This is a genomic window from Citrobacter sp. CK181, assembly GCF_030333595.1.
Classification (GTDB): Bacteria; Pseudomonadota; Gammaproteobacteria; order Enterobacterales; family Enterobacteriaceae; genus Citrobacter_B; species Citrobacter_B koseri.
This window is the reverse complement of the sequence record NZ_JAOWFN010000016.1, coordinates 113,793-198,325: the sequence shown is the minus strand read 5'-3', so window position 1 is coordinate 198,325 and position 84,533 is coordinate 113,793. Positions and strand designations below refer to the sequence as shown.

General features: G+C 54.9%; 70 protein-coding genes, 2 rRNA genes and 3 pseudogenes. 58 read left to right on the top strand and 17 right to left on the bottom strand.

Annotated features, from left to right (window positions below; genetic code table 11):
- Positions 1-116: 116 nt before the first annotated feature.
- From OGW17_RS21320 to OGW17_RS21310, 3 genes are all read left to right on the top strand, one after another.
- Positions 117-3,023 (top strand): 23S ribosomal RNA (locus tag OGW17_RS21320).
- A gap of 95 nt (positions 3,024-3,118) precedes the next feature.
- Positions 3,119-3,234 (top strand): 5S ribosomal RNA (gene rrf / locus OGW17_RS21315).
- A 243-nt stretch (positions 3,235-3,477) separates the two neighbouring features.
- Positions 3,478-4,776 (top strand): MFS transporter, encoded by a 1,299-nt coding sequence (locus OGW17_RS21310; protein WP_047461905.1) that lies wholly within the window; start codon positions 3,478-3,480, stop codon positions 4,774-4,776.
- On the opposite strand, the gene OGW17_RS21305 is transcribed toward OGW17_RS21310, so the two are convergent.
- The 5 genes from OGW17_RS21305 to trxC form a co-directional block, all read right to left on the bottom strand.
- Complete coding sequence (locus OGW17_RS21305; protein ID WP_071258092.1) at positions 4,773-5,096, bottom strand: YfiM family lipoprotein; 324 nt, start codon at positions 5,094-5,096, stop codon at positions 4,773-4,775. The genes OGW17_RS21310 and OGW17_RS21305 overlap by 4 nt on opposite strands.
- Before the next feature lie 48 nt (positions 5,097-5,144).
- Positions 5,145-6,500: a CDP-diacylglycerol--serine O-phosphatidyltransferase gene (pssA, locus tag OGW17_RS21300; protein ID WP_012131199.1), complete on the bottom strand. Its 1,356-nt coding sequence runs from the start codon at positions 6,498-6,500 to the stop codon at positions 5,145-5,147.
- A 114-nt stretch (positions 6,501-6,614) separates the two neighbouring features.
- A complete protein-coding gene (locus tag OGW17_RS21290; RefSeq protein ID WP_071258087.1) occupies positions 6,615-9,275 on the bottom strand; it encodes a bifunctional acetate--CoA ligase family protein/GNAT family N-acetyltransferase in 2,661 nt (886 codons plus the stop codon).
- A gap of 35 nt (positions 9,276-9,310) precedes the next feature.
- On the bottom strand, positions 9,311-10,009 hold the full coding sequence (gene tapT / locus OGW17_RS21285; RefSeq protein WP_049008797.1) for a tRNA-uridine aminocarboxypropyltransferase: 699 nt from the start codon (positions 10,007-10,009) through the stop codon (positions 9,311-9,313).
- A 69-nt stretch (positions 10,010-10,078) separates the two neighbouring features.
- On the bottom strand, positions 10,079-10,498 hold the full coding sequence (gene trxC / locus OGW17_RS21280; RefSeq protein WP_047461913.1) for a thioredoxin TrxC: 420 nt from the start codon (positions 10,496-10,498) through the stop codon (positions 10,079-10,081).
- Between the two features lie 208 nt (positions 10,499-10,706).
- On the opposite strand from trxC, the gene OGW17_RS21275 reads away from it, so the two are divergent.
- The gene (locus OGW17_RS21275) at positions 10,707-11,753 is read left to right on the top strand and encodes a tRNA/rRNA methyltransferase (protein WP_012131203.1); all 1,047 of its coding nucleotides are present in this window, start codon (positions 10,707-10,709) and stop codon (positions 11,751-11,753) included.
- A 164-nt stretch (positions 11,754-11,917) separates the two neighbouring features.
- Here OGW17_RS21275 and ung read toward each other — a convergent pair whose 3' ends face one another.
- Positions 11,918-12,607 (bottom strand): uracil-DNA glycosylase, encoded by a 690-nt coding sequence (gene ung / locus OGW17_RS21270; RefSeq protein ID WP_047461918.1) that lies wholly within the window; start codon positions 12,605-12,607, stop codon positions 11,918-11,920.
- A 318-nt stretch (positions 12,608-12,925) separates the two neighbouring features.
- On the opposite strand from ung, the gene grcA reads away from it, so the two are divergent.
- Positions 12,926-13,309, top strand: coding sequence for an autonomous glycyl radical cofactor GrcA (gene grcA, locus OGW17_RS21265; RefSeq protein ID WP_012131205.1), 384 nt, complete (start codon positions 12,926-12,928; stop codon positions 13,307-13,309).
- Between the two features lie 46 nt (positions 13,310-13,355).
- Here the strand turns inward: grcA and srmB are convergent, their stop codons facing one another.
- Positions 13,356-14,693 carry an ATP-dependent RNA helicase SrmB gene (gene srmB / locus OGW17_RS21260; protein WP_071258086.1) on the bottom strand — a complete coding sequence of 446 codons (1,338 nt, stop codon included), beginning with the start codon at positions 14,691-14,693 and terminating at the stop codon, positions 13,356-13,358.
- Between the two features lie 131 nt (positions 14,694-14,824).
- Here srmB and trmN point away from each other — a divergent pair, with 131 nt between their 5' ends.
- Entirely contained in the window at positions 14,825-15,562 is a 738-nt protein-coding gene (gene trmN / locus OGW17_RS21255) for a tRNA(1)(Val) (adenine(37)-N(6))-methyltransferase TrmN (RefSeq protein WP_071258085.1), read from the top strand.
- On the opposite strand, the gene nadB is transcribed toward trmN, so the two are convergent.
- Positions 15,547-17,169, bottom strand: coding sequence for an L-aspartate oxidase (gene nadB, locus OGW17_RS21250; RefSeq protein ID WP_049009471.1), 1,623 nt, complete (start codon positions 17,167-17,169; stop codon positions 15,547-15,549). The two genes, trmN and nadB, sit on opposite strands and share 16 nt — an antisense overlap.
- 273 nt (positions 17,170-17,442) lie before the next feature.
- Between nadB and rseD the strand changes: the two genes are divergently transcribed.
- From rseD to acpS, 12 genes are all read left to right on the top strand, one after another.
- Positions 17,443-17,598 carry a rpoE leader peptide RseD gene (gene rseD, locus OGW17_RS21245; RefSeq protein WP_123907454.1) on the top strand — a complete coding sequence of 52 codons (156 nt, stop codon included), beginning with the start codon at positions 17,443-17,445 and terminating at the stop codon, positions 17,596-17,598.
- Positions 17,595-18,170 carry an RNA polymerase sigma factor RpoE gene (gene rpoE, locus OGW17_RS21240; RefSeq protein WP_006176728.1) on the top strand — a complete coding sequence of 192 codons (576 nt, stop codon included), beginning with the start codon at positions 17,595-17,597 and terminating at the stop codon, positions 18,168-18,170. Before rseD ends, rpoE begins: the two co-directional genes overlap by 4 nt.
- A gap of 31 nt (positions 18,171-18,201) precedes the next feature.
- Positions 18,202-18,852, top strand: a complete 651-nt coding sequence (gene rseA / locus OGW17_RS21235; RefSeq protein WP_047461936.1) for an anti-sigma-E factor RseA — start codon at positions 18,202-18,204, stop codon at positions 18,850-18,852.
- Positions 18,852-19,808, top strand: a complete 957-nt coding sequence (gene rseB / locus OGW17_RS21230) for a sigma-E factor regulatory protein RseB (protein ID WP_012131210.1) — start codon at positions 18,852-18,854, stop codon at positions 19,806-19,808. The genes rseA and rseB overlap by 1 nt, the downstream gene beginning before the upstream one ends.
- On the top strand, positions 19,805-20,284 hold the full coding sequence (gene rseC, locus OGW17_RS21225) for a SoxR-reducing system protein RseC (protein WP_047461942.1): 480 nt from the start codon (positions 19,805-19,807) through the stop codon (positions 20,282-20,284). The genes rseB and rseC overlap by 4 nt, the downstream gene beginning before the upstream one ends.
- A gap of 282 nt (positions 20,285-20,566) precedes the next feature.
- Complete coding sequence (gene lepA, locus OGW17_RS21220; RefSeq protein ID WP_047461945.1) at positions 20,567-22,366, top strand: translation elongation factor 4; 1,800 nt, start codon at positions 20,567-20,569, stop codon at positions 22,364-22,366.
- A 15-nt stretch (positions 22,367-22,381) separates the two neighbouring features.
- Positions 22,382-23,356, top strand: coding sequence for a signal peptidase I (gene lepB / locus OGW17_RS21215; RefSeq protein ID WP_012131213.1), 975 nt, complete (start codon positions 22,382-22,384; stop codon positions 23,354-23,356).
- A gap of 221 nt (positions 23,357-23,577) precedes the next feature.
- Entirely contained in the window at positions 23,578-24,258 is a 681-nt protein-coding gene (gene rnc / locus OGW17_RS21210; RefSeq protein ID WP_024130107.1) for a ribonuclease III, read from the top strand.
- Positions 24,255-25,160 (top strand): GTPase Era, encoded by a 906-nt coding sequence (gene era, locus OGW17_RS21205; RefSeq protein ID WP_286452260.1) that lies wholly within the window; start codon positions 24,255-24,257, stop codon positions 25,158-25,160. Before rnc ends, era begins: the two co-directional genes overlap by 4 nt.
- An 11-nt stretch (positions 25,161-25,171) precedes the next feature.
- The gene (recO, locus tag OGW17_RS21200) at positions 25,172-25,909 is read left to right on the top strand and encodes a DNA repair protein RecO (protein ID WP_024130108.1); all 738 of its coding nucleotides are present in this window, start codon (positions 25,172-25,174) and stop codon (positions 25,907-25,909) included.
- An 11-nt stretch (positions 25,910-25,920) separates the two neighbouring features.
- A complete protein-coding gene (gene pdxJ / locus OGW17_RS21195; protein WP_071258084.1) occupies positions 25,921-26,652 on the top strand; it encodes a pyridoxine 5'-phosphate synthase in 732 nt (243 codons plus the stop codon).
- Positions 26,652-27,032 (top strand): holo-ACP synthase, encoded by a 381-nt coding sequence (gene acpS / locus OGW17_RS21190; protein ID WP_049008359.1) that lies wholly within the window; start codon positions 26,652-26,654, stop codon positions 27,030-27,032. Before pdxJ ends, acpS begins: the two co-directional genes overlap by 1 nt.
- Positions 27,033-27,103: 71 nt before the next feature.
- Here the strand turns inward: acpS and yfhL are convergent, their stop codons facing one another.
- A complete protein-coding gene (yfhL, locus tag OGW17_RS21185; RefSeq protein WP_012131218.1) occupies positions 27,104-27,364 on the bottom strand; it encodes a 4Fe-4S dicluster ferredoxin YfhL in 261 nt (86 codons plus the stop codon).
- Positions 27,365-27,419: 55 nt separating this feature from the next.
- Entirely contained in the window at positions 27,420-28,268 is an 849-nt protein-coding gene (locus tag OGW17_RS21180; protein ID WP_012131219.1) for a MurR/RpiR family transcriptional regulator, read from the bottom strand.
- A 115-nt stretch (positions 28,269-28,383) separates the two neighbouring features.
- On the opposite strand from OGW17_RS21180, the gene murQ reads away from it, so the two are divergent.
- From murQ to tadA, 3 genes are all read left to right on the top strand, one after another.
- Positions 28,384-29,277 (top strand): N-acetylmuramic acid 6-phosphate etherase, encoded by an 894-nt coding sequence (murQ, locus tag OGW17_RS21175; protein WP_071258083.1) that lies wholly within the window; start codon positions 28,384-28,386, stop codon positions 29,275-29,277.
- Positions 29,278-29,383: 106 nt separating this feature from the next.
- Complete coding sequence (yfhb, locus tag OGW17_RS21165; protein ID WP_012131221.1) at positions 29,384-30,019, top strand: phosphatidylglycerophosphatase C; 636 nt, start codon at positions 29,384-29,386, stop codon at positions 30,017-30,019.
- Between the two features lie 17 nt (positions 30,020-30,036).
- On the top strand, positions 30,037-30,579 hold the full coding sequence (gene tadA, locus OGW17_RS21160; protein ID WP_081353169.1) for a tRNA adenosine(34) deaminase TadA: 543 nt from the start codon (positions 30,037-30,039) through the stop codon (positions 30,577-30,579).
- Between the two features lie 33 nt (positions 30,580-30,612).
- Here tadA and mltF read toward each other — a convergent pair whose 3' ends face one another.
- A complete protein-coding gene (gene mltF, locus OGW17_RS21155; RefSeq protein ID WP_071258082.1) occupies positions 30,613-32,160 on the bottom strand; it encodes a membrane-bound lytic murein transglycosylase MltF in 1,548 nt (515 codons plus the stop codon).
- Positions 32,161-32,427: 267 nt separating this feature from the next.
- Between mltF and purL the strand changes: the two genes are divergently transcribed.
- From purL to glnB, 5 genes are all read left to right on the top strand, one after another.
- Positions 32,428-36,315: a phosphoribosylformylglycinamidine synthase gene (gene purL, locus OGW17_RS21150; protein WP_024130111.1), complete on the top strand. Its 3,888-nt coding sequence runs from the start codon at positions 32,428-32,430 to the stop codon at positions 36,313-36,315.
- A 607-nt stretch (positions 36,316-36,922) separates the two neighbouring features.
- A complete protein-coding gene (gene qseE, locus OGW17_RS21145) occupies positions 36,923-38,353 on the top strand; it encodes a two component system sensor histidine kinase QseE/GlrK (protein WP_047461964.1) in 1,431 nt (476 codons plus the stop codon).
- Between the two features lie 23 nt (positions 38,354-38,376).
- A complete protein-coding gene (gene qseG, locus OGW17_RS21140; protein ID WP_071258081.1) occupies positions 38,377-39,120 on the top strand; it encodes a two-component system QseEF-associated lipoprotein QseG in 744 nt (247 codons plus the stop codon).
- The gene (gene glrR, locus OGW17_RS21135; protein ID WP_024130114.1) at positions 39,120-40,454 is read left to right on the top strand and encodes a two-component system response regulator GlrR; all 1,335 of its coding nucleotides are present in this window, start codon (positions 39,120-39,122) and stop codon (positions 40,452-40,454) included. Before qseG ends, glrR begins: the two co-directional genes overlap by 1 nt.
- 76 nt (positions 40,455-40,530) lie before the next feature.
- Positions 40,531-40,869, top strand: a complete 339-nt coding sequence (gene glnB / locus OGW17_RS21130) for a nitrogen regulatory protein P-II (protein ID WP_002914032.1) — start codon at positions 40,531-40,533, stop codon at positions 40,867-40,869.
- On the opposite strand, the pseudogene OGW17_RS21695 reads toward glnB, so the two are convergent.
- Both OGW17_RS21695 and hmpA read right to left on the bottom strand, forming a co-directional pair.
- Positions 40,866-40,961 (bottom strand): annotated as a pseudogene (locus OGW17_RS21695) (hypothetical protein); the annotation flags it as partial. The gene glnB and the pseudogene OGW17_RS21695 overlap by 4 nt on opposite strands.
- A gap of 4 nt (positions 40,962-40,965) precedes the next feature.
- The gene (gene hmpA / locus OGW17_RS21125) at positions 40,966-42,156 is read right to left on the bottom strand and encodes an NO-inducible flavohemoprotein (protein ID WP_012131231.1); all 1,191 of its coding nucleotides are present in this window, start codon (positions 42,154-42,156) and stop codon (positions 40,966-40,968) included.
- Between the two features lie 326 nt (positions 42,157-42,482).
- Between hmpA and glyA the strand changes: the two genes are divergently transcribed.
- Entirely contained in the window at positions 42,483-43,736 is a 1,254-nt protein-coding gene (gene glyA / locus OGW17_RS21120) for a serine hydroxymethyltransferase (protein ID WP_049009096.1), read from the top strand.
- An 80-nt stretch (positions 43,737-43,816) separates the two neighbouring features.
- A pseudogene (locus OGW17_RS21115) lies at positions 43,817-43,903 on the top strand (hypothetical protein); the annotation flags it as partial.
- Positions 43,904-43,920: 17 nt separating this feature from the next.
- Here the strand turns inward: OGW17_RS21115 and OGW17_RS21110 are convergent.
- On the bottom strand, positions 43,921-45,114 hold the full coding sequence (locus OGW17_RS21110; RefSeq protein ID WP_071258080.1) for an ROK family transcriptional regulator: 1,194 nt from the start codon (positions 45,112-45,114) through the stop codon (positions 43,921-43,923).
- A gap of 114 nt (positions 45,115-45,228) precedes the next feature.
- Between OGW17_RS21110 and OGW17_RS21105 the strand changes: the two genes are divergently transcribed.
- The 4 genes from OGW17_RS21105 to OGW17_RS21090 all read left to right on the top strand — a co-directional run bounded on the left by OGW17_RS21105 (position 45,229) and on the right by OGW17_RS21090 (position 52,076).
- Positions 45,229-48,495: a DUF5107 domain-containing protein gene (locus tag OGW17_RS21105; protein WP_071258079.1), complete on the top strand. Its 3,267-nt coding sequence runs from the start codon at positions 45,229-45,231 to the stop codon at positions 48,493-48,495.
- A gap of 71 nt (positions 48,496-48,566) precedes the next feature.
- Positions 48,567-50,006: a sugar porter family MFS transporter gene (locus tag OGW17_RS21100; protein ID WP_049009092.1), complete on the top strand. Its 1,440-nt coding sequence runs from the start codon at positions 48,567-48,569 to the stop codon at positions 50,004-50,006.
- Complete coding sequence (locus OGW17_RS21095) at positions 50,006-50,848, top strand: aldose 1-epimerase (RefSeq protein ID WP_071258078.1); 843 nt, start codon at positions 50,006-50,008, stop codon at positions 50,846-50,848. Before OGW17_RS21100 ends, OGW17_RS21095 begins: the two co-directional genes overlap by 1 nt.
- Before the next feature lie 88 nt (positions 50,849-50,936).
- Positions 50,937-52,076 (top strand): 3-phenylpropionate MFS transporter, encoded by a 1,140-nt coding sequence (locus tag OGW17_RS21090; RefSeq protein WP_047461985.1) that lies wholly within the window; start codon positions 50,937-50,939, stop codon positions 52,074-52,076.
- On the opposite strand, the gene csiE is transcribed toward OGW17_RS21090, so the two are convergent.
- Entirely contained in the window at positions 52,071-53,348 is a 1,278-nt protein-coding gene (csiE, locus tag OGW17_RS21085) for a stationary phase inducible protein CsiE (RefSeq protein ID WP_071258076.1), read from the bottom strand. The two genes, OGW17_RS21090 and csiE, sit on opposite strands and share 6 nt — an antisense overlap.
- A gap of 124 nt (positions 53,349-53,472) precedes the next feature.
- Between csiE and OGW17_RS21080 the strand changes: the two genes are divergently transcribed.
- A complete protein-coding gene (locus OGW17_RS21080; RefSeq protein WP_071258074.1) occupies positions 53,473-54,111 on the top strand; it encodes a DUF1007 family protein in 639 nt (212 codons plus the stop codon).
- The gene (locus OGW17_RS21075; RefSeq protein ID WP_071258073.1) at positions 54,102-55,082 is read left to right on the top strand and encodes a nickel/cobalt transporter; all 981 of its coding nucleotides are present in this window, start codon (positions 54,102-54,104) and stop codon (positions 55,080-55,082) included. Before OGW17_RS21080 ends, OGW17_RS21075 begins: the two co-directional genes overlap by 10 nt.
- 104 nt (positions 55,083-55,186) lie before the next feature.
- Here the strand turns inward: OGW17_RS21075 and suhB are convergent, their stop codons facing one another.
- Positions 55,187-55,990, bottom strand: coding sequence for an inositol-1-monophosphatase (gene suhB / locus OGW17_RS21070; RefSeq protein WP_024130116.1), 804 nt, complete (start codon positions 55,988-55,990; stop codon positions 55,187-55,189).
- A gap of 118 nt (positions 55,991-56,108) precedes the next feature.
- Between suhB and trmJ the strand changes: the two genes are divergently transcribed.
- The 11 genes from trmJ (at position 56,109) to sseB (ending at position 65,017) form a co-directional block, all read left to right on the top strand.
- The gene (gene trmJ / locus OGW17_RS21065; RefSeq protein ID WP_071258072.1) at positions 56,109-56,840 is read left to right on the top strand and encodes a tRNA (cytosine(32)/uridine(32)-2'-O)-methyltransferase TrmJ; all 732 of its coding nucleotides are present in this window, start codon (positions 56,109-56,111) and stop codon (positions 56,838-56,840) included.
- A gap of 231 nt (positions 56,841-57,071) precedes the next feature.
- The gene (gene iscR / locus OGW17_RS21060; RefSeq protein ID WP_012131246.1) at positions 57,072-57,563 is read left to right on the top strand and encodes a Fe-S cluster assembly transcriptional regulator IscR; all 492 of its coding nucleotides are present in this window, start codon (positions 57,072-57,074) and stop codon (positions 57,561-57,563) included.
- A 244-nt stretch (positions 57,564-57,807) separates the two neighbouring features.
- The gene (iscS, locus tag OGW17_RS21055) at positions 57,808-59,022 is read left to right on the top strand and encodes a cysteine desulfurase (protein WP_024130117.1); all 1,215 of its coding nucleotides are present in this window, start codon (positions 57,808-57,810) and stop codon (positions 59,020-59,022) included.
- A gap of 27 nt (positions 59,023-59,049) precedes the next feature.
- Positions 59,050-59,436 carry a Fe-S cluster assembly scaffold IscU gene (gene iscU / locus OGW17_RS21050; protein WP_002913991.1) on the top strand — a complete coding sequence of 129 codons (387 nt, stop codon included), beginning with the start codon at positions 59,050-59,052 and terminating at the stop codon, positions 59,434-59,436.
- A gap of 17 nt (positions 59,437-59,453) precedes the next feature.
- Entirely contained in the window at positions 59,454-59,777 is a 324-nt protein-coding gene (gene iscA / locus OGW17_RS21045) for an iron-sulfur cluster assembly protein IscA (RefSeq protein WP_004104506.1), read from the top strand.
- Between the two features lie 95 nt (positions 59,778-59,872).
- The gene (gene hscB / locus OGW17_RS21040; protein WP_012131249.1) at positions 59,873-60,388 is read left to right on the top strand and encodes a co-chaperone HscB; all 516 of its coding nucleotides are present in this window, start codon (positions 59,873-59,875) and stop codon (positions 60,386-60,388) included.
- 15 nt (positions 60,389-60,403) lie between these two features.
- Complete coding sequence (gene hscA / locus OGW17_RS21035; protein ID WP_071258070.1) at positions 60,404-62,254, top strand: Fe-S protein assembly chaperone HscA; 1,851 nt, start codon at positions 60,404-60,406, stop codon at positions 62,252-62,254.
- A gap of 1 nt (position 62,255) precedes the next feature.
- Entirely contained in the window at positions 62,256-62,591 is a 336-nt protein-coding gene (gene fdx, locus OGW17_RS21030) for an ISC system 2Fe-2S type ferredoxin (RefSeq protein WP_012131251.1), read from the top strand.
- 11 nt (positions 62,592-62,602) lie between these two features.
- Complete coding sequence (gene iscX, locus OGW17_RS21025; protein ID WP_049010617.1) at positions 62,603-62,803, top strand: Fe-S cluster assembly protein IscX; 201 nt, start codon at positions 62,603-62,605, stop codon at positions 62,801-62,803.
- Between the two features lie 59 nt (positions 62,804-62,862).
- Positions 62,863-64,146, top strand: coding sequence for an aminopeptidase PepB (pepB, locus tag OGW17_RS21020; RefSeq protein ID WP_071258069.1), 1,284 nt, complete (start codon positions 62,863-62,865; stop codon positions 64,144-64,146).
- 94 nt (positions 64,147-64,240) lie between these two features.
- Positions 64,241-65,017, top strand: coding sequence for an enhanced serine sensitivity protein SseB (gene sseB / locus OGW17_RS21015; protein ID WP_012131255.1), 777 nt, complete (start codon positions 64,241-64,243; stop codon positions 65,015-65,017).
- 90 nt (positions 65,018-65,107) lie between these two features.
- Here sseB and sseA read toward each other — a convergent pair whose 3' ends face one another.
- Positions 65,108-65,950: a 3-mercaptopyruvate sulfurtransferase gene (gene sseA, locus OGW17_RS21010; protein WP_024130118.1), complete on the bottom strand. Its 843-nt coding sequence runs from the start codon at positions 65,948-65,950 to the stop codon at positions 65,108-65,110.
- A gap of 210 nt (positions 65,951-66,160) precedes the next feature.
- Here sseA and OGW17_RS21005 point away from each other — a divergent pair, with 210 nt between their 5' ends.
- The 13 genes and pseudogenes from OGW17_RS21005 to OGW17_RS20940 all read left to right on the top strand — a co-directional run bounded on the left by OGW17_RS21005 (position 66,161) and on the right by OGW17_RS20940 (position 84,200).
- Positions 66,161-71,095 (top strand): alpha-2-macroglobulin family protein, encoded by a 4,935-nt coding sequence (locus tag OGW17_RS21005; RefSeq protein WP_071258067.1) that lies wholly within the window; start codon positions 66,161-66,163, stop codon positions 71,093-71,095.
- A complete protein-coding gene (pbpC, locus tag OGW17_RS21000; protein ID WP_071258066.1) occupies positions 71,096-73,408 on the top strand; it encodes a peptidoglycan glycosyltransferase PbpC in 2,313 nt (770 codons plus the stop codon).
- A 148-nt stretch (positions 73,409-73,556) separates the two neighbouring features.
- Positions 73,557-73,988, top strand: a complete 432-nt coding sequence (gene ndk, locus OGW17_RS20995; protein WP_012131261.1) for a nucleoside-diphosphate kinase — start codon at positions 73,557-73,559, stop codon at positions 73,986-73,988.
- Positions 73,989-74,273: 285 nt separating this feature from the next.
- Positions 74,274-75,440, top strand: a complete 1,167-nt coding sequence (gene rlmN / locus OGW17_RS20990) for a dual-specificity RNA methyltransferase RlmN (RefSeq protein WP_012131263.1) — start codon at positions 74,274-74,276, stop codon at positions 75,438-75,440.
- Positions 75,441-75,730: 290 nt separating this feature from the next.
- Complete coding sequence (gene rodZ / locus OGW17_RS20985; protein ID WP_012131264.1) at positions 75,731-76,744, top strand: cytoskeleton protein RodZ; 1,014 nt, start codon at positions 75,731-75,733, stop codon at positions 76,742-76,744.
- Positions 76,745-76,770: 26 nt separating this feature from the next.
- Positions 76,771-77,889: a flavodoxin-dependent (E)-4-hydroxy-3-methylbut-2-enyl-diphosphate synthase gene (gene ispG, locus OGW17_RS20980; protein WP_012131265.1), complete on the top strand. Its 1,119-nt coding sequence runs from the start codon at positions 76,771-76,773 to the stop codon at positions 77,887-77,889.
- A 109-nt stretch (positions 77,890-77,998) separates the two neighbouring features.
- Positions 77,999-79,273, top strand: a complete 1,275-nt coding sequence (gene hisS, locus OGW17_RS20975; protein WP_024130119.1) for a histidine--tRNA ligase — start codon at positions 77,999-78,001, stop codon at positions 79,271-79,273.
- A 13-nt stretch (positions 79,274-79,286) separates the two neighbouring features.
- Entirely contained in the window at positions 79,287-79,907 is a 621-nt protein-coding gene (locus OGW17_RS20970; protein WP_012131267.1) for a YfgM family protein, read from the top strand.
- Positions 79,908-79,917: 10 nt separating this feature from the next.
- Complete coding sequence (bamB, locus tag OGW17_RS20965) at positions 79,918-81,096, top strand: outer membrane protein assembly factor BamB (protein ID WP_047462014.1); 1,179 nt, start codon at positions 79,918-79,920, stop codon at positions 81,094-81,096.
- 118 nt (positions 81,097-81,214) lie between these two features.
- On the top strand, positions 81,215-82,687 hold the full coding sequence (gene der, locus OGW17_RS20960; RefSeq protein WP_047462015.1) for a ribosome biogenesis GTPase Der: 1,473 nt from the start codon (positions 81,215-81,217) through the stop codon (positions 82,685-82,687).
- Positions 82,688-82,940: 253 nt separating this feature from the next.
- A complete protein-coding gene (locus tag OGW17_RS20950; RefSeq protein WP_071258064.1) occupies positions 82,941-83,654 on the top strand; it encodes a hypothetical protein in 714 nt (237 codons plus the stop codon).
- A gap of 109 nt (positions 83,655-83,763) precedes the next feature.
- Positions 83,764-83,958 (top strand): annotated as a pseudogene (locus OGW17_RS20945) (helix-turn-helix transcriptional regulator); the annotation flags it as partial.
- On the top strand, positions 83,949-84,200 hold the full coding sequence (locus OGW17_RS20940) for a hypothetical protein (protein ID WP_071258063.1): 252 nt from the start codon (positions 83,949-83,951) through the stop codon (positions 84,198-84,200). The pseudogene OGW17_RS20945 and the gene OGW17_RS20940, both read left to right, overlap by 10 nt.
- The last annotated feature ends 333 nt before the right edge of the window (positions 84,201-84,533 follow it).

Below are 84,533 nucleotides of genomic sequence, written 5' to 3'. Positions count from 1 at the left end.
TTTGCTCTTTAAAAATCTGGATCAAGCTGAAAATTGAAACGACACACGTAAAGTGTGTATGAGTCTCTCAAATTTTCGCAACGCGAAATGTTTCACGAAACATCTTCGGGTTGTGAGGTTAAGCGACCAAGCGTACACGGTGGATGCCCTGGCAGTCAGAGGCGATGAAGGACGTGCTAATCTGCGAAAAGCGCCGGCGAGGTGATATGAACCCTTGACCCGGCGATGTCCGAATGGGGAAACCCGGTGCACTACGGTGCATCATCGTTAGCTGAATACATAGGCTAACGAGGCGAACCGGGGGAACTGAAACATCTAAGTACCCCGAGGAAAAGAAATCAACCGAGATTCCCCCAGTAGCGGCGAGCGAACGGGGAGGAGCCCAGAGCCTGAATCAGCTTGTGTGTTAGTGGAAGCGTCTGGAAAGTCGCACGGTACAGGGTGAAAGTCCCGTACACGAAAACGCACAGGCTGTGAGCTCGATGAGTAGGGCGGGACACGTGGTATCCTGTCTGAATATGGGGGGACCATCCTCCAAGGCTAAATACTCCTGACTGACCGATAGTGAACCAGTACCGTGAGGGAAAGGCGAAAAGAACCCCGGCGAGGGGAGTGAAAAAGAACCTGAAACCGTGTACGTACAAGCAGTGGGAGCCTCTTTTATGGGGTGACTGCGTACCTTTTGTATAATGGGTCAGCGACTTATATTCTGTAGCAAGGTTAACCGTATAGGGGAGCCGAAGGGAAACCGAGTCTTAACTGGGCGTTAAGTTGCAGGGTATAGACCCGAAACCCGGTGATCTAGCCATGGGCAGGTTGAAGGTTGGGTAACACTAACTGGAGGACCGAACCGACTAATGTTGAAAAATTAGCGGATGACCTGTGGCTGGGGGTGAAAGGCCAATCAAACCGGGAGATAGCTGGTTCTCCCCGAAAGCTATTTAGGTAGCGCCTCGTGAATTCATCTCCGGGGGTAGAGCACTGTTTCGGCTAGGGGGCCATCCCGGCTTACCAACCCGATGCAAACTGCGAATACCGGAGAATGTTATCACGGGAGACACACGGCGGGTGCTAACGTCCGTCGTGAAGAGGGAAACAACCCAGACCGCCAGCTAAGGTCCCAAAGTCATGGTTAAGTGGGAAACGATGTGGGAAGGCCCAGACAGCCAGGATGTTGGCTTAGAAGCAGCCATCATTTAAAGAAAGCGTAATAGCTCACTGGTCGAGTCGGCCTGCGCGGAAGATGTAACGGGGCTAAACCATGCACCGAAGCTGCGGCAGCGACGCTTATGCGTTGTTGGGTAGGGGAGCGTTCTGTAAGCCGTTGAAGGTGTGCTGTGAGGCATGCTGGAGGTATCAGAAGTGCGAATGCTGACATAAGTAACGATAAAGCGGGTGAAAAGCCCGCTCGCCGGAAGACCAAGGGTTCCTGTCCAACGTTAATCGGGGCAGGGTGAGTCGACCCCTAAGGCGAGGCCGAAAGGCGTAGTCGATGGGAAACAGGTTAATATTCCTGTACTTGGTGTTACTGCGAAGGGGGGACGGAGAAGGCTATGTCGGCCGGGCGACGGTTGTCCCGGTTTAAGCGTGTAGGTGTGTGCTCCAGGCAAATCCGGTGCACTTTAACACTGAGGCGTGATGACGAGGCACTACGGTGCTGAAGTGACAAATGCCCTGCTTCCAGGAAAAGCCTCTAAGCATCAGGTAACATCAAATCGTACCCCAAACCGACACAGGTGGTCAGGTAGAGAATACCAAGGCGCTTGAGAGAACTCGGGTGAAGGAACTAGGCAAAATGGTGCCGTAACTTCGGGAGAAGGCACGCTGATATGTAGGTGAAGTGGTTTACCCATGGAGCTGAAATCAGTCGAAGATACCAGCTGGCTGCAACTGTTTATTAAAAACACAGCACTGTGCAAACACGAAAGTGGACGTATACGGTGTGACGCCTGCCCGGTGCCGGAAGGTTAATTGATGGGGTTATCCCTCGGGAGAAGCTCTTGATCGAAGCCCCGGTAAACGGCGGCCGTAACTATAACGGTCCTAAGGTAGCGAAATTCCTTGTCGGGTAAGTTCCGACCTGCACGAATGGCGTAATGATGGCCAGGCTGTCTCCACCCGAGACTCAGTGAAATTGAACTCGCTGTGAAGATGCAGTGTACCCGCGGCAAGACGGAAAGACCCCGTGAACCTTTACTATAGCTTGACACTGAACACTGGTCCTTGATGTGTAGGATAGGTGGGAGGCTTTGAAGTGTGGACGCCAGTCTGCATGGAGCCGCCCTTGAAATACCACCCTTTAATGGCTGGTGTTCTAACGTGGGCCCGTAATCCGGGTTGCGGACAGTGTCTGGTGGGTAGTTTGACTGGGGCGGTCTCCTCCTAAAGAGTAACGGAGGAGCACGAAGGTCAGCTAATCCTGGTCGGACATCAGGAGGTTAGTGCAATGGCATAAGCTGGCTTGACTGCGAGCGTGACGGCGCGAGCAGGTGCGAAAGCAGGTCATAGTGATCCGGTGGTTCTGAATGGAAGGGCCATCGCTCAACGGATAAAAGGTACTCCGGGGATAACAGGCTGATACCGCCCAAGAGTTCATATCGACGGCGGTGTTTGGCACCTCGATGTCGGCTCATCACATCCTGGGGCTGAAGTAGGTCCCAAGGGTATGGCTGTTCGCCATTTAAAGTGGTACGCGAGCTGGGTTTAGAACGTCGTGAGACAGTTCGGTCCCTATCTGCCGTGGGCGCTGGAGAACTGAGGGGGGCTGCTCCTAGTACGAGAGGACCGGAGTGGACGCATCACTGGTGTTCGGGTTGTCATGCCAATGGCACTGCCCGGTAGCTAAATGCGGAAGAGATAAGTGCTGAAAGCATCTAAGCACGAAACTTGCCCCGAGATGAGTTCTCCCTGACTCCTTGAGAGTCCTGAAGGAACGTTGAAGACGACGACGTTGATAGGCCGGGTGTGTAAGCGCAGCGATGCGTTGAGCTAACCGGTACTAATGAACCGTGAGGCTTAACCTTACAACGCCGAAGATGTTTTGGCGATTTGAGAGACGATTTTCAGCCTGATTACAGATTAGTGTTTAATGCCGGAGGCATTAGACGAACAGAATTTGCCTGGCGGCCGTAGCGCGGTGGTCCCACCTGACCCCATGCCGAACTCAGAAGTGAAACGCCGTAGCGCCGATGGTAGTGTGGGGTCTCCCCATGCGAGAGTAGGGAACTGCCAGGCATTAATTAAGTGAAGAGGCCATCCTGAGGGATGGCCTTTTTGCGTTCATGCGCCCGGCATATATGCGCTGTTCTGCCGGATGACTATTCCCTCCGTATACTCCTAAATCGTTTTCCTGCTAACTAAAATATCGATCTCTGTCACAAAATAAATAATAACAATTATATAACATTTCATTCACTAAAAAAGACAGTGAAAAGCACCGACGAGCTCGGGTGGATCTTTGGCGGGAGTATATTTCTAATGACTGAAAGCAGTGTAACTGTAAACGGGTCGCTGGCAAGCAGTGACACCCGTCGTCGCGTATGGGCAATTGTGGGGGCATCATCAGGGAATCTGGTCGAGTGGTTTGATTTCTATGTCTATTCCTTCTGCTCTCTCTACTTTGCGCACATCTTTTTTCCTTCGGGAAATACCACCACTCAGCTTTTACAGACCGCCGGAGTTTTCGCCGCAGGCTTCCTGATGCGTCCCATTGGCGGCTGGCTTTTTGGTCGGATTGCCGATAAGCATGGTCGTAAGAAATCAATGCTTCTCTCTGTTTGCATGATGTGTATGGGCTCGTTAGTCATTGCCTGCCTGCCGGGGTATGCCACGATCGGCACCTGGGCTCCGGCTCTTCTGCTGTTGGCTCGTCTGTTTCAGGGGCTGTCTGTTGGAGGAGAATACGGAACCAGTGCGACCTATATGAGTGAGGTAGCTGTTGAAGGCCGCAAAGGTTTTTACGCATCGTTCCAGTATGTCACTCTGATCGGTGGTCAGTTACTGGCACTGCTGGTTGTGGTTATCTTGCAGCAAACGCTGGAGGAATCTTCCCTCAGAGAATGGGGATGGCGTATTCCTTTTGCATTGGGCGCCGTACTGGCCGTTGTCGCGCTTTGGTTGCGTCGACAGTTGGATGAAACCTCAAAACAAGAAACCCGCGCGCTGAAAGAGGCTGGATCGCTCAAAGGACTATGGCGTAACCGTAAAGCGTTTATCATGGTACTGGGATTTACCGCTGCGGGTTCGCTGTGTTTCTATACCTTCACAACCTATATGCAGAAGTATCTGGTGAATACCGCCGGTATGCATGCCAATGTTGCCAGCGGAATCATGACGGCGGCGCTGTTTGTCTACATGCTAATTCAACCCCTGTTTGGCGCTCTTTCAGATAAAATCGGCCGACGGACATCAATGCTCTGCTTTGGCGCTCTGGCTGCGCTATTTACCGTACCTATTCTGTCAGCATTACAGAATGTCACTTCACCTTACGCAGCCTTTGGGTTGGTGATGTGCGCCCTGTTGATCGTGAGTTTCTACACCTCAATCAGTGGGATCCTGAAGGCGGAAATGTTTCCTGCCCAGGTGCGGGCATTGGGGGTAGGGCTTTCCTATGCGGTGGCGAATGCGCTGTTCGGCGGCTCTGCGGAATATGTTGCGCTGTCTCTGAAGTCCGTTGGTATGGAGACATCATTCTTCTGGTATGTGACCATTATGGCTATCGTGGCATTTCTGGTGTCGCTGATGCTGCACCGCAAGGGAAAAGGGTTACGTCTCTAGTTCCGCGCCATTTGCCAGACGGCGTAACCTGTGGTTGCGCCTGCAACATCCCAGGCGAAGTCTTTCCAGCTCCAGCCGCTCCCTCCGGGGCGGCTGTCCCACATCTCTTTTGACGCACCGAGACTAATGGAGAACAGCAGCCCAACGGTTGCACTGCGATCGCGGCTCATTCCCTGATGCCGGGCATACTCATTCCCGGCGGCGGAAAGCATGGCTGATGCAATGAAGTGTTGCGCTTTATCCTGCCCGCTCCAGCTGTCATTGGACATATGGCTACAGCCTGAGAGCAACAACATGCTAAAAAGTATAAGGAAACGCACCGTGACCCTCACAGGAAAAACCCCGTCGCAGGGACGGGGCTTTTTGATTTACAGAATACGGCTGATTAATCTGTCGATTCGAATACGACGGAGTCTGCGGATGAGCTTACGGACTTTGACCGGATAGTCAGCGATGCTTTGTAGATCGCGGTAATGCTTAACAACCGTGGTGTGAGTGCGGATAAGCTCCAGCTCTTTCTCTCTCTGGGGAGCAAGTTCCTGTTTTGGATCGTGAATCAGAATTGCGTTTTCCAGATCCAGACGCCATGCTCGCGGGTTAAGGTTGTTCCCGGTGAGCAGCATCCACTTATCATCAACCCACATTCCTTTCAGGTGATAAGTATTGTCGTCATCTTTCCACAAACGCACTACGAGCTGATCGGTGTTGACGTAATACTGTAAGCGGCTGAGGAAGCGACGCAGGTTAATCTCGTAGAGATAGGGAAGCGCGCCGATGATTTTAAACGGTTCATCCTCAGGGATATAAAAGTCGTTGGCGGTTTTATCACCCACGATAATCTCAACCTTTTTCCCTTCGCGCAGCAGTTGGATGATGTTACGAACCAACAGCGCAGGCAAGTTGAAATAAGGTGTGCAAATTGTGAGCTTATGCTCTGCGCAGGGCATAAGATGGAAAATGGTCTTGTTCAGCAGGCTCGATTTTCCCAGCCCAACCAGTGGTGTAACGGAAAGTTGCTCGTTGTCGGCATCGCCCTGGAAATGGTATGACGCATCGCGCAATTCCTGGCGATACAAACGAATGTCGTTTTTAATCTCCGGGCTTTTCGGACGCTGGGCACTGTCCAGGCGATTTACGCCGCGACCGTTAAGCAGATTCTGCGTGACCCACTCATACATGATGTCGGCCATCTTTGCATTACGAATCAACTGGTAACGATCATAACGATATTTATCATGCTGATGCAGATAGACGTCGTTCAGGCTGGCGCCGCTGTAAAGGACGCTATCATCAATGATAAAGCCTTTAAAATGCAGTACGCCAAGCGCTTCACGCGTGTTAATCGGCACGCCGTAGACAGGAATATCGATGCCTGGGTTTTCTTGCGCCATTCGGCAATACCAGTCAGCGTTAGTATTGGACGCGGCTGCGCCAATACGTCCACGCTGAGCGCGATGCCAGTCGACAAGTACCCGAACATCCAGCTCAGGACGCTGCCGTTTAGCCTCATAGAGCGCGTCGAGTATGCCCTTGCCGCCGTCATCCTGTTCAAGATACAGGGCAATAATGCAAATACGCTGCGTCGCGCTGGCTATCTTCTCCAGCAGAGTCTCCCTGAAATTAGCGGGAGCATAAAAGAAATCTACATCATCAACTGGCTGAGAGATCTTAGGTAGTTGGGCAAGGTGTTGTTGATGTTTATTACGCTTAAATTTTGACAACATCACAGTGCATTTCTTCTCTGTTCATTGAAGGGTCCTCTGTGCTATGCAGACGACATAAGCGAGCAATGATAACACCAGTACCCGTTAAAGTGGTCAACATTTCCAGTACCTTACTCACGATTCCTCGTATTGGGCCAGATTCAGCGTCAGCCCAACAATCCCCTCTTCGAGCTGGATATCAACATCAAACCCGAGCTTTCGGGCCAGTGCCACCATGCCGCGATTGTTTGGCATCGTAATGCCATTCAGACGTCTCAGTCCGTGATCTCGGGTATAAGCAATCAATTTTTCCATTAATCGCCGGCCTAATCCTAACCCTTTGAGATCTGAGCGAACCAGCACGGCAAATTCCGCATCAATGTTATCCGGGTCGGAGATCGCGCGCGTTACCCCGAGGATCTCTTCAGTTTGATCAATACGGCGCACGGCAACAAATGCCATTTCCCGATCGTAGTCGATCTGCGTCATGTTGGCTAAATCTTCATGAGTAAATTCATTGATCTCGCTAAAATAACGGTAATACAAATCCTCTTTTGTCACCTGAGAAATGAACTGCTGTAGATAAGGCTCATCTTCCGGCAGGATAGGGCGAAACAGGCAACGTTCGCCGTTTTTCATCTCAACCCACTCTTCAAGCTGCTGCGGATAGGGGCGAATAGCGAGTCGGCTCTCGTTGTCGCCATCATAAGGGGCGATATCCAGCGTGACGTCCAGCGCGGTAAACTCGCCAGCAGAAGCCAGCAGGGGATGGATATCCAGACGCTGAATTTCCGGGCAATCGACAATCAGGTTCGAGACCTGTACCAGCAGCTGGCTTAACCCTGTGATATCCAGCGGGCGTAGCGCGCTCCGGCCACGAATTTTTTTACTTTTGATTCCCTGAATAACCAAATAGCGCGCCAGATTCATGTTTAACGGCGGCAGCGCGACGACGGCCTGCTCTTCGGGTCGCCACTCTACGCCGCCTTCGCCAAGCATAATCAGCGGCCCAAAGACCGGGTCGTGTTCGACGACGACGCGAAGTTCCTGCGCACCAGCACGATTCGCCATACTCTGGACTAACAGACCGTGAATGCGCGCCTGAGGCCAGGCCATTTTTACACGATCGAAAATGGCATTCGCGGCTTGCTGAACTTCCGTTGCCGTGCGCAGATAGAGCATTACCCCCTGAACTTCCGATTTATGCGGAATATCCGGCGAACGCAGTTTTAACGCTACCGGGTAGCCAATTTGCTCGGCGATATGCACAGCTTCCGCGCTGTCGCCAGCAATCCAGGTGGGAAGCGTGTGTAACCCATACGCCTGCAAGATAGGCTGAACTTCATGGGTATCCAGCGATGTTGCGCCCTCTGCAATCGCCTGCTGTAACAGGTTATGCGCTTGAGCCGTGTCTGAGGTCAGGTTGCCCGGCAACACCGGGGTTTCCCGTAATTGCTTCTGGTTACGCCGGTATTCCACCATGTGCATAAAGGCAGTGATGGTGCCTTCCGGTGTTCGATAGGTAGGTAATCCCGCTTCACTGAACATTTTGCGGGCTTCCTGAGAGGAAAACTCGCCGCACCAGTTGGTGAGTAAGGTGACGAATTTCCCTCTGGGATGATGTTTTACCGCTTCAATGAGCGCGTGTGCGCTCTCGGTGCCTGGTGCGGCGGCGCTGGGTGAGTGGATCACCATCAGCGCATCAAAATCCTGGCTGGCGAGTAAGATATTCAGCGTTTTGACGTAGTGTTCACAGCTGGCATCATCACGCAAATCCAGCGGGTTGGCGATATCGACGTGAGCAGGTAGCGCTTCGCTTAGCTTAAGGCGGGTCTCTTCGCTCAGGGTGGCGAGCTTGCCGTTGCGCGACCACAGCTCATCCAGCGCCAGCGCGGCGGGCGCAGCGCCATTGCTGATGATCATCAACCTGTCGCCACGTAATGGCCGCATATGGCTCAGCGTTTCGACCGCTGAGAAGAGTTCGTGAGTATCCTGTACGCGTAAAAGCCCCGCACGCTGGATGGCGGCATCCCATGCCGGGTCCATGCCGACACTGGTATTTAACAAACGTTGCGCCGCCGGGCTGCGACCGCTTTTAATCACCAGAATGGGTTTATTTCGCGATGCGCTACGGGCGGCGGAGACAAAGCGTCGCGCGTCGCTCAGATGTTCGAGATAGAGCAAAATGGCGCTGGTTTTGCTGTCGTGCGCCAGATAATCCAGCAGTTCATCAACATCAATGTCCAGACTGTCGCCAAGCGCGATAAAATAAGAAAAGCCCATCTCCCGCTGTTGCGCCCAGTCGAGAATCGTATTGGAGACGGCGGCGGATTGCGAAATAAACGCGAGTTTTCCACGCTTGATCGGAACCGGAGAGAAGCTGGCGTTAAGCCCTTGCCAGGGGGCGAGTAAACCCAGGCTGTTTGGGCCGAGTAGTCGCATTTTATAGCGTTGGGCACATGCCAGAAGTTCAGCGTGCTGCGCTGCGGGCGCCGACAAAATAATGCAGGTTTTACAGCCTTTTTCCCCCAGCGCCTCCAGCAACGCGATATTACGGCTGGCGTTGGTGCACAGAACGGCGAGATCCGGTGTAAAAGGCAAACTGGCGACGTCGGGCCAGGCCAGGACGCCCAAGACGGCTTTCCATGCGGGCGTTACAGGTAATACCGGGCCATTAAAGCCTCCTGCCAGCAGGTTACGCATCATCAGGTAACCTGCGCGATTGGGCTTCATCGACGCCCCTAGCACCGCTATCGATTTTGGTCGCAGTAGTGCTTCCAGTCCTCTCTGACTCATGCCGGTCTCCCTTACGCAGAAGTGACCGAATGATTTTAAACGCTTTCTGCTGTTTCTGTTGTGACGCTTCCCTGATGTTGCGTTTTTCCTGCCAGATAGCGCGTTTTAAAACGTGAGAAGTGATCGCCTAAATGGGTTGCCGCGGCCGTGTCGCCCGCCAGATCCAGCAGCGCTATTGCCACTTCGGCAGTGCAATACTGCCCTTCGGCATGAACTTCTCGCAGGTGATAGGCGGAAAGACGCGATAAATCAACGGAAATAACCGGCAGGTTATCGAGATAAGGGCTTTTACGGAACATTTTGCGCGCTTCCGGCCAGGTGCCGTCGAGCATGATAAACAGCGGCGGTTTTCCGGCTGGTGGCGTGAAAATGACCTCGCGCTCTTCCCCGGCATAGGAGGCGGGGAATACGACCATCGGCTGATAATCCGGGTTGTTAACCAGATCGAGCAGCGCCTGCGGCGGTTCGGTACGCGACCATTGAAAGGCCGTTGTTTCCGGCAGAATATCGGCAATCAGACGCCCCGTATTGCTGGGTTTCATTGGCTCGGTATCAAACATCACCAGACAAAAACGGCTTGTCGCCTGAGAAGGCGAGAGGGTATCGCACAGGCAGAGTTTCAACGGGAGCAGACAGCGCTGACAGCGACGAATGCGGTTTCCTCTGGCAAGAAAAGGACGCGTGGCGCGTGCGAGGCGTTCGGCGCGTAACTGGAGAACAGCGTTATCAGTCATGGAAGAATACAGTGAAAAACGCTATTGTCGCAGAGGTGAAAACGGGGCACAAGATGCGCCCCGTGGAGATTACAGCGATTCGTTCAGCCAGCTGTCGAATGGCGCTTTAGGAACCGCGCCATTTAACATGTCGATGACTTCGCCGTTCTTAAAGATCATGATGGTCGGGATGCTGCGGATACCGAAACGGGCGCTGAGTTCACGTTCCGCTTCTGTGTTAACTTTCACAAAACGCACCTTACCGCTGCGCTCTTCCGCGACATCTTCAAAAATCGGGGCAAAGTTACGGCATGGGCCGCACCACGGCGCCCAGAAATCGACCACCACAGGGAGATCGTCTTTCAGCAGCTTATCCAGCGTTTCACCGGTCGCATTAATCACCTCTCCATCGAACAGGTCGTGACCACAGCGTCCACATTTTGCCGCATCCTGAATACGATCATCGGGAATGCGGTTGATTGCCTGGCAGCTGGTACAAACGGTATTCATAACTAACCTCTGGATGAGTAGGGTAGACTTTTCCGGCAATCACGCCGATATGTTTCCAATATGTTACATATTATCGATGAGACTGTTTTAAACAACAATGTGTTTTATTCAATGAGTACAATAGTCATTAGCTTTTAAATGAAATAATGGCTAACCGGGTGCACATCGGGTAATCTTCGCGCTTCGCGCAGCGCTGGTGGAGAAAAGCATGAACGATGAATTAAAGAACAAAAGCGGCAAGGTCAAAGTGATGTATGTCCGCAGTGATGATGACTCTGATAAACGCACCCATAACCCGCGTACCGGGAAAGGGGGAGGCCGTCCAGGAAAGTCTCGTACTGACGGTGGCCGTCGCCCCGCCCGCGATGCTCGTGATGAAAGAAGCGGTCAGATTCGCGATCGTAAGCGTGAAGACTCACCGTGGCGTACCGTTTCCCGTGCGCCAGGCGATGACACGCCTGAGAAAGCCGATCACGGTGGAATCAGCGGTAAAAGTTTTATCGACCCTGAAGTTTTACGTCGTCAGCGTGCGGAAGAGACCCGTGTCTACGGCGAAAACGCCTGTCAGGCCCTGTTCCAGAGTCGCCCGGATGCGATTGTCCGCGCATGGTTCATTCAGAGCGTGACCCCTCGCTTTAAAGAAGCGTTACGCTGGATGGCGGCTAACCGCAAAGCGTACCACGTTGTGGATGAAGCTGAACTGGCGAAAGCCTCTGGAACTGAGCACCACGGCGGCGTTTGTTTCCTGATTAAAAAGCGTAACGGTACGACCGTTAAGCAGTGGGTAAGCCAGGCGGACGCGCAGGATTGCGTGCTGGCGCTGGAAGATGTGGCTAACCCGCACAACCTTGGCGGCATGATGCGTAGCTGTGCGCACTTTGGCGTAAAAGGCGTGGTGGTACAGGACGCGGCGCTTCTTGAATCCGGTGCGGCGATCCGTACGGCGGAAGGCGGCGCGGAGCATGTTCAGCCGATCACGGGCGACAGCATTGTGGATGTGCTGGATGATTTCCGTCAGGCGGGTTATACGATCGTCACCACGTCCAGCGATCAGGGCAAGCCGTTGTTTAGTACGGCGCTGCCAGCGAAAATGGTGCTGGTGTTAGGGCGTGAGCTGGAGTCCCTGCCGGAAGCCGCGCGTGAACCTGGCGATCTGTGCGTGAAAATTGATGGCACCGGAAATGTTGAAAACCTCAACGTCTCTGTCGCAACCGGCGTATTGCTGGGCGAATGGTGGCGTCAGAATAAAGCATAATCAGGTGTAAGTGCCTGATGGCGCTGCGCTTATCAGGCCTGCGGTAATGATTCGTAGGCCGGGTACTTGGCGTAACCGCTTGATGGCGCTGCGCTTATCCGGGCCTGCGGTAATGATTCGTAGGCCGGGTAAGGCGAAGCCGCCACCCGGCGCAAAGCAAAAACTTATTCGCTCTCTGCCGGTAATACCGGCATCCAGTCGATCGGCTTCTCGCCGTGCTGCTCCAGCCACTGATTCGCCAATACAAAATGGTTACAGCCAAAGAATCCCCGATGTGCCGACAACGGCGACGGATGCGGCGCTCTCAACACGTAATGGCGCTGGCGATCGATAATCGCCCCTTTCTTTTGTGCGTGCGAACCCCAGAGTAAAAAGACGACCCCTTCACGATGTTCGTTAACAAGGCTGATCACTTTGTCTGTAAAGGTTTCCCATCCCAGACTGGCGTGAGAATGCGCCTGGCCTGCGCGGACGGTCAGCACGGTATTTAATAACAATACCCCCTGACGCGCCCAGCTCTCCAGATACCCATGAGCCGGGCGGGTAAAGCCCGGTATGGACGTTTCCAGTTCTTTATACATGTTCAGCAGAGAAGGCGGTGTGGCAATACCCGGACGAACAGAAAACGCCAGACCATGCGCCTGCCCAGGGCCGTGATAAGGGTCTTGCCCCAGAATCACCACTTTGACATCACCGAGTTCAGTGAAGCGAAACGCGTTAAATACATCCTTCTGTGGAGGATAGACTGTCATTCCTGACTGACGTTCGCCCGCAACGGTATGGAGTGTGTTAACAAAATAGGGCTGCTGCTTCTCATCTGCCAGCACATCGTGCCAGGTTAAATCGGTGGCCATCTCGCTCTCCTGCGAATTTTTCAATCTGCATAGCTTAACTGCTTCTTTCTATGGTGCAAAATCGCGTGCGTCACAAACCCGGCTACCCCTTAAAGATAGTTGAAAATTTATGTAAAAAGTTTATGTGTGGATATGGCGTAAGTTGATGTAAAACAATAAATTCCATGTAACACCCTCTTTGTGGTGTGGTTTTTGTTGATTTAAATCAAAGAATCAAGGGGGTGTGAGGGGTATATATACACTCAAGCAACAATGGTTTTACCAATTGGCCGCGAACAGGCCGATCATAATCAAACACTTTTGCCGGGGAGGCATCACATGATTACAGGTATCCAGATTACTAAAGCCGCTAACGACGACCTGCTGAATTCTTTCTGGTTGCTGGACAGCGAAAAAGGCGAAGCACGTTGCATCGCAGCGAAAGCCGGTTTTGCCGAAGATGAAGTGGTTGCAGTGAACAAACTGGGTGAAATCGAATACCGTGAAATTCCGATGGAAGTAAAACCGGAAGTTCGCGTTGAAGGCGGTCAGCACCTGAACGTTAACGTTCTGCGTCGCGAAACGCTGGAAGATGCCGTTAAGCACCCGGAAAAATATCCGCAGCTGACCATCCGTGTTTCTGGCTATGCCGTGCGTTTTAACTCCCTGACGCCGGAACAACAGCGCGACGTTATCGCTCGTACCTTTACTGAAAGCCTGTAAGGCTGACTGATAACATAAAAACGCCGGGTTAGCCCCGGCGTTTTTTTTACTCTTCGTTGGACTGCTCCTGCGCGTCCGTACCCGTACCAGCAGGCTTGCGGCGTTTACCAATGTTTTTGGTATCACGGTGACGTTTCTTCACGCGCGGCTTCTCTTTTTCTTGTTTTTTCTTCTCAGCACGTTTAGCCAGCACTTTCTTGGACGGCTTGCCGGTCAGTTTTTCGCTCGGCGCACGAGTGGTTGGACGCAATTCATCAATGACGCGCGCTTTCAGCGTCTCTTCAATATAGCGACCCACTTTTCCCAGCAGCAGATGGTCATGCGCTTCTACCAGGGAAATCGCTGTTCCTTTACGCCCTGCACGTCCGGTACGGCCGATACGGTGCAGATAGGTATCGCTGCTGCGTGGCATATCGAAGTTAAAAACATGGCTTACATCAGGGATATCAATCCCGCGAGCGGCGACGTCGGTTGCGATCAGCACGTTCACGCGGCCATCGGTCAGACGTTTGATCGCTTCGTTACGCTTACCCTGTACCATCTCGCCTTCGAGATAGCAGTTATTGATGCCTGCTTCGCGCAGCCAGCCTGCCAGCTCATGTACACGCTCACGTTTACGCACGAAGACGATAGAGCGGGTGGCTTCAGGTTGTTTTAACAGGTGTACCAGCAAAGCGGTTTTGTGCTGGATGTCATCGGCACGGTAGTACCATTGATGAATCTTTTTGCGTTCGCGGGTAGACGGGGTCGCTGAGACCTCGACCGGATCTTCCAGCAGACGTTCAGCAAAATCGTTAATCGCGCCGCCTTCCAGCGTAGCGGAGAACAGCATGGTCTGTTTGCGCCAGCGGGTTTCACCTGCGATATGCTCGATATCCTGGGCGAAGCCCATGTCCAGCATACGGTCGGCTTCATCAAGAATCAGCGTTTCAACCGCGCGGCAGTCAAAGTTTTCTTCTTTAATATATTGCAACAGGCGACCCGTGGTGGCGACCACAATATCCTGGTTCTCGCTGAACACCTCGGCATGGTTCATATAAGCCACGCCGCCGGTGATTGTCGCAATATCCAGATGGGTGTGTTTCGCCAGTTCACGGGCGTGATCGGCAACCTGCATCGCCAGTTCGCGGGTCGGCGTAAGGATCAGAATACGCGGTGGACCGGATTTTTTACGCGGGAAGTCGAGCAGGTGCTGCAACGCTGGCAGCAGGTATGCCGCCGTTTTACCGGTGCCGGTCGGCGCAGAACCGAGTACATCACGCCCATCGAGCGCAGGCGGAATGGCGGCAGCCTGAATGGCGGTCGGGCGAGTAAAGCCTTTATCCTGGAGGGCATCCAGCAGGCTTTCATCGAGTTCAAGTTCGGAAAAAGTCGTTACAGTCATGTTCTACCTCTGTGTGGGGCGCTGATTATAGACGTTACGGCTGCAATCTTCATCTGTTTGTATGGATATCGCTTCTCAGGTATTGTTTTCACCCTACGCTATTGCCGTTTTTCCAGGAAGGTTGTTCTTTCATGTCCCAGTCTACATCCACACTTCGTCGTAATGGATTTACCTTTAAGCAGTTTTTTGTGGCGCACGATCGCTGCGCGATGAAAGTCGGTACTGATGGTATTTTATTGGGAGCATGGGCACCAGTCGCAGGCGTAACGCGGATCCTCGATATTGGTACCGGCAGCGGTCTGCTGGCGCTGATGTTGGCGCAGCGTACCGACGAAAGCGTCACCATTGATGCCGTTGAACTGGACAGCGAAGCGGCGACGCAGGCGCAGGAGAATATCGCCCACTCACCGTGGCCGCAGCGGATAACGGTGCATACGGAAGATGTCCGGCAGTGGGTGCCGCGCCAGACCGCGCGCTTTGATCTTATCATCAGCAACCCGCCTTATTATGAACAAGGGGTGGAATGCGCAACACCGCAGCGAGAGCAGGCGCGTTATACCACCACGCTCAATCACGAAGCGTTACTTACCACCGCGGCTGAATGTATTACGGAAGAGGGATTCTTCTGCGTGGTGCTGCCGGAACAGACTGGCAACATCTTCACGCAGCAGGCGTTAAGCATGGGCTGGCATTTGCGTTTACGTACCGACGTAGCCGAAACGGAGTCGCGATTGCCTCATCGGGTACTGTTGGCATTTTCCCCGCGAACGGGGGAATGCTTTAGCGATCGCCTGGTGATTCGTGGGCCAGACCAGCTTTACTCTGAAGGGTACACGGCGCTGACCCAGGCGTTTTATTTGTTCATGTAAGCGTTGAGCGGCGAAAGCACCGACGGGCCGGATTCCGGCAGCAATGCGGGGTAATCCAGCGTATAGTGCAGGCCACGGCTCTCTTTACGCATCATCGCGCAGCGCACAATCAGTTCCGCGACCTGCACCAGGTTGCGCAGCTCCAGCAGATTATTCGATACGCGGAAGTTAGCGTAATATTCGTCGATTTCCTGTTGCAGCATCGTAATGCGTCGCAGGGCGCGCTCCAGACGTTTGGTGGTGCGCACAATGCCGACATAGTCCCACATAAACAGACGTAGCTCATGCCAGTTATGCTGGATCACGACCAGCTCATCCGGGTTTTCAACGCGACTTTCATCCCAGGCCGGAAGCGTACTAACGCTACGGGCATACGGCATACGTCTGTCGATATCCTCTGCCGCTGACCAGCCATACACCAGGCACTCCAACAGAGAATTGGACGCCATGCGATTCGCGCCGTGCAGGCCGGTATAGCTTACTTCGCCAATGGCATACAGGCCGTCCACATCGGTTCGTCCAAAATCGTCGACCATCACGCCGCCGCAGGTGTAGTGGGCGGCAGGTACGACCGGCACCGGCTCTTTAGTTAGATCGATTCCCAATCCCAGCAATTTTTCATAAATCATTGGGAAGTGCTGACGCACAAACGCTTCCGGTTTATGGCTGATGTCGAGGAACATGCAGTCTGCGCCGAGACGCTTCATTTCGTGGTCAATGGCGCGGGCGACGATATCGCGCGGAGCCAGTTCGCCACGCTCATCAAAATCAGGCATAAAGCGCGTGCCGTCCGGGCGCTTGAGATGTGCCCCTTCGCCACGCAGCGCTTCCGTCAGCAGAAAGTTTCGTGCCTGAGGATGGTACAGCGCGGTAGGATGGAACTGATTAAATTCAAGATTCGCGACGCGGCACCCGGCGCGCCAGGCCATCGCGATACCGTCGCCGGAAGAGATATCCGGGTTGGTGGTGTACTGATACACTTTCGATGCCCCGCCTGTCGCCAGAACGACTGACTTCGCGTGGCATGTTTCGACCGACTCTTTATTCCGATTCCAGATCCAGGCGCCGACGACGCGGCGTGTTCCTGGCAGGCCGATTTTATCGGAGATGATCAGATCGACGGCGTTACTCCGCTCCAGTACGCGAATATTCGGATGGTTCTGCGCCTTGCTGACCAGGGTAGTTTCCACTTCTTTGCCGGTGGCGTCAGCCGCATGCAGGATACGGCGATGGCTATGGCCGCCTTCACGGGTCAGATGGTAGCTCTCTTCCCCGTTCGGTTGCACCTGGGTGTCAAATAATACCCCCTGATCGATAAGCCACTGTACGCAAGAGCGGGCATTGCTGGCGACAAACTCCACCGCGTGGCGATCGCAAATACCGGCCCCGGCGATCAGCGTATCTTCAACATGCGAATCGATACTGTCCGTCTCGTCGAAAACGGCGGCAATGCCACCCTGAGCATAAAACGTTGAGCCTTCGCTCACCGGGCCTTTACTCAGGACAATCACCTGATGTTTTTCAGCCAGGCGCAGCGCCAGAGAGAGTCCGGCAGCACCGCTGCCAATAATCAGCACGTCACAGGAAAGTTCAGGAGTCGTAGTCATAGCGTTTGTTTAATTTACTAAACAGTGTTTGGGCAGCATAGCACCATACTGCGCGATACAGCACGTTTTATTTTTGAATGTGTTGCAATGGCTAAACATTAAAGAAAAATTCAAGGGGAAGTAAAACAAAGAAAATATTTTGCGAAGCAGGCCGTTAGCGCCAGATTATGTGATGAAATAAAGTGGCTGTTGGGTTACTCTTCAAGCGGCTAAAAGGGCATTTCTATACAGATAGTGCGTTGTTCAGACTCTGTAGACTTATAATGAGAGATAATGATCTGTCTACAACATGACAAACAAAAACAGATGCGTAACGGAACTTTACGAAAAAGAGACACTCTAAGCTGTTGCTTGCTCATAGTGCAGTTTATGGAGTGGCGTTTCGAGAGCGCGTGGAAATTTGGTTTGGGGAGACTTTACCTCGGATGAGCGAGCAGTTAACGGACCAGGTCCTGGTTGAACGGGTCCAGAAGGGAGATCAGAAAGCCTTTAACTTACTGGTAGTGCGCTACCAGCATAAAGTGGCGAGCCTGGTTTCCCGCTATGTACCGTCGGGCGATGTTCCCGATGTGGTGCAAGAGTCATTTATTAAGGCCTATCGCGCGCTGGATTCTTTCCGGGGGGATAGCGCTTTTTATACCTGGTTGTACCGTATTGCCGTCAATACGGCGAAGAATTACCTGGTTGCTCAGGGACGCAGGCCGCCTTCCAGCGATGTTGATGCGATTGACGCAGAAAACTTCGAAAGTGGCGGCGCATTGAAAGAAATTTCGAACCCTGAGAACTTAATGTTGTCAGAAGAGCTGAGACAGATAGTTTTCCGAACTATTGAGTCCCTCCCCGAGGATTTACGCATGGCAATAACCTTGCGGGAGCTGGATGGCCTGAGCTATGAAGAGATAGCCGCTATCATGGATTGTCCGGTGGGTACGGTGCGTTCACGTATCTTCCGTGCGCGGGAAGCTATTGATAATAAAGTTCAACCGCTTATCAGGCGTTGACGATAGCGGGATACTGGAAAAGGTATTAGGCATGCAGAAAGAAAAACTTTCCGCTTTAATGGATGGCGAAACGCTGGACAGTGAGCTGCTGAAAGAACTAGCTCACGACCCGGAAATGCAAAAAACATGGGAGAGTTATCACCTGATCCGCGATTCCATGCGGGGTGATACCGCAGACGTTCTCCATTTCGATATTTCCGCCCGCGTAATGGCCGCCATCGAAAATGAGCCGGTACGCCAGACGGCGCCGCTGATTCCTGAGGCCCAGCCCGCACCGCACCAGTGGCAGAAAATGCCATTCTGGCAGAAAATGCGTCCGTGGGCGGCGCAGCTCACTCAAATGGGTGTGGCTGCATGCGTATCACTTGCAGTTATTGTTGGCGTCCAGCACTATAATGGACAATCTGAAACGTCCCAGCAGCCCGAAACGCCGGTATTCAATACATTACCGATGATGGGCAAAGCCAGTCCGGTGAGCCTGGGAGTACCTTCTGACGCGACGGCTAACGGCGGTCAGCAACAGCAGGTGCAGGAGCAGCGTCGTCGCATTAATGCCATGTTGCAGGATTACGAACTGCAACGCCGACTGCACTCCGAACAGCTTCAGTTTGAGCAGGCGCAAACACAGCAAGCCGCTGTACAGGTGCCAGGAATTCAAACTTTAGGAACGCAATCGCAGTAATGAAGCAACTTTGGTTTGCCATGTCACTTGTGGCGGGTAGCCTGTTCTTCTCTGTTAACGCCTCGGCCAATACTGCGTCCGGGGCGTTATTGCAGCAGATGAATCTGGCCAGCCAGTCACTGAATTACGAGCTGTCATTCGTCAGCATCAATAAACAAGGCGTTGAGTCTCTGCGTTATCGACATGCACGCCTGGACAATCGTCCTCTTGCACAACTGTTGCAAATGGATGGCCCGCGCCGGGAAGTGGTGCAGCGTGGTAACGAAATCAGCTACTTCGAACCCGGGCTCGAACCGTTCACCCTGAACGGTGACTATATTGTCGATTCTCTGCCGTCCCTTATCTATGCCGACTTTAAACGTCTTTCTCCCTGGTATGACTTTATTTCCGTAGGCCGCACCCGCATTGCCGACAGGCTGTGTGAAGTCATTCGTGTTGTCGCGCGCGACGGCACCCGTTACAGCTATATCGTATGGCTGGATACCGAAACAAAGCTGCCGATGCGGGTGGATCTCCTTGACCGGGATGGTGAAACGCTGGAGCAGTTCCGCGTGATTTCCTTCGCCGTGAATCAGGACGTCGGTAATAGCATGCAGATGCTGGCAAAAGCGAATTTGCCGCCATTGCTTTCTGTTCCTGTGGGGGAAAAGGCGAAGTTCAACTGGAGCCCGACGTGGTTGCCGCAAGGGTTTAGCGAAGTCTCCAGCAGCCGACGCCCGCTGCCTACAATGGATAATCTGCCTATCGAGTCACGCCTCTATTCTGACGGCCTGTTCAGTTTCTCTGTGAACGTGAATCGTGCGACGCAGAACAGCACCGATCAGATGCTGCGAACCGGGCGTAGAACGGTCAGCACCAGCGTGCGTGAAAACGCTGAAATTACGATTGTCGGCGAACTTCCGCCGCAAACCGCGAAACGCATTGCGGACAATATTAAGTTCGGGGCGGCACAATGATTAAAGAGTGGGCGACCGTTGTCTCCTGGCAAAATGGCCAGGCACTGGTGAGTTGCGACGTCAAAGCATCGTGCAGCAGTTGCGCCTCACGGGCCGGATGCGGCAGTCGTGTGCTGAATAAACTTGGGCCGCAGACCACACATACTATTGTGGTGCCAAGTGCCGAACCGCTGGCGCCTGGTCAAAAAGTGGAACTGGGCATTGCCGAAGGCAGCCTGCTGGGGTCAGCAATGCTGGTTTACCTGTCGCCGCTGGTTGGGCTGTTTATCTTCGCGGCGTTGTTCCAGGTACTGTTTGGTTCTGATATTGCCGCGTTGAGCGGCGCGGTGCTGGGCGGCGTCGGGGGTTTTCTGATTGCGCGCGGCTACTCGCGTAAACTGGCTGAACGCGAGGCCTGGCAGCCGGTCATTCTTAACGTTGCTCTTCCTCCTGGTCTGGTTCGCGTTGAAACACCATCTTCTGAAACGAACTCGTGATATTTTTGCCGGATGGCGGCTTCGCCTGATCCGGCCAGGGAACGATAAGCAGACTCTCCAGGCCCGATAAGCTCGCGCCATCGGGCATCATGCTTCCCTTACGACGTTTTACATCAGAAAATCGATGCCGTTTCCGGTTCCCGCTATCCTTGCTGTATGAACATTTCCTCGCCTCAGTGTTGTAGTGTAGAATGCGGCGTTTCAGTTAAACAGACGTTAAGCTCAGAACAGCGACTTCTAAGAGCCTGCTCAGGCAGGCGTAAGGCACAATAATTACTCTATATGAAGAACATACGTAACTTTTCGATCATTGCTCATATTGACCACGGTAAATCGACGCTGTCTGACCGCATTATCCAGATCTGCGGTGGCCTGTCTGACCGTGAAATGGAAGCGCAGGTTCTCGACTCAATGGATCTTGAGCGTGAGCGCGGTATTACTATCAAAGCGCAAAGCGTGACGCTGGATTACAAAGCGGCTGATGGTGAAACCTATCAACTGAACTTTATCGACACCCCAGGCCACGTTGACTTCTCATATGAAGTTTCCCGCTCACTGGCGGCGTGTGAAGGCGCACTGCTGGTGGTTGACGCCGGGCAGGGCGTCGAAGCGCAAACGCTGGCGAACTGCTATACCGCGATGGAAATGGATCTCGAAGTGGTGCCGGTTCTGAACAAGATTGACCTGCCAGCCGCCGATCCTGAGCGTGTGGCTGAAGAGATCGAAGACATTGTTGGCATTGATGCGACCGATGCCGTTCGCTGCTCGGCAAAAACCGGCGTAGGCGTACAGGATGTGCTGGAACGCCTGGTGCGCGATATCCCGCCGCCGGAAGGCGATCCAGAAGGCCCGCTGCAAGCGCTGATTATCGACTCCTGGTTCGATAACTACCTCGGCGTAGTGTCGCTGGTGCGTATTAAAAACGGCACCATGCGTAAAGGCGACAAAGTCAAAGTGATGAGCACCGGGCAGGTTTATAACGCTGACCGTCTGGGGATCTTCACGCCGAAGCAGATTGACCGTACTGAACTGAAGTGCGGCGAGGTAGGCTGGCTGGTTTGCGCAATTAAAGACATTCATGGCGCCCCGGTTGGCGATACATTAACGCTGGCGCGTAACCCGGCAGAGAAAGCGCTGCCGGGCTTCAAAAAAGTGAAGCCGCAGGTATACGCCGGTCTGTTCCCGGTGAGTTCTGATGACTATGAGAACTTCAGGGATGCGCTCGGCAAGCTGAGCCTGAACGACGCCTCTCTGTTCTACGAGCCGGAAAGTTCAACCGCGCTGGGCTTCGGCTTCCGCTGTGGCTTCCTGGGTCTGCTGCACATGGAGATCATTCAGGAGCGTCTGGAACGTGAATACGATCTGGATCTGATCACCACCGCGCCGACCGTTGTGTACGAAGTGGAAACTACGGCGAAAGAGATTATCTATGTCGATAGCCCGTCCAAGCTGCCGCCGCTGAATAACATCTATGAACTGCGCGAGCCGATTGCTGAGTGTCATATGCTGCTGCCTCAGGCATACCTGGGCAACGTCATTACGCTGTGTGTCGAGAAGCGCGGCGTCCAGACCAACATGGTGTACCACGGTAACCAGGTGGCGCTGACTTATGAAATCCCGATGGCGGAAGTGGTGCTCGATTTCTTCGACCGCCTGAAATCAACGTCTCGTGGTTATGCGTCGCTGGATTATAACTTCAAGCGCTTCCAGGCGTCCGATATGGTGCGCGTCGACGTGCTGATCAACAACGAACGTGTCGATGCGCTGGCGCTGATCACTCACCGTGGTAATTCGCAGAGCCGTGGCCGTGAGCTGGTGGAGAAGATGAAAGAGCTGATCCCTCGTCAGCAGTTCGACATTGCGATTCAGGCGGCGATTGGCACGCATATTATTGCGCGTTCTACCGTGAAGCAGTTGCGTAAAAACGTTCTGGCCAAGTGTTACGGCGGTGATATCAGCCGTAAGAAAAAGCTGCTACAGAAACAGAAAGAAGGTAAGAAGCGAATGAAGCAGATCGGTAACGTCGAACTGCCTCAGGAAGCGTTCCTCGCCATTCTGCATGTCGGTAAAGACAGCAAATAATCCTAAGGAGTTGGCATGGCGAATATGTTTGCCCTGATTCTGGTGATTGCCACACTGGTGACGGGCATTTTATGGTGCGTTGATAAATTTATCTTCGCGCCAAAACGTCGGGAACGTCAGGCAGCGGCACAGGCCGCTGCGGGTGATTCACTGGATAAAGCCACGTTGAAAAAAGTGGCGCCTAAGCCGGGCTGGCTGGAAACAGGGGCTTCGGTTTTTCCGGTACTGGCGATTGTGCTGGTGGTGCGTTCATTTATTTATGAACCTTTCCAGATCCCGTCGGGTTCGATGATGCCGACGCTGTTAATCGGTGACTTTATTCTGGTGGAGAAATTCGCCTATGGAATTAAAGATCCGATTTACCAGAAAACGTTGATTGAAACGGGTCATCCGAAACGCGGTGATATCGTGGTCTTTAAATACCCGGAAGATCCGCGCCTGGACTACATTAAACGCGCTGTCGGCCTGCCGGGTGACAAAGTGACGTACGATCCGGTAGCCAAAGAGGTTACTGTCCAGCCAGGATGCCGTTCCGGTCAGGCATGTGAAAACGCGCTGCCGGTGACTTACTCTGACGTTCAACCCAGCGATTTCGTGCAGACCTTTGCCCGCCGTAATGGGGGAGAAGCCAGCAGTGGGTTCTTCGAAGTGCCGTTAAACGAAACGAAAGATAACGGCATTCGTCTGGCGGAGCGTAAAGAGACGCTGGGCGACGTAACCCACCGTATTCTGACCGTACCGATCGCGCAGGATCAGGCGGGGATGTATTACCGTCAGCCGGGGCAGCAACTGGCGACCTGGATCGTACCGCCAGGACAATACTTCATGATGGGTGATAACCGTGATAACAGCGCGGACAGCCGTTACTGGGGATTTGTACCGGAAGCGAATCTGGTTGGTAAAGCGACCGCGATCTGGATGAGTTTCGACAAACAGGAAGGTGAATGGCCGACCGGCGTACGCTTAAGCCGTATTGGTGGGATCCATTAATTTCTGATAATCGTTCATGTTGTCGTCATTGCGGCGACAACATGAATTATTTATTGGATAAATCTCCGCAGACTAACGACATCCCCTGTCGTTGTGTATAGAATATTCCCCCGAAGTTTTAGGTTGGCGCCGTCAGGTTGCCACGGCACACTAAACAGCGTTGGTTTCCTCAGGTCTGTTTCGTGTGCTGAATTGTTGACGCATTCATTTATTGGTATCGCATGAACCCCATCGTAATTAATCGGCTTCAACGGAAGCTGGGCTACACTTTTACTCATCAGGAGCTGTTGCAGCAGGCATTAACCCACCGCAGCGCCAGCAGTAAACACAATGAGCGTTTAGAATTTTTAGGCGACTCGATTTTGAGCTTTGTTATCGCCAACGCGCTTTATCACCGCTTCCCGCGTGTGGACGAAGGTGATATGAGCCGTATGCGCGCCACGCTGGTGCGCGGCAATACGCTGGCGGAATTGGCCCGTGAATTTGATCTGGGTGAATGCTTACGTTTAGGGCCAGGTGAACTGAAAAGCGGCGGCTACCGTCGTGAATCTATTCTGGCGGATACCGTAGAAGCGTTAATCGGCGGCGTTTTTCTCGACAGCGATATCCAAACCGTCGAGAAGTTGATCCTTAACTGGTATCAAACGCGCCTGAATGAAATCAGCCCGGGCGATAAACAAAAAGATCCGAAAACGCGTTTGCAGGAATATTTGCAGGGTCGTCATCTCCCGCTGCCGTCTTATCTGGTGGTGCAGGTGCGCGGCGAAGCACACGATCAGGAATTTACTATCCACTGCCAGGTCAGCGGCCTGAGTGAACCGGTGGTTGGCACGGGTTCGAGCCGTCGTAAGGCGGAGCAGGCTGCCGCCGAACAGGCGCTGAAAAAACTGGAGCTGGAATGAGCGAAGATAAAAGCTATTGCGGATTTATTGCCATCGTCGGACGTCCGAACGTAGGCAAATCCACCCTGTTGAACAAGCTGCTCGGACAGAAGATCTCGATCACGTCCCGTAAAGCGCAGACCACGCGTCACCGTATCGTTGGTATCCATACCGAAGGGGCGTACCAGGCTATCTATGTTGATACGCCGGGGCTGCATATGGAAGAAAAACGCGCCATCAACCGCCTGATGAACAAGGCGGCAAGCAGCTCGATTGGCGACGTTGAGCTGGTCATTTTTGTCGTGGAAGGCACCCGCTGGACGCCGGACGACGAGATGGTGCTGAATAAACTGCGCGACGGTAAAGCGCCGGTCATTCTGGCCGTTAACAAAGTGGATAACGTACAGGAAAAAGCCGATCTGCTGCCGCATCTGCAATTCCTGGCAAGCCAGATGAACTTCCTCGATATCGTGCCTGTTTCTGCGGAAACTGGCATGAACGTGGATACCATCGCTGGTATCGTGCGTAAGCACCTGCCGGAAGCGACTCATCACTTCTCGGAAGATTACATCACCGATCGTTCACAGCGCTTTATGGCGTCTGAAATCATCCGTGAAAAACTGATGCGTTTCCTCGGTGCCGAACTGCCGTATTCCGTAACCGTTGAGATTGAACGTTTCGTTTCTAACGAACGCGGCGGTTACGATATTAACGGCCTGATCCTCGTTGAGCGCGAAGGGCAGAAGAAGATGGTCATTGGCAACAAAGGGGCCAAAATCAAGACCATCGGTATCGAAGCGCGAAAAGACATGCAGGAAATGTTCGAAGCGCCGGTACACCTGGAACTGTGGGTGAAAGTGAAATCCGGCTGGGCCGATGACGAGCGTGCGCTGCGCAGTCTCGGTTATGTAGACGACCTCTGAGTTAGCACTACGTGGAAGGCTGGCAGAGAGCTTTCGTCCTGCATAGTCGCCCCTGGAGCGAAACCAGCCTGATGCTGGACGTCTTCACGGAAGAGTCGGGGCGCGTGCGTCTGGTTGCCAAAGGCGCACGCTCTAAACGTTCCAGTCTGAAAGGCGCATTACAACCTTTTACGCCACTGTTGCTCCGCTTTGGCGGGCGCGGCGAGGTGAAAACCTTACGCAGCGCTGAAGCGGTCTCTCTGGCGCTCCCCTTAAGCGGCATCACGCTTTATAGCGGTTTGTACATCAACGAGCTGCTTTCCCGCGTTCTGGAATACGAAACGCGCTTCTCTGAACTCTTTTTTGATTACCTGAACTGTATTCAGTCGCTGGCTGGCGCGACCGGTTCGCCCGAACCTGCGCTTCGCCGTTTCGAGCTCGCCCTGCTGGGGCATCTGGGCTATGGCGTGGATTTTCTGCATTGCGCAGGGAGCGGCGAGACGGTCGATGACACCATGACCTACCGCTATCGCGAAGAGAAGGGATTCATGGCCAGCGTGGTCATTGATAACAGCACCTTTACCGGGCGGCATCTGAAAGCGCTGGATGCACGAGAATTTCCTGATGTTGATACGTTGCGCGCGGCGAAACGCTTTACCCGCATGGCGCTAAAGCCGTATCTTGGTGGTAAGCCGTTAAAAAGCCGGGAACTGTTTCGACAATTTATGCCGAAACGGCCAGGGCGGGCAGAAAATACGAATAATGATTAACGAGGATTGTCATGGCTGAATTACTGTTAGGCGTCAACATTGACCATATTGCCACTTTACGTAATGCGCGTGGTACTGCTTACCCGGACCCGGTACAGGCGGCGTTTATCGCCGAGCAGGCGGGGGCGGATGGTATAACCGTACACCTGCGCGAGGATCGTCGCCATATTACCGACCGTGATGTACGCATTTTGCGCCAGACGCTGGATACGCGTATGAATCTGGAAATGGCGGTGACTGAAGAGATGCTGGCGATTGCCGTTGAGACGAAGCCGCATTTTTGCTGCCTGGTGCCGGAAAAACGTCAGGAAGTGACCACCGAAGGCGGGCTGGACGTCGCGGGTCAGCGTGACAAAATGCGTGATGCCTGCAAACGGCTGGCAAATGCAGGTATTCTGGTATCGCTGTTCATTGATGCCGATGAAGAACAGATTAAAGCCGCTGCGGACGTTGGCGCACCGTACATTGAAATCCATACCGGCTGTTATGCGGATGCCAAAACGGATGCTGAGCAAGCGCAGGAACTGGCGCGCATCGCCAAAGCGGCGACGTTTGCGGCAAGCCTGGGGCTGAGAGTGAACGCCGGTCATGGCCTGACCTATCACAATGTGCAGGCCATTGCCGCACTGCCGGAAATGCATGAACTGAACATCGGTCATGCCATTATTGGGCGGGCGGTCATGAGCGGCCTGAAAGAGGCGGTCTCCGAGATGAAACGCCTGATGCTGGAAGCGCGCAGCTAATGGCGATTCTGGGGTTAGGCACGGATATTGTGGAGATCGCCCGCATTGAGGCGGTGATCTCCCGTTCTGGAGAGCGCCTGGCAAGACGCGTGCTTAGCGACAACGAATGGACTATCTGGGAAACGCATCAGCAACCGGTGCGTTTTCTCGCCAAGCGTTTTGCGGTAAAAGAGGCGGCGGCAAAAGCGTTCGGCACCGGCATTCGCAACGGGCTGGCGTTCAATCAGTTTGAAGTGTTTAACGATGAGTTGGGTAAACCGCGTTTGCGTTTGTGGGGCGAGGCGTTGAAACTGGCGGAGAGGCTGGGCGTGGCGCATATGCATGTGACATTAGCGGATGAACGTCATTACGCCTGTGCGACGGTGATCATCGAAAGCTAGATTCGGGACTTTGTAGGCCGGATAAGGCGTTTACGCCGCCATCCGGCCTGGCGTCATTCCATCAGGGTGGGTTACAGCTTATCCGCGTGATGCATCAGAACAAACTTATCCCACAGCTGTTCTTCCGTTTCGACATGCGCCGGGTCTTTGAGAATGGTATTGGGGATCGGGCACACCTTCTGGCAGGTCGGCGTTTCGTAATGGCCCACGCATTCGGTGCACTTGTCGCTGTTAATCTCGTAAATGCTGTCGCCCATTGAAATCGCCTCATTCGGGCATTCAGGCTCGCACATATCGCAATTGATACACTTTTTAGTGATTAACAGGGCCATCAGGAAACTCTCAAAACATCACAAACCGGGCGGGCATTATACGCGCATTCTTTGCTCAGACCAGTTTTTTTACCAGGGCCTCACTGTGGCGAATACGCTCCGGCGCGCGCCCCAAATCCTGCTGTACCAGCGCCATAAAGAGCAAATCCGTCAACATCGTCTGCGCATGCGTAGAGGAGATTGCGGCGCTGCGCGTGGCCTGCTCTTCGGCGATCGTATACAGGCAACGAGTGGCGCGTTGTTGCAGGGCATTCGGTGTAAAGCCGGTGATCGCCAGAACCTTTCCTCCCACCCGCAACGTTTCATCCGCCGCCATATTCAACTCTCTGCGCTCGCCGCTATAGGAGATAGCCAGCAGGAGATCGTCCGGCGCCAGCGCCTGCACGGTGGCTAACAGCGCATGCATATCGTGTTCGGCGACGACATTGAATCCTATCTTCATCAGCTTCCAGGCGAAGTTCTGCGCCACCAGGCCCGATGTGCCAATACCGGTTATGACAACACGCCGGGCATTGCGCAGCATCATGACGCTTTCGAACAATTTCTCTTCGCTGTTAACATCGAGCGTTGCGTGCATTGCGGCGACATTTTCCTCGATCAATTTTTCGCCGACAAGCCGCATCGGATCGTCGCCCCGGATCTGATTATGTACCGGAATAGAGTGAGGATTTGGATTGCTGGCCAGCGCTTCGCTGATCGCCAGCTTCAGTGCCGGAAAGCCTTTGAAGCCCAGTTTCTGCGCGAATTTCACCACGCTGGACTGACTGACGCCCGCCTCAACGGCAAGCTGTTGTGAGCTGAGATGCCGTGTATCATCCGGCTGAGCAAGAATATAATCAGCAAGCTTTTTATCGCTTTGTGCGAGGTCCGGATAACGCTGACGTATACGAATCAAACAGTTCATGAGGACTCCTGGCGAAAAACATGACGGGGATCATAAAAAGATTTTCCCTCGCCCGAAAGAATATAATATTCCATTATTATAGTTATTATGAATTAAAAATTCCTAAGGAACAAAAATGAATCTCGGCTCGTTAGTTTCAGAAACCCGCAATCCACAGACTATGGATCTTGACGTACTCCCTACGCTTGAGCTGGTTCATCGTTTTAATCAACAGGATACGCTTGTAGCGCAAGCAGTAAAAGAGACGCTGCCAGACGTTGCCCGCGCGGTAGATGCCGCCGCCGACGCCTTAAAGGCGGGAGGGCGCATTATTTATATGGGCGCAGGCACCAGCGGACGCCTTGGCGTTCTGGACGCCTCCGAATGCCCACCAACGTTTGGCGTACCGCACGGGCTGGTGATCGGGCTGATTGCCGGCGGGCCCGGCGCGCTGCTGAAAGCGGTGGAAGGCGCGGAAGACAGTCAGCAGTTAGGGGAGGACGATCTCCGGGCGCTTAACGTGACCGCGCAGGATCTGGTTGTCGGGCTGGCGGCGTCCGGTCGTACGCCGTACGTCATTGGCGGGTTGAAATACGCGCGTCAGGTGGGCTGCGTCACGGTGGCTATCTCCTGTAATCCCGATTCTCCCATCGCGCATGAAGCTGACATCGCCATTTCGCCGGTCGTTGGGCCGGAGGCGCTAACCGGTTCGACGCGACTGAAATCCGGTACTGCGCAAAAACTGGTGCTCAATATGATCTCCACCGGGGCGATGGTGAAGTTCGGCAAGGTGTACCAGAACCTGATGGTAGACATGAAAGCCACCAACGTTAAGCTCGTCGACAGAGCGTGCCGGATGGTGGTTGAGGCTACCGGGATTATGCGTGAAGAGGCCGAAGCGCTGCTTAAGCAGACCGATTTTGAGGTTAAACCGGCCATTCTGATGGCGCTTACCGGGCTGAATGCCGAAGATGCAAGGGCGAAATTGTCCGCTCACCAGGGATTTCTACGGGCGGCGTTAGAACGCTAACGTTACCGGAAAATTGAGGTTCTATCTGTTAGTCTATCTGGTAACGATTATCGCCGGGTTGCGGTTAACCCGGCTATTGGGCTTCAACAATCCAGAGGAGTAGGGTTTGGTTAATCACGAGCGTCGTGTCGTATTTTTTGATTTGGACGGTACGTTGCACCAGCAGGATATGTTTGGCAGTTTCCTGCGTTATCTGTTGCGTCGCCAGCCGCTGAATGCGTTGCTCGTGCTGCCGTTATTGCCGGTTATCGGGATTGGCTTGTTGATTAAAGGTCGGGCAGCGCGTTGGCCGATGAGCCTGCTGTTATGGGGCTGTACCTTCGGTCACAGTGAAGCGCGGCTCAAGGCGCATCAGGCGGATTTCGTTCGCTGGTTTCGCGATAACGTCACGGCGTTTCCGGTTGTTCAGGAGCGCCTGACGACCTATCTGTTAAGCTCTGACGCTGATATCTGGCTGATTACCGGCTCTCCGCAATCGCTGGTGGAACAGGTCTATTTCGATACGCTCTGGCTGCCGCGCGTGAACCTGATCGCCAGCCAGATGCGGCGTGGCTACGGCGGCTGGCTGCTGACTATGCGCTGTCTGGGGCACGAGAAGGTCGCCCAACTGGAACGCCAGATTGGTGCGCCGTTACGTCTGTACAGCGGCTACAGCGACAGTAAGCAGGATAACCCGCTTCTCTATTTTTGCCAGCATCGCTGGCGCGTCACGCCGCGAGGGGAGCTCCAGCAACTCGAATAGAGTTAACGATAGCGCCCATGTATAATGCGCCCGCTTTTATTACCGGAGTGCCTCCTTTGTCTGATGTTGAATTTAGCCACGAATACTGGATGCGTCATGCGTTGACGCTGGCGAAACGCGCCTGGGATGAGCGTGAAGTGCCGGTTGGCGCGGTATTGGTGCATAACAATCGCGTCATTGGCGAAGGCTGGAACCGTCCGATAGGTCATCATGATCCCACTGCGCACGCTGAAATCATGGCGCTACGTCAGGGTGGGCTGGTGCTTCAGAACTACCGTTTGCTGGATACCACGCTTTACGTGACGCTGGAGCCGTGCGTGATGTGCGCGGGAGCAATGGTACACAGCCGCATTGGGCGGGTGGTATTTGGCGCTCGCGACGCGAAAACCGGCGCGGCAGGGTCGCTGATGGACGTATTGCATCATCCGGGCATGAACCACCGCGTAGAGATCACCGAAGGTGTGTTACGCGATGAGTGCGCAGCGCTGCTCAGTGATTTCTTCCGCATGCGTCGCCAGGAGATCAAAGCGCTAAAAAAATCTTCGCAAGAATCGTTGTAGGGCGGCCACGCGAAAGCGTCCAGCCCTGTGAGATTAGTTTTCGTCTTTCTTCTTCAGTGAAAACGGCAAAGAAGGAGAGTGTGACAGGTAGTTCGATGACGGCTGCGATAAGAAAGAAGAGAAAGGAAATGTCTCCGTGTCAAACTCGGCCGGAGACACTGCCGGGTAATCCTGCGCCAGCTTTATCGCTTCTGCCGTCTGCTTCTCTTTTTCTTGCAGATAGCCGACCAGGCTAATCTGATACTTCCGAATATTTTCCACATAAGCGTAGGCTTCATGCCCGCGCGCATAGCCGTACGTCAGCTTGCTGTAATATTGTTTCTGGCTGAGCAGCGGCAGCCGTTGTTTTACATCGGCCCAGCTATCCGGGTTGCCCCTGGTCTTGACCGTCAACGCACGGGCATCAAGCATATGCGCATAACCCATGTTATAGGCGGCGAGCGCAAACCAGATACGCTCCTCTTCCGGCACGGTTTCAGGCACTTTGCCCATCATATCCTGGATATAACGCACACCGCCGCTGATGCTCTGTTCTGCATCGGTACGGTCCGTCAGCCCCAGACTTTGCGCGGTGTTTTTGGTGAGCATCATCAGACCGCGAACGCCCGTCGGGGAGGTGGCCAGCGGGTCCCAGTGCGACTCCTGATAGGAAATTGCGGCCAGCAGGCGCCAGTCTATCTCCTGCGCGTATTTTTCAAACAACGGCTGGAGATCGGGCAGTACGCCGTCCACGGCCCGCAGGAAGGTGCGGGTATCGACATAATCAAAATCGTCGCCGTGCCCCAGATACTTCTCTTCCATACGCGCCAGTGAGCCGTCTTCATTAATAGCGTTGAAGAAATCGAGCAGCGCAGCGGAAAGCGTGTTGTCATCGTCCAGTTGGCTAAACCAGGTGACAGGCTGCTCATCGGTGACATCCAGCGCGACGGCCAGTTCAGGATGTACGCGCTGGAACAGGCTGATCGCGACAGAATCGGCAATGGTATAGTCCAGATTGCCGCTGATGACTTCGCTGAGCAGCGCCGCCGTCCCTTTTTTGTCATCGACTTTCCAGCTCAGATCGGGAAATTTTGTCTCTTTCAGCGCCTGCAAGTCATTCACCACGACATGCCCAGGCGCGATAGAGAGCTGGCTTTCATTCACCGTGGCCAGCGTGCGAGGCCGGTATTGTCCTACCCGGTAAACCAGCTGTTGCGAAACGGAATAGTAGGTCGGGCCGGGTTGATAATTCTTCACGCGCTCGCTGTTGTAAACCAGTCCTGCCGCCAGCAGATCGGCGTTGCCATTATCTAAATCGTCAAATAGCTGGCTGATATTCTGGCGTACGGTAATTTTCAGCTTTACGCCAAGATAGCTGGCGAACTGCTGCGCCAGTTCGTAATCCAGACCGTACTTTTTTCCGTTAATGCGGGCGTAGGTCAGCGGCGACTCTATTGTTGAGACGCGTAACTCTCCCCGCGATTGGATCGCGGCGATACGATTGTCGGCTTTGCCGAACCAGGGGATTGATGGCCAGAGGGCCGCTGCCAGCAGCAGAGTCAATATGCCGATGAACAGATAATTAATCTTTAATTTTTTCAATTAGTTAATTCTCTGAATCGTGCGTAATCTCAGCCTGCTAATGTCATTTTGGTGGGTTAAAATCATCATGAATGTGCGGCATTTTGCGCAACAATGCGCCAGTTGGCAACTAATTAGAATGATTGGCCGCACCGTATGATAAGAAAAGGCGGCGATTTTATTTCGACGCAAACGGTTTCGTCGGGGCGTCAGATTCTTTATAATGTCGCCCGTTTCCCCCCTTGCGCACACTTAAAGCGCCTCAGGCGCTTCGAAGACGAGAGACTTATGATGGAAATTCTGCGTGGTTCGCCTGCACTGTCTGCATTCCGTATTAACAAACTGCTGGCGCGTTTTCAGGCGGCCAATCTTCAGGTCCACAATATTTACGCTGAGTATGTCCATTTTGCTGACCTGAGCGCCCCCTTAAACGAGGATGAGCACGCGCAACTTGCACGTTTGCTGAAATATGGGCCGAGCTTAAGCAGCCATACCCCTGAAGGAAAGCTGCTGCTGGTCACGCCGCGTCCTGGCACCATCTCCCCCTGGTCTTCCAAAGCGACTGATATCGCCCATAACTGCGGTCTGCAACAGGTAAGCCGCCTGGAGCGAGGCGTTGCATACTACGTTGAAGCCGCTACGCTCACGGCTGAACAGTGGCAGACGATTGCCGCTGAACTGCACGACCGGATGATGGAGACCGTGTTCTCTTCTTTATCTGATGCGGAAAAACTGTTTGTTCATCACCAGCCTGCGCCGGTTGCCAGTGTGGATCTGCTGGGTGAAGGGCGTCAGGCGCTGACTGACGCCAACCTGCGTCTGGGTCTGGCGCTGGCGGATGACGAAATTGATTACCTGCAAGACGCCTTCACGAAGCTGGGGCGCAATCCGAACGATATCGAACTGTATATGTTCGCGCAGGCAAACTCCGAACACTGTCGCCATAAGATTTTTAACGCTGACTGGGTTATCGACGGGAAACCGCAGCCGAAGTCGCTGTTTAAGATGATCAAAAACACCTTTGAAACCACGCCGGATCATGTGTTGTCTGCCTATAAAGATAACGCGGCGGTGATGGAAGGTTCTGACGTGGGACGCTACTTTGCTGACCACGAGAGCGGTCGCTATGACTTCCATCAGGAGCCTGCGCATATCCTGATGAAGGTGGAAACCCATAACCACCCGACGGCGATCTCGCCGTGGCCGGGCGCGGCGACCGGTTCCGGTGGTGAGATTCGTGATGAAGGCGCAACCGGACGCGGCGCGAAGCCAAAAGCGGGTCTGGTGGGCTTCTCCGTGTCTAACCTGCGTATTCCGGGCTTTGAACAGCCGTGGGAAGAAGATTTTGGTAAACCAGAGCGTATCGTTACCGCGCTGGACATTATGACTGAAGGCCCGCTGGGCGGCGCGGCGTTTAATAATGAATTTGGTCGCCCGGCGTTGAACGGGTACTTCCGTACTTACGAAGAAAAAGTAAACAGCCACAACGGCGAAGAGCTACGCGGCTACCACAAGCCGATCATGCTAGCGGGCGGGATCGGCAATATCCGCGCCGATCACGTACAGAAAGGCGAGATCGTCGTTGGCGCGAAGCTGATCGTGCTCGGTGGGCCGGCGATGAACATTGGCCTAGGGGGCGGGGCGGCGTCCTCTATGGCTTCTGGTCAGTCGGATGCGGATCTCGATTTTGCCTCCGTACAGCGTGATAACCCGGAAATGGAACGTCGCTGCCAGGAAGTGATCGACCGCTGCTGGCAGTTAGGCGATGCCAACCCGATCCTGTTTATTCACGACGTCGGGGCCGGCGGTCTCTCCAACGCGATGCCGGAGCTGGTGAGCGACGGCGGGCGCGGCGGTAAATTTGAGCTGCGCGATATCCTCAGCGATGAGCCGGGCATGAGCCCGCTGGAAATCTGGTGTAACGAGTCTCAGGAGCGTTATGTGCTGGCCGTGGCCGCCGACCAGTTGCCGCTGTTTGATGAGTTGTGCAAGCGTGAGCGCGCGCCGTATGCTGTGATCGGTGAGGCCACCGAAGAACAGCATCTGTCCCTGAACGACAGTCACTTCGATAATCAACCGATCGATCTGCCGCTGGACGTGCTGCTGGGTAAAACGCCGAAAATGACCCGCGACGTGCAGACGCTGACAGCGAAAGGCGATGCGCTGGATCGTGCTGATATCACGATTGCTGACGCGGTTAAACGGGTTCTGCATCTGCCGACCGTGGCGGAGAAAACATTCCTGGTGACCATCGGCGACCGTACCGTGACCGGTATGGTGGCGCGCGATCAGATGGTCGGCCCGTGGCAGGTGCCGGTGGCGAACTGCGCGGTGACCACCGCCAGCCTCGACAGCTACTACGGTGAAGCGATGTCTATCGGCGAACGTGCGCCGGTAGCGCTGCTGGACTTTGCCGCTTCCGCCCGTCTGGCCGTTGGCGAAGCGCTGACGAACATCGCCGCGACCCAGATTGGCGATATCAAACGCATCAAGCTGTCCGCAAACTGGATGGCGGCGGCCGGTCATCCGGGTGAAGATGCCGGTCTGTATGACGCGGTGAAAGCGGTAGGCGAAGAACTCTGCCCGCAGCTTGGCCTGACGATTCCGGTGGGCAAAGACTCTATGTCAATGAAAACCCGCTGGCAGGAAGGCAACGAGCAGCGCGAAATGACCTCGCCGCTGTCGCTGGTGATTTCCGCGTTTGCCCGCGTGGAAGATGTACGTCATACCGTCACGCCGCAGCTCTCGACCGAAGATAACGCGCTGCTGCTGATCGATTTGGGTCAGGGGCATAACGCGCTGGGCGCAACGGCGCTGGCGCAGGTGTATCGTCAACTGGGCGACAAACCGGCAGACGTGCGCGATGTGGCGCAGTTGAAAGGCTTCTACGATGCGATTCAGGCGCTGGTGGCGCAGCGTAAACTGCTGGCGTATCACGACCGTTCCGACGGCGGCCTGCTGGTCACGCTTGCCGAGATGGCCTTTACCGGTCACTGCGGCATCCAGGTCGATATTGCAACATCTGGCGACGATCGTCTGGCGGCGCTGTTTAACGAAGAGCTGGGCGCAGTGATTCAGGTGCGGGCGGCCGATCGCGAAGCGGTCGAGGCGCTGCTGGCAAAGCATGGTCTGAGTGACTGCGTACACTATTTAGGTCAGGCCGTTTCCGGCGACCGTTTTGTGATTGAATCCAATGGGCAGGTTGTCTTCAGCGAAAGCCGCACCACGCTTCGTACCTGGTGGGCGGAAACGACCTGGCAGATGCAGCGCCTGCGCGACAACCCGGAATGTGCCGATCAGGAACATGACGCAAAAACCAACGATGCCGACCCGGGTCTGAACGTGAAATTGTCGTTCGATATCAATGAAGATATCGCCGCGCCGTATATTGCTACCGGCGCGCGTCCGAAGGTTGCCGTACTGCGCGAACAGGGCGTGAACTCCCACGTTGAGATGGCGGCGGCGTTCCATCGCGCGGGCTTTGACGCGATTGATGTGCATATGAGCGATCTGCTGGCTGGCCGTATTGGGCTGGGTAATTTCCAGGCGCTGGTTGCCTGTGGCGGTTTCTCTTACGGTGACGTGCTGGGCGCGGGTGAAGGCTGGGCGAAATCGATTCTGTTCAACAATCGCGTACGCGACGAGTTCGAAACGTTCTTCCACCGCCCGCAGACGCTGGCGCTTGGCGTATGTAACGGTTGCCAGATGATGTCTAACCTGCGTGAACTGATTCCAGGGAGCGAGCTGTGGCCGCGTTTTGTGCGTAACCATTCTGACCGTTTTGAAGCGCGCTTCAGCTTGGTGGAAGTGACCCAAAGCCCGTCTCTGCTGTTGCAGGGAATGGTTGGCTCACAGATGCCTGTCGCGGTGTCCCACGGTGAAGGGCGCGTTGAAGTGCGTGACGATGCGCATCTGGCTGGGCTGGAAAGCAAAGGTCTGGTTGCGCTGCGTTATGTCGATAACTTCGGTAAGGTTACGGAAAACTACCCGGCCAACCCGAACGGATCGCCAAACGGCATCACCGCCGTTACCACGGAGAACGGTCGCGCCACCATTATGATGCCGCACCCGGAGCGCGTCTTCCGTACCGTCAGCAACTCCTGGCACCCGGAAAACTGGGGTGAAGACAGCCCGTGGATGCGTATTTTCCGCAATGCGCGTAAGCAGTTAGGTTAATCCGCACGTAAATGGCCCGATAAGCAAAGCGCTATCGGGCCTGGACATACGCGTAGGCCGGATAAGGAGAAGCCGCCATCCGGCAAGGAAGCTTCCGTGAGGGAGTTTTTTTTGCCCTGCCATCAACCATAAAGGTGTCGGGAAATGCCGACATCAGTAGATTGTCTGTGTCTCCAAAAGGAGACATTTAACTCATTGATTTACAAAGATAGCGTAAGGTTTGTTTTTAGGTGTCTCTGAATGGCGACACCTTGCTGAAATTTTGTTCGTTTTGTAACGGTGATGATTTCTCTATAAAACCAAATAAAATCATAATGTTAATTATTTGTTTTTAAAATTGGCACACTTACTGCATAATAGCAACCAGTGGCTCATTCACCTTCTTATGTCAGCCCCTTCGGGAAGCGCTACATAAACTTCGAATGACGCACAACAAGGTGCCTGCCGTCCAACTTCTGATAATAGCGTCGCTTTATCAACCACCGGGCGAAACGTCGAGTTAGGCACCGCCTTATTCCATAACAAAGCCGGGTTAATCCCGGCTTTGTTGTATCTGATGTTCCCCTCGGTTAGCATCCTTGTATCCTTATCCGATGAGAGTAACGCCTTGAAGCGCTGGTCTGTTTTCCCCCGGTCCTTGCGACAACTGGTTATGCTGGCATTTCTGCTGATTCTGTTGCCTTTGTTGGTACTGGCCTGGCAGGCTTGGCAAAGTCTCAACGCGCTCAGCGCCCAGGCGGCGCAGACTAACCGCACCACGCTGATAGATGCCCGGCGCAGCGAAGCGATGACCAACGTGGCGCTGGAGATGGAGCGCAGCTACCGGCAATATTGCGTGCTCGACGACCGTACGCTGGCAAAGGTGTATCAGAGCCAGCGAAAACGCTACAGCGAAATGCTGGACGCGCATGCGGGAGTATTGCCGGACGCTAAACTTTATCAGGCGCTACGCGATGATCTGAACGGCCTTGCACAATTACAGTGTAAAAATAGCGGCCCTGATGCTACCGCCGCCGCGCGGCTGGAGGCTTTTGCCAACGCCAATACGGAAATGGTGCAGGCAACGCGCACGGTGGTGTTCTCGCGCGGGCAGCAGTTACAGCAGGAAATCGCAGAGCGCGGACAATTCTTTGGCTGGCAGGCGCTGGTGCTGTTTCTGGTCAGCCTGGCGATGGTGCTGCTTTTTACAAGGATGATCATTGGGCCGGTGAAAGGGATAGAACGGATGATTAACCGGCTGGGAGAAGGGCGCTCTCTGGGGAATACCGTGTCGTTTACCGGGCCGCGCGAGCTGCGTTCGGTGGGGCAGCGCATTATCTGGTTGAGTGAACGTCTGTCCTGGCTGGAATCCCAACGGCATCAGTTTTTACGTCACCTGTCGCATGAGCTGAAAACGCCGCTGGCCAGTATGCGCGAAGGGACAGAGCTGCTGGCCGATCAGGTCGTGGGGCCGTTGACGCCGGAGCAAAAAGAGGTCGTCGGCATTCTGGACGATAGCAGCCGCAACTTACAGAAGTTGATTGAGCAACTGCTTGATTACAACAGGAAACTGGCGGACAGCGCGATTGAGATGGAAACCGTGGAGCTTGAACCGCTGGTGGATATGGTGGTTTCCGCTCACAGTTTGCCTGCGCGCGCTAAAATGATGCATACCGAGGTCAGGCTGGCTATCGACAGCTGTCTGGCCGAGCCGATGCTATTAATGAGCGTGCTGGACAATCTTTATTCCAATGCGGTGCACTATGGCGCTGAATCCGGTAACATTTGTATTCGCAGCAATGTATATGGTTCAAAGGCGCACATTGATGTGATCAATACGGGCACGCCGATCCCGGAAGCGGAAAGAGCCATGATTTTTGAGCCCTTTTTCCAGGGAAGCCATCAGCGTAAAGGTGCGGTGAAGGGGAGCGGATTAGGGTTAAGTATCGCCAGGGACTGCATCCGTCGTATGCAGGGGGAACTGTATCTGGTCGATGAGAATGCGCAAGAAGTTTGCTTCCGTATCGAACTGCCGCTATCTGCATCGAAAAACCACTAAAAATGAAGCTAAGCCTGGTGAGTATGCCACACGTTTTTGTTCGAGTTCTGAAGCGATTATTTCCCCGAAGAGGATGGTTAGCGAGTGTGCCTTGCCTGGTGCTGATGGGGTGCGCGCCACATGCCGCGAAGCATGTCGTAAATGATGCGTCGCAGGAAAAAATTCCACCGTATCAGCTGGCGGATTATCTCTCTACCGACTGTACGGATATCTGGTTACTCAAAGGGCCATCGACGGATAACAATCCGCTTTACTGGCTGCGGGCGATTGATTGTGCCGATCGCCTGTTGCCTGTTCAGTCACGCAATGAAGCGCGGGCGCTGGAAGATGGCAGCTGGCAGAACACGTTCAAACGCGGGATTCTGCTGGCGGATGCTAAAATTACGCCCCTTGAACGGCGCGATATGGTCACTCGCCTCGATGCGCTAAGCGCGCAAATTCCCGCTCAGGTGCGCCCGCTCTATCAGCTCTGGCGCGACGGCCAGGCGCTACAGTTACAGCTTGCCGAAGAGCGCCAGCGTTACAGTAAACTCCAGCAAGCGTCGGATAGCGAGCTTGATACGTTGCGTCAGCAGCATCAGCACTTACAGGCGCAGCTCGATCTCACGACGCGCAAGCTGGAGAATCTGACTGATATTGAGCGTCAGCTCTCCACGCGCAAACCCGCAGGCAACTACAATCCTGACGCGACACACGGAAATGACAAACCCGCAGCGCCTGACGACGGCGCATCTTCCGCACTGCCACAAGATGAGGTAACGCCATGATAAGCCGCAAACCGGCACATCTGCTGCTCGTGGACGATGACCCGGGGCTGTTGAAACTGCTTGGGATGCGCCTGACCAGCGAAGGCTACAGCGTCGTGACGGCGGAAAGCGGTCAGGAAGGGCTGCGCGTACTGAATCGCGAAAAAGTGGATCTGGTCATTAGCGATCTGCGAATGGATGAAATGGATGGCATGCAGCTGTTCACGGAAATCCAGAAAGTCCAGCCTGGTATGCCCGTCATCATTTTGACCGCACACGGCTCCATTCCTGATGCGGTGGCGGCGACGCAAAAAGGCGTGTTTAGCTTTCTGACCAAACCGGTCGATAAAGATGCGCTGTATCAGGCCATTGATGACGCGCTTGAACAATCGGCGCCGGCAATGGACGACAGCTGGCGCGAATCAATCGTTACGCGCAGTCCGTTGATGATACGCTTGCTGGAACAGGCGCGGATGGTGGCGCAATCGGATGTCAGCGTGCTGATTAACGGGCAAAGCGGCACCGGGAAAGAGATTTTCGCGCAGGCTATCCATAACGCCAGCCCGCGCAGCAGTAAACCTTTCATCGCCATTAACTGCGGCGCGCTGCCGGAACAGCTACTGGAGTCCGAACTGTTTGGCCACGCGCGCGGGGCGTTTACCGGCGCGGTCAGCAACCGTGAAGGGTTATTTCAGGCGGCGGAAGGCGGCACGCTGTTTCTTGACGAAATCGGCGATATGCCCGCGCCGTTACAGGTTAAGCTGCTGCGCGTTCTGCAAGAGCGCAAAGTCAGACCGCTTGGCAGCAATCGCGATATCGATATTGATGTGCGCATTATCTCCGCAACGCACCGCGATCTGCCTAAGGCGATGGCGCGTGGTGAATTTCGCGAAGACTTATATTACCGTCTGAACGTGGTGAGTCTGAAGATCCCGACGCTGGCGGAGCGTACGGAAGATATTCCGCTGCTGGCGAATCATCTTCTGCGCCAGTCAGCAGAGCGGCATAAACCGTTTGTGCGGGCGTTTTCAACGGATGCGATGAAGCGTCTGATGACCGCAAGCTGGCCGGGAAACGTGCGTCAGTTGGTGAACGTTATTGAGCAGTGCGTGGCGTTAACTTCCTCGCCGGTCATCAGCGACGCGCTGGTGGAGCAGGCGCTGGAAGGCGAAAATACGGCGCTGCCGACGTTTGTTGAGGCGCGTAATCAGTTTGAGCTTAACTACTTGCGTAAACTGCTGCAAATCACCAAAGGGAATGTCACCCATGCGGCGAGAATGGCAGGACGTAACCGGACGGAATTTTATAAGCTGCTCTCGCGCCATGAGTTGGATGCAAACGATTTCAAAGAGTAGTTTTCATGCCGTAAAGTAGCGTGAATTATGTTACGTTTATCAGATTAAAAGACAGGCGACCTTTTCAAGGAATAGCATGAAAAAGATTGATGCGATTATTAAACCCTTCAAGCTGGACGACGTCCGTGAAGCGCTGGCTGAGGTAGGCATTACCGGTATGACGGTTACTGAAGTGAAAGGCTTTGGGCGTCAGAAAGGCCATACCGAGCTGTACCGTGGCGCGGAATATATGGTGGATTTTCTGCCGAAGGTGAAAATTGAAATCGTGGTGACCGACGATATCGTGGATACCTGCGTTGACACCATTATTCGCACCGCGCAGACGGGGAAAATCGGTGACGGTAAAATTTTCGTCTTTGACGTTGCGCGCGTGATTCGTATTCGTACCGGTGAAGAAGACGACGCGGCAATTTAAGCCGCGTCGTGCTTGCCGGATGGCGGTGTAAACACCTTATCCGGCCTACAAAATCCCGTAGGCCTGATAAGTGCAGCGCCATCAGGCATGACTTAATTACAGCACTTTATGTGGGCCGAAGCATTCGTAATGAATGTTTTCGCTTTTCACGCCCAGCCCTGTCAGCTGCTTCGCAGCAAACTGCATGAAGCCGACCGGACCGCACAGATAAAACTGCATTGCCGGATCGCTGATCGCACTTTCCAGTTTGTTTAAATCCATCAGACCTGTGCTGTCGAACGCGCCATTCGCACGATCGGCTTCTGTCGGTTCGCGATACCAGGTATGTGCGGTAAAGCGCGGCAGGGTTTTACCCAGCTCGCTCACTTCATCTGCGAACGCATGCACGTCGCCGTTTTCCGCCGCGTGGAACCAGTTCACCTGCGCGGTGTGGTTGGCTTTGGTCAGCGTATCCAGCATAGCCAGCATCGGAGTCTGGCCGACGCCTGCGGAAATCAGAGAAACAGGCGTATCCGTTGCGACATCCATGAAGAAATCACCAGCCGGAGCGGCTAAGTGGACGATATCGCCGACGCTTGCGTGGTTGTGCAGCCAACTGGAAACCTGACCGCCATCTTCACGCTTAACTGCGATGCGATAACCTTTACCATCCGGCTTGCGGGTCAGGGAATACTGACGGATCTCCTGATGCGGGAAGCCTTCCGGTTTCAGCCAGACCCCCAGGTATTGACCCGGATGATATTCTGCGACCGGGCCGCCATCGACCGGTTCAAATTCAAAGCTGGTAATCAGGGCGCTGCGCGGCGTTTTCGCAACGATGCGGAACGGACGAGTGCCTTCCCAGCCGCCATTCTTGCTGGCGTTTTCGCTGTAGATTTGCGCTTCGCGATTGATAAAGACATTGGCCAGAACGCCATACGCTTTACCCCAGGCATCCAGCACTTCCTGGCCTGGGCTGAACATTTCGTCCAGCGTTGCCAGCAGGTGGCCACCAACGATGTTGTACTGTTCTGGTTTGATCTGGAAACTGGTGTGCTTCTGGGCGATTTTTTCTACCGCAGGCAGCAGCGCAGGCAGGTTTTCGATATTGCTGGCATAGGCCGCGATGGCGTTAAACAGCGCTTCACGTTGATCGCCATTTCGCTGGTTACTCATGTTAAAAATTTCTTTGAGTTCAGGGTTGTGGGTAAACATGCGATCGTAGAAATGGGCGGTCAGTTTTGGACCGGTTTCAACCAGCAGGGGAATGGTGGCTTTTACTGTGGCGATGGTTTGAGCGTCAAGCATACTGTCTTCCTTTATCTGAGACTTTAATGATGTATGTCAAATACATCTTATAAAAAATAACCCTGTATTGTAAATGGTTCTTTGTAACTTTGCGTTTTTAACGTTACAACGTGAAAAATCTGCATCACAAACCTGAAAAGAAATCCGTTGAAATTCGTAAGGTCTTCATTCGACAAAGCCTTGTACAGCATGAAGGTAATCGTTTGCGTAAAATCCTTTGTCAAGACCTGTTATCGCAGAATGATTCGGTTATACTGTTGGCCGTTGTCCCACGGGATTGCCTTTTTAGGCCAAAAATTTATCGTTAGCTGAGTCAGGAGATGCGGATGTTAAAGCGTGAAATGAACATTGCCGATTATGATGCCGAACTGTGGCAGGCTATGGAGCAGGAAAAAGTACGTCAGGAAGAGCACATCGAACTGATCGCCTCCGAAAACTACACCAGCCCGCGCGTGATGCAGGCGCAGGGGTCTCAGCTGACCAACAAATATGCTGAAGGATATCCGGGCAAGCGCTACTACGGCGGTTGCGAATATGTGGATGTCGTTGAGCAACTGGCGATTGACCGCGCGAAAGAACTGTTTGGCGCAGACTACGCCAACGTTCAGCCGCACTCTGGTTCTCAGGCTAACTTCGCGGTCTACACTGCGTTGCTGCAACCGGGCGACACCGTTCTGGGTATGAACCTGGCGCAAGGTGGCCACCTGACTCACGGTTCTCCGGTAAACTTCTCCGGTAAACTGTACAACATCGTGCCTTACGGCATCGATGAGTCCGGTAAAATTGACTACGAAGAGATGGCGAAGCTGGCTCAGACTCACAAACCGAAGATGATCATCGGCGGCTTCTCTGCTTATTCCGGCGTCGTTGACTGGGCAAAAATGCGTGAAATTGCCGACAGCATTGGCGCGTACCTGTTTGTTGATATGGCGCACGTCGCGGGTCTTATCGCCGCAGGCGTTTATCCGAACCCGGTTCCGCATGCACACGTTGTGACCACCACCACGCACAAAACCCTGGCGGGTCCGCGCGGCGGCCTGATCCTGGCGAAAGGCGGTGACGAAGAGTTGTACAAAAAACTGAACTCTGCTGTTTTCCCTAGTGCTCAGGGTGGCCCGCTGATGCATGTGATCGCCGGTAAAGCGGTGGCGCTGAAAGAAGCGATGGAACCGGAGTTCAAAGTCTACCAGCAGCAGGTTGCCAAAAACGCCAAAGCGATGGTGGAAGTGTTCCTGAACCGTGGCTACAAAGTGGTTTCCGGCGGTACGGAGAACCACCTGTTCCTGCTGGATCTGGTGGACAAAAACCTGACCGGTAAAGAAGCTGACGCCGCGCTGGGTCGTGCCAACATCACCGTTAACAAAAACAGCGTGCCGAACGATCCGAAGAGCCCGTTTGTTACTTCCGGTATCCGTATCGGTTCTCCGGCCATTACGCGTCGCGGCTTTAAAGAAGCAGAAGCCAAAGAGCTGGCTGGCTGGATGTGCGATGTGCTGGACAACATCAACGATGAGGCGGTTATCGAGCGCATCAAAGGCAAAGTGCTGGACATCTGCGCACGCTTCCCGGTTTACGCGTAAGCGATACGCCTGGCATCGTGAAAAAGGCTTCCTGCGGGAAGCCTTTTTTATTTCCGGGTCATGCCGTGTGGGCGAATCCAGGCGCGACTTTGATACCCGGTTATATGAATAATTTTAATACCACGCCGGTGGTTTTTCGTTCGACAAGCGGATCTCCTTTCATCGCTGGGTGTCGGACTTATACTCAGAGCGCGTTTAGCTGTGATTCGACGTACAGATAGCCGATCCCCATCAACTGTTGCGAACGACTGAGTGTGCCAAAGCCGATCCGGGTGGATCTTGCCTGCGGGTTATCGCCATGATCAAAGGGATTAAACCCCGTTTGCTGCACCAGCGTATTCAGCCAGCTTTCGCCAAAGGCGCAACTGCGGCCATAAATCCAGATTTGGTTAATATTCAGGATATTCAGAAAGTTATATAAACTCAGGCCAATCGCGCTGGCGGCGTGTTCCACCCAGGCCTGGATGCGGACATCGCCCTGTTGCCAGGCGGTAATCAGTTGATCGATGGTGATAGTTTCTGGGTCGCAATCCGCCGTGGGCTGCGTTTTCATCCACCGTCGGGCCTGTTTTTTAAGCGCGCTGAGCGAGGCCACGGTTTCCAGACAGCCGTAGCGGCCGCAATCACAGGCCACCCCGTCCGGGTTGACGATGGTATGTCCGATCTGACCGCTGCCATACAAACTGCCGCGCCAGATGTTGTCGTTGATGACGAAGGAGGAACCAATCCCGTAATCGACGTTAATGACGCAGAAATCGCGGTTTGCCGCTGGGTTTTGCCACTTCTCCGCCAGCGCCAGCATCACGCAGTCATTGTCTAACCGCACCTGTACGCCGAGCATCTCCTCCAGCAAATATTTAATCTCAACCGGGGTTTTCCACGGTGCCTGCGGCATGGTTTTTGACGCCCCGGTAATGGGATCGACCTGACCGTGAACGCCTAATGCCAGATTGATGGTCACGCCGGGATAGCGCTGACGATATTCCCGCCAGTGCGCGGCAAGCGCGGTCAGCAAGGCTTTTGGCGAACCGGCATTGATCTCCGCATGGCGCCAGTCGCCCACGGCGACCAGACGCGCATCTGCCAGCTGGCTGGTGATGCTGGTGGGCGTCACGTTCATGCACAGCGTCCAGTCTCCCTGTTCGGGCAGGTGATAGCTGCCGCTACTCAGCCCTCGTTGGCTTAACGTCTCCCGGGAATGGCAAATTCTTCCCTCATCGATCAACTCCTCCAGAATATTGCTGACCGCCGGAATCGACAGGCCGCTGAGCTGCGCCAGCCGGGATTTACTGAGCTGTTTTTCACGCCACAGGTGCGACAGAAAGATCTGCTTGTTGGCTTGCCTGACCCGGGCGTTATTGAACCCCGTACGCTGCATACACTTAACTCCCTTAACTATATTGCGTGAGCATTGCGTATTTTAACGCCAGTTATCTGCCCCAGAATAGCGGTAAGGTGAAATTTTACTTTTGTTTGTTTAGTGGAGAATGACATGTACGGTTCAGTTAAGGTCTGGCAGGAAACACTCTCACTCCCTACGTGGACAACCGGCGAAGAAGATCCGAACCCGATGTTCCTGGAAAAGCGGGTTTATCAGGGGTCTTCAGGCGCGGTTTATCCTTATGGCGTCATCGATACGCTGACCGGTGAACGTGAAATGCGCGAGTATCAGGCAGTCTGGATGGAGAATGATTTTATTCGCATCATGCTGCTGCCGGAGCTGGGCGGACGTATTCATCGCGCGTATGACAAAGTGCAGCAGCGTGATTTTGTTTACTACAACGAAGTGGTGAAACCCGCGCTGGTCGGGCTGCTGGGGCCGTGGATCTCTGGTGGGATTGAATTTAACTGGCCGCAGCATCACCGTCCAACCACATTTATGCCAGTGGATTTTACCTGTCAGCAGGGCGAACGCGGAGAACAAACCGTGTGGATGGGGGAAGTGGAACCTATGCGCGGCTTGCAGGTGATGACCGGATTTACGCTGTACCCCGATCGGGCATTAATTGAAATCACCGGAAAAGTCTTTAACGGCAACGCTACGCCGCGCCATTTTTTGTGGTGGGCGAACCCGGCGGTGAAAGGCGGAGACGACCACCAGAGCGTCTTCCCGCCGGACGTTACTGCCGTATATGACCACGGTAAACGGGATGTCTCCGCCTTTCCGATCGCGACGGGCACTTATTACAAAGTGGACTACTCCGCCGGCGTGGATATCTCGCGTTATAAAAATGTACCGGTGCCGACCTCTTATATGGCTGAAAAGTCAGATTATGATTTTGTCGGCGCCTGGCATCATGGCGAACGAGGGGGACTGCTGCATGTGGCCGACCACCATATTTCGCCGGGTAAAAAACAGTGGACGTGGGGATACGGTGATTTTGGCGTGGCCTGGGATCGCAACCTGACCGATGACAACGGCCCGTACATTGAACTCATGACCGGGGTCTTCACCGACAACCAGCCTGATTTTACCTGGCTTGCGCCGTATGAAGAGAAAGTCTTCGTGCAAAATTTCCTGCCCTACAGTGAACTGGGCATGGTGCAAAACGCCAGTACGCAGCTTGCGCTGCGCCTTGAGCGAGAAGGGAACCAGCTTTCATCCGGCGTTTATGCCGTTGCGCCGCTACATGACGTTCAGGTAACGCTTTGTGCCCAGGGGCAACCGTTCTTTGAAAAAACACTCACGCTGGAACCCGGTCAGAGCTGGCGCGCCGATCTTTCTGACGCGGGCCACGCGCGGGTGAAAATGACCGTTGCCCGTCGTGATGGCGTCACACTGCTGGCGTATGAGGAGCATATCGCGGAGGACTTGCCGTTGCCGAAAGCGGCCTGCGCGCCCGAACTGCCAGAGGCGCTGTCCAGTACTGATGAGCTCTATTTTATTGGTCAGCATCTGGAGCAGTACAACCATGCCAGCCGCTATGCAGAAGAGTATTACCAGCGAGCGCTGGACGTGGACCCGCATGACTATCGCAACAATGTCGCGCTGGGTACGCTGGCGCTGAATCGTGCGGACTGGGCGCAGGCAGAGCGCTGTGCGCAGTCTGCCTTACAGCGGGCGCATAAGCTCAATAAAAATCCGCGTGATGGGGAGGCGAGTATGCTGCTGGCCGCCGCGCTGGAACGCCAGGGCAAGGACGACCTCGCCCGTGAGCACTACTATAAAGCCAGCTGGAGCGGCAACTGTCGTGACGCGGCTTTCTGGTCGCTGGCGCGAATCGCCATGAAGCGGAATGATTACGCCGATGCGCTGGAGAAAGTGAATCTGAGTTTGCGCTTTAATGGCAGCAATAATCTGGCGATGGGGCTGAAAGCACTGGCTCTGGCCGGACTCGGGCGCACAACCGAAGCGCTGGCGTATATTTCACAGCAGCTTATTGAGTACCCGCTGAGTTACACCCTGCATTATGCGCGCTGGGCTATCCGTCAGGATGAGGCGGCGAAAGAGGCGCTTATCGCCATTACCGGGCGCCGTGGCGCCAACGCCTGCGAGCTGGCGGGCTGGCTGGTCTCTTGCGGGCAAAAAGAGGCTGCCCGCGCGGTGCTGACGCTGCTCGACAGCCAGGAGACGCTGCCCATGCTGTGGCGCGCGTCGCTGAGTGATGATCCGCAACCGTTTATTGCGCAGTCTCGCGACTGTTTGCACAACCGCGTTCGTTTTCCCAACACGCTCGACGAAGTGCAAATGCTGCAAACGCTGTCGGATTGCGCCTTCGCTCGCTATCTGCTGGGTTGTTTCTGGTACAGCAAGCGTTGTTATGAAGAGGCGGTGAATTGCTGGCAGTTTACGCTGGAGCAGGAACCGAATTTCGCGCCGGTGCATCGGCTGCTGGGGATTTACGCCTGGAACAAACAGCACGATGCGCAGAAAGCGCTGAAATACCTGTCTCAGGCGGTTGCGCTGGAGCCGAAGAATGCCCGCTTCCTGTTTGAGCTGGATTATCTGAACAAACTGATGGCAGCGCCAGCCGAGGCGCGTTTACAACGGCTGGAGGCCAGCAAAGAGATTGTTTTCCATCGCGACGATCTGACCGTGGAATTGCTTAGCGTATGGAATAGCCTCGGTCGCTACGAAGCGGCCGCCGGGGTGTTGCGCGAACGTGTTTTTCACCCCTGGGAAGGCGGGGAGGGCAAAGCCACCGGGCAATATTTACTGAATCAGATCCATCAGGCGCTGGAGGCTATTCGCCGTGGCGAGCCGCAAAACGCCACCGTTTTGCTTCAGCAGGCGTTGCACTATCCGCACAATCTCGGCGAGGGGCGTTTACCGGGACAAACGGATAATGACATCTGGTATTTGCTGGGCTATTGCGCGCGCCAGCAAGGTCATCATGATGAGGCGCAGCGCTATTTCACCCGCGCGACTCGCGGAGGCAGCTCGTTGGACGCGGGACGTTACTACAATGACCAGCCGGTGGATTATCTCTTCTGGCAGGGGATGGCGCTGAAAGCGTCAGGTGACTGCACTGAAGCGAACCTTCTTTTCCAGAGTTTCCTGCAATGGGTGGAGACGCAGCGTGACAAGGTTCCCGACGTCGATTTCTTCGCCGTATCGTTACCGGATCTGGTCGTACTGGATACACCCGCGCAGGAGAAACACCAGCAGCACTGCCTGTTCATTACCGCGCTGGGCCATCTGGGGCTGGGCGATATCCCGGCGTGCCAGCAGGCGCTAAACGCGCTCCTGCAACGCAATCCGACGCATGACAAGGCGCAGCTGCTGCGCCATGCGCTCAACGTACCGTTATTTCAATAGACCCTGAACAGGTGGAGGCGACTCCACCTGAAACCTGCTGTTCCCTGCGTTTCCCTGAAAGAGGAATCATAATGAATAACACGCAGACACATTTAAGAATCGGTTATGTCTGGACTATCTGTCTGGTTGCCGCCTGCGGCGGCTTGCTGTTTGGCTATGACTGGGTGGTGATTGGTGGCGCCAAACCGTTCTACGAAGCCTATTTTTCAATTACCGATCCCGCGCAGTCCGGCTGGGCGATGAGTTCAGCGCTGGTCGGCTGTATCTTTGGCGCACTGATGTCCGGCTGGTGCGCTGATAAATTTGGGCGAAAAATGCCGCTGATTCTGGCCGCGATCCTGTTCAGCGCATCGTCCTGGGGAACCGCTGTCGCCAGCAATTTCGATATGTTTGTGATTTACCGTATCGTTGGCGGCGTAGGAATCGGCCTGGCGTCCGCCCTTAGCCCGCTGTACATCGCGGAAGTCAGCCCGGCGGAGAAGCGTGGACGTTTTGTGGCGGTCAACCAACTCACGATCGTGATCGGCGTGCTGGCGGCTCAGCTCATTAACCTGATGATTGCTGAACCGGTGGCGACCGACGCGACCCGGCAGGCGATTGTTGAAAGCTGGAATGGGCAGATGGGCTGGCGCTGGATGTTCGGCGCGGAACTGGTGCCTGCGCTGGCGTTTCTGGTTCTGATGTTCTTTGTGCCGGAATCACCGCGCTGGCTGGTCAAAGCGGGCAAACCTGAACGCGCCCGCGCCATGCTGCAACGGATTGGCTCAGCGGAGTATGCCGGGCAGACGTTGCGGGAAATAGAACATACTCTGCTGAAAGACAACCACAAAGTGGCCTGGTCAACGCTGTTGCAGCCGCAGATTAAACCGATTGTCATCATCGGCATGGTGCTGGCCGTCTTCCAGCAATGGTGCGGGATCAATGTGATCTTCAACTATGCGCAGGAGATCTTCGCTTCCGCAGGGTTTGATATCAACGGAACGTTAAAATCCATTGTCGCCACAGGGATCATTAACCTCGTCTTCACCCTCGCAGCGCTGCCGCTGGTCGATAAAATTGGTCGCCGAAAACTGATGCTGTTTGGCGCTTCAGGACTCACGGTGATTTATGTACTGATTGCCGCCGCTTACGGGATGGGGATTATGGGCTGGCCGGTTCTGGTGCTGGTGCTGGCGGCTATTGCGATTTACGCCCTGACGCTGGCGCCTGTCACCTGGGTTCTGTTGTCGGAAATCTTCCCGAACCGCGTCCGTGGTCTGGCGATGTCGCTGGGGACGCTGGCGCTCTGGATTGCCTGCTTCCTGCTGACCTACACGTTCCCGCTGCTTAATGCGGGGCTGGGAGCGGCGGGCAGTTTCCTGCTTTACGGCGTTATCTGCGCGATGGGGTATTTCTACGTGCTGCGCAATGTGCCTGAAACGAAAGGCGTGACGCTGGAAGCGCTGGAAGAGCAACTGGCGGCGCGGCATGTGAAATCCAGCCCGTCAACTCAACAGCGAAGCGCACGGTAATGGACGATACGCTGACATTACAAAACACGCATCTGCGGATGCGTGTTGATCCACAGGGCGGCAGATTGTTGAGTTTGTTTTCATTAGCGCATCAGCAGGCCGTTTTACGTGAAGGATGCGGCGTAAAACCCGGCGAATGCGGCCTGTTCCCTATGCTGCCGGTCGCTAATCGCGTTGCCGAAAACCGTTTTTTGTTCAGGGGAGAGGAGGTGAATCTTCCCCGGCATGAGGAGGATGCCGTTTTCTTTCTGCACGGTGACGGCTGGCTCAGGCGCTGGGATACGATTGCCGTTCATGAGGATGCCTGTCATCTGCGTTCAGGTCGTCAAATGGCGTGCGGTTATGATTATGTCGCGGATCTTCACTATCAGCTGGACGCCGCTGTGCTTCATGCCTCGCTGACGATAACGCACCGGGGGGAACGACCGATGCTTTATGGTTGCGGATTCCACCCGTACTTTGCTTTTGATCGTCACAGTACCGTGCAGTTTGCCGCCAGCGGTTACTGGCCGGAAGGTAAGCTGCATCTGCCGCAGGAATGGCAGAGCGATATTCCCCGGCAGGCGGATTTTTCCGGTGCGCAATATGGCGAGGATGCGTGGCTTAACGTAGGGTATTCCGGCTGGAGCGGGCGGGCGATCGTGCAGCGTGATGTGATGAAGGTCACGCTTTTATCGCAAACGCCCTGGCTTATGCTATTCAGAATGCAAGGGGAGTCATTCTTGTGTCTGGAACCGCAGTCGCACCCGGTAAATGCCCACAACATGCCGGGGCAACCGGGACTCCAGGCTTTAGCTCAGGGAGACCAGTGCCATTTCGCGATGCAAATCGCTGTTGTTTAGGCCAAAAAAGATGTTATTCGCCTGTTAATGCTCTCTTGCGCCAGCCTGCATTTATCGCCAGACTATCGCCTCCATACGGGAGGGAATCATGGTTTTGCACTCCACGCGCTGGCTGGCGCTCGGTTATTTTACCTACTTCTTTAGCTACGGTATTTTTCTGCCATTCTGGAGCGTCTGGCTTAAAGGCCTGGGACTGACGCCGGAAACCATCGGTCTCCTGCTGGGGGCGGGGCTGGTGGCGCGTTTCCTCGGTAGCCTGTTGATTGCGCCACGGGTGAGCGATCCTTCCCGCTTGATTTCTGCGTTACGCCTTCTGGCGTTGCTGACGCTGGTGTTTGCCCTCGCATTCTGGGCAGGGACGCACGTTGCGTGGCTGATGGTGGTGATGATCGGTTTTAACCTCTTCTTCTCGCCGTTGGTGCCGCTCACCGATGCGCTGGCCAATACCTGGCAAAAACAGTTAACGATGGACTATGGCCGGGTGCGTTTGTGGGGGTCTATTGCGTTTGTGATCGGCTCGGCGTTGACCGGGAAACTGGTGAGCCTCTTTGATTATCAGGCGATTCTGGGGCTATTGACGCTTGGGGTGGCCTCGATGCTGTTAGGTATGCTGCTGCGACCGAGCGTATTACCGCAGGGGGAAAGTCGTCATCAGGAGAGCGCGGGCTGGCCTGCCTGGCGTACGCTCGTCGTCCAGAGCTGGCGCTTTCTCGCCTGCGTGTGCCTGCTGCAAGGCGCGCATGCCGCTTATTACGGCTTCAGCGCGATTTACTGGCAGGGGGCGGGCTATTCCGCCTCGGCAGTGGGGTATTTGTGGTCGCTGGGCGTGGTGGCGGAAGTGGTTATTTTTGCGCTGAGCAACAAACTGTTCCGCCGTTTTAGCGCTCGCGATCTGCTATTGCTCTCCGCCGTATGCGGCGTCATTCGCTGGGGATTAATGGGCTGGAGCACCGCGCTGCCGTGGTTGATAGCGATCCAGATTCTGCATTGCGGCACCTTTACCGTTTGCCATCTGGCCGCGATGCGTTACATCGCCGCTCGCCAGGGAAGCGAAGTGATTCGTCTACAGGCGGTCTATTCTGCCGTGGCGATGGGCGGCAGCATCGCCATCATGACCGTATTCGCCGGATTCCTGTATCAGCATTTAGGGAACGGCGTATTCTGGGTGATGGCATTGGTGGCGTTGCCTGCTATTTTCTTACGGCCTAACGTCGCCGCGTCATCATGATTCCAGTATTTTGCGGATCTGCTGCTGTTGGTGTGCGGTAAGCGACAGGTCCGCATGAATCAACGGCGGCGAAAAGAGCGGCAGCGGTGTGGCATACGGGGTGACAATCAGCGCCACGCCGCGCGGCGAACCGTCTTTCTGGAAGGTCTGCGTCGGCACATGCTTAATATTGAGCGGCAGGAGCGTCAGTTCTCGTAATTGCTGCTCAATATGTGCCTCCAGTTCGCCGTTATTGCCTGTCAGTAACACGATCTGCTTTTCGTGCAGGTCGTTCTCCTGCATCAGCCATGCGCCAAAAATCACCGCGACCAGCCCTGTCTCTTCATCAGAGAAACGCACACCGTATTCGCTTTCAAACCCGGCGAGGGCGTCACGCGTGGTGCGCACCAGCCGAGGGTAGAGGCGACTGAACTCTTCCGGCAGCGTGTTATCAATACCAATGGCGAATAAACTTCGGCTCAGCGCCTGGGCAAGGTGCACATAGAGTTGGTCGTTAAGTCCCTGCTCGTCACTGAAGCGTACCTGCCCCATTTCCCGAAAGCGCAACACCAGCCGGGCGACAGCCAGGCGCAGGCGGCGATCCTGCTGATGGTTGTCGTGGATAGGGTCGGGGATGCGAATCATGGAAAACAGTAAAGCCATAAACAGCGTTTCGTCGGGCGGCGCGTTTTGCATGACGCGGCGCTGCCAGTGACGGCCAATCTCCAGCGCGAGCGGGTATTCGGCGCAGGACTGCGCCCACTGTTTCTGTAGCGGATTAAACGCCGGTGCGATGCCCGCATGATGCTGTAGCAGGCAATATTGTAAAAACAGCCGCAGAAACTGCACATCCCGGCATTCAAACGGTTTTTGCAGCCGCCGCGAGCAAAGGTTGATCAGCGCATGCAGATTGGTATCGTCATACAACGTACGCGCGATCCCTCTCCGTTTAAGCTCGGTTTTTAATGCCGGCGTAAACTGTTGCGTAATGAAGGTCGGGCATATGCGTAAGCCGCGTCTGAGCCAGTGTAAAAGGCACAAACGTTGGTTGAGCGCAGCCCCCTCGATTCGGTAGCGTCCGTTCTGACCCGTTGTGATGGCGAGTCGATGATAGCGCTGGATCTCCAGGCCTGTTTCGGTGATATCCTCACGGGCAATTTCATCATCGACGCCATTGAGCGCGCTGAATGTTTCCGTGGTGGCGATTTGCCCCGGCTGGAAAAGCGTCAGTAAAACCTGGCAGCGGCGCTGGGGAGCAGAAAGTACAGACGGCGGAGTAAGCGTTGGCATCATCTGTCTGGTCTCCCGTTAGTTTGTTTGATAAGGATAGCTAAAGTTTGTGCGTGGAAATGGTTATAAGAGGGCTTTACGCCAGGAATGCTGGCGAGCATCACAGAATTTTTAACGTGAGGAACAGATGCAATTAGTTAAACGCAGCGCTTTAACACTCTTTCTCGCTGTTTTATCTTTTACAGCGCAGGCGCACCCTCATAGTTTTATTCGATTGCAGACGCAGCTGGTGAGTGAAAACGATCGGTTTGTGGCGCTAAAAATGCGCTGGACGATGGATGAAATCACCTCCGCAGACCTGCTTTACGACGCGGGAGACGCGAAGCCCGGTTCGGAGATCTGGAAAAAGCTGGCGGCGGAAGTGATGGCGAACGTGCTCGGCCAGCACTACTTCACCGAAGTGTGGCACAACGGACAAAAGGTTAAGTTTAAAAATCGCCCGACGGAATACGGAATGGAACGGGAAGCGCACCAGGCGGTGTTGACGTTTGTCCTGCCGCTGGCTGAACCGCAGCCGCTGGGCGGCCAGACTTACACTTTTTCGACCTTCGATCCCACATACTATGTGGATATGAGCTACGCCAACGATCGGGACGCCTCGTTGCCGCAGGCGTTAAGCACACAATGCAGCATGAGCGTGCATACGCCGACGCCGAGTGAAGAGACGCTCAGTTTTGCGCAGTCGCTGGATAAAGAAGACGCGCCGCCGGAGGATATGGATTTGGGTAAACAGTTCGCGCAGAAGGTAACGGTGCAATGTCAGTAATCTCCCAACAACGCCCGCGCTCCCGACGCTGGCTGCCGCTGTGGCCGCTGGCGGTATTTCTGTTGCTGGCCATCGCGGGTGGGCTGTGGTTATGGCAGGCCTGGCCGCAGGTGATGGTGAAAAGCATTGTCTGGCAGCGGGAAGTGAATCAGCAGATGAGCGCCTTATTAAAAGCGGTGGCGGCGAATCCGGCGCAGGCGGGCGGTTCGCTGCTGTTGTTTAGCTTTCTGTATGGCGTACTCCATGCGCTGGGGCCGGGTCATGGAAAAGTGGTGATTACCACATGGCTGGCGACGCATCCATCAAAGCTGAAATCAAGCATTGGCCTGACGCTGGCCTCATCGTTGTTGCAGGGGCTGGTGGCCATTGCGCTGGTGGTTGTGGTGCTGACGGTATTGCAGCTTCCGGCGAGGCAGTTACATCTGAGCAGCTTCTGGCTGGAGAAGGGCAGTTATGCGTTAGTCGGCGTGCTGGGAATATTGCTTTGCTGGCGGGCGCTAAAGACGCTTCGCGCGCTGCTGCGCAAGCCGAAATTTATCTCATTTACGCCGCATCATGTTCACCACGAACATTGCGGCTGTGGGCATCAGCATCTGCCGAACCCAGAGCAACTCAGGAATGGCGATGACTGGCGCGCGCGGCTGATGATTATTCTGTCGATGGGGATGCGCCCCTGTTCCGGCGCGATTATGGTGCTGCTGTTCAGTAAAGTTATTGGCGTCTTTAGTTGGGGAATGGCGTCGGCGCTGGCGATGGCGGCGGGAACTTCGCTGACCATTACCTCTCTGGCGTTGCTGGTTCACAGTTTCCGCGCACTGGCGGTAAAATTAAGCGGCAATAAAACGCCGGTATTGTGGCGACAGATTGGCTGGACAACGCTGGCGTTAGCCGGTGGCGTGATTTTGGTTGTGGCTGCTGTTGTGATGTGGGTCAGTGCGGTGCCGGTGGGCAGGGGATTAAGACCGTTTTAGCACAGTTGTAGGATGAATGCCTGATGGCGCTTCGCTTATCAGGCCTACGGGAAACTCCCCTGGTAGGCCGGATAAGGCGCTAGCCGTCATCCGGCATCAAACGATTAACGCTTCAGCGCATCACTCAATTCGTCGCGCATGCTTGCCAGCATCGCTTTAACCACGCGCGGGTTACCGGCCACGATGTTACCGGTCGTCATGTAGTTATGGCCGCCGGTAAAGTCGCTGACGATACCGCCCGCTTCACGCACCAGCAGTTCGCCGCCGGCGAAATCCCACGGACGCAGACCGATCTCAAAGAAACCGTCAACGCGACCCGCAGCCACATACGCCAGATCCAGCGCAGCAGAACCGGTGCGACGGAAGTCAGCGCATTCGGTGAACAGTTTGCTAACGATATTGATGTAGGTGGTCGCATACTGTTTGGCTTTGAACGGGAAACCGGTCGCCAGGATGGTGCCATCCAGGTCGCGCGCGGTGCTGCCGCGCAGACGGTAACCGTTCAGCTGTGCGCCCTGACCGCGAGTGGCGGTGAACAGTTCGTTACGCATAGGATCGTAAACTACCGCGACTTCAGTACGGCCTTTGATGCGTACTGCGATAGATACCGCGAAGTGCGGCAGACGTTTGATAAAGTTGGTGGTGCCATCCAGTGGATCGATAACCCATTGAACATCCTGATCGGTACCTTCATGTTCACCGCTTTCTTCGGTAATGATGGTGTGCTGTGGGTAAGATTTGCGGATCGTTTCGATAATAATCGCTTCGGCGGCTTTATCGACGTTGGTCACAAAATCATTGCTGCCTTTCTGGCTGGTTTCTACTGAGTCAGGCGTTTCGTAGTGTTTGGCAATTACATTACCCGCCTTGCGCGCTGCGCGCACGGCGATGGTCAGCATCGGATGCATCGGTCTCTCTCACTGGATGTTAAAGAACGGGAAAACGGCGCAGAGTATAGCAGCGAGTTCGGAATATGTCTCCGTTTTATGATAATATGCCCGAATAATCTTTAGCCGAAGAAAGACAATGCTGCAAAATATTCGAATTGTGCTGGTGGAAACCTCTCACACCGGCAATATGGGTTCTGTTGCCCGCGCCATGAAAACAATGGGTTTAACAAACCTGTGGCTGGTCAATCCGTTGGTCAAGCCGGATTCCCAGGCTATCGCGCTGGCGGCTGGCGCCAGTGATGTGATCGGCAATGCGCAGATCGTCGATACGCTTGATGACGCGCTGGCAGGGTGTAGCCTGGTGGTCGGCACCAGCGCGCGTTCCCGCACGCTGCCGTGGCCGATGCTGGACCCGCGCGAATGCGGTCTGAAAAGCGTGGCGGAAGCCGCGAATACGCCGGTTGCGCTGGTCTTTGGCCGCGAGCGCGTTGGTCTGACCAACGACGAACTGCAAAAATGCCATTACCATGTGGCGATTGCCGCAAACCCGGAATACAGCTCGCTCAACCTGGCGATGGCGGTACAGGTGATCGCCTACGAAGTGCGTATGGCCTGGCTGGCAACGCAGGAAAACGACGAGGCGGCGGAACATGAAGAGACGCCATATCCGCTGGTGGACGACCTGGAACGCTTTTACGGCCATCTGGAGCAGACGCTGCTTTCAACCGGCTTCATCCGTGAAGGCCATCCGGGGCAGGTCATGAACAAACTGCGTCGTCTGTTTACGCGTGCGCGCCCGGAAAGCCAGGAACTGAACATCCTGCGCGGTATTCTTGCTTCTATTGAGCAGCAGAATAAAGGCAAGTAAGCGTGTTGATGCCGGATGGCTGCACGATTTGCAGGCCGAATATTGTAGGCCGGATAAGCGAAGCGCCATCCGGCAAACAGAAACGGCACTGAAGGTTAAATACCTGACTAAATTAGTCAAGTAAATAGTTGACTGATTTAGTCGGGAATGTCAGACTTGACCCTGCTATGCAATACCCCCATTTTACAATAAAAAACCCCGGGCAGGGGCGAGTTTGAGGTTAAGTAAGACATGAGACTGACATCTAAAGGGCGTTATGCCGTGACCGCAATGTTGGACGTTGCGCTCAACTCCGAAGCGGGCCCGGTACCGTTGGCTGATATTTCTGAACGTCAGGGAATTTCCCTTTCTTATCTGGAACAGCTGTTTTCACGTTTGCGTAAAAATGGTCTGGTTTCCAGCGTACGTGGCCCAGGCGGTGGTTATCTGTTGGGTAAAGACGCAGGTAGCATCGCGGTTGGCGAAGTGATTAGCGCTGTTGACGAGTCGGTAGATGCGACCCGTTGTCAGGGCAAAGGCGGCTGTCAGGGCGGCGATAAATGCCTGACGCATGCGCTGTGGCGTGATTTGAGTGACCGTCTGACCGGTTTCCTCAACAATATTACCTTAGGCGAACTGGTGAATAACCAGGAAGTTCTGGATGTGTCTGATCGTCAGCACACCCATGACGCGCCACGTAGCACCCGCACGCAAGACGCAATCGACGTCAAACTGCGCGCGTAATTTACCCGCCCTGTTTCGGGGCGCTGCTGCGTTGGCCGCGCTTGTTCACCTCAGTCACTTACTTATGTAAGCGCCTGGGTTTCACAAGCTTGTCGCCTTGCTGCACCGCAAAACAGTTAGGGTAAAAAATTATAATAGATTTCAGAATCAGGCCGGGGCGTTTACTCGCCCCGTGTACTCGGTCGTACATCCAGCCGGTTGCCTGATTCCTTGCATTGAAGCGATGTACGGAGTTTATAGAGCAATGAAATTACCGATCTATCTCGATTACTCCGCAACCACGCCGGTGGACCCGCGTGTTGCCGAGAAAATGATGCAGTTTTTGACCCTGGACGGAACCTTTGGTAACCCGGCCTCTCGTTCACACCGTTTCGGCTGGCAAGCTGAAGAAGCGGTAGATATCGCCCGCAACCAGATCGCAGAACTGGTTGGCGCCGATCCCCGTGAAATCGTCTTTACCTCCGGTGCGACTGAATCCGACAACCTGGCGATTAAAGGTGCGGCCAACTTTTATCAGAAAAAAGGCAAGCACATCATCACCAGCAAAACCGAGCATAAAGCCGTGCTGGATACCTGCCGTCAGCTTGAGCGCGAAGGGTTTGAGGTTACTTACCTGGCGCCGCAGAGCAACGGCATTATCGATCTGAAAGAACTCGAAGCGGCGATGCGCGATGACACCATTCTTGTGTCCATCATGCATGTCAACAACGAAATCGGCGTGGTGCAGGATATCGCGACCATCGGCGAAATGTGCCGTGCGCGTGGCATTATCTACCACGTTGACGCCACCCAGAGCGTGGGCAAACTGCCTATCGACCTGAGCCAGCTGAAAGTGGACCTGATGTCCTTCTCCGGCCACAAAATCTATGGCCCGAAAGGGATTGGCGCGCTGTATGTGCGTCGTAAACCGCGTATTCGTATCGAAGCGCAGATGCACGGCGGCGGTCATGAGCGCGGTATGCGTTCCGGTACGCTGCCTGTACACCAGATCGTCGGTATGGGCGAAGCTTACCGTATCGCGAAGGAAGAGATGGAAACCGAGATGGCGCGTCTGCGCACGCTGCGTAACCGTCTGTGGAACGGCATCAACGATATCGAAGAAGTTTACCTGAACGGTGACCTGGAACAGGGCGCGCCGAACATTCTCAACGTCAGCTTTAACTACGTTGAAGGCGAATCCCTGATTATGGCGCTGAAAGATCTGGCGGTGTCTTCAGGTTCCGCCTGTACGTCTGCAAGTCTGGAACCGTCCTATGTGCTGCGCGCACTGGGCATGAATGACGAGCTGGCGCATAGCTCTATCCGTTTCTCTTTAGGTCGTTTCACTACTGAAGAAGAGATCGACTACACCATTGAGCTGGTGCGCAAATCCATCGGTCGTCTGCGTGACCTTTCCCCGCTGTGGGAAATGTTCAAACAGGGCGTGGATTTGAACAGCATCGAATGGGCTCATCATTAATCGGTATCGGAATCAGGAGAATTTATAATGGCTTACAGCGAAAAAGTAATCGATCATTACGAGAATCCACGCAACGTGGGTTCCTTTGACAACAGCGACGAAAACGTAGGCAGCGGTATGGTGGGTGCACCGGCTTGCGGCGACGTGATGAAGTTGCAGATTAAAGTCAACAATGAAGGTATCATTGAAGACGCGCGTTTCAAGACTTACGGCTGCGGTTCCGCTATCGCGTCCAGCTCCCTGGTCACCGAATGGGTGAAAGGGAAGTCTCTGGACGAAGCGCAGGCGATTAAAAATACCGATATCGCAGACGAGCTTGAACTGCCTCCGGTGAAAATTCACTGCTCCATTCTGGCAGAAGACGCAATTAAAGCCGCTATTGCGGATTACAAAAGCAAACGTGAAGCAAAATAAGAAGAGTTGAGGTTGTTATGTCGATTACACTTAGCGACAGTGCTGCAGCGCGAGTAAATACCTTTCTGGCAAACCGTGGTAAAGGGTTTGGCCTGCGCCTGGGGGTGAGAACCTCCGGCTGTTCAGGTATGGCTTATGTACTGGAATTTGTTGATGAACCGGCGGCAGAAGACACCGTGTTTGAAGACAAAGGCGTAAAAGTCGTGATCGACGGTAAGAGCCTGCAATTTCTGGACGGTACGCAGTTAGACTTCGTAAAAGAAGGTCTGAACGAAGGGTTTAAATTCACCAACCCGAACGTAAAAGACGAGTGTGGTTGCGGCGAAAGCTTCAACGTGTAACGTGCTTACCGATAACCCCACCGTGGTCACCTGCGCGTGGGGTTTGTTTTACCTGACTCCCTGAAACATCAGAGAGTCGATGCCCTGAGAATGTTATGGACTACTTCACCCTCTTTGGCTTGCCAGCCCACTATCAACTCGATACCCAGGCGCTGAGCCTCCGTTTTCAGGATCTTCAACGTCAGTATCATCCTGATAAATTCGCCAGCGGTACGCAGGCTGAGCAACTCGCCGCCGTACAACACTCCGCGACCATTAATCAGGCCTGGCAAACGCTGCGTCACCCTTTGACGCGCGCCGAATATTTACTGTCACTACACGGCTTTGATCTGGCCAGCGAGCAGCATACGGTGCGCGATACCGCGTTTTTGATGGAACAGCTGGAACTGCGTGAAGAGCTTGATGAAATAGAACAGGCAAAGGACGAAGCGCGACTGGAAAGTTTCATCAAGCGCGTGAAAACAATGTTTGATGCCCGCCATCAGCTGATGGTGGAACAGTTGGACAACGAGACGTGGGACGTGGCGGCGGACACCGTGCGTAAACTGCGTTTTCTCGATAAACTGCGAAGCAGCGCCGAACAACTCGAAGAAAAGCTGCTCGATTTTTAATTCCCGGAAGCGAATATGGCCTTATTACAAATTAGTGAGCCTGGTCTGAGCGCTGCGCCGCACCAGCGTCGTCTGGCGGCAGGCATCGATTTAGGTACTACCAACTCATTGGTTGCGACCGTTCGCAGCGGCCAGGCAGAAACGCTGGCCGATCACGACGGTCGCCATCTGTTGCCGTCAGTCGTTCACTATCAGCAGCAGGGCCACACGGTCGGTTACGCGGCGCGCGCGAACGCGGCGCAGGACACGGCTAACACCATCAGCTCGGTAAAACGCATGATGGGCCGCTCGCTGGCGGATATTCAGACGCGCTATCCCCATCTGCCGTATCAGTTCCAGGCCAGTGAAAATGGTCTGCCGATGATTGAAACGGCGGCAGGTCTGCTCAACCCGGTACGTATTTCTGCCGATATCCTGAAAGCGCTGGCGGCGCGGGCGACGGAAGCGTTGTCGGGCGAGCTGGATGGCGTGGTCATTACCGTGCCCGCTTACTTTGACGATGCACAGCGCCAGGGAACGAAAGACGCGGCGCGTCTGGCGGGGCTGCACGTCTTGCGTCTGCTCAATGAACCTACGGCGGCGGCGATCGCCTACGGTCTGGACTCCGGCAAAGAAGGCGTTATCGCGGTTTACGACCTCGGCGGCGGCACCTTCGATATCTCTATTTTGCGCCTGAGTCGCGGCGTGTTTGAAGTGCTGGCGACCGGCGGTGATTCCGCGCTCGGCGGCGACGACTTCGACCATCTGCTGGCCGATTACATCCGTGAGCAGGCGGGCATTGCCGATCGCAGCGATAACCGCGTCCAGCGTGAACTGCTGGATGCCGCCATCGCGGCAAAAATCGCGCTGAGTGATGCCGATTCCGTTAGCGTCAATGTGGCGGGCTGGCAGGGCGACATCACCCGTGAACAGTTTAATGACCTTATCGCCGCTTTAGTTAAACGTACTCTGATGGCCTGTCGCCGCGCATTGAAAGATGCGGGCGTTGAGGCGCAGGAGGTGCTGGAAGTGGTGATGGTCGGCGGCTCCACTCGTGTGCCGCTGGTGCGCGAACGCGTGGGCGAATTTTTTGGTCGTCCGCCGCTGACGGCAATCGACCCGGATAAGGTCGTCGCCATTGGCGCGGCGATTCAGGCGGATATCCTCGTCGGCAACAAGCCGGACAGCGAAATGCTGCTGCTGGACGTGATTCCGCTGTCGCTGGGGCTGGAAACTATGGGTGGCCTGGTGGAGAAAGTGATCCCGCGTAACACCACCATTCCGGTGGCGCGCGCGCAGGACTTCACCACCTTTAAAGATGGTCAGACCGCGATGTCGATCCATGTCATGCAGGGCGAGCGCGAGCTGGTGCAGGATTGCCGTTCGCTGGCGCGCTTCGCGCTGCGCGGGCTCCCGGCGATGCCGGCGGGCGGGGCGCATATCCGCGTCACCTTCCAGGTGGATGCCGATGGCCTGCTGAGCGTCACCGCGATGGAAAAATCCACCGGCGTTGAGGCGTCTATCCAGGTCAAACCGTCTTACGGTCTGACGGACAGCGAAATCGCCACCATGATTCAGGATTCAATGAGCTTTGCCGAGCAGGATGTAAAAGCCCGTATGCTGGCAGAGCAAAAAGTGGAAGCGGCGCGCGTGCTGGAAAGCCTGACCGGCGCGCTCGCTGCTGATGCCGCGCTGCTAAGCGCCGCAGAACGTCAGGTCATTGATGATGCCGCCGCGCACTTGAGCGAGGTTGCGCAGAGCGATGATGTTGACGCGATAGAACAAGCCATTAAAAACGTAGACAAACAAACCCAGGAATTCGCCGCTCGCCGCATGGACAAATCTGTTCGTCGCGCGCTGCAAGGCCATTCCGTGGACGAGGTTTAATATGCCAAAGATTGTTATTCTGCCTCATCAGGATCTCTGTCCCGATGGCGCAGTTCTGGAAGCTGAGACCGGCGAAACCATTCTTGACGTTGCCCTGCGTAACGGTATCGAGATTGAACACGCCTGTGAAAAATCCTGTGCCTGCACGACCTGCCACTGCATCGTGCGTGAAGGTTTCGATTCCCTGCCGGAAAGCACGGAAGACGAAGACGATATGCTGGATAAAGCCTGGGGTCTGGAGCCGGAGAGTCGTTTGGGCTGTCAGGCGCGCGTCACCGATGAAGATTTGGTGGTCGAAATCCCACGTTACACAATCAACCATGCACGCGAGCATTAACAGAGGGTAGTATGGGACTGAAGTGGACTGATAGCCGCGAAATCGGCGAGGCGCTGTACGACACGTTCCCCGATCTCGATCCTAAGACCGTTCGTTTCACCGACCTGCATCAATGGATTTGCGATCTTGAGGATTTTGATGATGACCCGCAGGCATCAAATGAAAAGATCCTTGAGGCTATCCTGCTGGTCTGGCTGGACGAAGCTGAATAAATAAACGGGCTGCCCACGGGTGGCCCGTTTTCCTGTATGCGCGAAGAAGGAAAAGAACAATGACTGAAGCGATGAAAATTACGCTCTCCACCCAACCGGCTGACGCTCGCTGGGGAGACAAAGCCACATACAGCATCAATAACGACGGCATTACCCTGCACCTGAACGGTAAAGATGACTCCGGTTTAATCCAGCGCGCGGCGCGTAAAATCGACGGCCTGGGCATTAAACACGTACAACTGACCGGCGCTGGCTGGGATGTGGAGCGTAGCTGGGCATTCTGGCAGGGTTACAAAGGGCCGAAAGGCAGCCGCAAGGTCGAGTGGCCAGATCTTGACGATGAGAAGCGGAAGGAACTGGACAACCGTCTGACGATCATTGACTGGGTGCGTGACACCATTAACGCGCCGGCGGAAGAGCTGGGGCCGGAACAGCTGGCGCAGCGTGCCGTTGATCTGCTGTGCAGCGTCGCGTGCGATCATGTCTCTTACCGCATTACCAAAGGCGAAGATCTGCGCGAGCAAAACTACATGGGGCTGCATACCGTTGGCCGGGGTTCCGATCGCGCGCCGGTGCTGCTGGCGCTGGATTACAACCCAATCGGCGATAAAGACGCGCCGGTTTACGCCTGTCTGGTGGGCAAAGGCATTACCTTTGACTCCGGCGGTTACAGCATCAAGCAAAGCGCATTTATGGACTCGATGAAGTCCGATATGGGCGGTGCGGCAACGGTAACGGGCGCGCTGGCATTTGCGATTACCCGTGGTCTGAACAAACGCGTGAAGCTGTACCTGTGCTGCGCGGATAACCTGATCAGCGGCAACGCGTTTAAACTGGGCGATATCATTCATTATCGCAACGGTAAGAACGTGGAAGTGATGAACACGGATGCGGAAGGGCGCCTGGTGCTGGCGGATGGCCTGATCGACGCCAGCGCGCAAAAACCAGAGCTGATCATCGATGCGGCGACGCTGACCGGCGCCGCGAAAACCGCGCTGGGTAACGACTACCACGCGTTGTTCAGTTTTGATGACGCGCTGGCGGGGCGTCTGCTGGCGAGTGCGGCAGAAGAAAACGAACCGTTCTGGCGTCTGCCGCTGGCGGAGTTCCACCGCAATCAGTTGCCTTCTAACTTTGCGGAACTGAACAATACCGGTAGCGCGGCGTATCCTGCCGGGGCGAGCACCGCAGCGGGCTTCCTGTCGCACTTTGTCGAAAACTACCAGCAGGGCTGGCTGCACATTGACTGCTCTGCAACCTACCGTAAAGCGCCGGTTGAGCAGTGGTCGGCAGGGGCGACCGGTTTGGGTGTGCGCACCATCGCTAACCTGTTAACAGCATAATTATGTAGGCCGGATAAGCGTTAGCGCTATCCGGCAAGATAACGGCGGGGGCGCTTCGCTTGCCCGCCCTACACGCATCTCTATTGTGATCCTTATGTCCGAAACAAAAAACGAATTAGAAACCCTGCTGGAGAAGGCGGCGACTGAACCCGCGCATCGTCCGGCATTTTTCCGTACCTTACTGGAGTCCACCGTTTGGGTGCCAGGCACAGCGGCTGAAGGCGAAGCGATTGTTGACGATAGCGCGCTGGATTTGCAGCACTGGGAAAAAGAAGACGGCACGACGGTCATCCCGTTTTTTACCTCTCTGGAAGCCTTGCAGCAGGCGGTAGAAGACGAGCAGGCATTCGTGGTGATGCCGGTGCGCACGTTATTTGAAATGACGCTCGGCGAAACGCTCTTCCTGAACGCAAAACTGCCTACCGGCAAAGAGTTTATGCCGCGTGAGATCAGCCATCTGATCGGTGAAGAGGGCAATCCGCTGAGTACACAGGAAGTGCTGGAAGGTGGTGAATCGCTGATTCTGTCTGAGGTGGCAGAACCACCTGCGCAGATGATCGACTCCCTGACCACGCTGTTTAAAACCATCAAACTGGTTAAGCGCGCCTTTCTTTGCACCATTAAAGAGAGCAATGACGCCCAGCCGAATCTGTTGATTGGCATCGAAGCGGATGGCGACATCGAAGAGATCATTCATGCGGCGGGCAGCGTGGCGACTGATACCTTGCCCGGCGATGAACCGATTGATATCTGTCAGGTGAAAAAAGGTGAGCAGGGCATCAGCCACTTTATTACCGAGCACATCGCGCCGTTCTACGAGCGCCGCTGGGGCGGGTTCCTGCGCGATTTCAAACAGAATCGGATTATCTGATCCCGGTAGCCGGATGGCGTTCACGTCATCCGGGACAACCCGCACTGTAGGCCGGATAAGCGCAAGCGCCATCCGGCACATTACAAAACGTTAGGCCGGCTCTACCGGTAAATCATTACGCGCGCCCCATTCGCTCCATGCGCCGTCATACAACGCGACATTGGGCACATCCAGCGTGGCGAGCGCCAGCACCACGACCGCCGCAGTGACACCTGAACCGCAGCTGGCGATAATCGGTCTGTCAAAACTGACGCCGTGACTGAAGAAAATGACGTCCAGTTCATCGGTCGTTTTTAATTCCCCTTCACGCACCAGCTCTGTCCAGGGAACGTTCAACGCGCCGGGAATATGGCCACGCTTCAGACCCGGACGCGGTTCATCGGCTTCGGCATTAAACCGTGGCGCCGGGCGGGCATCAACGATTTGCGCGGTTCTTTCATGGCTCGCCAGAAGTACATCGGTCAGACGCACAACCTTCTCCGCCGTGAATTTAACGTCAAATTCCCCTTCCGGGAGTTCCACTTCGCCTTCCTGAAGCGGCAGCTCATCGCGCTGCCAGCCCGCCAGACCACCGGCAAGAATTGAGACGTTTTCTACGCCAAACGTTCGCAGCATCCACCACGCGCGCGGGGCGGAAAACAGGTTGCCTTCATCGTAGACCACCAGATGTCTGTCCTGGTGTACGCCCAGTTCACGCATCGCCACGGCGAAGGCTTCCGGGCGCGGCATCATGTGCGGCAGCGGCGAGGTGTGATCGGAGAGCGCTTCAATATCGAAAAAGAGTGCTCCGGGGATGTGGCCTGAACGATATTCACCCGCAACATCCCTGTCTTCCTGTCCGGGAGGCGCCATGCGGGCGTCGATAATTTGAATTTGCGGATCGTCGATATGCTCTGCCAGCCAGTCGGCGGCGACAAACCAGGAGGTGGACATAGGCGTCTCCATCTTTTGCCATAATAATGCCAAATTGTCGGACGTTTACCGCAAAGGGACAAGTAAAAGAGGCTGATTTGGCTGGTGAAACCACATTTCTGATGAAAAAATCAGAACTTATATAACGAATACTGGCTTTCACAACGGGAAATCTCACGCATAATAGTTACTCTACGTTGCTAACGGGCCACTGTGGCCAGGGATGAAAGAATGAAACACATACGCGTAGCCGCTTGCATGCTTATGCTGGCGTTGGCGGGGTGCGATAACAACGATAACGCGCCAACGGCGGTGAAAAATGATGAGACGCCCGCCGCGCAATCCGCTCCGACGAAAGATCCGGCACAACTGCAAAAGCTGGCGCAACAGAGCGAAGGTAAAGAACTGACGCTGCTGGACGCCTCCGAAGTCCAGTTGGACGGCGCGGCGACGCTGGTGCTGACGTTCTCCATTCCGTTAGATCCTGAACAAGATTTTGCCCGCACCGTACATGTGGTCGATAAAAAAAGCGGCAAGGTTGATGGCGCCTGGGAGCTGTCGCCGAATCTGAAAGAGCTGCGCTTGCGCCACCTGGAACCCAACCGCGATCTGGTGGTGTCCGTTGAGCGTGATTTAACGGCGCTGAATAAAACCGCTTTTGGCCGCGCGTATGAAAAAACCATTACCACGCGGGACGTTCAGCCGAGCGTCGGCTTTGCCAGCCGTGGCTCGCTGCTGCCGGGAAAAGTGGTGGAAGGCTTGCCGGTCATGGCGCTGAACGTGAACGAGGTGGATGTAAACTTCTTTCGCGTGAAGCCTGAGTCGCTGGCGGCATTCGTCAGCCAGTGGGAATACCGCAATGCTCTTTCGAACTGGGAATCTGACAACCTGCTCAAAATGGCGGATCTGGTCTATACCGGGCGTTTTGATCTCAATCCTGCGCGTAATACGCGTGAAAAACGCCTGCTGCCGCTGAGTGACATTAAGCCCCTGCAACAGGCGGGCGTGTACATTGCGGTAATGAATCAGGCCGGACATTACAACTACAGTAATCCTGCCACGCTCTTTACCCTCAGCGACATTGGCGTTTCCGCCCACCGTTATCACAATCGTCTTGATATCTTTACGCAGAGTCTGGAAAACGGCGCAGCGCAGCAGGGGGTTGAGGTTGCTCTGCTTGATGAGAAAGGTCAGACGCTGGCGCAAGCCGCCAGCGATGCGCAGGGGCATGTACAGCTGGAAAATAGTCAGCAGGCGGCGCTGTTGCTGGCGCGAAAAGACGGACAAACCACGCTGCTGGATCTGAAACTGCCCGCGCTGGATCTGGCGGAGTTCGCGATTGCGGGCGCGCCGGGCTACAGCAAGCAGTTCTTTATGTTCGGCCCGCGCGATCTGTATCGTCCTGGGGAAACGGTGATCCTCAACGGACTGCTGCGCGACAGCGACGGTAAAACCTTGCCCGATCAGCCCGTCAAACTGGAAGTGGTAAAGCCGGACGGTCAGGTACTGCGCACCGTTGTCAGCCAGCCTGAAAACGGGTTATACCGCTTTACGTATCCGCTGGATAGCGGTGCGCCAACCGGCATGTGGCACATCCGCGCGAACACGGGCGATAACCAGCCCCGGATGTGGGATTTCCATGTCGAAGATTTTATGCCGGAGCGAATGGCGCTTAATCTCAGCGCGCAGAAAACGCCGTTAGCCCCGTCGGAAGAGGTGACGTTCTCCGTTGTTGGTTACTACCTGTACGGAGCGCCTGCCAATGGCAACACGTTACAGGGGCAACTCTTCCTGCGCCCGCAGCGTGAAGCGGTACAGGCGCTGCCGGGCTTCCAGTTTGGCGATATTGCAGAAGAAAACCTTTCCCGCAGTCTGGACGAAGTCCAGCTTACGCTGGATGAAAATGGCCGTGGCGACGTCTCCGCCAACAGCCAGTGGCAGGAAGCGCATTCGCCGTTACAGGTGATCCTACAGGCAAGCCTGCTGGAATCAGGCGGTCGCCCGGTCACTCGCCGTGCGGAACAGGCTATCTGGCCTGCCGATACCTTGCCGGGTATTCGTCCGCAATTCGCCTCTAAAGCGGTGTATGACTATCGTACTGACGCCACGGTTAACCAACCCATCGTGGATGAGGGCGGTAACGCCGCCTTTGATATTGTCTACGCCGATGCGCAAGGCAATAAAAAAGCCGCTTCGGGTTTGCAGGTTCGTTTGATCCGTGAACGGCGCGATTACTACTGGAACTGGTCGGAAAGCGAAGGCTGGCAGTCGCAGTTTGATCAAAAAGATCTGGTTGAAGGGGAGCAGACGCTGGATCTCAGCGCCGATGAAACGGGCAAGGTGAGCTTCCCGGTTGACTGGGGATCGTATCGTCTCGAAGTGAAAGCCCCGAACGATGCGATCAGCAGCGTGCGCTTCTGGGCAGGTTACAGCTGGCAGGATAACAGCGACGGCAGCGGCGCGGCGCGCCCGGATCGCGTCACCCTGAAGCTGGATAAACCCACCTATCGTCCTGGGGACACCATCAAACTGCATGTCGCCGCGCCGGTGGCGGGTAAAGGCTACGCGATGGTGGAATCAAGCGACGGCCCGCTCTGGTGGCAGGAAATAGATGTACCTGCCGAGGGCCTCGACCTGTCGATTCCCGTCGATAAAGCCTGGAATCGACACGATCTCTACCTGAGCGCGCTGGTCGTGCGTCCGGGCGATAAGTCGCGTTCAGCGACGCCGAAACGCGCGGTTGGGCTGCTGCACCTGCCGTTGGGGGATGAAAATCGTCGTCTGGATCTGACGCTGGAAAGCCCGGCTAAAATACGTCCAAACCAGCCGCTGACGGTGAACGTCAAAGCCAGCGCTAAACATGGCGAAACGCCAAAACAGATCAACGTACTGCTCTCTGCGGTGGACAGCGGAGTGTTGAATATCACCGATTACGTTACGCCAGATCCGTGGCAGGCATTCTTCGGGCAAAAACGCTATGGCGCGGATATTTATGATATCTACGGTCAGGTGATTGAAGGGCAGGGACGTCTGGCGACGCTGCGTTTTGGCGGCGACGGCGATGAACTCAAACGCGGCGGCAAACCGCCGGTCAACCATGTCAACATCGTGGCGCAGCAGGCGTTGCCGGTTACGCTCAATGAGCAGGGCGAAGGTTCCGTTACGTTGCCGATTGGTGATTTTAACGGCGAGTTACGCGTTATGGCCCAGGCATGGACGGCAGAGGACTTCGGCAGCAGTGAAAGCAAGGTGATTGTTGCCGCTCCGGTGATTGCGGAGCTGAATCAGCCGCGCTTTATGGCGGGCGGCGATACTTCGCGCCTGACGCTGGATGTCACTAACCTGACAGACAAACCGCAGACGTTGACGATTGAACTCGCCGCCAGTGGGTTACTGGAACTGGTGAGTCAGCAACCTGCTCCGGTAAACCTGGCGCCGGGCGTGCGTACGACCTTGTTTATCCCGGTACGCGCAAAAGAAGGGTTTGGCGAGGGAGAATTGCAGGCCACGCTGACCGGCCTGAACCTGCCTGGCGAGACGCTTCCCGCTCAGCATAAGCAGTGGAAAATTGGCATCCGTCCGGCCTGGCCTGCGCAGACGGTAAATAGCGGAACGGTGCTTCAGGCGGGGGAAACCTGGCATGCGCCCGCCCAAAATCTGGAGAACTTCTCGCCGGTAACGTTGCAGGGGCAGCTGTTGCTTAGCGGCAAACCGTCGCTGAACCTGGCGCGCTATATTCGGGAGCTGAAGGCTTATCCGTATGGTTGTCTGGAACAAACCGCCAGCGGCCTGTTCCCGTCGCTCTATACCAACGCGGCGCAACTGAAGGCGTTGGGGATCGCGGGCGATACTGATGAAAAACGCCGTGCGGCAGTCGACACGGGGATCTCCCGGATGCTGCAAATGCAGCGTGATAACGGCGGTTTTGCCCTGTGGGATAACAACGGGCCGGAAGAATACTGGCTTACCGCATATGCGATGGATTTCCTCGTGCGCGCTGGCGAGCAAGGATACAGCGTTCCGGCCGATGCGATTAACCGGGGAAATGAACGCCTGCTGCGCTATTTGCAGGACCCGGGCATGATGTCGGTTCGCTATAGCGACGATACCCAGGCCAGCAAATTTGCCGTTCAGGCGTATGCGGGACTGGTGCTGGCGCGTCAACAAAAAGCGCCGCTTGGCGCGCTGCGTGAAATCTGGGAACGCCGGGCTCAGGCCGCGTCGGGCTTGCCGCTTCTGCAACTGGGCATTGCGCTGAAAAATATGGGCGATGCCAGCCGCAGTGAACAGGCGTTGACGCTGGCGCTGAACACGCCGCGCCGTGACGCGCAGCAATGGATGGCGGATTACGGTAGCCCGTTGCGTGATAACGCGCTCATGCTGTCGCTGCTGGAAGAAAATAAACTGCAACCCGAGGCGCAAAATACGCTGCTGACGACGCTTTCTGAACAGGCATTTGGTCAGCGCTGGCTTTCGACGCAGGAGAGTAATGCGCTGTTCCTTGCTGCGCGCACGCTACAGGATCTGCCGGGGACATGGCAGGCGCAGACTTCGCTCGCTGACCAGCCGTTGACGGGCGATAAAGCGCAAACGCGTAATCTGGATGCCGATCGGCTTTCCGCGTTGCAGGTGACCAACAGCGGCGACCAACCGCTGTGGCTGCGTCTGGACAGCAGCGGATACCCGCAAACGGCGCCCGTACCTGCCAGCAATGTGTTGCACATCGAGCGCCAGATTCTGGGAACCGATGGTCAGAGTAAATCGCTCAGTTCCCTGCGCAGCGGTGAACTGGTGCTGGTCTGGCTCGAAGTGAAAGCGAGTCAAAACGTGCCAGACGCGCTGGTGGTCGACCTGCTGCCTGCCGGTCTGGAGCTGGAAAACCAGAACCTGGCAAACAGCAGCGCCAGCCTGCAGGACAGCGGCAGTGAAGTGCAAAATCTGTTAAATCAGATGCAGCAGGCGGATATTCAGCATATGGAATTCCGTGACGATCGCTTTGTCGCGGCGGTGGCGGTTAACCAGGGGCAGCCGGTGACGCTGGTGTATCTGGCGCGCGCGGTGACGCCGGGAACCTATCAGGTTCCTGTCCCGCAGGTGGAGTCAATGTATGTTCCACAGTGGCGGGCGACGGGATCAACCGAGGGGCTTTTGATTGTCACGCCATAAATGATCGTCCTGCGCAGTCTACGCGGTGGCTGGCGCTGGCTGGCCATCGCTCCATTTCTGATGATTCTGACAGTCTGGGCGGCGGACAAAATCTGGCCGCTGCCGCTGCACGAGGTCAATCCGGCACGGGTGGTGGTGGCGCATGACGGCACACCGCTGTGGCGCTTTGCCGATGCGGAGGGGATCTGGCGCTATCCCGTGACGATTGAAGACGTTTCTCCCCGCTATCTTGACGCGTTAATCAATTACGAGGACCGCTGGTTCTGGCAGCATCCGGGCGTGAATCCGTTTTCGGTACTGCGTGCCGCCTGGCAGGATCTGTCGTCAGGACGCGTGATTTCCGGCGGCAGTACGTTGACCATGCAGGTGGCGCGACTGCTGGACCCGCATCCGCGAACCTTTGGCGGTAAATTTCGCCAGCTCTGGCGCGCGCTCCAGCTGGAGTGGCACCTGTCCAAGCGTGATATTCTGACGCTGTATCTGAACCGTGCGCCGTTTGGCGGAACGTTGCAGGGCATCGGCGCCGCCAGTTGGGCTTATCTGGGTAAACCACCGACGCAACTGAGCTATTCGGAAGCGGCGTTGCTGGCGGTTTTACCGCAGGCGCCGAGCCGCTTGCGTCCCGATCGCTGGCCGGATCGCGCGCAAGCGGCGCGCAATAAAGTGCTGGAGCGGATGGCGGCGCAGGGCGTATGGTCGGCCCGGAATGTTCAGGAGGCCCGCGAAGAACCCGTCTGGCTGGCGCCCCGACAAATGCCGCAACTGGCGCCACTGTTCTCACGCATGATGCTGGGCAAAAGCAACAGTGACAAAATCGTCACCACGCTGGATGCCGGGTTGCAGCGTCAGCTTGAAGAGCTGGCGCAAAACTGGAAGGGACGGCTTCCGGCGCGCAGTTCGCTGGCGATGATCGTTGTCGATCATACCGATATGAGCGTGCGTGGTTGGGTTGGATCGGTGGATATGAATGATGACAGTCGTTTTGGTCATGTGGATATGGTCACTGCGATCCGATCGCCGGGATCGGTGCTTAAACCCTTTGTCTATGGGCTGGCGCTGGATGACGGGTTGATCCATCCCGCCTCGCTGTTACAGGATGTGCCGCGCCGTACCGGCGATTATCGTCCGGGAAACTTTGACAGCGGGTTTCATGGCCCCGTCAGCATGAGCGAAGCGCTGGTGCGTTCGTTAAATTTGCCTGCGGTACAGGTGCTGGAAGCATATGGCCCAAAACGTTTTGCGGCAAAACTGCGTAACGTTGGCCTGCCGCTGTATCTGCCTGCGGGCGCGGCCCCTAATCTTTCCCTGATTCTGGGCGGCGCGGGTGCAAGGCTTGACGAGATGGTGGCGGCATACAGTGCGTTCGCCCGTCATGGCAAGGCGGCAACATTGCGCTTGCAGCCAGAGGATTCGTTGCAGGAGCGTCCGCTGATGTCGCCGGGCGCGGCCTGGATCATCCGGCGGGTGATGGCCGATGAAGCGCAGCCGTTGCCGGATAGCGCCCTGCCGCGCGTAGTGCCGCTCGCCTGGAAAACCGGCACCAGCTATGGCTATCGCGACGCATGGGCGATAGGCGTTAGCTCCCGCTATGTGACTGGCATCTGGACGGGCAGGCCCGACGGCACACCCGTTGCCGGACAGTTTGGTTTTGCCAGCGCGGTGCCGCTGCTTAATCAGGTGAATAATATGCTGATGGCGCGCGCCGCGACGCAGCCTGAAGATCCGCGTCCGGCGTCGGTGAGCCGGGGCGTTATCTGCTGGCCGGGCGGACAGGCGCTTTCGGCGGGAGACAATAACTGCCGCCGTCGACTGGCGACCTGGCTGCTGGAAAACAGCCAACCACCGACGCTGCTGTTACCTGAACAGGAAGGGATTAGCGGCATTCGTTTTCCTGTCTGGCTGGATAATGACGGAAAACGCGTCGCCGCCGATTGCGCCCAGGCGCGGGAGCAGACGTTGATTGTCTGGCCGTTGCCGCTGGAGCCCTGGTTGCCCGCTGCTGAACGCCGCGCTGCGCGACTACCGACGGCTTCGACGACCTGCCCGCCGCTGGGGCAGGATGCGCCTTTACCTCTACAGTTAACGGGCGTGCGTGATGGCGCGATAGTGAAACGGTTACCTGGCGCTTCCGGGGTGGATTTATCGATTCAGAGCAGTGGTGGCGCGGGGGCGCGCTGGTGGTTCCTCAATGGTGAGCCGTTGGGAGAACGCGAGCGGAATATTACGTTACATCTTGCCGAAAAAGGCGAGTATCAATTACTGGTTATGGATGCCGCTGGACAGATTTCTGCGCTGCGATTTACTCTGCAATAGACCTGATAGCAACAGTTTGTTGCTAATACTCATCTTATTTTAAAAAAATGTTACCTTCATCCATAGGCAATAACCCGGATGCTCTTTATAATCCGCGCCAGGTCGTACAAGCATATATACAACAGCAGAACACATTACAGAGGTAATCATGGCGATTGAACGTACTTTTTCCATCATCAAACCAAATGCGGTGGCAAAAAACGTTATTGGCAACATCTTTGCGCGCTTTGAAGCAGCAGGGTTCAAAATTGTCGGTACGAAAATGCTGCACCTGACCGTTGAGCAGGCGCGCGGTTTCTATGCCGAGCACGATGGTAAGCCGTTCTTCGACGGCCTGGTCGAGTTCATGACCTCTGGCCCGATCGTGGTTTCCGTACTGGAAAGCGAAAATGCCGTGCAGCGTCACCGCGACCTGCTGGGCGCAACCAACCCGGCTAACGCGCTGGCGGGCACCCTGCGTGCCGACTACGCGGACAGCTTCACCGAAAACGGCACCCACGGTTCAGATTCTCTGGAATCCGCTCAGCGTGAAATCGCCTATTTCTTTGGTGAAGGCGAAGTGTGCCCGCGCACTCGTTAATAAATCAGTGATGTAGTATGTAGGCTTGATAAGACGCATCTGCGTCGCCATCAGGCAGTCGCGCAATGCCGGATGGCGCTGACGCTTATCCGGCCTACGACTTATCAGGTCTACGACGCTGCTCTGCCTTTACACATTATTTTCGCTAATGTCCCGCGCAGGCGTGGCATCCTTGCGATAGAATTTGTACAATGCAGCGCCCCAGGACGAGCACCGCTCACTGGGGCGCTTCTTTTTTCAACCCTCCAGGGGCCATAACGTGTAATAACGAGGCCGGAATAGAATATGTCTGAACAAATTGTCACGTCTGAAATCATCACCCCGGTTGTTCCTGATAAAAATGGAAAAATTAACCTGCTGGATCTGAACCGTCAGCAGATGCGGGAGTTTTTTAAAGAATTAGGTGAAAAACCCTTCCGCGCCGATCAGGTGATGAAGTGGATGTACCACTATTGCAGCGATAACTTTGATGAGATGACCGACATCAACAAAGTGTTACGTGGCAAACTGAAAGAGGTGGCGGAAATCCGCGCGCCAGAGGTGGTGGAAGAACAGCGTTCTTCAGATGGCACCATCAAATGGGCGATTGCCGTTGGCGATCAGCGCGTGGAAACGGTCTACATCCCGGAAGACGATCGCGCCACGCTGTGCGTCTCTTCGCAGGTTGGTTGCGCGCTGGAGTGTAAATTCTGCTCAACTGCGCAGCAGGGCTTTAACCGTAACCTGCGCGTCTCTGAAATTATCGGCCAGGTGTGGCGTGCGGCGAAAATTGTCGGCGCGGCGAAAGTCACCGGGCAACGTCCGATCACCAACGTGGTGATGATGGGCATGGGTGAACCGCTGCTGAACCTGACCAACGTCGTACCGGCGATGGAAATCATGCTGGATGATTTCGGTTTCGGTCTGTCTAAACGCCGCGTTACGCTGTCGACGTCAGGCGTTGTTCCGGCTCTGGATAAACTGGGCGACATGATTGACGTTGCGCTGGCGATCTCTTTGCATGCGCCGAACGATGAAATTCGCGATGAAATTGTACCGATCAACAGAAAGTACAACATCGAAACGTTCCTCGACGCGGTTCGCCGTTATTTGCAGAAATCCAATGCGAATCAGGGACGCGTCACAATTGAATACGTCATGCTGGACCACATCAACGATGGAACGGAACATGCGCATCAGCTGGCGGAACTGCTGAAAGATACGCCGTGTAAGATTAACCTGATTCCGTGGAACCCGTTCCCGGGCGCGCCGTATGGCCGGAGTTCCAACAGCCGCATCGATCGTTTTTCTAAGGTGTTGATGAGCTATGGTTTCACGACCATTGTGCGTAAAACACGCGGCGACGATATTGATGCCGCTTGTGGTCAGCTTGCCGGGGATGTGATTGACCGTACCAAACGTACTCTGCGTAAGCGTATGCAAGGTGAGGCTATCGACATTAAGGCGGTCTGATACGGCTTGCGCCATTGTGTGTTTTGTGTACAGTGGCGCAATGTTGGTTGAATGATGCCTCAAGTTGTACTTATCTGGTCAATATTAACGGTGCGTTTTTGTCAACTTTAGGGCAGTATGTAGCGGTGCAACAATAGTTTAGCCTTAAGGATTAAGCTGTTTTGTCATAAGTAGCCTGACAGTCTTATACTGTCCAACTAAGGTTAACTGACCAGATGTTTCGCGGTGCGGGTGGGCATTGTGTCTCACCGGCGCCTGAACCCCAATTTACGTACCAGCAGCTGTAGCGAATGAATACTGAAGCCACGCACGACCAAAATGAAGCACAATCCACCGGCGTTCGTCTGCGCAATGCCCGTGAACAACTCGGACTCAGCCAGCAGGCGGTTGCAGAGCGACTTTGCCTGAAGGTTTCCACGGTACGCGATATTGAAGAAGATAAGGCCCCGGCCGATCTCGCTTCAACGTTTCTGCGCGGGTATATCCGCTCTTATGCGCGTCTGGTGCACATCCCTGAAGAAGAACTGCTGCCCGGTCTGGAAAAACAGGCGCCGGTTCGTCCTTCCAAAGTCGCGCCAATGCAGAGTTTCTCTTTAGGTAAGCGTCGTAAAAAGCGCGATGGCTGGTTGATGACGTTCACCTGGCTGGTGCTGTTTGTGGTGGTTGGCCTGACGGGGGCCTGGTGGTGGCAAAACCATAAGGCGCAGCAGGAAGAACTCACCACGATGGTCGATCAATCCTCTGCTGAACTGAATGCTGGCGGCGATAGCGCCCAGAGCGTACCGCTGGACACCAGCGAAGCCGCAAGCCAGGATTCGACGCCAGCGCCAACTGCGCCTGTTGACTCTACGGCGACAAACGCCGTGCCGCAGACGCCGGATGCGTCCGCGACGACCACGGCGCCTGCCGCAGACGCTCAGCAGAATGCGGTCGTTGCGCCTTCTCAGGCGAATGTGGATACCGCAACCACGGCGCCTGCCGCGACGGGTGATACGGCGTCATTGCCGACCGATCAGGCGGGCGTGGCTACGTCAGCGGTCGATCAGAACGCGCTGGTGATGAACTTTACCGCCGATTGCTGGCTGGAAGTCACCGATGCGACAGGGAAAAAACTGTTTAGCGGAATGCAGCGTAAAGATGGCAATTTAAACCTAACCGGTCAGGCGCCTTATAAGCTTAAAATTGGCGCCCCGGCTGCGGTACAGATCCAGTATCAAGGAAAACCTGTCGATCTGAGCCGTTTTATCAGAACTAACCAGGTTGCGCGTCTGACCCTTAATGCCGAACAATCACCGGCGCAGTAACAGACGGGCAACGCGGGAGATTTTTCATGCATAACCAGGCTCCAATTCAACGTAGAAAATCGAAACGTATTTACGTTGGGAATGTGCCGATTGGCGATGGCGCCCCCATCGCCGTACAGTCAATGACCAATACGCGCACGACGGATGTGGAAGCGACGGTCAATCAAATTAAAGCGCTGGAGCGTGTTGGCGCGGATATCGTCCGCGTCTCCGTGCCGACAATGGATGCCGCAGAGGCGTTTAAACTGATCAAGCAGCAGGTTAATGTCCCGCTGGTTGCTGATATCCACTTCGACTATCGCATTGCGCTGAAAGTGGCGGAATATGGCGTGGATTGCCTGCGAATCAACCCAGGCAACATCGGTAACGAAGAGCGTATTCGTACCGTTGTCGACTGCGCTCGCGATAAAAATATCCCTATCCGTATCGGCGTAAACGCCGGATCGCTGGAAAAAGATCTACAGGAAAAATACGGTGAGCCGACGCCGCAGGCGCTGCTGGAATCGGCGATGCGCCATGTGGATCATCTCGATCGCCTGAACTTCGATCAGTTTAAAGTCAGCGTGAAAGCCTCGGATGTTTTCCTCGCGGTAGAATCCTATCGTCTGTTGGCGAAACAGATCGAACAACCGTTGCATCTTGGGATCACCGAAGCGGGCGGCGCGCGCAGCGGCGCGGTGAAATCGGCGATCGGCCTCGGTTTACTGCTGTCGGAAGGCATTGGCGATACGCTGCGCGTCTCTCTGGCGGCCGATCCGGTAGAAGAAATTAAAGTGGGCTTCGATATTCTGAAATCGCTGCGCATTCGTGCGCGTGGGATCAACTTTATCGCTTGCCCAACCTGTTCCCGTCAGGAGTTCGACGTCATCGGCACGGTCAACGCGCTGGAACAACGCCTTGAAGACATCATCACGCCAATGGACGTTTCCATCATCGGCTGTGTGGTGAACGGGCCGGGCGAAGCGCTGGTTTCGACGCTGGGCGTAACGGGCGGCAACAAGAAAAGCGGCCTGTATGAAGACGGCGTGCGTAAAGACAGACTCGACAACGATGATATGATTACGCAGCTTGAAGCCCGTATCCGCGCGAAGGCCAGCATTATGGACGAAGCGCGTCGAATCGACGTGCAGCAGGTTGAAAAATAATAACGCGATGGGAAGCGGCGCGCTTCCCGTGTATGATTGAACCCGCATGGCTCCCGTATCGTTTGGGAAGCGCTGAGGGTTCATTTTTATATTCAGAAAGAGAATAAACGTGGCAAAAAACATTCAAGCCATTCGCGGCATGAACGATTATCTGCCTGGCGAAACCGCCATCTGGCAGCGCATTGAAGGCACACTCAAAAACGTGCTCGGCAGCTACGGTTACAGTGAAATCCGTTTGCCGATTGTAGAGCAGACCCCGTTATTCAAACGCGCTATCGGTGAAGTCACTGACGTGGTTGAAAAAGAGATGTACACCTTTGAGGATCGTAATGGCGACAGCCTGACGTTGCGTCCTGAAGGGACGGCGGGTTGCGTACGCGCCGGTATCGAACATGGTCTCCTGTACAATCAGGAACAGCGCTTGTGGTATATCGGGCCGATGTTCCGCCACGAGCGTCCGCAGAAAGGGCGTTATCGTCAGTTCCATCAGTTGGGTGTCGAAGCCTTCGGTCTGCAAGGGCCGGATATTGATGCGGAGCTGATTCTGCTGACCGCGCGCTGGTGGCGTGCGTTGGGTATTGCTGAACATGTGAATCTGGAGCTGAACTCCATCGGTTCGCTTGACGCGCGCGCCAACTATCGTGATGCGCTGGTGGCATACCTTGAACAGCATAAAGAGAAGCTGGACGAAGACTGCAAACGCCGCATGTATACCAACCCGCTGCGCGTGCTGGATTCCAAGAACCCGGACGTTCAGGCGCTGCTCAACGATGCGCCTGCTCTGGGCGACTATCTGGATGACGACTCCCGCGAGCACTTTGCCGGTCTGTGCAAACTGCTGGAAGCGGCGGGTATCGCTTACACCGTCAACCAGCGTCTGGTTCGCGGCCTTGATTACTACAACCGTACCGTATTTGAATGGGTAACCAACAGTCTGGGGTCTCAGGGCACGGTGTGCGCCGGCGGTCGTTATGACGGTCTGGTGGAGCAACTTGGCGGTCGCGCAACCCCGGCGGTGGGCTTTGCGATGGGTCTGGAACGACTTGTTTTGTTAGTTCAGGCAGTTAATCTGGAATTTAATGCCGATCCTGTTGTCGATATATACCTGGTAGCCTCAGGCGCGGATACGCAGTCTGCGGCGATGACACTGGCGGAGCGCCTGCGTGATGAAAATCCGGGCGTGAAACTGATGACTAACCACGGCGGCGGCAACTTTAAGAAACAGTTTGCCCGTGCCGATAAATGGGGCGCCCGCGTTGCACTGGTGCTGGGTGAGTCCGAAGTGGCTGACGGCACCGTTGTAGTGAAGGATTTGCGCTCTGGTGAGCAAACGGCAGTCGCACAGGATAGTGTGACCGCACATTTGCGCACGTTATTGGGTTAAGGAGAAGGACAGCGTGGAAATTTACGAGAACGAAAACGACCAGGTTGATGCGATTAAACGCTTCTTTGCTGAAAATGGCAAAGCGCTGGCTGTTGGGGTGATTTTAGGGGTTGGCGCGCTGCTCGGTTGGCGCTACTGGACCAGTCATCAGACGGAGTCCGCACGCTCTGCTTCTCTGGCATATCAAAATGCGGTGACCGCGGTGAGCGCGGGCAAACCGGATAGCATCTCCGCTGCGGAGAAATTCGCCACGGAGAATAAAAATACCTACGGCGCGTTAGCTTCTATGGAACTGGCGCAGCAGTTTGTTGATCAAAATGAACTTGAGAAAGCCGCAGCCCAGCTACAGCAAGGACTGGCGGCCACCAGCGATGAGAACCTCAAAGCGGTGATTAATCTGCGTCTTGCCCGCGTTCAGGTGCAGCTCAAGCAGGCCGATACCGCGCTGAAAACGCTCGATACCGTAAAAGGTGAAGGATGGGCTGCGATTGTCGCCGATCTGCGTGGCGAAGCGTTGTTGAGCAAAGGCGATAAACAAGGCGCGCGCAGCGCATGGGAAGCAGGCGTGAAAAGCGATGCCAGCCCGGCGCTGAGTGAAATGATGCAGATGAAAATCAATAATTTGTCCATCTGAGAGGGACCCGATGCAATTGCGTAAATTACTTCTGCCAGGACTGCTTTCTGTTACGTTATTGAGCGGTTGTTCACTGTTTAGTGGCGAAGAAGATGTTGTCAAAATGTCCCCGTTGCCGACGGTGGAAAACCAGTTTACGCCGTCTACCGCATGGAGTACGTCTGTAGGTAGCGGTATCGGCGAGTTCTATTCCAACCTGCACCCGGCGTATGCCGATAACGTGGTCTACGCGGCTGACCGTAAAGGCACCGTAAAAGCGGTAAACGCGGATGACGGGAAAGAAGTCTGGTCCGTGAACCTGGCGGAGAAAGACGGCTGGTTCTCCAGAGCGCCTGCGTTGCTGTCTGGCGGCGTAACGGTCTCCGGCGGCCATGTCTATATTGGCAGCGAAAAAGCGCAGGTTTATGCGTTGAACGCGGCTGACGGTACGACGGCATGGCAGACGAAAGTCGCCGGTGAAGCGTTATCTCGCCCGGTTGTCAGCGATGGCCTGGTGCTTATTCATACCAGCAACGGTCAGTTGCAGGCGCTGAATGAGGCGGACGGCGCGATCAAATGGACCGTGAACCTCGACATGCCGTCGCTTTCGCTGCGCGGTGAGTCCGCTCCGGCTACCGCGTATGGCGCCGCCATTGTGGGTGGTGATAACGGTCGCGTCAGCGCCGTGCTGATGCAGCAGGGCCAGATGATTTGGCAACAGCGTATTTCCCAGGCGACCGGTTCGACTGAAATCGACCGTCTGAGCGATGTCGATACCACGCCGGTTATCGTCAATGGCGTCGTTTACGCGCTGGCTTATAATGGTAACCTGACGGCGCTGGATCTGCGCAGTGGTCAGATTATGTGGAAACGTGAGCTGGGCTCGGTGAATGATTTCATCGTTGACGGCGATCGTATCTACCTGGTGGATCAGAACGACCGTATTCTGGCATTGACCACCGACGGCGGCGTGACGCTGTGGACGCAAAGCGATCTGCTGCACCGCCTGCTGACATCGCCTGCGCTGTATAATGGCAATCTGGTGGTAGGCGATAGCGAAGGCTATATGCACTGGATTAACGTTGAGGACGGTCGTTTTGTGGCTCAGCAAAAAGTGGATAGCTCCGGCTTCCTGACCGAACCGGTCTCTGCCGATGGCAAACTGCTGATCCAGGCGAAAGACGGTACGCTGTACTCTATTACGCGTTAATCGTCACGGCCGCACGCTTTGAAAAACGGCTCCTGGTGCAGGGGCCGTTTTACTGTTTTTAACAACGGCGCAAAAATCGCGCGCGTTGTTTGATGATTTTTTAAATGAGGCTTTAAACATGGTACCTGTGGTCGCGCTTGTCGGGCGCCCTAACGTCGGAAAATCCACGTTATTTAACCGTCTAACTCGCACCCGAGATGCGCTGGTTGCGGATTTCCCGGGTCTGACTCGTGACCGTAAGTACGGTCGTGCGGAGATTGAAGGCCGCGAGTTTATCTGTATTGATACCGGCGGTATTGATGGCACCGAAGACGGTGTGGAAACCCGCATGGCGGAACAGTCGCTGCTGGCGATTGAAGAGGCTGATGTTGTGCTGTTCATGGTGGATGCGCGTGCTGGCCTGATGCCAGCGGATGAAGCGATCGCCAAACATCTGCGCTCCCGCGAAAAACCCACGTTCCTTGTGGCAAACAAAACTGACGGGCTCGATCCCGATCAGGCGGTTGTCGACTTCTATGCGCTGGGTTTAGGTGAAATTCACCCGATTGCAGCTTCTCACGGTCGTGGCGTGCTCAGCCTGCTGGAGCATGTTCTGCTGCCGTGGATGGACGACGTCGCCCCGCAGGAAGAGGTGGATGAAGACGCCGAATACTGGGCGAAACTGGCAGCGGAAGAGAACGGGGAAGAGGAGCCGGAAGATGACTTCAACCCTCAGGATCTGCCAATCAAACTGGCGATTGTCGGCCGTCCGAACGTAGGTAAGTCCACACTGACTAACCGTATTCTGGGTGAAGACCGCGTAGTGGTCTATGACATGCCGGGAACGACGCGCGACAGTATCTATATTCCGATGGAACGCGATGAGCGTGAATACGTGCTGATTGATACCGCAGGCGTACGTAAGCGTGGGAAAGTCACCGATGCGGTAGAAAAATTCTCTGTCATTAAAACGTTGCAGGCGATTGAAGATGCCAACGTGGTGATGCTGGTTATTGATGCGCGCGAAGGGATTTCCGATCAGGATCTGTCGCTGCTGGGCTTTATCCTTAATAGTGGGCGCTCACTTGTCATCGTCGTGAACAAATGGGACGGCCTGACCCAGGAAGTGAAAGAGCAGGTGAAAGAGACGCTGGACTTCCGTCTGGGCTTTATCGACTTTGCGCGCGTACACTTTATCTCTGCGCTGCATGGCAGCGGCGTGGGCAACCTGTTTGAGTCCGTACGTGAAGCGTATGACAGTTCAACCCGTCGCGTCAGCACCGCCATGCTGACCCGCATCATGACTATGGCGGTTGAAGATCACCAGCCGCCGCTGGTTCGCGGTCGCCGCGTGAAACTTAAATATGCCCACGCCGGGGGATATAACCCGCCAATCGTGGTGATTCACGGCAACCAGGTGAAAGACCTGCCGGACTCTTACAAGCGCTATCTGATGAACTACTTCCGCAAATCGCTGGACGTGATGGGAACGCCTATCCGTATTCAGTTTAAAGAAGGGGAAAACCCGTATGCGAATAAGCGCAATACGCTGACCCCGACTCAGATGCGTAAGCGTAAACGTCTGATTAAGCACATTAAGAAAAGCAAATGACGATTTACTGAAAATCATCTGCTGTCAAAAAATCCTGAAGCCCGCATTGCGTCGGGCTTTTTTCATATCAAGAGCTATCATAAAGAATCAACAAAGTGCATGATTAGCGTGTACACAAGGGTGTAACCGGCATGAGTATTTCAACGAGCGCAAGGCGGCGCTGACTCAGTGGGCTGATTTGCTGGTAGCGTTGGAACGAGGTGAAACATATAACGTAATGCCTTTGCGTTTGGCTGAATAAAGGGATGAAAGTATGTGTGCATTCGTGAGCAAAAAAACAGGGGAAAAAACGAATCATCCAGTTGTCAATTACGTAAATAATGTGAATAAAAGAATAGCTGATGAAGCCGTGGAGTTCTCCCAAAGCGCAGATTTTTACATAATGGAAACAGCATCAGGTTCGCGGGGATTTGTTACAACAAATGAAAAGAGAACTGTTCTTGAAGAGTTAAATAAAGGATTTAGGTTTTATCTTCGAGATGAAATATCAAAACCAGAAGTAATTGATTTGATAAATGAATTTTCTGGTGTTGAGTATGGATCATTTGGCGATATTTTTAAATTAGAAGAAAGCAATGATTTAGTTCTTTCGGCCTGCATTATGCATTTCATGGGGCTTGATTCCGTTGCTGATAATCTGTTAAAAATTGCTTTCTACAATGAAAACATGAAATTAGGACAGTTACACTTTGTTTATCATTCTGGCAAGGTTGTTGAGCGACTGAAGCAGCGAAAAAATTCATCACAACCACGGAATCCCAATTATGCAAAAGCCATAAGAATACTTAAAGACACTTGGGAGAAGTATCCGGCGGCAAGTAAAAACGAAATGCTCTCGAAACTACATCAATACTTCAACGGCTCGGTGAGTAAAGACTCAATCAAACGTTGGATAAAAAAATCAAAATTACAACCGCCTAAACCAGATAAGTACACGGCATTTTCATTAGTGATCAATTCCGACTAATACAAATAATGGTGCATAGCTGGATATGCACCCTATCGCCTTGAGGCAAATCAGTCTTCAATTTATTCCGTTACAAGTCATCAACCACCAGCAAGAGGTAACGGGGCATATGAAAAACCAACCTTCCACACAGTCTGCAATTCCTACAACCGGCTACATCCGCCGCTATCGTTTGGCTGAAATGCTGGGTATGAGCCTTTCTACTCTGGATCGCAAGGTACGTGACGGCACTTTGCCGAAGCCAACAAAGCTAGGTGAGAAAATCACAGCATTCGATGCTGTGGCGATCAATCAGTGGCTGTCGCCGCAGCTGATGAACTGGGCTATGAGGTGGCGCTTCTGGAGGATGAAGGTATTTATCTTGATACGCAGGATGCTGAATTTTATTTTCAGCGTTATGACCTGAAAGAGAATGTGGCGCTGCTGCTGTTGACCCTGAGGCGCGAACTGTTTTACACCTCCACGGATTACCCTGATGAAATGGCGGACTGGAATCCGGAGGGGATTAAGGCTCTTTCACTCTGGCGCGAAAAGGTGCACAGGTGATATGTGTCAACGTCGCCCGGTGGCAAAGTGTAAACCGTTCCTGAGATACGAAACGCACAGGTTGACACTTTTCACTTTCCCACGAAAAAGCGTCAACCCGGCCACAGCCCCTGTGATTGCAGGCCCCGAATTAATTTATCCTCGTTAACGCTGCCATAAAACCCCGGATTTTCCGCAAAAGTGTCAACCTACGATGCTTAGAAATGCCAGGGTTATTGGGAAAACGGCGAAAAGTATCAACCTTCCCCGAAAAACGAAACCGATAGCTTTACACTTTGGCCGATCGCTGGAAACGTATAAAGCCGGACGAAGCCGCGCCATTGCTGCGTTTTC

Bases quoted from the DNA above. Each gene is read 5' to 3' on its own strand.
- OGW17_RS21310 (WP_047461905.1), top strand. From the start codon at position 3,478: ATGACTGAAAGCAGTGTAACTGTAAACGGGTCGCTGGCAAGCAGTGAC.
- pssA (WP_012131199.1), bottom strand. From the start codon at position 6,500: ATGTTGTCAAAATTTAAGCGTAATAAACATCAACAACACCTTGCCCAA.
- OGW17_RS21290 (WP_071258087.1), bottom strand. From the start codon at position 9,275: ATGAGTCAGAGAGGACTGGAAGCACTACTGCGACCAAAATCGATAGCG.
- tapT (WP_049008797.1), bottom strand. From the start codon at position 10,009: ATGACTGATAACGCTGTTCTCCAGTTACGCGCCGAACGCCTCGCACGC.
- trxC (WP_047461913.1), bottom strand. From the start codon at position 10,498: ATGAATACCGTTTGTACCAGCTGCCAGGCAATCAACCGCATTCCCGAT.
- OGW17_RS21275 (WP_012131203.1), top strand. From the start codon at position 10,707: ATGAACGATGAATTAAAGAACAAAAGCGGCAAGGTCAAAGTGATGTAT.
- ung (WP_047461918.1), bottom strand. From the start codon at position 12,607: ATGGCCACCGATTTAACCTGGCACGATGTGCTGGCAGATGAGAAGCAG.
- grcA (WP_012131205.1), top strand. From the start codon at position 12,926: ATGATTACAGGTATCCAGATTACTAAAGCCGCTAACGACGACCTGCTG.
- srmB (WP_071258086.1), bottom strand. From the start codon at position 14,693: ATGACTGTAACGACTTTTTCCGAACTTGAACTCGATGAAAGCCTGCTG.
- trmN (WP_071258085.1), top strand. From the start codon at position 14,825: ATGTCCCAGTCTACATCCACACTTCGTCGTAATGGATTTACCTTTAAG.
- nadB (WP_049009471.1), bottom strand. From the start codon at position 17,169: ATGACTACGACTCCTGAACTTTCCTGTGACGTGCTGATTATTGGCAGC.
- rseD (WP_123907454.1), top strand. From the start codon at position 17,443: ATGATCTGTCTACAACATGACAAACAAAAACAGATGCGTAACGGAACT.
- rpoE (WP_006176728.1), top strand. From the start codon at position 17,595: ATGAGCGAGCAGTTAACGGACCAGGTCCTGGTTGAACGGGTCCAGAAG.
- rseA (WP_047461936.1), top strand. From the start codon at position 18,202: ATGCAGAAAGAAAAACTTTCCGCTTTAATGGATGGCGAAACGCTGGAC.
- rseB (WP_012131210.1), top strand. From the start codon at position 18,852: ATGAAGCAACTTTGGTTTGCCATGTCACTTGTGGCGGGTAGCCTGTTC.
- rseC (WP_047461942.1), top strand. From the start codon at position 19,805: ATGATTAAAGAGTGGGCGACCGTTGTCTCCTGGCAAAATGGCCAGGCA.
- lepA (WP_047461945.1), top strand. From the start codon at position 20,567: ATGAAGAACATACGTAACTTTTCGATCATTGCTCATATTGACCACGGT.
- lepB (WP_012131213.1), top strand. From the start codon at position 22,382: ATGGCGAATATGTTTGCCCTGATTCTGGTGATTGCCACACTGGTGACG.
- rnc (WP_024130107.1), top strand. From the start codon at position 23,578: ATGAACCCCATCGTAATTAATCGGCTTCAACGGAAGCTGGGCTACACT.
- era (WP_286452260.1), top strand. From the start codon at position 24,255: ATGAGCGAAGATAAAAGCTATTGCGGATTTATTGCCATCGTCGGACGT.
- pdxJ (WP_071258084.1), top strand. From the start codon at position 25,921: ATGGCTGAATTACTGTTAGGCGTCAACATTGACCATATTGCCACTTTA.
- acpS (WP_049008359.1), top strand. From the start codon at position 26,652: ATGGCGATTCTGGGGTTAGGCACGGATATTGTGGAGATCGCCCGCATT.
- yfhL (WP_012131218.1), bottom strand. From the start codon at position 27,364: ATGGCCCTGTTAATCACTAAAAAGTGTATCAATTGCGATATGTGCGAG.
- OGW17_RS21180 (WP_012131219.1), bottom strand. From the start codon at position 28,268: ATGAACTGTTTGATTCGTATACGTCAGCGTTATCCGGACCTCGCACAA.
- murQ (WP_071258083.1), top strand. From the start codon at position 28,384: ATGAATCTCGGCTCGTTAGTTTCAGAAACCCGCAATCCACAGACTATG.
- tadA (WP_081353169.1), top strand. From the start codon at position 30,037: ATGTATAATGCGCCCGCTTTTATTACCGGAGTGCCTCCTTTGTCTGAT.
- purL (WP_024130111.1), top strand. From the start codon at position 32,428: ATGATGGAAATTCTGCGTGGTTCGCCTGCACTGTCTGCATTCCGTATT.
- qseG (WP_071258081.1), top strand. From the start codon at position 38,377: ATGCCACACGTTTTTGTTCGAGTTCTGAAGCGATTATTTCCCCGAAGA.
- glnB (WP_002914032.1), top strand. From the start codon at position 40,531: ATGAAAAAGATTGATGCGATTATTAAACCCTTCAAGCTGGACGACGTC.
- hmpA (WP_012131231.1), bottom strand. From the start codon at position 42,156: ATGCTTGACGCTCAAACCATCGCCACAGTAAAAGCCACCATTCCCCTG.
- glyA (WP_049009096.1), top strand. From the start codon at position 42,483: ATGTTAAAGCGTGAAATGAACATTGCCGATTATGATGCCGAACTGTGG.
- OGW17_RS21110 (WP_071258080.1), bottom strand. From the start codon at position 45,114: ATGCAGCGTACGGGGTTCAATAACGCCCGGGTCAGGCAAGCCAACAAG.
- OGW17_RS21105 (WP_071258079.1), top strand. From the start codon at position 45,229: ATGTACGGTTCAGTTAAGGTCTGGCAGGAAACACTCTCACTCCCTACG.
- OGW17_RS21100 (WP_049009092.1), top strand. From the start codon at position 48,567: ATGAATAACACGCAGACACATTTAAGAATCGGTTATGTCTGGACTATC.
- OGW17_RS21095 (WP_071258078.1), top strand. From the start codon at position 50,006: ATGGACGATACGCTGACATTACAAAACACGCATCTGCGGATGCGTGTT.
- OGW17_RS21090 (WP_047461985.1), top strand. From the start codon at position 50,937: ATGGTTTTGCACTCCACGCGCTGGCTGGCGCTCGGTTATTTTACCTAC.
- csiE (WP_071258076.1), bottom strand. From the start codon at position 53,348: ATGATGCCAACGCTTACTCCGCCGTCTGTACTTTCTGCTCCCCAGCGC.
- OGW17_RS21080 (WP_071258074.1), top strand. From the start codon at position 53,473: ATGCAATTAGTTAAACGCAGCGCTTTAACACTCTTTCTCGCTGTTTTA.
- OGW17_RS21075 (WP_071258073.1), top strand. From the start codon at position 54,102: ATGTCAGTAATCTCCCAACAACGCCCGCGCTCCCGACGCTGGCTGCCG.
- suhB (WP_024130116.1), bottom strand. From the start codon at position 55,990: ATGCATCCGATGCTGACCATCGCCGTGCGCGCAGCGCGCAAGGCGGGT.
- trmJ (WP_071258072.1), top strand. From the start codon at position 56,109: ATGCTGCAAAATATTCGAATTGTGCTGGTGGAAACCTCTCACACCGGC.
- iscR (WP_012131246.1), top strand. From the start codon at position 57,072: ATGAGACTGACATCTAAAGGGCGTTATGCCGTGACCGCAATGTTGGAC.
- iscS (WP_024130117.1), top strand. From the start codon at position 57,808: ATGAAATTACCGATCTATCTCGATTACTCCGCAACCACGCCGGTGGAC.
- iscU (WP_002913991.1), top strand. From the start codon at position 59,050: ATGGCTTACAGCGAAAAAGTAATCGATCATTACGAGAATCCACGCAAC.
- iscA (WP_004104506.1), top strand. From the start codon at position 59,454: ATGTCGATTACACTTAGCGACAGTGCTGCAGCGCGAGTAAATACCTTT.
- hscB (WP_012131249.1), top strand. From the start codon at position 59,873: ATGGACTACTTCACCCTCTTTGGCTTGCCAGCCCACTATCAACTCGAT.
- hscA (WP_071258070.1), top strand. From the start codon at position 60,404: ATGGCCTTATTACAAATTAGTGAGCCTGGTCTGAGCGCTGCGCCGCAC.
- fdx (WP_012131251.1), top strand. From the start codon at position 62,256: ATGCCAAAGATTGTTATTCTGCCTCATCAGGATCTCTGTCCCGATGGC.
- iscX (WP_049010617.1), top strand. From the start codon at position 62,603: ATGGGACTGAAGTGGACTGATAGCCGCGAAATCGGCGAGGCGCTGTAC.
- pepB (WP_071258069.1), top strand. From the start codon at position 62,863: ATGACTGAAGCGATGAAAATTACGCTCTCCACCCAACCGGCTGACGCT.
- sseB (WP_012131255.1), top strand. From the start codon at position 64,241: ATGTCCGAAACAAAAAACGAATTAGAAACCCTGCTGGAGAAGGCGGCG.
- sseA (WP_024130118.1), bottom strand. From the start codon at position 65,950: ATGTCCACCTCCTGGTTTGTCGCCGCCGACTGGCTGGCAGAGCATATC.
- OGW17_RS21005 (WP_071258067.1), top strand. From the start codon at position 66,161: ATGAAACACATACGCGTAGCCGCTTGCATGCTTATGCTGGCGTTGGCG.
- pbpC (WP_071258066.1), top strand. From the start codon at position 71,096: ATGATCGTCCTGCGCAGTCTACGCGGTGGCTGGCGCTGGCTGGCCATC.
- ndk (WP_012131261.1), top strand. From the start codon at position 73,557: ATGGCGATTGAACGTACTTTTTCCATCATCAAACCAAATGCGGTGGCA.
- rlmN (WP_012131263.1), top strand. From the start codon at position 74,274: ATGTCTGAACAAATTGTCACGTCTGAAATCATCACCCCGGTTGTTCCT.
- rodZ (WP_012131264.1), top strand. From the start codon at position 75,731: ATGAATACTGAAGCCACGCACGACCAAAATGAAGCACAATCCACCGGC.
- ispG (WP_012131265.1), top strand. From the start codon at position 76,771: ATGCATAACCAGGCTCCAATTCAACGTAGAAAATCGAAACGTATTTAC.
- bamB (WP_047462014.1), top strand. From the start codon at position 79,918: ATGCAATTGCGTAAATTACTTCTGCCAGGACTGCTTTCTGTTACGTTA.
- der (WP_047462015.1), top strand. From the start codon at position 81,215: ATGGTACCTGTGGTCGCGCTTGTCGGGCGCCCTAACGTCGGAAAATCC.
- OGW17_RS20950 (WP_071258064.1), top strand. From the start codon at position 82,941: ATGTGTGCATTCGTGAGCAAAAAAACAGGGGAAAAAACGAATCATCCA.